Source organism: Vibrio penaeicida (assembly GCF_002933855.1).
GTDB lineage: Bacteria > Pseudomonadota > Gammaproteobacteria > Enterobacterales > Vibrionaceae > Vibrio > Vibrio penaeicida_A.
In genome coordinates, this window is sequence record NZ_BFAQ01000021.1 from 57,672 (window position 1) to 141,226 (window position 83,555).

Here is an 83,555-nt window from a genome sequence, read left to right on the forward strand (position 1 = left end):
GCTTAGCCATCAGCAAGAAGCTGGTAGAAGCCATGGGTGGAGAAATTGGCCTGCATTCAGAACTGCACGAAGGAAGCCGGTTTTGGTTTCGTTTGCCCCTTGAAATTGGCAGTGAAGAATGCGAAGTCGAAGAGGTTCCCATTTCTTTGAATACGAGACAAGCCAAGGTGCTATTGGTGGAAGACAATCCAGTAAACTGTGTGGTTGCAGAAGGGTTTTTACAACACTTAGGGCATGATGTTGTTACTGTGATGACTGGCTTGGAAGCAGAGCAAAGAATACGGCTCGAAGCTTTTGATATTGTTTTGTTAGATATTAATTTGCCAGATTGCAATGGTGTTGATTTACTCGAACGGCTAAGAAATATCGAACGGGAAAAATCTGCGATTTTAGGTGGCAAGCTTATGCCAATGATAGCGGTGTCTGCTCATGTGTTTGATGAAGAGGTGACGGAATATCTAGCGGCGGGTTTTGATGCCTTTATCCCCAAACCAATAGAAAGAGAATTGCTTGCTATTACGTTAGCTAAAATGCTCGATGACGAAGAACCTTCTGAAAGTCTTCCAAAGTCTAACGTGCGTGCCTCTAGTGATGATAAGGGGAGCCTTAATAAACAAGATCAAGGTTCCGTCGTTGCCACTCAAGACTGCGCTATAGGTGAACGAGGTGGAGATATTTCTGCATTGATTAACGAAAACATATTGAAGCAAGATGTCAAAGTACTCGGAAAGCCAAAAGTGCAGGAGTTAATCACTGTATTTGAGCGCTCATCAACCGAGGAATGGGCGAATATCATTAATGCAATACAAGCGCGAGACCAAGAAAAAGTAGCGTCTATCGCCCACAAGCTAAAAGGTTCTGCATCCAGCATGGGGCTGATTGCTCTGCGAAAGGAACTCGAACAAATAGAAATATCCAATTCACCGATAGAGCGCTTTGAAGCCAAACGTGTCGAACTGGAGTCAATATTTTCGACGTCATTGGCAGCATTGAAAGCTCTAGACCTGTAAGCATAGGGCTTTTAAAAGAAACAAGGGAAGCATAGGAAGTAAATTAGATAGACATTAAAAACCCCGGAGCTTGCTAACCGGGGTTTTGATAAATGGCTACTATCGCCATTTGTTTGTATCGTTTGGACAATGCGCATGGGGTAACTAACCCTAATCGTCGGTTAAGAACGAACCACTTAACGCATAGGGATCTTCTTCCATTCCAAAAGCAATTCGACCTCTTAACTGTTCCAGTTCATTTTCTAGCAAGTACATTTGGTCGAAATTTCCTTCAGAACATGCGATGAAAATCTGTTGTTCCAAGTCTTCAATTTTGTCTTGAATACCCATGTTAAATCCCCCCACTATGGAATGATTCTCAGAGCGAATAACCCGAACAAAAAGGGTGATTCTCAAACGGATTATAGACAACGATTTCCGTTTGGATCATAAGATCTTGCCTTAGACTAAAATTGAGAAAGGTACAAACCAATAACTTACAGACGGCAACTTATAAAATTTGACCAATAACCAGCGACTTATAAACTTGAAAAAAATGCCAATTATTTTGAATTTTTTCTGGGGAAATTTACGTAACAAACTTCTGCGTTTACCCCTAACTTCTGAAATGCCTGTAACCAACGAATTTGGTTTTGCTGCAGTTTATCCCCAGGTCCTTTTACTTCGATAAACTTAAACTGATTGCCTTTAAACGCGACTAAGTCGGGTTGCCCTGCACGGAAATTCCGCATGTCGGACAATATCACTTTAAACAGTTCGGCTAACTTTTCTTTGGGTAATGCGCGTTCTGCAAGTTGGATATGTTCTAGTGCAAACAATTCCCAAATCACGTAGGGGTTAGCTTTTCCTTGCTTTTCTATATAACGTTTTTCTAGGGCTTCGTAGCCATCGTTCAAAAATTCTTTGAAAGAGCGGTCTAATTCAATCGCTCTCATTTGCGAAAACTCTGGACGATAAAGATCCAATGGTCGATATTGATAAGCATGGTTGAACGCACCTTGCACCGACGCAAAAATACAATCCCAGAAAGCCAACCCAAATAACCCATTTAAAAAACCGTTTTCGAGATAAAATACATCCCAGCCTTCACGGCAAAAGTGCTGTTGAGAGGCAATCTCGACCCTATCTTGTGACAAATCCAATTCGATGAAAACTTCCTCAAACACTGGTTTTTTTTGTGCCTTGGCGGTGTGCCCAAGCTTTCTAAGTAACTTGCGCTCTATTCGCTGAGCCACTTCCTTTTCATCGACATCATACGGAGATTCAATCATCTCTCTCACAAGTTGTAATGCGTGTTCGTTTTTATCTTGCTTCTCCCATATGCGGGCTCGTCGCTCTCGGCTAGGGGGAAGGGTGTTTTTGTTGAACCAGTCAATAGCAGAATCGTATTGCTCAAAGCGCTCTAAATCGCGTGCCAGTTTATTAACTAAGTGAGATCGTTTTTTGTTGATATCACTGTGTGCAATGGCTGGTGGGAGATCACGCAACCAATGATTGACTTGTTCTAGCGTCGGTTTACGCTGTTCATAATATTGATTACTGAGCTCTCCGATTTGGAGCAATAAATCCAGCTCATCGCGGTGGTTAAAGTAGCGAAGCTCGCGGTCAATTTTGTAGCTTTCGAATTGACTAAGACCAAGATCGGACAATACAAATTGAGTGAAATCTTGGTGGGTATTGGTGAAAAACAGCGCTGTAAAAATAGGCATCAAATTGGCGTGAAGCAGTTGAATGCAGGAAAATTGAAGTTGCCCTGTGTTTAGTTCTTCTTCTGGTAGTGTGGCTACGATGGTTGATTTCGGGAGTGATTTACCCATCGAAGGGAAGAGAGTCGTGATTTCAGGTTTCGTGAGTAGTTCATGCGCAAGCGTTTTTGCGCTAAGGGTAGCAGGTACCTGTATAAGGTTTTTCTGTTCGAGTTCAATCAAGCTCGCTTGAATATCTTCTATTTCTTCGTAAACGAGCTTATCGCTTCGGAACCATTCACCTTTACGAGATAGCATTCTTATAAGCAAACATTGAGGCGAAACGTTTAGCGATTGGAATCGATTGATCCAGAGTAATTCGTCTTCCGATAAAAGGTCGCCATAGATGCCAAGCGCGTGGTCGAGTAGAAGCTGAAAGTTTTTGTGGTAATAGTCTGGTGCGAGTTCGGGAGTAGGGTGCATTAAAATACATATAAACAAAAAGAGCCTACCCCTGAGGGTAAGCTCTTTTAGAGAAAATGTTCAATAAGATTTAAGCAGAAGCTTTAAGTGACTCTGCTTTCTCTTCAGTGATTGGCTTGGTAACCAGTGCAAGTACAACACAAACGCCCATCATGACTGCTGAGATGGTGTAAGCCAACCCAAATCCAGTGCCATTCGCCATTGAGTAGCCAACAACCGCGGCACCAATTGCACCACCGATACCCCAAGACGTATAAAGTACACCATAGTTAGTACCATAGTTCTTAAGACCATAGTATTCCGCAGTAATAGATGGGAATACAGCAAGCAACGTACCGTAACCAACCGCAGCGATAGCTGTTCCGATGATCAATGTGAACTCAGAAGTGAACGTCGCAAACAGAACCATGTTAATGCCCTGAAGAACGAACGCTAAAAGAAGCGTGCGCACGCCACCGATTTTGTCTGAAAGTATACCGGCTGCAACACGACCGCCTGAGTTAAACACGGCAAGTATAGACGCTAGGTAAACCGCGTTAGGCAGGTTTGCTTGAACGCTCGCAATGTTTGTAATGTTACCGATGATCATCAAACCAGCTGATGCGGCGAACGCGTACATGATCCATAAGGAGTAGAACTGAGGCGTTTTTAGCATGTCACGCCAAGTGATGTCGGTTGGAGTTTTGGTGACGACAGGGGCTTTACCTGCTTTCACTTTTGGTGCTTCTGGTGTGTAACCTGCTGGAGGGTTATTGATTGTACAAGCCAGTGGAACTGCAATAATCAATACACCAATACCCAAGATCATAAAGCTCGAGTTAATCCCGTAAGAAGAAATAAGTGCTGATGTCACTGGGGCTAGGTAAACCGCAGCCAAACCAAAACCTGCAGCGATCAAGCCATTTACTAAACCTTTCTTAGAAGAATGGAACCACTTCATTGCAGAAGGAGAAAGGCAAGCGTAGCCAAAACCAATACCAGCACCGGTGATTACGCCGAAAGTAATATTCAACATAAGAACGGAATCCGCAAAGCTTGAACCTATCATGCCAAGACCGGTAAGTGTTGTGCCCAAAATAAGAATATTTCGTGGACCCATTCGGTCCTGAAGTACGCCAGCAACAAGAAGACAGATAGAAAAAGTAATCGTGGCGATTGCGTAAGGCTGCGATGCGTCGGAAGCGCTCCAACCAAAGTCACTTACTAATGCTTTGTTAAAAACACTCCAGGCGTACAGAATACCTAGGCAAAGGTTGATACAGAATCCAGCCAGTAGAATTCGCATCGCTCTATCGATTTTTTTCATTTCTTATCTCAATCCACCCGTGAGGGTTTGTTAGGTTCTAAAATATTTTTTGTCTTTATCAAAAAAAGACACAAGAGGTGCGCGCGGATTATAAACAATCCCGATGTGATTGGAATCCCTTTTTCAACATAAATTCGGAATAATTTCGGGATCAGAGTTTCATTAGTTAGGAGTAGGTATTGACAGTGTTGGAAGAATGTTAATGAAAGGTTGAATTAGCTGTAAAAGTCGTTGTCTGTGGTGACGATGCAATTTTTACCCAATCTTTTCGCTTCATACAATGCGCGGTCTGCTCGTTGGATCATCGCGTTGTAATTTGAGTCTTCGTCACTAGAACAAGCAACGCCAAATGATGCTGTAGTGGCCTCTTTAAATCCCCATTTGTTAACCTCAGATCTTATTGCCTGAGCGTAGCAAAGGGCTTGTTCGTATTTATAGTCACTCATGCAAACAATGAATTCTTCGCCTCCCCATCGTGCGCTAAATGCTTGGTCGCCTAATATTTCGTTCAAAACAGCAGCAAATGCCTTGAGCGCCTTATCTCCACCGGAATGGCCATATCTATCGTTGACCGACTTAAAATCGTCCAAATCAATCAAAATACAGCTCATCGATTGGTCGAGGGAATAACGATTTTCTAAAGTTGTTGTCATGAATCGACGGTTATGAAGCCCTGTGAGAGAGTCGTGATTTGCCTGATAGGTGAGTTTTTCTTCCAAAAAGAGTTGCTCGGTAACATCAAGCACCGAAACTTGTACGGCGGGTTGACCATCCCAATCAATTAAGCGCTCGGAGAGCTTAAAATAAGCGGAGGAACCGTCTAATCGTGTGTTTCTAACCGTGACGTTTTGGCTTGTCTTTTCTCCATCGAGCAACATTTGATATCGAGACAGAGCAACCTCTTGGTAATTATCAGGTATATGATCGAGAACGGAAGCCGTCTTCGTAAAAGATTCGACATCAGAGTAGCCCAGCATTTTCACGTAGGTTTGATTGACTAATAGCGGTTCAAAATCGCGATGAACAAGTATGCCTTGTAGTGAACCTTCTACCAATTCGCGGTAGCGCCTTTCGTTTTCACGGAGCTGTATTAACGCTTCTTCCTGAGCCGACATATCAATGACGGTCACTTGTAAAGCAGGTTTTCCTTCCCATTCGATAACATGATCAATTGCAAGGACTGAAAACTCTCTGCCATTCCTATCGATATTAATAGAGGAGTGCATTCTTGGTCTCTGTTGATCAGTCAAAATCATTCGATAAGTATTGATGGCTTCTTCATGATCACAAGGCGCGATGAGATCGAGCAAGCTACTTAACTTATAGATTTCATCTACCGTGCTAAAACCGTAGATATTGGCAAAAGCTAAATCGACGTAGAGCGCTTTGAAGTTGCGCTGAATAACAACGCCATAAGTACTATCGAACAAAGTAGGACTCTAATGGTTGTGAAAATTAAATGGTAACTCACAACTAAGGGTGGGACGTGATGATCGAGCTCTCGAAAATAGAATTTTCATTGCTTTAGTGATGAGAATTTGGAATGTTAATTTTGTGTGAATTTATTTTTATTAAACTGCATTTCAATAGAAAAATCAGGCCTTGCAAGTGTAAGTAAATGTTTCTGGTGTTAAGCATTTGTAAATACGTGTTTATGTAAGAAAAAAATCCACGTTATGTAACACTTTTTTACTTGAAATTGTGCGATAAATGCGCAAAATGACGCTGAAAACTAAGATTTCGATAATGAAAGGACGCATTCCCTTAATTTAGGTAATGGTGAACATATGAAACTGATTTTAATATTGCTAGCTTCTGTATCTGCGGGTGTTGCTTCTGCGGATCACTTTCATTCTTTCATGCTAGGGCTTGCTGTTTCAGCGTTGGCTGTTGGTAGCTGCTACTGGTTTTGTTTCCGTAGTACTCGCTTCCCTGCATTGGCAGTGGTGCTTTTACTTTGCGGCATGCTTTCTAAGCTCACCATCACTGTTTCTGGTGTAATGATTGGTGTGAATGAAGGCTTAATGACTTCTCCTTTAGTGTTTTCATTAACCTATCTTTACTTCTCTATTGTTATTACTTATTTGTGGTTCAGCTATCGCCAAAGCGTTACAGAAGTTCCTAAGAAACTCGTTGCGACAAAAGCTTAGATTGCAATATTGGTAACGCTCGAATCGTTGCCAAACAAAAGAATTAATGAAAGGCCTTCCTAAACGGAAGGCCTTTTTGCATTTGCAAAAAAATGAACTGATATCGTAAATCGAGAACTAAACGTGATAAAACTGCGATATTGGCAAAATATGATTAATAATTAATCGGTTACACAATATGCCGTTCCTTAGCTTATTTATATCCTATATTGTATATAGAAGTGGTGGGAATCTTGCGCTGATTTTCTCTTTAGATGTGTTAAAGTTCACCATTCTGTTTAAAGATGCCCAAGTAAAAATTTAGTGAAAAAAGTACTATGGTTTGGGTATAAGCAATTATTTTTAAGTATGTATTTCATACGCGACCTATGGTGAATCAATGTCATTTCCAATTCTTATCTGTGACGACTCCGCATTAGCCCGTAAACAGATGGCACGTTCACTTCCTGCTTCGCTTGGGGCAGATATAACTTTTGCTGTTCATGGACTCGATGCATTAGAACAACTTCAAACGCGTGAATTCAAACTGATGTTTCTCGACCTGACCATGCCAGAACTGGATGGATACGGTACGCTTGAAGAGATTGGGAAACGCGGAATAGACATTAAAGTGGTAGTGGTATCGGGGGATATCCAGCCTAAAGCAAAAGAAAAAGTGATGTCTTTAGGGGCAAAAGCTTTTTTGCAAAAACCGATTAACAAAGACGATTTAAAAGAAATACTCAAATCGCTTATTGAGCCAGCCACACAACCACAAACTTACATGCCCTCAGCGGTTGAGCTCCCTGTTCTTAAAAGGCGCGACATATACATGGAAGTGGCCAACGTTGCGATTGGTCGTGCGGCTGATGCGCTTGCCCGCCATTTCGATGTGTTTGTACACCTACCATTGCCCAATGTGAATATTTTTGAAGTCAGCGAGTTGCACATGGCTCTACGCGATTTGGCTGATAACGACCAAGTGTCGGGGGTTTGCCAAGGGTTTAGTGGTGAAGGGATTGCAGGAGAGGCGCTTGTTCTACTTAGTGATTCTTCGGTAACCGACATCAACAAACTTATGCAATTACCAGCCGATAATGAGCATGAAGAACTTGAGTTGTTAATGGACGTATCCAACATTCTGGTTGGGTCGTTCCTAAATGGATTAGGAGAGCAATCTGAAGTGCGCTTCTTCCAAAGTTCTCCTGTTTTGTTGGGGCAGCACATCCCAATCGATTCAATTATTCAATCCACGTCTGGATCGTTCACCAAAACCATGACCTTCGAAGTAAGCTACAACATAGATGGCACGAATATTAACTGTGACTTGTTATTTATGTTTGTAGATGAATCTCTTCCTTTGTTGGATAACAAATTAGCTTACTTAATGGAGGATGATCTGTAATGCTGAATCTACCTGCAGAATTCGAACAGTTCCACTGGATGGTGGACATAGTGCAAAACGCAGAAATGGGGTTAGTGGTACTGGATAGTGAATACAACATTCAGGTTTGGAATGGCTTTATGACCCACCACAGTGGAAAGCAAGCGCACGAAGCCATTGGTAAATCTTTGTTTGAAGTGTTCCCTGAAATCCCTAGAGAATGGTTTGTTCTTAAAGCCAAACCGGTATTCAATATGGGCTGCCGTAGCTTTATCACATGGCGCCAACGACCTTACTTGTTCCGTTGCCGTAACGTTCGCCCAATCACTCAGCAAGCAGAGTTTATGTATCAAAACGTCACTCTTAACCCAATGCGAACACCAACAGGGCAGGTTAAGTCGATGTTTTTATCGATTCAAGATGCAACGGCAGAAGCGGTTATTGCAGGCGAAACAGAAAATACGCAATGACCGATATCAGCATACAAAATTAGCCATTAAAAAATACAGCCCGATAATGCATGACTATCGGGCTTTCTTTTATGCGGCAAGCCATAGGGCTGCGTTTCTGTGCAAAGTACTTAGGTGTAACGTACCTAGGTGTAAAGATTTATTGGCTACTAAGTCACTTATGAAGCAACTTCATTTATGCTGCTGCCATTTTTTATTACGTCCGTAATGTTTTGTAGTGTTACCGAAGCGATACTACTTAGGGCGTCTTCTGTTAAGAATGCTTGATGCCCAGTAAAGATCACATTGTGACAAGCGGACAATCTTCTAAACACATCGTCGACGATCACATCACTCGATTTATCTTGGAAGAACAACTCCTTCTCGTTGTCGTAAACATCTAACCCGAGTGCCCCTATCTTACCTGACTTAAGTGCCTCAATCGCGGCAGCGGAATCCAGCAAGTCGCCACGACTGGTGTTAACAATCATGACACCGTCTTTCATTTGGGCAAATGCATCAGCGTTCAACATGTTTTTGTTTTCTGGGGTAGAAGGGCAGTGCAGGCTAATGACATCCGCATGTTTATAGACATCCTCTAACGCGCAATACTTTACGCCTAAATCGATAGCTTGAGGGTTTTGGTAAGGATCGAAGCACAAAATTTCCATCCCTAACCCTTTTAAAATACGCATGGTTGCCAAACCAATTTTACCCGAGCCGACAATACCTGCGGTTTTACCGTGAAAGTTAAAGCCGACCAAGCCTTCAAGGTTGAAGTTAGCGTCTCGCGTGCGTTGGTATGCTTTATGGTATTTTCGGTTAAGGCAAAGCATCAACCCCACAGCGTGCTCGGCAATAGATTCCGGTGAATACGCTGGTACGCGTACTACCTTAATATTCAATTCTTGAGCTGCATTAAGATCCACACGATCAAACCCAGCACACCTCATAGCTACAATCTTCACTCCAATATTGGCAAGCTGTTCTAATACTGGTTGAGATAAATCGTCATTCACAAATGCGCAAACCACTTCACAGCCAGAGGCCAAACGAGCAGTTTGCTCAGTTAATCGGAAGTCATGAAACTCAAAAGCATAAGAATAATGCTCGTTTTCGTGATTAAAACTTCGCTCGTCGTAAGACTTTGAACTAAAAAATGCGATCTTAAGCATGACTATACTCCTCAATATAGAGTTACTTATTAGTATAAGTGCTATTGATACGCGTGATTGAAAGAAAAATAAACCCCAAATTTACTGAGCGTTAACTGGTTGTTATTAAAGAGGTTGTAGTATTGTCGAAGAGGTAAAAACCAGAAAAATGAATAGGATAAAACGCAAAAAGGTAGGGTTTTGAGTATGATTTCTTCGGTAAGGTAACACAAAAAAATTACAATTATTAGTCTTGTCAGGAATCTTTAAGTGCCTATAATGCTGAAAACCGGAGCGTCTGCCAACGCTCCGGTTTTTTTGTGTCCGAAAAACGTGAAACTCTTCTGCCAAAGAGATTCGCGCTTGAAAGCAGGCCTGCCAGCCAACTTTCTACGGGCATGCAATACACAGTTAAAGGAAATTGCATACCATGCGTATCGAACAAGAACTCAAGTTAGGTTTTAAAGATGTTCTGTTTCGCCCGAAACGTTCTACCCTGAAAAGCCGTTCCCAAGTAAATTTAACCCGCGAGTTTACATTCAAGCACAGCGGTCGTCAATGGTCGGGTGTCCCTGTCATTGCAGCGAACATGGATTCAGTCGGCAGTTTTGAAATGGCGAAAGCCCTTGCCGAAAATGGTGTAATGACGGCAATTCACAAGCACTACACCACAAATGATTGGGCGGAGTTTGTTAAAATCGCTGATAAAAGCGTGTTGAATAATGTCATGGTGAGTACTGGTACATCTGATGCTGACTTCCAGAAAACCCAAGATATTCTTGCCCTAAGCGACGAACTCATTTTTATCTGCATCGACATAGCCAATGGTTACTCTGAGCACTTGTGTGAATACGTTTCTAAAGTGCGCGACGCATTTCCAGATAAAGTGATTTCTGCTGGTAATGTTGTCACTGGCGATATGACGGAAGAACTGATTCTCGCAGGTGCGGACATAGTTAAAGTAGGTATTGGCCCTGGCTCAGTATGTACGACACGCGTAAAAACGGGTGTAGGTTACCCGCAACTCTCAGCCATTATTGAGTGTGGCGATGCTGCACACGGTCTGGGCGGTACGATTATTGGTGATGGCGGCTGTTCTTGTGCGGGTGACGTGTCTAAAGCATTTGGTGGCGGTGCAGATTTCGTCATGCTTGGTGGCATGTTAGCTGGTCATGAAGAGTCGGGTGGGGAGCTACTTGAAAAAGACGGAAAAATGTACATGAAGTTTTATGGCATGTCTTCCCAATCCGCTATGGATAAGCACTCCGGCGGCGTCGCTAAGTATCGCGCTGCAGAAGGTAAAACCGTTTTATTGCCGTTCCGTGGTCCGGTTGAAAACACCATTCAAGATATTCTAGGCGGCGTACGCTCAACCTGCACGTATGTAGGTGCAGCCAAACTAAAAGAACTGACCAAGCGCACCACATTTATCCGAGTTCAAGAGCAAGAAAATAACGTCTACGGCAAAGAATAAGCTTACGTTTTTTTCTTAGTAATAAATGAAAGAGCCGCTCTTAAAAGGAGCGGTTTTTTATTGGAGAGGATATTACCAGTACTATTGCGGTAACAAGCCTCGTAACTATTTTATAATGATCTTGCAGTTAACTTTTGAATGACTTGTAGCCAGTTAATACGCCGAAAAATGGTAATTTGTTGTTAAGTCGGTAGAATGTTTCGGTTGAGTTTTTTTGAGTGATTTGAATGACAGTTAAAGCGATAGATTTGTTTGCCGGCGCCGGTGGTTTTACACTTTCTGCTATAGATTCAGGAGTGGATGTGCTTGCAGCTATCGAGTTTGATAAAGCAGCTGCCAATACGTACAAAAAAAACTTCATCGATACACGAAAGTTAGACATTGATTTAAGAGCGGGTCCAGAGGTTGGCGATATAAATAATGTTCAGCCATTAGAACTTAGGGAGTCACTTGAGTTAGAAAAGGGTGAGCTTGACTTGATTCTTGGAGGCCCTCCATGCCAAGGTTTCTCAACTCATCGTATTAATGATGCTGGTGTTCACGATCCGCGAAACCTTCTTTTATTAAGATACTTTAAGTATGTAGAAGAATTTCAACCTAAGGCATTTTTGGTTGAAAACGTTGTTGGCTTATTTTGGAAGCGCCATAAGGATTATTTGAAACGGTTTCTAAAGCTTGCAAAAAAGCACGGTTACGTTATCAAGTTTTGTGATGTACTCAATGCAAAGGATTACGGCGTTCCTCAGAACCGAAAACGCGCTTTTATATTAGGTGTGAGGAAAGGCTGTTTTGACAAAAACTTCCAATTCCCACCTGACGCTACTCACTTTTCGCCTGCCTCTGGTAAGACACCACATTGGGAAACAGCCTCTAGCGTCTTTGAGAAGGTTCCTACTGAACTCTATGAGAAGTATTGGGGACACTACTTCAAAGAAAAAACTAAGCTTTCTCATGAACAAACGTTTGAATTGCTATCTTCTTTGAGTTGTGGGCGGCCTTTCAAAGCGAATGACATATGCGATATCCATATGAAGCCTTCCGATAAAATGGTGGTGAAGTTGAGTGATACGCCTTTAAATGGCAGCCGTGAAGACGCAGGCGAGAAACACAGATTAAAGTGCCACTCCAATGGATACAAAGGTCATAAAGATGTTTATGGTCGAATTTTTATTCACCTGCCAAGCAATACCATAACAACTGGATGTAACAACCCGTCCAAAGGTCGATTTGTTCATCCGTGGCTTAACCATGGTATGACGCTACGCCACGCTGCTAGACTGCAATCTTTCCCTGATTGGTTTGATTTCCACGGTAGTTCGACTGAAAAGGCTCGGCAAATCGGAAATGCAGTACCTCCATTACTCGGAAAAGTACTGATAAGTGATATATGCAGTAGATTGAAGTGATCAAAGTGCCTACAATGTTAGGCACTTTTTTTTATTTTTCAGTAAGCTAAGTTAAAAAACGGGCTTATAAGTAACTGGAATCAATTTATGCCTCTAATCACATCTTCTTTCAAAACGAGAGCAAGAACGATAGACCACCTTGGTCGAGAACAAATCGCCGACTGTCCAACCGCAATATCTGAGCTCTGGAAGAACGCTTACGATGCAGATGCAGATGAAGTTGCTCTGCATATACTTGACGGTGAACAATCAGTAGCAGCTATTGTTGACAATGGTTTTGGGATGAATTTAGCTGATTTCGAGGAAAAGTGGCTCACTGTAGGTACTGAATCCAAGATTGAATCAGAAGACGGCGAAGCTGAAAGCAAACGTAAGTACGATAGACAGAAGCAAGGGCAGAAGGGGATTGGTCGTTTATCATCCGCAGCTTTAGGTCATTTATTGTTACTCGTCAGTAAGAAAGAGCACCATCCTTATGTTGCAAGCCTTATCGACTGGCGTATTTTTGAAAACCCCTACGTCATGCTACACGACATAGCTATTCCTGCAGTAGAGGTAGATAGCCTAGAAGAACTTCATTCAGAGCTTCCATCTCTTTACGAAGGTCTGATGAAAAATGTAATTCCTTCGGAAGAAGACCATTCTGAAGCAGCTCTTCGTTTGAGAGGTGCTTGGGATATGTTTTCTGGGTTCGAACAAAAAGAATACCTTAAACAGAATCAAAATCTAGATGGTTTTAAATCTACTCTAGAGCAGATTGTTAATCAGTCGCAGTTAAAGGTCTTCACCGAGCGAGTTGTTAACACCTGGCAGGTTGCAAAGGGGACATGTGAAACGGGTACTGCTATGTTTATGGTTGGCATACCGGATGAACTGGAAGATCAGTTGGTCATGGATTCAATCAGTGAAGTCAACGATGCAACCGGTCGCGCAAAATTAAAATTACTGGAAACACTTTCTAATTTCACTGACCCCTTTGTTACTGAAGATGAAAAAAATAAAGACGATCCATTTTCTTGTATTGTAGTGGCATGGAATGGTCAACTACAGCGCGTGCTCGTTGGTGAGGAGCGCGAATTTGATATTAAAGATTTAGAAAAAATGGAACACTTGGTCGACGGACAAGTTGATGAGGAAGGATACTTTAAAGGTACAGTTAAAGTATTTGGTCAAGAGTTTGAAGAAGTTGTCATAAAACCTGTAAGGCAATATAAAACTCGTGTTGATTCTCGATTTGGCGCTTTTGATGTACGAATTGGGGGTTATGAGGGTAGGAAGCAAAGATCCTCGATGGCAGAGGTGCTCTGGGAACAAATTGATTCTATGTCAACACTCCATGGCGGTTTAAGGATTTATCGTGATGGTTTGCGAGTGATGCCATATGGTCGTGACGATAGTGACTTTTTTGAGATAGAGAGTCGTCGTACTAGAAACGCGGGTTGGTATTTTTGGTCTGCACGAAAGACGTATGGGCGTATTAGTATTTCAAGGTTAGGTAACCCTAACCTAAAAGATAAAGCTGGACGAGAAGGCTTGATGGACAATCGCGCAGCAATGCTATTCCGAGAAATTGTAATCAATATCCTTGTAGAAACAGCAGAGCGTTTCTTTGGTCGTAAGTCTAAAATTAGGGAAGAAGCTCAAGCGGATATTGCTGCTGAAAGGGCAGAAGCAAAAGCCAAAGCTGATCGAAAAAAGTTGCTCAAAAATGAGCGTAATCGAGTTAAAAAACTAATAAATGACAACCAACCAAGCCTATCTGCGTTCCTTATGGAGTTAGAAGAGGTACAAGCGGACTTGATTCATGGTGAAGACATCACTAATTTGCAGCAAGCCAAAGAACTCAAAAACCTTTCTAATAGATACAATGAAAATTTGAAAGATTACTCTTTGAGTCCCATCCCTCCAAGCTTGGGTACCGTGAAAGATCAGTTTGATGAGTACCGTTCTCTTGAGTTACAAGCAAAAGAGATAGTGAAACGGCTGACGATGTCGGCTGATTCCGCAATCGAAAAACATACAACAAAAAGTGATACCGATGTTGCTCGTTCACAATTCAATACAAATCGTGGCTACATTACTTCAAAAGTGAAGAAAATGGCGGCAGAAGGTCGTGAACTGCTAAAAGCTGAGTTGGAGCGGTTTGAACAATTGGTTGATAGCTGCAATAAGGCTTATGACGCAGCCCTAAGTGAGTTATTAAAGGATCTCGACCTTGGAGTTGTGTCCCCTGCGGATGCAATGAAAAAGATAGATCTCGAATACCAAAAGCAAGAAATTGCAAACGCTCAAGCTCTGAAGCCATACATATCTGCTCTAAGTAGCATTCGAAATGCAATTGACCTCGAAGGTTTAGCTATTGCGAGTTTGCGTGAGTCAAATAAGTGGCAGCAGGAAGCGACAAGACTAAACGGTTTAGCGCAGCTAGGTATTACCGTTGAAATTATTGGTCATGAAATTGAAGGCCTTGACCTTACAATGGCGAGGGGATTGAATGACCTCCGTAAAACAGATCTAACAAGTTCCCAAAACGAGTTGGTTGACTCAGTTAGCTTTGCTCATGAGAGCTTAAGTGATAAATGGCGCTTTTTGTCCCCTTTAAAGCTTTCGGGTAACCATACAAAAGCCGATGTGACTGGCACGAAAATATTAGGCTATGTAAATAATTTTTATGGTGAAGTGCTAAAGCGTAAAAACATCACACTTAGTACTACGGACAGTTTTAACAAATTTAGTGTTTATGATTCACCTGCTAGGTTGTACCCAGTGTTTATCAACTTAATCAACAACTCTCGCTATTGGTTAAATGTTAAGGATGAAGATCCAAAAGAAATCCTATTGGATTTCAAGGATGGGGAAGTCATTGTAGCTGATAATGGTCCTGGTGTTGATTTGGTCGATTTAGAAAGTTTGTTTACCCTTTTCTTCACCAAGAAACAGCGCGGTGGGCGTGGTGTAGGTCTTTATCTTTGTAAGTCTAATCTAGCGCTATCCGGTCATTCGATTCGTTACATTACAAATCCAGATGAAAAGTGTCTATCGGGAGCTAATTTCGGTATCAAGGTTGGAGGGCTTCTGAAATGAATATGAACAATTTAATTAAAGAAGCTTACATCGATCCCATTCGCAGCGTCATGGTTGTAGACGATGAATATCCTACACTGGCTAAGTTAATTAAAAACGAGGATGTTTCTGCAACGCAAGACAAAGATCGCTTGCTCGAAGTAATCGGCATGTGTAAGGAGCCTCATAACAATTGGATGCTCGACGTGCACGATGGTCAGTTTTCAGGCACTGGAGACATTGACAACTTGCACCATAGTGACTTGTTAATTTTAGATTACCATTTAGAAGGTAATGGTGATTTTGGGCGAGGAGATACCGCTCTAAGTGTGCTTTCATCATTAGCGAAAAAAGATCATTTCAACCTAGTTGTAGTTCACACCAAAGGCTATGGTGATCAAGGGGGAGATGACGGATATAGAGCTGTTTTCAAAGATATTGTTTTTCATCTTCAGACGCCACGCTTGTTTAGGGAAGTTCCCGTTGGATTACTAAAAGGGAAAAAAATTGAGGATGCTATTGATGCATGGGACATAGAGCAATCAGGGATTCTAGATACTTTGACTGATAGTGTCACAGATATGGATTATCTGAATTTGTATTCGTTGGGTACAGCTCCGGTAAAAATTGGACATGATGCTAGAGAGTTAAGAGAGCTGAAAATACTATACGATGCTCGTCCTATTGGGGAAGAAGATGAATTGGATAATTTGGAGTTCAAGTTCCTGCAGTGGTATGTCTTGTGGAAAAAAGGAGAACAGCTGAAGCAGCAGTTTGGCTCTACTGAGTTTTATGATTTGCAGTGGAGTGCCGATGAGTACATGTGGGTAAAGGCTGGCAACCTTTTTGTTTGTGTTGTTGGCAAGGCAGTGCCAACCTCAGAGTTACCAGATAAGCTGCTAAGTGCTTTAGAACATTGGAGACCACATCCACATAGATTATTGTTAGCTAAACTTAGACACAAGCTCGATGAGCATGGCTTTACATTGGCGAGCAGTGTGTTGAGTAAAGAACACACCCAAGCGGGTTGGTTGCGTGAACTCCTTAACGTACGTGAACAAGATTTAGAGCAGCAAGCTTGGTATACAGCACAAAGTCACTTAGAAGAGATGTCTTGGCATTATAAGGATGACCTTAGTCAATACCTGACGCGTGTTGTAAAAAGTTTAATGTCGGAAGAAGAGGGCATAGAAGCTATTGAAGCAAGGTATGCTTCTACAACAGTATTGATGAATAGCTTTGAGATCTTTAAGTCTTCGAATGCTTTCAATAATGCACTTCCTTTGGAAGGTAAACACCTCACTACAGGTCATGTCCTTAAAAATAGTGCAACAGGGGGATATTTTCTGGTGGTTACGCCAGCTTGTGACCTTGTTCCTAGGCGAAATGAAAAGCAGACGAGCATTGAAGCAGTTGTACAGCGGCTCTATCCAATTTCTGAGGCTCTACGTCAAGATGGAGATGAAGGAGCACTTGAAGAACATGTATTGTTTGAGCGCTGCAGAGAGTTTGTTAATACGAAACAAATACTCTTTATACCAATAAATGGCAATATAGAAACATTTTCGACGGTTTCTAAACTATATAAAAATGCAAACCCAAACTTGACGAGCTTAGCATTTGCCAACAATGGTCTATGGGATGATCGCTTCGGATTGAGAAGCTATAATTTGAACCTGTCGTTAACGCCACCTCAAGTCAAAGTATGTGATTACAAAGTTGTCGGTCAATTAAGGTACGAATACGCACTGCATCACTCTAAGGTTTCTGGAGAGTATGCTTCACGTATTGGGTTAGATTACGTTAAATAGTTATTGAAGCGGCTATAAGCCGCTTTCTTTTTTCATAATGCTTAAAATTGACCCTGTAGTTTTTTTTCTCGGTTTTTCACCCAAATGCAGCATCCTGTGATCGTTGAGGAAGACTTTGGCAAAGTTCTCCACGCTATCAGTAACATCACCTAAGCGTGAGTTCCTAAAAAGGTCTATTTTCATTATCCCCTTGGCTTTTCTGCGTTAGGATATTTGATGGCAAACTATGGGATGTTGATAGCTTTTTGAAGATTAGGAAATCGACATTGCATTTGCCCGTACCAAGATTTAGTTGTTTTATTAAGAGTATATTTTTTATGAAACAGGATTTATCTGGTTATGGTTGTTTCAACAGTTAAAAATGAAAGAGCCGCTCTTAAAAGGAGCGGCTTTTTTATGGTTAGTATATGAATTTTATTAGTGTCGCCTTATGTAAGCTGTGCTTACCCAAACAAATTGTGCTCGCTCTCATAGAACTGGGAAACTTTTCTTTTTATCAAAGAGTTAAATGATAAAAGAACTACTAAGAAAATTTTGGCTTAGGTATTAAACCCACCGGAGGAATAGAGTGGTAGACGTAATTAATAAGAATCTGTTTTTGGTTAAGGAACACGTTGGCATGTTTAAGGCTGCCAATAACTTCGATATATATGACCCAGAATCAGGCGACGTTATCATGGAGTGTCGAGAACCCACCTTAGGGTTCTTTACTAAACTATTGCGCTTTACAGACTATAAGCGAATGACACCGTTTGATATTCAAATAAAAACGCCAGATGGGCAGCGAGTAGTCCGTATCCAAAGGGGGATTTCACTGTTTTTATCGAAAGTGACAGTGACTGACCACAATAATGAGCTGATCGGTGAGTTTGAGCAGAAGCTGTTTTCCATAGGTGGGAAATTTGCACTGCTTGATAAACGTGGTGAAGAGATGTGTCAGCTAGAAGGTAAGTGGACTGGTTGGGACTTCTATTTCAAAAACAATGAGAAAGAGCTTGCTCACGTTTCCAAGAAGTGGGCTGGGATCGGGAAAGAAATGTTCACCAGCGCTGATAACTATGTATTGGAAATTGCCAGCGATGTACCTGAAAATGATGATGTAAGAAAGCTGATTCTGGCGGCTGTTATGTGTATTGATATGGTATTAAAAGAATAGAACAAGAATGCTAAACGAAAAACGCAGCACCGAACCGGTGCTGCGTTTTTTAAAAAATTGTGCACTAGCTTTAGTGGCTACTTGTACATGCCTTCCACTTCTTTAAAAAGGTTGGTGATTTCACGTGTTCTTGTGATACCACGTTTTTCTAAGATCCAATCTTGAACGCCTTTATACGCTTCCCTAAAGGTGCGATTTTTCAGCTGCCAATCGGTCGAAACTTGTTTGCCATCGACAGAAACTTGGGCTCGGAGTACTTCTACGACACTCCCGTTACTTGTTCGTCTAAGGCGCTTACTTAACCCTTTAACAGAGCCATCAGCATGGAATATCTGATTTACGTCGAGCGTTAAACGAATTTCTCGTACTTTTCTTTTTTCAGAGAGTTGATCTTGGAATTCACGAGCTGATTTTTCGGCTTTTTTAGGTGTCCCAAATTTAGAAAAAGGGAAGTATTTCTGAACATTGAGTACTTTATCTTGTACACGATAGCCTTTTGGCGATGTTTTGGTAGGGTAAAGCATTACTGTCATTACTTGAGTCTCTTTCTAGACGCTTTCTTTATTTTGAGCTGCCAGAATAAGTTGCAGGCACTAAGACTAAGCGTTGTGTTGCGTGTTCACTAGGCTACATATGCCGGTAATTCATTTGACCGTACGCGCAGCATGTCATTCAGTTAATTGTACACCAAAAAAAATAGACTAATGTTAATGTTCTAACAAAAAACAAGTTAAGTGTTTTATAACAAGATGTTAAGTTAGGATCTCGGGCATGGGAGAACGCTTTGGATATAAAAACAATCGAAGAAACTGATATAAAAGCAGCCGTTGAGCTTGTTGAGAAGGTCGCGAGTTCAGATATCTTACCTCATTTCAGCGAAAAAGGAAGATTGACCTTTATATCAAAAGTGCTTCCAGACTTAAAGACAGCCTTTGATAGAAGCAAGTTTCACAGTGTTAAAGCCGTTGATAATGGCAAGCTGATTGGTTTTGGCGCGCTCCGAGAGGGTTCATACATTACACACCTATTTGTTGATAAAGAACTGCAGAGAAGTGGTGTGGGCAAAAAGTTATTACAGCACCTCTTAGCTCACTCAAAAAAGGACTGCGTAAGGTTAAAAGCATCAGTTAATGCTGTTTCTTTTTATGAATCGCAAGGGTTTGAAGCTACAGATTCTGAATCTGAAGTTAGTGGTATCCGATTTGTTCCTATGTGTTACTTTAATGAGTAAAAGTTAACGGAAGGCTTGGGTATATTTATATATTGAATTATTCACGCTGTTTAAGTTCTATGGCATTTTAGTTTTCAATGATTAGATTAGGTCAAAAGACCTTAGGCTTTTGTCGCTAAGGCAAAATCGTAGACAAGTATTTTGGAGTCGTTTTGTTAGAAAAGATAAAGTTTATCGCCACTGATATGGATGGCACGTTGCTCGATAGTTCAAAAAATCTTCCCTTAGAATTCTATGATGTTTTTCATGCATTACGCGAAAAAGATGTTATTTTTGCAGCCGCTTCAGGTAGGCAATATTACAGCTTGCTGAGTATGTTTGAATCTATAGCTGATGACATGCTTTTCATCGCAGAAAATGGTGCGATCGTTATGCATCAGGGTAACGAGTTGTATAGCGCTGTTATTCCTAAGGAAGAAGTGCATGACATTGTTGTCACTGTTCGAGGTATTGAAAATTCAGACATCGTTTTATGTGGAAAAGATTCGGCGTACATTGAAACAAACGATCCGAGTAAGTTTGAGGAAATTCAAAACTATTATCATCGGGTAAAAAACGTTGAGGACTTACTCAAAGTCGATGATGAATTTATCAAAATAGCCATTCTGAATTATGAAGGCACTGAAGAGCACGTATACCCAGTAGTATCTGAAAAATTCGGAGAATCTCACCAAGTGGTAGTAAGCGCTAAAATTTGGCTCGATTTTATGCATAAAGACGCGTCAAAAGGCACAGCGATAAGGCATCTACAAAAAATGTTCGATTTTAATTTCGAGCAGAGCATGAGCTTTGGCGATTACTTCAACGATGTCGAAATGCTGAAAGAGACGTATCACAGCTACGCCATGGAAAACGCCCACCCTGAAATAAAAGCGCTAGCTCGCTTTGAAGCGCCTCATCAAGATGAACAAGGCGTTTTAACGGTAATCAAAGAGAAGGTGCTTGCCTAGAAAAGAGGTGAAAGAGTGCGGCTAGCTTAGATCTCGATGCTCATCTAGCCAATCTTTTAACTTATTGGAATGCTGTAACATTTGCAGCATTTCGTCATTATCCCAATTCTTAAAGCAAGCATCAATTGTGGGCATAAAACTCATGAAAGCGAGCTGAACCTTATCCAATCCAGCATTATTTATTTTGATCCATTTCTTTCTTCCATCTGCTTCGTCTTTTCTTATTTCGATTAACCCTTCTTGTGCGAGTTTGTTGATCACCTTAGTAATACCAGGCTGGTTCATTTGCATGACCTGAGCTAATTGGCTGATGGTCTGTTCGCGCTCTGGCTGGTGTGAGAAGTGATTCAGCAAATTGAATTGTGACTGGTTAATTCCAATAGGTGCCAGTGCTTTGTTTAGCCAAGAGTCAGTGAGTTGATTAATTATTCCCAATGTAATCATTATCTTAATGGATGCTTGTTGTTTTTCTATCGACATTATGAACAAAACCTCTTGATATATATTCCTTGGAATGTATATTTATTCCATGGAATGTAGTTTAGCAAATGAATTAGAGAGGGTATAGCAATGGATAGAAGGAACTTCATTAAAGTGATGGGCGCTGGGGCAGTCGTTTTGGCTACTGCACCTGTTTTGGTTAGTAACGTTTCAAGTTCTTCTGATCTTTCATTTAGACCGGCACTGACTTACTCGGATCTTAGGAAGACACTCATCAGCTACGCAATGCTATGCCCAAATCCTCACAATATTCAGCCATGGAAGGTCGCTTTTAAAGGCGAAGATACAATTTTGTTGTATGTCGACGAGGATAGGTTACTGCCTGAAACGGATCCGATTCATCGCCAAATCCATATTGGTCAGGGTACATTTATTGAAAGTCTAGTCGTGACTGCAAGCCATTTTGCTATGAGAGCAGATGTACAATATTTCCCGCTAGGCGAGTACAGTAATCAGGTGTTGGAAAACAAGCCCGTTGTAGCGATTAAGTTAGTGCCAGATGCGAGTATTCAACCAGATCCTTTATTCTCTTATCTTGTTACACGCCAATCTAATAAGACCGAATACACAAATGCAAAGCTTACTGATAATGAGCTGAACGCGATTCTTAATGTTGTGAAAACGAATGGCAGCGAATTGAGGTTGATACAAACGGAAGAATACAACCAAGAAATGCGACACTTCCTTAATCAAGCTATGGAAATTGAAGAACAAAAAAGTTCGCGAAGCCTTGAAACAATAGGCATGTTCCGTTTTAACGACGACGAGTTTAAAAAGCACCGAGATGGCTTTGGTTTACCACAAAATGGTGTTTTAGGTGTGAAGCGGTGGTTAGCCGAACGATTCTTAATGAGCCGTGAATCGGCTGAGAAAGACCCTACGTCTTTTGGAAAAGAAGGCATAAAATTAACAAAAGCAGTTACGGCAAGTACACATCATTTCGCTATGTTGGTAACGGAAGGAAACACAAGGAAGGATCAACTAAAAGTAGGGCGCTTGTACAACAGAATCAATCTGATAACGGCATCAATGGGCATTGCACAACATCCAATGAGCCAAATATTGCAGGAATATCAAGATATGCTTCCGCTGCAAGAAAGCTTCAAACAGTACTTTAATGTACACAAAGCGCATACAGTGCAAATGGTGTTTAGGCTGGGTAAAGCGAAGCCCACACCTGAATCTCCTAGGAGAGAAGTTAGTGATTTACTTATTTAGTCTATTAGGGCTAGGGGTATACCCAAGTCGTTCTTGGGTATACAAAGTGGGTAAAACTCACTGGATTGATTGAACGTAAGTCAGGATGTTAATCGCGTCTTCCTCGGTTAGAATTCCTTTCCACGCTGGCATTCCTTCTTCTACATTTCCATTTAGAACGTCTTTTGATAGTGAGGTTGGTGTCGAAAAAAAACTACTCACTTTGCTTGCTAGATTAGCGGGTTGATTACTTAGGCTAAGAGCGGCAGGTCCATCACCTAACCCTTTAGAGCCGTGACATGATTGGCAATACATTATGTACTGTGATTGCCCCTTAACAATGTCTCCATCTAAATTGGGCTTCGATAACGCATAGCTTCCAAATATTACTGCGGATGTAATACCAACAATAGCGAAAATAGTGTACTTCTTCATACAAGGTTCCCGAGCAAGGTTTGTGTTGTTGATTCTTGTGCATTGTAAAGTGCAAAGATGAACGCTTAATGAATACGGTGTGCGGTATGTTTTGTCAATGAATTAAAAATCCCGCGTTATAGAAATTATTTACTTTGTCTTATCTCTGCTATTCGAAGTCCAAACCAACTGCTAGTTTGCCCGCATATTTTATTGATGTACTCAACTAGACTGGGGTCGTGCACATTGTGCATTGTTTGCTCACTTAAATGTATACAAGGAGGCAACATGAATAGAACTCATAGCTCAAATGGTAATGGTCATCGAGGAAGCCCAAGAGGACCTTCTTACCAACCAAGCTCGGGGGTAAATTGGCAGCGTTCCTCAAGCAATCCACCTAAAAAACCTCAAGAAAACGAGGGCAATGCTAAATAATTCAGTAATGTAAAATCATTGGGGGCATCTATGAGTTTGTGTTTTTCATAACGATACTTAGGTGCCTCTTCAGACGATGTATACCACTCTAAGGTGAGAATGCGAGTTACTTAGCATTAATGTGTAACGTTAACCTAGAATTTACGTTTTCGTGACATACTTTTGGCTCAATCGAAAGTTAAGATTCAGGATCATGGAATTGTCAGACATAGAAAAGGTGAAAAGATTTATCACTTCACTGATTCAAAAAGATTTAAGTGATGAAGATCTTACACGTGAATCTAATGAATTTTTTAAAGACACCGCAAATTTGCTTAATAGAGATTTCATAGAAGCACTTATCTCTAGAAGGGCAAATAATGCTTTGGTAAACGTAAACATTATTGTTGAGTATGCATATCGCGGTTCACCTGTTGCTCAATTACTTACCGGTGTGGGTCGCCTCCTAGGTTTGGGTGCTGATAAAAACGAAAGTGAAGGTATTTTTTGGTTGAAGCGATCTTATTGCGGAAAAAATACAAATGCTGCAATGATCCTTTATACCGTTTATGCAAGTGGCATTGGAGTGTTTGAGGACATGGCGAAAGCCCGGACGTATTTAAACGGTGCTGCCGACCTCAATGTACCAAAAGCGCAATACATGTTTGCTCAAATGTTGTTTAGTGGGGAAGGCGGTATTACAGACGAAGACCATGCCATTGAGTATATGTACAAGGCAGCCAAGAACAATTGCCAAGATGCTATCGATTTTTTGTCTAAGAATGAGTTAACTCTATCTTAAATTTTTTATCTTTTAGCTATATAGAGTCGCTTTTTAGCGGCTCTTTTTTATGACCGAAACACGGGTCTATCTCTTAAACGAGATGGTGTAAAGTTTATGAGCCTTGTCAGTATATTTACATAACTTTACACAATGCGGTATCGAACTTTAACCGAGTGTTGTGCATGATTTACTCATAATAAAACCACACAAAATACAGGTGATATATGAGTAATCGTCTTTCTACCCCTACAGTTATTTTTCATTGGCTTGTGGGCATCAGTTTTATCGTTACATTGGGAATGGGTAAGTTCGTTGAAGGGTTGCCTAGAGGAGCAGAGAAGTTTGAATTGCTCGCAACACATAAATCACTTGGGTTGATGGTGCTTTTGGTGGCTGTTCTTCGAATTGCATGGCGGCTAAAAGAAGGGGAAATAGTTAGTGCTGCTGTTATGCCTAGGTGGCAAACAAACCTGTCTAAGATTGTTCATTATCTGTTATTGATTGGCACTGTTGCTATGCCTTTGTCCGGTGTACTAATGAGTGTTGGTGGAGGTCACGGTTTGGCATTTTTTGGAATGGAGTTGATTGCAAAAAGTGAAAAAGCAGAATCATTAAGCAATTTGGGTGGTGCTATTCACGGAATCGGTTTTAAGGTATTGCTTGTCGGGCTATTTTTACATATTGGCGGCGCTATTAAGCACCAGTTTATTGATAAAGATGGCACACTAAGCCGAATGTTAGGAATCGCCAAGAAAAACTAATTTCTTAATATCAACTTTGAAAAGAATGCGATCTTAAACGTAAAGCCACTTAAGATCGCGTTGGATTGCTTGTACCTGTCAGGTCTGATACGTCAATGTAGGTTAATCTACAATTGGGTATACGCCGTTTTCGTCATGAACTTCACTGCCAGTAATTGGTGGGTTGAATACACAAGCCATTACCATTTCTTTGTCTTTATACGCTCTTAGATAGTGCTCATCATGTTTGTCGAGAATGTAAAGCGTACCTGGTTTAATTGGGTAAGTTTTACCGCCAATTACCTCGATTTCGCCTTCACCACTCATGCAGTAAACCGACTCAAGATGATTTTGATAGTGGATATGCGTTTCCGTATTTTCGTAAATAGTAGTGATATGGAACGAAAAGCCCATTTTGTCATCTTTAAGCAACATGCGAACGCTTTCCCAGTTGTCTGACACAACACGTCGTTCACTGTTTTGACATTCTTCTAAAGTTCTTACAATCATTCTAAATTCCTAAGATGCTTTCTTTACTATCTGTTGAGCGGCTACTTCAGAAGACGCTTCAAATATTTCTAAGCCTTGAGCCAGTTCCGCCTCTGTAATGGTCAGAGGGCAGAAGAACTTAACAACTTCATCATTTGGTCCTGCAGTCTCGATGATCATACCGCGATCAAAGCAATTGCGAGTAATAAGGCTTGCTACGTCAGGGTTTTTACACTCGATTCCAATCATCATTCCACGACCTTTTATTCTTTCAAATAAGTGAGGGAATTTAAGTAGTGATTGTTCTAAATGCTCGCGAACTTGGCTTGAGCGCTCGGAGATATGCTGTTCAAACTGACTATCTGCCCAATACAATTCCAATGCTTTTGTTGCGGTAACGAAAGCATGGTTGTTACCACGAAACGTACCGTTGTGCTCACCTGGGTTCCAAACATCCAACTCAGGCTTAAGCAATACAACTGCCATTGGTAAACCAAACCCGCTAATCGACTTAGATAAAGTGACGAGATCAGGCTTGATACCAGAAGGCTCAAAGCTGAAGAAAGTTCCAGTGCGACCACAGCCGGCTTGGATGTCGTCGACGATTAGTAAGATTTGATGTTTTTTACAAATGGTACTCAGCTTTTGCAACCAAGCATTGCTGGCTACGTTTAAGCCACCTTCACCTTGTACCACTTCAAGAAGAACAGCAGCAGGTGCATCGAGACCACTTGAATTGTCTGAAAGCATGGCTTCGAATAGCGCTAGCCCATCAACATCGGCGTAATTTTCGTAGGGTATGCGTGTCACCCCTGTGAGTGCCATTCCTGCACCACCGCGATGGTGTTGATTACCTGTAGCAGCAAGCGCACCCATAGAACAGCCGTGGAATCCATTTGTAAACGCTACAATATTTTGTCTACCCGTGAATTTTCTTGCGAGCTTTAATGCTGCCTCAACCGCATTCGTACCAGTAGGTCCAGTGAACTGAACTTTATAGTCTAGGTCGCGTGGTGCGAGAATATGCTTTTCCAATGCATGCAGAAACTCTGCTTTGGCTTCAGAATGCATGTCTAAGCCGTGCGTAATGCCGTCGTTGGTAATGTATGTGAGTAAAGCATCTTTCAAAACTGGGTTGTTATGCCCGTAGTTTAGAGACCCTGCGCCTGCTAGAAAATCTAAGTACTTATTGTTATTTTCTGCTTCTAGCCAGCTACCTTGCGCTTTTTGAAAAACAACTGGAAAGTTATTTGAATAGGATCTGACTTTAGATTCCTTTTTCTTAAAGATATCCATTGTGGGACCGCTTTTTCCTTGGGTTAAATTTTAAGTAGAGGGATGCGATACAAATATTCGGTATCGTGCTTGCCTTTGAAATGTTCGGCTTCATCCAAAAATATGGTTTTGCTTCCGGTGTTTCCGTTTTCTTTATCTAATTTCTTGAATAAGCTCCATGAAGCCTGATTTGATTCGGTAATTGTGGTTTCTACGCACTCTACCGCTTTCAAGCTTTCTTTTTTCAATAGCGCTTTCAACATTGAAAATGCCAGCCCTTTCCCCCTGTGATTTGGGGAGACTGCAACTTGCCAAATAAACAAGTCTTTCGGTGAACTAGGTTTACAATAGCCGGAAATGAAACCAGCTAATTCACCGTCAAACTCTGCAACGATGCATGTGTCTTTGAAGTGAAAGGACTGTAAGAAATTACAATAAGAGGAGTTGGTGTCTAGAGGAGGACAGCTCTCTATAAGCTGGTGAATATCATCGCCGTCCTTTTTGTCAGGGTTACGAAATATCCACTTTGTTTTTGCCTTTTCTAATATGTCTGGGTTAGCTACCCATGGGGCTGCAATTGTCATTTGATGCCACACATTCCTTTAGAGGTCTAAACATTATTACTTCGCAGAAGGGTACATTATTTAGGGCTCAAATCAAGCTGAACTGATTTTATCGCCATAATTGCGAGTTGCGTCACATATTATATGATTGGAATGGTTGAATTCTAAAGTTTAGTGTACGAACTAAAAGATAATCAAATTGTCATTAGAATATTATGCAGGTGTCAGACTAATACAAATATTGCGTAGTTTGGCGACGTGATTTGTGGGTATGGAATGATTGTTGCGGATATGGAGTGGATTGTTGATGGCTGAGGGGAAGGCAGTAACCTCAGGGCATGCCTACGAACCTGAGGTTACAAACGAATTTGTTGAAGCGCTTCAGAGCAGCGAGTCTGTTTTTGCTGCGCAGATAAAATCGTTTTTATGGAGGCCTTTGATCGAGTGACTCCACCATTGAACTGTTACTTTTCCCCATTCGGTTGTCAGTGCTGGATGGTGTCCTTCTTCTTCAGCCATTTCTCCTATGCGATTGGTAAACGCTAAAGCTAACTTAAAGTTTTTAAACGTATAAACCCTTTCAAGTTGCGAAATGCCATTTACGTTGATGAGTTGCCATTCAGGAATCTGGTTTAGTAATTTTTTGGCTTCTTCTGTTTCAACTTTTGGTGCATCAAAACGGCACGCTTCGCAAGATGACTCTAACAGTACTTCTGACATGATTTTTCCTTAATCGTGTTCAAGTTCATACATGGGCGAATGTAGACCCAATGTTTTGGCGTGTTTAATAAGCGACATAATATCAAGATTAGCTATGTCGAAAAGCTCGCTTATATTGTCGATGTAAAAGTATTTTGGTTGCATGATGTTAATTCGGTATGGGGTACGCAAAACATCAAGGGGTATTAGAGGTGCAAATACAGGTTGGTCGCTGTAAACATATTGTGTTTCGCCTGGGCTAGAGAGAATTCCGCCACCATAGATACTCACTCCATTACTGTTTTTAATTAGACCAAACTCAACGGTGAACCAATATAGCCTAGCGAGATAAACCCTGTCTTCTTTTGAAGCGTTTAACCCTAACTTACCGTAAGAATGGGTAAAAGCAGCAAAAGCGGGGTGAGTTAGCATCGCGCAGTGACCAAATATTTCATGGAAAATATCAGGTTCTTGAAGGTATTCCATTTCTTCTCTTTTGCGAATAAAAGTGGCGACTGGGAATTTTCGTTCAGATAACATTTCGAAAAATTTGTCGAAGCTTATTAAGGCAGGTACCGCTTCGCATTGCCAGCCCGTTTCTGAAGAGAGTACAGAATTAATTTCATGAAGTTGAGGAATACGCTCGCGTGGGAGATTGAGCTTTTTTAGCCCTTCCATGTACTCATGGCAGGCTCTGTTTTTGATGCAACTAAGTTGTCTGTGAATGAGCGTTTGCCATACGTCATTTTCTTCGTCAGTCCACTGAATGACACCATTTTCATCTGCCGTCTTTGACTGATATTTACTCTGCTTAGTCATAAGTCACCACGATGTTGCGAATATGTTGCGTTAATGTGGTAACTATCGATGAAAACTAAATCGTCGTCTACAAAACCATCAATTTCCCGAAATTATAATCTGTAACAATTAATTTACATGCACTTTTGAAAGCTTGAGTCTCGTTAGCGCAATGGGTAAGAAGGTGTTCCAAATCACGTAATGAAAATAAGTAGTAATTTGTTCAGCGAAAATTCATAAATCACTCTATTGACATGCATATTAGTTGTGTAGAATCTCGCGCGCTCAATCAATCATGAGAATTTGATGCCATTGTTAGAGTGTTTTCTTGCAAAGCTCAATTTCTTTATAAATACAGTCAGATTATTTGGATATTGTTTTGAAAAAACAGTTTGCTTTAGTTTTTGCCAGTGCAGTTGCATTATCCTCACATGTTAGCGCAGCAGAGCGCCCTGAGACTTATCAATTATTTACTGCCAAGGTTGGCGGATCCAGTTTCCAGTCTAAAGTGGCGAGTGTTGGCGATTATGAATTGGTAGGGCGATCTTTATCGCTTGAATATTCGCGTATGACATCAAGTTGGACAGAGGAAAAAGACATTTATTTAGGCGTTGCACTATCTGGCGATATTCATTACAACTCAAAGAAAAAGTCAGATACATCTTCCCTTTACGAAGTGGAAGAAATTAGCTCCCTAGTATTGAATGCAGCACCAAAAATAACGTATTCGCTAACTGACTGCATCGATGTTTACGGTAGTGCTGGTTTATCCTATGGGTATGTCGAAGCGTTAAAATACAAAAAGACGGTAACGGTTGATAAAGATTCCCAGCCAAAAGCAAAAGGCTTAGGGTATATGTGGTCAATTGGAAGTACCTACCGATTGGATAACAATTTTGAATTTGGTACTGAGTTACGGGGTAACCATCTATCGCTTAAGAAGGATGGGAAAGAAGGGGATGCAAACCTTTATGCCTTATACGTGACTATGGGGTACGAGTTTTAACTTGTTGTAACGCTAGTAATCAATCAAACTTGCAGTATTCAGCGCGATTTCGTTTATCCATATTATTTTGCTAACGTGGATATAACTAAATGGCGCTTTTTAATTGGTGCTGTTTTGTCCAATAGACAATGTTCTCTATTGTTTGTGCTCGACCATTGATAAACCCTTGTACGTAGTCACAATTCGCTGTATCAAGCAGAGCCATTAGCTCTGTTTCTTCTACGCCTTCAGCAATCACCGTGCAATTCAGCCCATGCGCCAACGAAATTGAAGATCGGACAATAGCATGATCAGAATCGCTCCTGTGCATTCCCGACACAAAGGAGCGGTCAATTTTAATTTGGTCGATCGGTAGTTCTCTAAGCAAAGTCAGTGAAGAATAACCTGTACCGAAGTCATCTAAACTGATCTTGAACCCAATCTCCCTCAATGCGTCTAATACTTGTTTAGTATTGTTCAAGTCTTTAAGCATATTGCTTTCTGTTACTTCTAAAACAAGCCGACTTGGGTTGATTTGATCGCTATCTACCAATTGTTTGAGATTATTAAACAGTGCGCGACTATTTAAGTCTTTAGCCGACAGGTTTAAGTGAATACTGGCGTCGATGCCTGATTCATTAAAGATTTGCATATCAAGTATGACTTGATTAACGACCCAATCTGTAATGTCACGAATAATATGTGACTGTTCTGCTATTGGAATGAATTTTTCGGGTGATATGAACGTTCCGTCTGGCTGGGGCCACCGAATTAGCGCTTCATAACCATAGAGAGAATTATACCTAGTGTTAACAATAGGTTGGTAGTGAAGCTCAAATTCTTGATTGTGGAGTGCGGACGTTAATTGGCTGGATATGGCAAGTTGTTCTTTGGCTTGATCCGCTAGGTGACTTGAGTAGAAATATAAACCACAACCTGAACGCTTTGCTTCATACATCGCGACATCTGCCTGTTTGAGGATCTGATCTTTCTCTGTGCTGTATTCGGGGTAAATGCTGACGCCAGTACTGATGGAGGTAATGATACTGTATTCGCCAAGATTGAATGGATGGCTCAATTCTTCTGATATCTCGTAGTAAAGCTCTTCAATAGGCTTTCGACCTCCAGTTCGCAATATTATGACGAATTCATCTCCCCCAATTCGAGAAAAAAAAGCCTGTTTAGGCAACACCATACTTAGTCTTTGGCTGATTTGTTGGAGTAGCATATCCCCAAATTGGTGACCCATAGCATCATTCACGTATTTAAAATTGTTTACATCGAATAACAAGACAGAAAATGGTGTTCTGCGCTCGATACGTTTGTCGAGCTGACGCATACAAAACTGGCGATTGGGTAGCTTAGTTAACGAATCGTGAAGCGCGTTGTAGCGCTCCAGTTGAGCTATATCATCAATCTGGTTGATGCTTTTTTGACTGTAGCTGACGACCAAAGCAACGAATAAGCTTCCCCCGAACAAGATTGTCGCCATACCTAATTCGATATAGCTAACGGAACGTATGCTGAGTAAATAAAGAAGAAATAATGTGTAGCCGAGTGTGAATGCAACAATGAGCGTTAACAATATCTGCCAACCCAGCTCATGTGTTTTCTGGCAAATTTGGATAGCAGGCTTGAGCCCAAAACCCAAAAATACAATCCCCAGAAAAACGAGCAAGTCGGCAAATAGAATCACATTTAATCCTTAACAATGGCTGCGCGAGTAGGCTGTGCGCATAAGCTGTAGATGCATGAGAAGTCCGCTTCTTACATCTATTACAGATAAAGTATAGACAACGATCCAAACATATTTCGTAAAATGGTCAGCTTGGTAGGCTCGTCAGTTTAAGAATTCAACGCGCTTAGCACTTATAGCGTTTCAATCTTAATAGAGTAGATGTTTTTATATGGATTCAGATGCTTATTGGTGGTTTTAATTTTTCTGCACGAAGTAAATGCTTTGCTGCGCTAGATCAACAAAACTCTTATTCGCATAACTTGTTAATTAAAATAAAGTTGAAAGATTCAAAAATCATTGAATAATGGATTTATCTTCGATGAAAGCATATCGCTTCAGAAAATTAGCTAAAAACAGGATTCATAACCTTATGTCTCATTCCTTTGTTCTGGTTATAAACTCAGGTAGTTCTTCTCTCAAATTTGCTGTTATTGATTCGGAAACGGGCAGTGCCGTTGTCAGCGGTTTAGGTGAGTGTTTTGGATTGCCTGATGCGGTAATCAGCTGGAAACACGATGGTAATAAGTTTGAAGAGAAGATTGATGCACTTGAAAATCATCACCACCATGCAATTAATCGAATTGTTGGTTTAGTAGAAGAATACAAGCTAACAGAAAACATTGTGGCTGTAGGTCATCGAATTGTTCACGGTGGTGAACGGTTTACTCAAACGGTTCGAATTGATGGAGATGTCTTACAAGAAATTGAGAGCCTTGCGGATCTTGCACCACTGCATAACCCAGCAGGCGCGATCGGAATTCGTGCTGCAATATCTGCCTTTCCCGCTTTGCCTCAATTCGCCGTATTTGATACGGCCTTCCATCAGACCATGCCTCAAAAAGCGTTTACCGGAGCTATCTCTAACGAATTGTATAAAGAATATGGTATTCGTCGATATGGATTTCACGGTACAAGCCATTACTTTGTTAGCCGTGAAGCAGCAAAAATGCTCGACAAACCAGTAAATGAATCCAGCTTCATTTCGGTTCACTTAGGCAATGGTGCATCAGTGTGTGCCATCAGCAACGGAGAATCTGTTGATACTTCAATGGGCTTCACGCCGTTAGCCGGGCTAATGATGGGAACACGATCTGGCGATTTAGATCCTGGCATCATTGAATTTCTGATGAAGAAAGGTTGGAGCCAAGAAAAGGTGTTTGAAACCTTGAACAAAAAATCGGGTTTCCTCGGTGTTTCAGGGCTTACATCCGATGCTCGTGGCATTCTAGACGCAATGAATGAAGGGCATGAGGGCGCAAAGCTTGCATTTGAAGTATTTACATACCGCGTTGCAAAATACATCGGCTCCTACTTAATTCCACTAGGGCACCTTGATGCCATTATTTTCACAGGGGGTATTGGCGAAAACTCATTACCGATCCGCAGTGAGATTTTGAAAAACCTCAAGCTTCTAGGTTTTGTGGAAGATAAAAAAGGTAATGAAGCTGCAAGATTTGGTGCGTCTGGCGTGATTGCTCGATCAGATATATTGAATGCAGTTGCGATGGTTATCCCAACCAACGAAGAATTCGTGATTGCTCAACAGTCGGTAGAACTTCTGTAATTTAGCGCTAAAATTAACTGTCCAAAAGCTCCGTTCTCTGGAGCTTTTTTTGCTCCCTATCTTTGAAATTATTCGCGCTTTTCAGCTGACCTGTTCACAAGCCACTGTAACAAAAGTTATCTAATCAACTTGCTCTGCCTATGCTATTCAGTGATAGATATAAGCTACTAATTTATTTCTGCGTTCCTGTCACCTTATTTAAGGTTTCTCTCTTTAGCTCAAAGCCTTCATTTCAAATCGTTTAACTATTCTTATTGGAACTACCGTGTGTGTGCGACATATTTTGTCGCATGCTGCGATAGGATTTAGTTAAGTATACAGGATAGCGTGTTATTTACACAGTATGATCGTTGTTGTATGATGTTCTGTATGTTGTGTCGCAGCATTTATTTAAGTGCTTAAGTACACGGAATTCCAGGAAATGAGTGAGCATTAGTTGCTAGTAAGCACCTAGATGTTCTAGAAGATAGAAGCATGACTAAACGAGCAAGTACTCGTGAGTCTTTAGCATTAGCTTTCGAACTACTAAAGCGAATTCCTCGCTCTCGAAAAGTTACAGCTTCAGAATTACACGAAGAACTTAAACATGCAGGGATAACTAGAGATATCAGGACGATTCAACGCAACCTTGAAATGCTTTGTGAGCACTTCGAGATTGAGCGGGATGAGCGAACAAAACCATATGGATATTCTTTAAAACAGAATATTGATGGCTTAGCTTTACCAACTTTAACGCCACAAGAATCATTGCTATTGGCACTTGCTGAAGACTACTTAAGCAATCTTCTACCTCAGAATCTAATGGCTTCTATGCAAAGCTTTTTTGGGGAAGCTAGATACAATTTGCATCCTGTATCAGGAAACTCAAAAGAACGGGCTTGGCTTAAGAAAGTACGATTCGTAGCTGATACCCAACCATTGTTCCCCCCCAAAATATAGATGAGAAGATATTTAGTATCATCAGCGAAGCTTTGTTCCACAATCGACTTTTGACGATCGAGTACAAAAACGCTAAGCGTAAAAATAATCGTGCATTGGTAATGCCTTTAGGGCTAGCACAACAGAGCAACCGTATCTATCTAGTATGTCGTTTTGATGGCTTTGATAATGAGAGAAGTGTTGCGTTACACAGGGTTACGAAAGCAACAGCATCTACATTCAGTTTTGAGCGACCTAAGAACTTTTCTTTAGAACAGTATGATGCGGATGGACGTTTCGGCTTTGGAGAAGGAGTAAAAGGTATCCTTTCGTTTAAGGCTGATGAAAATGTAAGCTTTTATTTATCAGAGACTCCTCTTTCCAAAGATTAAACCATAGAAGCTAGAGATGAACAGCGTTATCTAATCAAAGCAACAGTTACAGATTCATTGTTACTTAAAAGATGGTTAATGGCATTCGGGAATAAAATTGACGATATTCATTTCAATGATGATGAATTAGATCTAACAAATTCAAATGTATAAAATTTAATTACACTGGAGAGCAAATATGCCTTTACCACTTATTTTGGGTGCAGCAGCAGTTGCAGCAGCAGGCTTTGGAGCAAAAAAAGGATATGACGGCTACCAAGATAAAACAGAAGCGAATGAGATTATAGAAAAAGCAAAATCGGATTATGAATCTACTAAATCTCACTTTGATGAAGCGAATGAAATTACGGAAGAGCATTTGACTAACTTAGGTGAGTTACAGTTAAAAGTGGGTAGTGATTTCAAGAAGTTTCGAACGATTGCCCAAGAGCTATTAGATAAACTTGAGAAATCGAATGTGGGGGATATTGCTGTTGATTTTCCTAAACACAAACTAGATCAGATTGATGGGTTAGCTTTTTCTACAACAGCTTACCTTGGTGAGTTGGCAAAAGGCGCTGTTGGTGGCGGTGCCGCAGCCTATGCTGTTTATGGGGGGGTGATGGCTCTTGCTGCTGCCTCAACTGGTACTCCAATTGCCGCTCTTTCTGGTGCTGCTGCTTATAACGCAACAATGGCTGCTATCGGCGGTGGTGCTCTTAGCGCTGGTGGTATGGGTATGGCTGGTGGTGCAATGGTTCTTGGTGGTGTAGTTGCTGCGCCAATTATTGCTATTGCAGGTTGGGCATTTGCTTCTCATGCAGAAGAAGCTTTGTCGGATGCTAAAGAGTCTCGTAGAGAAGTAGGACAAGCAATTGCGAAGATGCAAAAAGCTCAACACCAATTAGGGCAAACTCGTATATATGTTAAAAAACTGCATATCGAGATTGAACGTATTTATACAACTATTTTCCTTCCTTACTTTAATGCTCTCAAAAAAATGGAGATAGTTATAAAGTCGGGCGAAAATCGAGAAGAAATTACTGACGAGTTAATTCAAATTATTGGTAATGGCTATCAAGTAGCGGCAATTCTAACGGATATCATTACGACACCACTCTTCAAACCAAAGATGGATAGCGATGGTAGAGTCGTAATGACTAAAGATAATGCGGTAGAGATCGAAGTGAATGCTGATGGTTTACAGGTTATTAATGCTAATCAAATTGACGCGAACTTAGCGACTTCAAACAAAGCCTCTCAGAAATATTAATTCTACTTGGAGCTAGTTTTGCTAGCTCCGTATGCATCTGGCGATATAAATATGACTTCTCTAATACAGAAAGAATTTCAACTAACAGAAGAACTCCACAAAACGGTTGTTCAAAGTTTAGTTACATCATTTGGTTTAGATTTTCTGCTTTTTGAGGATAAGAAGGGTGGAGATGTAGCAACTATCCATAATGCTCAGGAGTATCAGAATAGGGATAAAGATATTCACCTATCTGAGCAAGTAAAAAATGAATATCGAGATAGAGGCACATATGATTCTCATGCTTACCATAGCCATGCAAATTACAAAGTAAAAGGTAAAGCAGATAAGGTTGCTCAGAAAGAAGGTCAACTTCATGATGCGTATCGAAATCAAACAATGTCTCAAAGCGACAACAGACAGTTAGATCACGTTATATCAGCAAGTGAAGTTCATAATGATGCAGGTAGAGTTCTTGCTGGTGTTGATGGCGTTGTTATCGCGAACAAAAATACTAACTTCCAATCAACTTTTGGCTATATCAACACATTGAAATCAAACCATTCAATGGATGTATTTTTGAATGAGAAGTTACCAGCCACTATTGATAAAAAGAAGCAAAGCATCCAGAAAAGTACTGACGCACTAAAACTTCTGGAAAACCCTACAACACCAGAGCAAAAGCATAAAAAGCGAAAGCTAGAAGATAAAGTTCGCAAAGAACAAGAGCATTTAGAAGCACTAGAAAGCATCGACCCTACTGAGATGAAAAAAGCCGATGATAAGGCTAGAAAAGAATATGATGCTGAAATAAATAAGCAGTACTACACAAGCCGCAAGTTCCTAAAAAATACAGGTTACGATGCGGCTAAAAGTGGATTTAAAATGGGAGTTCGTCAAGCGTTAGGAACTGTATTTGCCGAAGTATGGTTTGAGCTAAAAGATGTTATTCCTGAGTTATTTAAAGATAAGAATGAATCGTTTACCATCGAAAAATTTCTTGAAAAACTAAAAGATATTGGCTTGTCTATTTGGAAAAGAATTAGGTCTAGATTTAAGGATATTTTTGAAGAGTTTAAGAATGGTATGTTAGCAGGTGTTCTATCAAGCTTGACAACAACTATTATGAATATCTTCTTTACCACTCAAAAGACTCTAGTGAAACTTGTAAGAGAAATGTGGAGTAGCCTTACCACAGTAGCCAAAATGATTTTCTTCAACCCTAAAAGGCTTTCTGCGGGAGAGCTTACTAAAGAAGTTATTCGAGTCCTATCTACAGGCGTGTCAGTTGCTCTTGGAGCGCTATTGAATCAACATCTTGCTAGTTTGTTGACTGTCCCACTAGGGTCAGAAATTGCTGCGTTTGTAAGTGCAATTGCTTCAGGGCTTATGACTCTCGGTTTTTCATATTTTTTAGATCATAGCGAAATGATGTCGAAGGTATGGAAGTACTTAGATTCTTTTAAAAGTGACGCTAAAAAGACACTTGAATACTTCCAAAATGTGAACGAGAAGCTTGATGTTTATCTTTTGGAGTTGGCTGCAATTGAGTTTAATTTAGATATCAATGAGCTAAGAATATTTGCAGATAATTTGATTATTGTTAATTGTGAAGTAGAAAAAGGCAACTTGTTGGCTCAAGAGGTGAAGCGAAGAAATATCGAACTACCATTTGAAGCAAGCAACATTAGAAGCACTCGTGATTGGCTAAACAGTTTATGAGCCTCAAACCTTTTCCTTGTAATCAATGCGGTAAGTGTTGTTCAAATGTCCATCTATCTGCACTAACTCAAATGTTAGATCGTGGGGACGGAGTCTGTCGGCATTTAAATGAAGATATGCATTGTAGCATCTATGAAAAACGACCAGAAATATGTCAAATTGAGCTTCAGTATCGACTGAATTATTCAAAGCAGTATTCGTGGGATGAATTTATCACCATCAACCTAGAAGTATGTGAGTCATTAGGAAAGAAGAATGTTTAGTAAAATAATGTCCATGTTCAGTACTGTGGACTTGAGCCATCGTGAACCAGGTGGTGAATCTTGGTTTTACAAAGTATCAGAGTCATGTGAATTTACTGAGTATGAATGCCGATCTGGTATGACATCTGTCACTGTTCATATTGAAAAAGGCTTTGATTATACCTTAATTAATAGGGAGGTTATCTTTGATAATCTGGAGCAGATAAGACATATGTCTGACCATGTAGATCTCTTTGATTTTTACGGTTATGAGTTTAGTTCATTTGTTAATGAATGGCTTATAGGGGCGTATGATTATTTGAAATCAGAGAGGTTCTTCATCATGGATGTTAATAAAGTGAAAAGCTCCAACGATGTAAAATTACCCTACTTATTAGATGCGGCTTCTATTCTGTATAAATACTCATCTGTCGTAGCGTCTGAGCTATCTAATAAATCAGGGAGTCAGGCGGCTAATGTTTGAAAGCATAGATAGACATTTCGAAAGCGCCATAGAGTGCTTTGATGAATCGGCGAAAACTGCTAAAGAAGTGGCGGAAATAACTAAAACTATTGACCTTGGCATTGATGAAGAAAAGCTAGCAGGGTTATTAGATTTAGTCGATCAGCGTATCAATAAAGTGGCTACTGATATTCGCAATGAAATGGCTGAAGAGCGAAAGCTAATCATCAAGCATGAAAAGAAATCTTTAATGATTAACATTGGTATTGCAATGATGGCTGTTGTGGCGTTTGTTTTTAATCGGATACTGGGCTGAAAATGAAGTTTATCGCTATATTTGTATTTTTGTCTTTCTTTATGGTGTAATTAGTTTGGCTTTTAAAGCAAGAAAAATTTTGAAGGGTGATAAATAATGCTCAATAAATTTAAGGCATCTATGCCAGGATTTGATGTTAATTCACTATTAAAAAGTATCAAAGATTCTCTAACAGAAATGAAAACAGAAGATCTGGGAGGTAGAGATACACCGTCTTGTGAGATTGTTAAAGTTAGAGATGGAAAATTACCGTCAGTAGTTATCATTAATGGTTTTATGAGCGAAAATGGAGAATGTTCAAAAGACTGGCTTGAAATTGTTGATGAGCTATATCCAGATAATCAGGTTGTTCGTGTTCAATGGAAAGCAGGCAATTTCAAAGACATGGTGTTTGATAAAGGAGTTGTTCCTAATGCTAAGATTGCTAGTGGCAGCAAGCTAGGGTTTGCTGCAACCTTAATGGCTAGAACAAACTTGATTGGTATGATAGCTACGGCTGGTGGCTTTGTTGTTGATAAGGTTATTGGACACTGGAAAGTATCCTTTCATGAAACTCGTCATGTTGCTGTAAGTTTAACAAGTTACCTTGAAAGTGATGCTCAATTTGAAAACTGTATATTAATGGGGCATTCACTAGGTGGCCGCATTGTAAGGCACACCTTAAATGAATTAAGCATGGCAAATAGGGTATCTGTGGCTTATGTTTTGGCTGGTGCAGTATCAAGTGATGAAGAGCAATGGCAACCTATCTTGGAGAAACATAATCGTTTGAAGCTCATCAATTGTATGTCGATGAAAGATTATGTCCTAAAAAGTGCTTATAAAGCAGGAACACTGTGGGATCATGAGCCTGCAGGTTTATCTTCAGTGATGGACTCTAATGAGAATACAGTGAATTTAGATGTGACCGAATATGCATCTGGGCATACTGGCTATAAACAGAGATTACTTGGTCAGTACTTGAAGCAGCAACTACAGCAACATAATTAAATTTTACTAGTTAGTTGATATTGTTCACAGTTCTTATTGATGCAACCAGAATAAATTTGGTCACTTTTCTTCACATATAATTATGCATGTCATACGAATGCCAATCCAACCAACGAGGAATTCGTAATCGCCCAGCAATCGGTAGAACTACTGCAATAGATTTTCGAATCTGAATATGAGAAGTGAGCCTAGCGCTCGCTTTTTTTGTTCTATATGTTGGAAAGCCCAACGCTAAATACACACTTGGCGAAGCAGCTATTTCTAACTATATGGGTTTTTGCAACTCACTTTCGTTGGCCCCGAGTCAGCGAGGTTAGTGTTGTAGTGACAGAATGAATTTGGCCGCTAGATTGGAGGTTTGCAATACTAATAGCTTGCGCCTGCTAACAAAGAACTTGTAATCGATCAACAGCCGTTACGGAACCAAAATGGATGGGGAGGCTCCACGTTGTTACAAAAACTCAGGCAGTATTGGTGTCCATTCGATAATCGTCTCATCACTTAAAAGAGCAACAATAGAAGTTGATGGAATCACTCGATTATCCAATACGCGTTTGTCTGTTTGGGAAAAGTTGGCAAAGATGACACTCCCATCACTAAAAGTTGTCTGTTGTAGTGAACCCTGTTTATTCATCCATTTAAAGCCAGTCATGGCTTTGTCCCACAACCTTAGATGAATCGGTAAAAATCCTTGCTGATAGTGTTGTAACGCCTTGATGCGGGTTGCGTTTGTACTGTTTGCCTCGTCGCGGTTTAAATGCACCATTGCTGGTGTGTTATAGAGCATCGCTGTTAAGTCACGCTCCACTTGCACATTAGAAAACTTTAAACTATCGCTGTGCCAATGGTGACTATTGATCAGCTCGTCATGAAATACCGTTTGATACAGCGGCACCTTGTATTGAGGCGAAAAAAATAGAGTCTTATATGGTTGTTTCACTTGTGCTGATTTGAAGAAAAAATCGGGTTTATGATTTGGGTACCAAGCACCTAAGAAATAAGGTGATTGGCGATTCTTCTTCATGTCTTTATCTGTCCAACCAAAACCAACAGTTTCCATGCCATGTGCAAAGGCAATACCTTGTGTAGTGAGAGAATTACCATCTTCTGACCCTAAAACCACGTTTTGATTTGATGCTATCCAATCCATACGCTGGTTGAAGGCCGAGAGCATCTTAGTCTCATTCATCTCGTTACTTTGAGAATAATCTTCTCTTGCCATTGCGGTGGCATCTACATCCAAAAACAGGCTATTAAAGTGACCATAATGGATTATATCTGTTATGCGTTGCTCTACGTAATCTCGCCCGCAATTGGGGTTTAAGTAAAATCCATGGTCGCGAAATCCTTTTTGTTTTCCCCCGTCAGCGTTTTCAATGGCACACTTCTCGCGCATTGCGCTAGGCAGTTGAGCCGTAAGCCAAGAGTCGTTCACTTCTTTTTCAATCGCTGTGTTATAGGAATCATAGGTACCCACTAGGTAACCTGCATGTTTAGCTTGCTCGACTACTTGAGGTTGGTAGAAAGCAGGCATCCAATTATCTAAGCCTAACCAAAGTCTATTCAGTCCTGCTGAAACTAAGTTGTTGACCATGTCTTTTGATAGTGCCTGTCCCCATCGCTCTGCGTCGATTAAATAGGTGCTAGCTTGCTCATCTAGCCACTTTTTTCTTTTTTGCGCTGTTTCGAACTGCTTCTTTATGCCGTTGTTATTCGAGGTCGGTTGCTCTACTGATATTTTTCGCGCTAAAGAAGTGTTAATGCTCTCGATTAGTAAGCCCTTGTGGTATTGGCTCAACCAATGTGTCCCTTTTTTTAGTTTAAGGAGCTCTTTTGTGGCATCTTTTATTGGCGTTAATGCCGATTGTGTAAAGTACCACTCTTTCAAACCCCACCAATCTTCAACATCTTCTATAGAGAGTGCATCATGACCAAATAAATACACGTGACTTGCGCCGATTAAACGCTTGAGTTGCGGTTGCCTTGCGAGCTTTTCTGATAGGGGTGTCGTAAGGTTTTGTTGTTTACGCCATTGCCGATAATACTTGGCACCATCAAGTGAGTCGTTACCTAAAGTGATTAAGACTTCGAACGGTTCATGGTGGTTGAGTACCGTGAATTGGTGGGTTGCCTGCATATCCAGTTTTTGATTGGAAATAGAAAAATCAAGCTGATTATTTGTTGGGTTTAGTAGTTGGTAGCTTACATAGACGTTCGGTTCACTTATCACTTCCATCGTCCAAAATGGCATTTTCAAATCTTGGGTTGTATTTGATCCTGAGTACTCGCTCGTTAGATATTTCATCCAAGTTTTGTTGTTTGTTGGAATACGCATACCTTCATTGAACGGTATCAGCAAGGTATTGGCTTGTTCGTTCGGTAAATCGAACCACTTCAATGTTAAGGGTTTATTTCGAGCAATAGAGGAGGGAGAAGTAACCTCAAAAGACAATCTTAATCCTTTGTCAAAAGAGGCGTTTACCTTCAGGTCACTAGGCTTTAACAACCATGAGACTGAAGTATCAGAAGTTTGTTCAACCTGTGATGCATTTTGGTAAGTACCTTCAACTAAAAGTGCGGCTTCAGTGATCGGCACATGGGTAGTTTCTGTGTACCAATCAATTTTCAAAGAGCTAGTCTCAATAGAGACAGATTGTTGGTTATTTTTTAGTGTGATATGACTTGGTGCATTGCTTTGCGTGTCTGCGCTACAGGCCAGAAAGGGCAGAGTTACGAGCACCAGGAAAAATGAAATCGTTTTGTTCATGGCAAAAGTTACGTTCGTTGCTGTTGATAAAAAACATTACAAACTAACTTTGATTACCTTTTGTCACCCGTTTGTCTTCATTTAAAGAGGGAGAGTGGTTCTTTGAACGTATTCGATTTTGACTGTACCTTGATACTCCCATTTTGACACCACCGCACTTAACCATTTCGCTTGGTATTTTGTGGACTCTGGCTCAAGAGCTTTTGCAAACCCATTGGAGTCGACACTGGGCGCATTGAGGTAGATTGGCTGAGAATTACCAAGCATAACGAATTGGTTATCAAACCATTGCCAACGCATATTTCCAACTTGGCAACTTACGGGTGTCTCAGGTAACCGAATACGAATGGGTAGGCTTGGATCACTGTGATCGACGTTTACCCATGCTTGAGCGTCGTTAGAAGACAAGATGATAGGGTATACCGCTTTATCAACAATCAATTGGTAGTAGCCAGAAGTCGGTGCATAGACGAGGTCATCACTCTCTAATTCTGTATAGCTTTGTACTGGATCCGAGGTCGTGCCCGAAATCCACACTCGGCCATGTCGATCTCGTAAAGAGATACTCACACTATTTTCTACGCCATCAAGTGAAACCTTAATTTGATAACCTTGCTGAATAAAATTAGTTTTCTTTTGTATCGTTATCCTAATATGAGAGTTGTGATTAATTGGATGATCAGGAATTAATTGCTTTCCACATTGAGATTGATTAATCATCACTTCCTTGGGTTTGGCCCAATGCTTCTCATCCAACGAATTCTGACTTAATGCTATAAGCATTTCTTGCCAAGCGAGCTGAGTGTTGCCCGTGGACAAAGCCGAATAAGTGGCTGCTAGAGGTGTTTTCATAAACCAGTCTTCTGCGACGACCTGCTGGCTAAAGATGAGAGCAGTACTAACCAGTCCAAGTAGGAACTTATCTTTTTTCATGAAATGCCCTCAAGTAATCTGTAGCCAACACCACGCAGTGTTTCAATTTTCAGAACTGGTATTTTTTGTCTCAAATGGAGAATGTGATTATCAACGGTTCGAGTAGATGGAAATGCCTGAAATCCCCAGACTTTATTGAGTAGTTCATCACGGTGAAATACCCGCCCTTGATTTTGGACAAGCAATACAAGAAGTTGAAACTCCTTAGGCTTTAAACTTAGATCTTCACCATTTTGAATCACTACTCGTTTGGATATATCGATCTGAACATCTAGGTAACTGAGTTTACTTTCACCCAATGGGCGTAATTGAGCATAAATACGAGCGAGCAGTTCTTGGTGTGAGAAGGGCTTAACGACATAGTCTTTTGCTCCCGCCATCAAGCCTTCGATTCGTTGCTCAACTTCAATTTTGGCAGTTAGCACAATCACAGGTATCGCTTTCATCATTAGCCATTGAGGTAGCCAAGTTAAGCTGTCGCCTTCTGGGAGTTGTCTATCTAAGATAACCAAGTCAGCTTGAATCCAATGGTCTTCAACATTTCTGGAGTCACGAAGCCATTTACAATCGAATCCCTCTTTGACGAGATATTGGCTAAAACCTTCACCTAACAATTGGTCGTCTTCAATAAGAAGAATTTTAGTCATAGTGGCAACTCCAAAATGCAGCGAGTGGGACTGCGGTAGCAGATAAGCCTTCCTCCCATTTTTGTCATTAAGCGAGTGACAATCGCTAGCCCCATACCCATGTTGTCGCGGTGAGTGTTGGGCATTATTCGTTTAATCAATAATTGATACTTACTTGGAAAACAGCCCTGGTCACTTACTTCAATTCGGAGGTGTTGACCTGTAGAGACATTTATTGAAATGTCGCCTTCGCCATGCTGTTGGGCATTTCTCAGTAAATTGTCTAAGCAGATACCAAGCCAGTAATAAGGCAAGGTTAACTCTTGATCATGATCGAGTTGATATTCCAACTTGTATTTATCTAAATAGTGCTCAAGCCAGTCCGAGAGATAAGCCGTTTGATTTTGGAACTGGGCTTTGGGATCAACGCTCAAGAATCCTTTACTGGTTTCGGTTAATTGGGATAAACGCTGGTGGTCAGCCAGTAAGCGTCCAAAAGTGCGTTGAGCATTTTCATCCCATTGATCAAATTGGCCACGAAATTGCTCAACTGTAAATCCTAGACTCGCGATGGGTGTACGCAACTCATGAGTGAGCAATTGCAATATAAAGCGTCGTTCTTTGGCTTCTTCTCTACGATTAATTAACCCCATCGATAAGAAACTTACAGAGAGCAAAGTGAGTATTACAATGAGCCATTTAACCGCATTATTTTCTGTTGGAGGTAGCTGAATACATAAATTGCTATAGCTGACTGCGCATACTTGTTCGGTGCCATTTTGGGTTTCAATATTGATTGCGATGGTTTTCAGTAGTTTTCGCCATTTTTCCCCTGCAATGACCAGCAGTCCAAATTCACCGTTTAGCCAGAGCTTGCCATCTTGCCCAAGGTAAGCGCGATATCCTGATAATAATAGGTCATTGCCCTGATCCGAAAGGGATGAGAGCTGCACATGTAGAGGGTGACTTGGGTTTGATAGTGTCAATTCACGAGCGTGGTTTGTGATAAACAGATCTTGCTTTTCTGAGGGGAGGGATGCCAAATAACGGTCCGCGTAACTACCACCGGCGGGGTGCAGCATCTCGCCTTGACCGTACCAATCATCGTTCAAGATCATACCGCTGCATAGTGCTTGTTCAAACTGTATTGCGCGAGTGAGCTTCGGGCGTTTTTCGTTATCTATATCCGAGAGTTTAACTGGCAGTTTGCAGGTTTGATGTAGTTGCAACAATGCTTGAAGATCATCCCAAGAAAAGGTTTTAAAATCAGGATATTTATTGTCACTTAGCAGCAATTGGGTCGGGTAACGGTTAAGTTCTTCAAGTGTGATTTTAGTTTCGTAAGGTAAGCTTAAAGCTTGTTGGAAAAATATCTGCCAGCGAGTTTGTAAATTAGAATTATCAGCCGCTTGAGTAACCAAGGAAAGAGGCAAGATCAGAACACTAACCACCAATCTAATTGTTCTAAGACTAAACAGGTTGTGAGTCATAGCTTTCAATATCTCTTGGCTGGTTGGTTATTGGCGGGGATTATAGACGCTTAGGCTGACTATTTGTCACCTAAATGTCGCCTATTGTATAGGACAACGAACGCGACATTGCCCTATCCTAAAACCACCGTTGTTGTATCAATTCTAAATTGCTTTGTGGTCGAGTATTCAGGGTAGGACACTTTAGGTTACTGGGTTAGTTAGGTCTTACAGCTGCTTATCGCGCAAAGAGGTGAGCACTTCCAGTGCTTTTTTCGCTGTTCTAATTGTTGAATTAGGGTTTTGCCCTGTAATTAGGCGACCATCAACCACCGTGTGTGCCCCTAATGGGAAAAAAGCTTTGCTGTATTCCATACCTCTATTTTTCAACACCTGTTCTAGATTGTAAGGGACGAAACTTTTAGCACCAGCAATCGTCTCATCAAAGTAGGGAAACCCTGTTCCTTTTTTAGCTGAAATTAAGTAATCACCATTACTTAACTTTACATTTAGTAGGGCGGCGACACCGTGACAAACGGCAGAAACGACTTTTCCTGCTTCGTATATATTACGCGTTAGCGAATGAAGCTCTTGATTATCCACAAGGTCCCACATCGCGCCATGACCTCCTGCAAAATAGACAATATCGTATTGTTGCCAATCTATATCAGAGAGTACTTTTGTTTGCTTCAACTTAGACATAAAAGCTGGATCTTGGTAGCGCGCTTTAGTTGCTTTATCTAACACAAAGAAACCTAAGCTTCGTTTATCTATCGGTACATTTCCCCCGTTAGGGCTAACAATATCAATATGGTAGCCTGCTTGTTCAAATTCATCGTAAAAATGGGTCAGCTCAGATAGCCATAATCCCGTTGGAGTGATTTTTTCATTCTCAAGATTGGAATGATTCGTTGCGACCACTAATGCTTTTTTCATCATAATTTAGCTCCAACCGATCATTTCTGTTTTATTGGTAAAACGTGTAGGGCGCTCAATGGCATCCATCATCCATTTCGCCACATCATATTTGGATATTTGCGACGTCATTTTGAAACGCTCAACAAGTTTTGGCTGTTTATTGGATACCTTATCGACGAGCCCAACAGGGCGAACCGCCAAACTATCAAGGTTGTGCTGCGCCAAGATATCTTCCATATTTTTAAAATCACTGAACGTCAATTTAATGTTACTTTTCTGAATAATCAGCTTCATTAGTGGGGTCATTTTGTTGAAGCTATCACCAACTCCGGCAGCGCTAACAGCCACGATGCGCTGAATTTGATGGTTGTTCATTGCTCTAACAATATTCTCAGCACTTCTTTGCGCAAGGTCTGACGGGGATACAACTTCCGACCATGGGTTAGCTTGATTTTTTCGTTTAATTCCTAGGCAAGAAACAACCAGATCTTGACCCACCATTGCCCTATCAAGGGTCTCGAAATCAAGTACCTCACCGCGGATGACCTCAACGCCTTCTGGTGCATCGTATTTCGTGGAGGCGCGAACAAGCACTCGTACTTGATAACCGCGCTCTTTTGCGATTTGAACTGCCCAAGTACCACAGCCTCCAGACGCGCCTAAAATAAGTAGTTTGTTGTTTTCCATTGCCGTTCCCTCGTTATCATAAGTTCAATTAGTAGTTAGATTGAAGAAACAATACAGGGTGAATATTGAATGAAACAGACGAAAGCAGACAAATTACTTTTGTCTTTTAAACAATAAAAGGCTAGTTTAATGAAAAAATAACGAGTATATAGATAGTATTATGGATAAATTGCGAGCGTTGCGCTATTTCAAGCAGGTAGCAGAAGTGAACAGTTTTAGCCTCGCCGCTAAACACTTCGATGTGCCAGCTTCTTCGATTTCGCGTCGTATAAAAGACCTTGAAAACGAGCTTGGAATCGAACTAATCAAACGAACGACTCGTCATGTGAGTACCACCGAATTAGGCAGTGTTTATTACGATTTGATCTCTGATGCGTTACAAAAGATTGATGATGCCGATGAGCTGATTTCTCAACGCATGGATGCCATGGAAGGTAAGTTAAGAATAAGCTCAACAACGAGTTACGGTGAAAAGGTGATTGCTCCTATATTGCACAAGTTTCGCCATAAGTACCCATCTATTCACTTCGACTTGGATTTTTCTGATGAAAAGGTCACTCTTGGTAAGGATTCTGTCGATATAGCGATACGTGCAGGGTATGCACCTGAAGAGAGAGTCGTTGCAAAAAAGATCTCAAGCTCTGAGTTTGTTTTGGCAGCCAGCCCTAAATTATATGATTGCTTAAAGCAGCGGTATGGTCGCTCAACACTCACTATTGAAGACCTATCTAATGCCCCAACACTGCAATATAGGGGAGTGCATGGGGATTTACCGTGGTGGGCATATCAGCAAGGCACTTGGGGGAAAATAGATATTACGCCAATATTACGCTGTAATAGTGGTGATGTGTTGATGGATGCCGCGTTGAAACATGAAGGCTTGCTGCTTTATCCTAAGTGGTGGATTAAAGAATTAGTCAAATCAGGCGCCTTGGTTGAAGTACCTGTTGAGTTCCCTTTATCAAGTGCTCAAGGAGTCAATCTCGACGTATATTTATTGTATCAACAAGCTAAGTATCAAATCCCGAAAATCAAGCTGTGCGTAGACTTCATTATCGAACAATTAGAGGCTGCGCCTAAAACTATCGACTCGCTGTTGACATAATGTTGCCTAATTTGCAATGAAAGTTTTAGCTTGGAGTAATACTATTGAGCCCCTTACTAACGAAGAATTTGTTATTGCAAAGCTGTCGGTAGATCTTCTGTAACCACATATAAAATCGAGTTTCAAAATACTGATAAAGGTCTAGCTGTCGAGCTAGACCTTTGATTCGGGAACAGATAGCAACAGCTAATAGACTTTAAGTTGCCGAAGGTTGATTGGCTCTGCGGTTTAAAAGCGAGGTCAACTTAGAACCGAATAACGACAGCGTTAATAAGCCAATAATGAGTAAGGTAACCGGACGCTCAAACACATAGCTCAACTCACCGCCGCTGATCTGATAGGTATGCAAGAGATTACTTTCAGCCATACCACCTAATAGTATGCCTATCACCGCTGCAGGAACAGAGTAGTTTAGTCGGCTAAACACCCAGCCTACGATTGAGAAAACCAGTACAGTTACGGGCCCAGAGATGTTGCCAGTTAACCCAAACGAACCAAATACTGCCATCGAGAGTACCGAAGGAATCAAGATACTCATGGGAACCTTAACCACATTAGCCAGTAGCGGAATAAACATCAAACCCAAGGCGATAAGCAGTAAAACTTGCCCAAAGTTAGCGATGATAATCGCATAAACAATATCGGTTTCTTCTCGGATAAATTGCGGACCACCAGTAATATTATGCATAGCAAAAGCGGCGAGCATCACCGCTGTCGCACCGCCCCCAGGAATACCCAGAGCTAATAAGGTTGCCATAGACCCCGCTTCGGAAGTCGAGTTGGCTGATTCAGCCGCCACCACACCTTTCGGGTTTCCTTGTCCGTAGCTTTCTGGGTCTCTATCACGACGTTTAGTCTCTATGTAAGAAAGTAAGTTGGAAACGGAAGAACCAACTCCGGGAACGGCCCCAACAAAGACACCAATCAAACTACCACGTAACATAACCTTAGGGTGTTTAAAGGCGTGCATCACCCCGCTCAGTATTTCACGGATACTCACTTTACGAGCAGATTCATCCGCAACTAGGTAATTAGTATTCACCAATTTAAAGAGCTCTGATGCGGCAAACATGCCCATCATTGCTGGAATAACTGGGACACCATCAAGCAAGTATTCGTTGCCCAGAGTGCCACGTGCAACCCCAACCTCACTAAATCCTATCGTACCAATAAGCAGACCAATCATGCCTGACAGTAGACCTTTAAGCATGAAGTCACCCTTGAGACTCGCGATGAGTGTCATGCCCCATAATATGACAAAGAACATCTCTGACGGTCCAAGTTTTAGCACCATTCCTGAGATCGGTTGAATTAGCATGAACAGAATCAGATAGCCAAATAGCACACCGAAACATGAAGCACCGAGAGCCACACCAAGTGCTCTATTATGTTCACCTTTTCGTGCCATTGGATAACCGTCAAATGCCGTTGCTATGGCTGACGATGTCCCGGGAATATTCATTAAGATTGCAGGGATCCCGCTACCGAATGAGCCACCCGTAAAAATTGCGGTTAGAAATAGCATGGCTTCCAAGAAGCTCATATAGAGGGTTGCAGGTAGAAAGATCGCCATCGCCATGGAGATTTGCAGACCAGGTATTGCACCAAATACCAACCCAATGATGATGCCCGGAAACACATATAGCCACGGACCTATCGATGAAAACAGCAGTTCACTGCCTGCTGAAATGGCAGAAATATCAAGCATGATACGCTCCTAATAGTCCGTTGGTAGTAAAGTCATTGGCATTGGGTAAGGCAGCATCTGAGCAAAGAAAGTCGACATCAGTAAACCAAATGCGACGCTGTAGCCTACAACCCAAACCAAACGGCGGTCTTTTTGAATCCACAGAAACACGCCAACAAAGAGCGTGGTGGCAATATCAAAGCCAAGGGTTTCCAATGACAAGACGTACGCGCTAAAAAGACCAATAATCGGCAATACCGATTTTAAATCGTCATTATTTATGGGCTTTGTGTTCTGTTCTTTTTCAACAGTTTTGACAACCCTTTGACGAGCAAACTCTAAAGCACAAAGCACTAAGGCAATGGACGCTATCGGAACAATTAGAATTAGGTTTTCCACGGTTGACGACGCTTGATAAGCGTCCCAAGTATACCAACAGACAAACAGAGCCAGTACGATGACTACAACGAAGTCGGCGGAGCGTTGACTTAACAATCTCATAAAGCCTCCAAAGAGAGTAGCTGGCTAGAAGGGGCTAGCCAGCAGGAGTAGGGAAAGGGTAATTAATCGAGAAGGTATTTGTACGTTTTGAAGGTTTCGTAGTTTTCAACCATCATCTCTGTTGCTCGTTCAGGTCCAACCCAAACACCACCGATGTCGCTCGACTTCAGGAATTTTTGCACGTCTTTTCTTGTTAATGTGCTTTCAAAAGCTTGCGCCAATTTGGTGTAACGCTCTGGGTATTTGCTCTTAAATTCATTGGTACGGCAAAGCCACGCATAGATCCAGTTAGAACCGGAACTTCAATTCCTAGAGGTTTCAAGGCTTCGTTAACTGTCGGTGCATTCCAACGCTCACTTGGCTTGTCACGAACAACAGCGACTGGACGCAAAAACTCACGGATACCTTCACTACCTTGAGCACTGATGACGATAAAGTCGACTTGACCACCTGCTACAGCAGAGCGGGCTTTTCCACCGCTGTTGAATGTGACTAAGTTTAGATTTTTTTGAGGAATACCGTTTTTCTCCAAAAGCAGCTTAGTCATCAAGTGTCCGCCGGAGCCTTGTACAACAGCCGCTTTAACAGATTTAGGTTTTTCTTTGATTGCTGTTAACAAGCTTGGTAGATCTTTATAGGGAGTGTCTTTGTTTACCGCGATTAATTCAAAATCAAACCACTGAAAGTTTATGTAAGAAAAATCGTTAATGGTGTAGCTCGCATTCCCTTTCAATATGGTATTTGGCAAGTAAGGTGCAAACGTTGATGCAAAAATGGTGTAACCATCATCGGGACGATTAAGTACGTAGTTCGCCGCTATCTGGGTACCAGCACCTTTTTTATTTATCACCTTCACTGGCTGCCCCAGTTCTTCTGCCACAAAGCTGGACATAGCACGAGTCATACGGTCAGCACTACCGCCAACACCAAATCCCACAACAAAGTTCACCGGTTTTTTCGGGTAATTATCAGCCAGTACAGTGTTTGGGAGCAAAATAGAGAGTGTTAGCGTAGTCACAGCTGAAAGCTTTAGGATTGCCTTGTTGAGCGTATTCATTTTACCCTTCCTTACTAATAGTTATATTGATGTTAACCTCTTGTTTACATCTGTAACCCTAACCAAACACACTGTCACCAACCTTGCACAGATGACAGATAGACACTTTTAAATCAGAAATTTGAAGTAGGTCATGCGAATACTCATCATCGAAGACAGCGTTGTTATCGCTGAAGGTTTACAAAAAATTCTTTCAGAACAGGGCTTTGCTGTCGATATTTTTGATTCTGGGGAGCAAGCTTCTCATGTCATTCATACCCAACAATTTGATTTACTGTTATTAGATTTGGGACTTCCAGACTGTGATGGGATGCAAATTATTCGTAGCTTACGCCAGAAAAAGAGCGACCTTCCAGTACTGATCATCTCCGCTCGCGCAGAATTGGATGAACGCATTCTAGGACTTAACGAAGGGGCAGGTGACTATCTTTGTAAACCTTTTGAGCCCGAAGAGGTCATTGCTAGAGTTCACGCTTTGCTTAGACGCGCCTCATCTCGTGTCAGCAATGTAATTGAACATGGGGAGCTCACTTTTTATGTCACCAACAAATCGGTTACTTTTTATGGCAAAGATGTGATTTTGCATCGTCGAGAAGTGTCTGTATTGGAGTGTTTATTAAGCAATGTTGAGCGAGTTGTCAGCAAATCTCAAATCGTACAACACATTTCTTCACTGGATGAAGAGCTAAGTGAAACGGCAACAGAAACTTATGTTTCTCGATTGCGCAAGAAGTTTGCACCCGACCTAAACATTCGAACTGTAAGAGGCTTAGGGTACATGCTAGGAAAGCCTTTTAGTGATTAATTTTCAGTCCCTTTCTCAACGTTTGTACCTAGCGATTGCCAGTGCACTCATTTTATTAACAGCACTGGTTTTTTTTATCAGCATTTGGGTTCTCAAAGATAAGTCAGAGCGCCTTTACGACAACATGTTGGTTGCCGTGACAAAAAATATCGATGACAAACTCTATGTTAAAGACAATAAGCTAAGACTTGATATGGACTACTTCTCCATCGATACATTGAGTGACGTAAGGAGCGAGAAGATTTTTTATCGAATTGTAGCGCCCAATGGCGACTTACTGGCTGGATTTGAAGGACTCCCTCTTGCAACTGAAAAAGACAACCCAATCGCTTTCTACGAAACTATCTATGCAGGAACTGAACTACGTGCAGTTCAATACACGGCAAGAACTTCAATTGGCGATGCTCTCATCGTCGTTGCAGAATCAAAACAAGGTCGCAACGCTACTATTTCAGGGTTAAGAAAACAGATAACCTTCGTTGCTATCTTAGTCTGTGTTGGGACATTAATACTGGTCGCCTTTATCGTTAAAAAAGGACTAAAGCCGTTAAGTAAATTACAGGAAGAAATACTTTTGCGATCGGAAGCAAATCTTGAACCGATACAGACCAGTGTTCCACCAGAAGTGGAAACTCTTGTTCAGTCTCTGAACAGTTTAATGGCCAGACTGCAACGGAGTATCGAAATCAGCCATAACTTTAACTCCGATCTGTCCCATCAATTGCGAACGCCTCTTGCTGAAATGAAAATGCAGCTTGATATGTATCGACGTCACCCTGAAAAAGATGACTTAGATGGGGTGGAACGTAACATTTCGTTGATGACGCGATTAACAGAGCAAATGTTGCATTATGTTAAGGCGCAAAACAGTTCAATCTCTAGCGATTATTTAACCAATGTCGATCTCGTCGAATATTGCCGACAACTGAGCAAAAAATATGCTCCGATGGTGTTTTCTCAGCAACAATCCATCGCATTTGAATCTGATGTTGAAGTGGCGATGTGTCGAGTCGATGAAACTCTTTTAGAGAGTGCTTTACTAAATATACTCGAAAATGCGCTTAAATATGGTAAGCCAGATAACGGCGAAGGGGAGATTTTAGTGCGCCTTCGCCGTTATGACCAAGAGGTTGCAATATCCGTTACCGACCAAGGCCCAGGGGTAGATGAAGAAAACTTGTCAGTATTATTACGGCGTCAAGTTCGCCTCGATCGTTCTAAGCAGGGCTTTGGATTAGGTTTAGCTATTGTCAAGCACGTAGCTGAAATGCACGGAGGGGAACTCATATTAAATCCAGGGACCCCAAAAGGACTTTGCGTAACGATTTCTGGCTTTTCATTAGTAGATGAAGCTCTATAAAGGCTTACTTAACTTCATACCTCAGTAAAACTTCATTATCTAGTACAACATTTGTAGACCAAATGAAGCTAGCACCTGCACCACTGAATTTTTCTATGAAGTTCATGTAGGACTTTTTGTTCTTTACACCAATTTCATTTTCTGAATATAACGTTGCTTGCGGCCAAGAGGTGGAATCAAACTCCTGAGTCATCCAATTACTTGGAGTTTGCCAATGGGCAGCGTAAGCGTTCTCGCCATGATTTGTTCCTTCTGTGGTACAAGTTTCCGATAGGCGCTGACCATCAATTTCACTAAGGCAAGTTAGATCGTAAATTGGTGCGGTATAGAATGTTTGAGCTTGCCAGTCAGAACCCGTTACAGTTCCATCGCTAAAGCTTGCAATAAAGCCACCATCTCCAGCGTGGTATGCTTTTCCTCGATTACTTTCCGTACCCAAACCTAAGTTCTCTTCCCAATCGACAACTTTTATGGCGATCGTATATGGTTTCTTAACTTTAAACTTTACGACACTAGAGTTAAATGGCGTAAATGGCACGGTATCTACCGCCACAAGTGTGCCATTGATGTACAGCTCAAAATAGTTGTCAGCAAAAATATAGCCTGTGATTTCTTCCCCATCAGAATCAATCACAGTAACCGGTACAGAGGCTTCTTTTACATCCGCAAGGCTTTGGGGGGTGATGTTTGAACACTGTTCGTATAAATCGAAAGCTTTTGGTGCAGTAGTTAAGTGGTTTTTAGTGGGAACTGTCCATACTGTTCCTTCGGAATCTGTAATTTCCCCAATCCCTGCGACTCTGCTTCGTCCATTTTCGCAGTTGAATAGGTTTGGTTCGACTGTTTTAGCCAGACCTTGAGTAATACTGGCAGAACCTTGGTAATCATTGACACTGCTGTTAGAAGCTATGTTGGAGGGGTTAGAGGCTATGTCAGAAGGCTGAGTACACCCAGCAGTCAGTAAGGTAGTGGATAAAAGAGCAATAAATTGATTTCTTGTGGTAAGCATGAGCTTGAATTCCTATGCAAGAAAGTGCTTTACAGTGACGGTAGCTTGAAACTTCATAGTGCTACCAATGGTTGTGCTTATAGTATGTGCTGTAAGGTAAAAAAGTGTAAATAGACTCAAATTTTCCGTAAATTGACGCTCTGTTTTAGGGATCTTCCTTGTCAGTTTCGAAGTAAAGCCCTTAATAAAAGCATTGTTTTATTGAGTGTGTTCTTTGTATTGGATTAAGCTCATGGTTAACGCGCTGATGCATAAAGGTCACTTGCTTTACTCAAAGGAATGAAGCAATAAGCTCAGCAGATCTAATAAGTGATGATAAGAGAAGTTTGCAACTTTTTGTTTCGACAAGTGAGAGCCGTTTATTATCGTACTTGATGAAATTTAATCTCATTTTTGGGAATCGACGTATGAGAAACAGGGATACTTAAATGATGTTTGTTCTGTGGCTCTATGGTTGGTCAAGTTACAATCGATAGATTCAATATTTACAGATTATCGTTCGCAGCAGATTTATCTAATTGCCTAATTTAACAATGAGTTATTCAAATTTTCGAAGAAGTTTGGCGTGGATCATACTTCACTCAGTTTCAATGAATCGAGTATTATTCTGTGCTATAACTAATCCGACTATCTGATAAGAATAATCGTGCTTTGGCTAGGGACACTAATGCAGTTCGATCGTGCAAAAAAGATCTATGAATACGCGGAACCTAATCTGACCATTGTGGCTTTAATGGGGATTATTGGCTTTCCTGCTTATTACTTCGTTTGGACATGGCTAGCTCCTGAAAGCTACGAAAATTTAGGCTTTCGAATTGTATGCGGACTATTGCTCGTTCCTATTTTACTTAGAGATGTTCTGCCAATTTATTTAAAGCGCTACCTGCATATCTACTATGTCATTTCTTTAGGCGTGTGCATTCCTTACTTCTTTTTCTATATGCTTTTAAAAAACGATTGGTCAATGATCTGGAGCATGTCGTTAATGTCGGGGATTTTCCTACAAATTTTGTTGATATACGATACGAGAATTGTATTTTTTCAAAGCCTTACTGGGTATGGAGCCGCTTATGCGACGATATTTGTGCAAGGTGATCCTGTAACGTATTTTGAATGGACGTTAATGCCCGTATTCTTCTTTACGTATGCATTTGGCACGTTGTTTTACTACCGAAACTTCACAGAAAACGAATCTAAAGTCTCGCTAGCAAAATCGTTTGGGGCTGGTATTGCACATGAAATGAGGAACCCTCTAAGCGCGGTTTACAGTTCCATTGAGGTAGTAAAACACTTATTACCTGAACGTAATGCACAGCAGTTATCCGATTTTTATCCTCTTGACGCAAAAAGCTTAGACGAGATTAACGGCATTCTTGATGACTCACTCAATGTTATCGAAAGAGGTAATGAAACCATTAGCCTTTTGTTGACTTCCATTGATGAGCACAAGCTTTCCACCTCCAGCTTCCGACGACATTCATTAGGCGAAACATTAGAAAGTTCAATTGAAGGCTTCCATTTCAATAATGCTGCGGATAGAAGTTTGATCCGACTGACATTTGACGAATCCGAACCCTATTTTGGTAGTGATGTGCTGTTACGCTACGTCATCTTCAACTTGTTGAAAAACGCACTTTATTACAAACACCGAACGGATTTCCAAATTGATATCAAACTCGTAATCGGAGAAGAGTTCAATTCAATCTTTATTAAAGATACCGGACCTGGTATCGATAGTGACAACATCGAACAAATATTCAGTGATTTCTATACGTCTGGTAAGAAAGGTGGCTTTGGGCTAGGTCTGCCGTTTTGTCGTAAAGTGATGAAAGCGTTTAAAGGGACTATCGTTTGCAAAAGTGAAGTAAACAAAGGAACACAGTTTGAGCTTAGATTCCCTAAATACGAATCTGAGCGCGTCTTTTCTTTGAAGAGTAACGTGATTAAAGACAAGTCTTTACTTTATCTTGGTGGAGCAGGGGAAACACTTAACGCGCTTCAGTCTCATGCTTTCTTTACGGGATACGAGCTGAGCCACAGTGAGCCCGTAAGCTTGGATTTGAGCGAGAGCAAACTTACTCAAGATGTAATATTAGTGAACCTTTCAAGCTACCAAGAAGATAAAACGCGCTTCATTGCTCTTGAGAAGGAACTTTGCAGTTTTGAAGGAAAAATAGTCTATCTTTACTCTGGTAACATACTGAATTACCTCACATTAAATCGAATACTATCCTACGAATTACTAGAGGTAACTGCGTTCACAAAAGGGTTAGCGACGAAGTTAGATAAGTTGTTCTTTGAAAAGGTATCCAAGGGAAGCGAGATTGCAAGAGTACCGAAGAGTCATAAGGGAAATACAACCATTCTAATTGTTGATGACAACGCATCACTTCGCCTTTATTCATCCACTCTTTTGGAAAGGCAGGGTTACAAAGTACTTCAAGCGGAGAATGGCAGAGAAGCGCTGCTTTTGCTTAACTCTAACGATATTAATCTCATTCTAATGGATTTAGAAATGCCCGAGATGGACGGGATAGAAACCACTGTCGCTATTCGAGATCGAAAATATCAACACAATGGGAAAGATATACCAATCATCTGCTTCACTGGTGAAAAATGCGAGAAAACGCTTAAATCCATTTCAGAAAGTGGTATGAACGACTACATATTAAAACCCGCATCCAAAGATGTGTTAATACAGAAAGTGTCTACTTGGATATAAATTGAGCCAAAAACATAAACTGGGTTAAAAGAAAAGAGCTAGACCAAAAACAAAAAGTAGGGCTACAGCATCGGTAAGTAAAAGTAAGTGTTTTATAAATTACCATGCATATAGCCCTATTCATTTTATTGCCTATTTATTTATCAGTTGAAACGAATAATTAGAAATATAATTTTGATTGATTAGCTAAATAAATTTCATATTAAGCTAACAAACCTTGCTCTTTGGCTAAACTGCAAACAGTCAATACTTTGTCTAATTGTGCATCGCTGATTTCACTATTAACGGATAGGCGAATAACGCTTTTATTCTTTGGTGTAGCAGGGCTACAAAATACCGCACCAAAAATTCCGTTAAATTCAAAGAAGTCACGCACTTTTTCTGTGTTCTCTTCAGTTCCAGTTTCTATTGCAACTATTTGTGAATTGCTGTCTGTTTTTATATCTAAGGATTTCAAGCCAGATATTAATTTATGAGATTTATTGAATAGGTTCTCACGTCGATGACCGCTCTTTTTAATGAGCTCCAATGTTGCTTTTAGTGCTTCCATTTCATAAGGAATAATGCCTGAGCTAAAAATTGCTGGTAGCGAAATAAAGGGTAGGCATTCATGTACCTTGTGATGGCATAGAATTGCGCCTGCGCGGTAGGAGAACGTTTTAGCTAGGCTGGTTGTTACAAAGTCCACCTTGTCGGTTAAATCAAGCTCAGAGAGCAAGCCAGCGCCATCTGGCCCGTGAGTACCAATCGAATGAGACTCATCAACGATGATGGCGCAACCTTGATCGTTCGCTACCTCTACGAACTCCTTAAGTGGTGCAACGGTTCCGTGTGTACTGTATACAGAATCAATAACCACGATACCGGGTCCATATTTCTTTATTTGCTTCAGTAAATTTTTTGGCTTGTTGTGAAGGAAAGGGTGAATTTTACTACCGGCGTTTTGTGCACCGTGCCATAAAGACATATGGGCAAAAAAATCAATATAAACATGGGTATCTTGGTCGGCTATCGTTTGGAGCAAGCCGACGTTTGCTGCCCACCCAGACTGAGTGATAATGCAATGATCGAATCCTAAGAAATCTGCAAATTTCTGTTCAAAAGAGCTTTCATCTACCGTTTGGCTTTGGAATACGGCAGACATGATGGGTTCGCGAGTCGCATTACTCAATGCGTTGATTTGCCGAGCCTTAATGAAATCGTGATTGCATATGGCCAAATAATCGTTACTTCTGAGTACTATCGAATCGTCGCTAGGTTGTAAGCCTTGTACTATGTGTTTACCGTTATTTCTGGAATAGATGTGCTTTTCGAGATATGTCTCGAGTTTATTCTCAATAAAAGACGGCAGTGGTTTAGCGGTAAAATTACTCATGATATTTCTCTTATGTGGATATTTGTGAGGTCAGCTGACCCTTTTATTAATATCCAGAGAAATAGATACGTCATTATGCAATATTTATGTTTTTGGCGCTTATTGCAAAAAAAGCTATCCTTTATTTATCTATTTATTATCTAAATTACCCTTCAGGGAGTGCGGCTTAATTAGATTTGTTAAAATAAATAAGAAATATTCCATTAGTTTCAACGAAAAATTACTCGGGTTTGGTTAACTTTAATGATAGCTCAGGCCAATACATTTTCAGATAATTTGCCGACACCCAAACTACCAAAACAGTCGCTATTGTAATTTCAAAGAAGCCAAACCAATGCAACCATACCCACTGAGTGTGTTGCTCTGCAAACCATGTGGTTAATCTTTGCATAGCAATTGCACTGATCACGGAAGGAAAGGTAACAGCAGCAATTGATGGCTGAAATTTCAGCCTCATAAGCTTGAAGTAACAAAGGTAGATGAGCAGCGTCATTGTAATCGCGATACCAGATAATGCTCCGGCTAGAATAGGATCGGGATTAGGGAAATTGACTAGGTAAGCGGCCAGAGAAAGGTTCACAGGGGCTGCCATGATGGCAAGGGTTGGGCGAGCCGGTCGGGGGAGTTTACCTGCGAAAACCAAGCGATACAAAACCATAGGTAGCATCACAAAGTAGATAGCAATGCATACCATCGCCATATTTTGTGAAAATACTGTGTGTCCTAATGTGCTCCCAGCAAGCGTTGAGCTAATGACTCCGACAGGGTAAAGAAACCAGCTTGGGAAAATATTAGTGAACTTAAAATTGCTAATCTGAAATGAAAAGAACAACACCATCATGGTGATATGTAAAGTGAGCGCCGCAAACCAAAGTGGATGTGCAATCTTAGGGAGTAATATGGCGAGATAATCGCATAATACTAACAATGCCATGCTCATCGGAGCCATTAGGCTACCGCGCAGCGGGTGCTTTATATCATGAAGAAACACCCTAGGAGAAGTAATATACCTAATTAGGACTGGAGCTAGGAGCAGAGAGCCAACAATAGAGCAAAAGGGGCGTATAACATCACCAAACAATGGAAAATATAGTGCCCACGCTTGACCAAGACCAATAAATCCAAGTGCGAGCGACGCTTGTGCCGTTGGGACATGTTGGAAGTAGATAAAGCGTTTCCAGTCCAATGATGTGATTCCTTATACTACAAAGTTTGCCGCGTGAAGAATTCGTGCATTACAGACCCTAAACATCGCGGAATGTATGGCAACATTTGCTACGTTGACGCCATATTTAATGGTGCCTAAATAGAGTGCGCGTATTATACCGAAGGGCTTCTAAGATGCATCGTTCTCGAAGAAATAATGCGAAGTGTGCCATTGCAGTGTTGATTGCTTTATCTACTTAGTCAGTTGAATAGCGAAAGTGTGACATTGGCAGGATCTTTAGACGATCTTTCTCTTTAATCGGTTGCAAAATAGCCGATATGGACGATACTAAAAGTGTAGAGCAAGCGTGACACTTCATTGAAGGGAGAAAATTGGCTCTACATAAAAATTTGGTAGGAAAACAAGTAAAACACAGGAAATCCTCGTAAGTTGTTAGTACCCGACTGGTAGCTAATTCGCAAACTCACGATTGAGAACGAGGTCTGAGGCGTATCACTTTATGTGGTGCGCCTTTTTAGTTTCTAAAGCTTACGGATTCCAAAGCTTATGGTTTCTAAAGCTTATAGTTTCCAAAGCTTGTGGCTTCCAAGGCTTATGGTTTCTAAAGCTTTTAATTTCAAGAGTTTGAAGTTTTGAGAGTAACGGTAGATTAACAAGCCATAAGATGAGTAGATCGTTTTGTTGTCGAAAGAAACTCTACAAGAAAATGACAAGTGTAATAATATAACATTATGGGTATAATGCCGCGCTGCTTAAGACTAAACAACGCTTGCCCAAAGGAAATACGATGGTTCCAACGAATATTATCACTGGTTTTTTAGGTGTAGGGAAAACAACGGCAATTCTTAATTTGTTAAAAAATAAGCCAGAGAATGAATCTTGGGCTGTTTTAGTTAATGAGTTTGGAGAAATTGGCATCGACGGGGCGCTTTTGACCGACCAAGGGGCACTAATTAAAGAAGTTCCTGGTGGTTGCATGTGCTGTACTGCGGGGGTTCCAATGTCCGTGGGAATTACGGCCTTGTTACGTCAGAAACCCGATCGCTTGATCATTGAGCCGACGGGGCTAGGCCACCCTAAACAAGTCATTTCTACGCTGCTTTCCGAGCAATACGAAAAATATGTGGATTTAAAAGCCACGATTGCTCTCGTTGATCCTCGAAATCTCCAAATTGAAAAATACTTAGACAATAAGAATTTTAATGACCAACTCGCAAGCGCAGATGTTGTGGTAGCAAACAAAGCAGATGAGTGCACCGAGTCTGATTTACATTACTTTAAAGATTGGGCTAAACGACAAGAAGGCATAAAGCTGTCAATAGTAACCGAGAACGGCGTCTTGGATTTTGAATCCCTTAACATTGAAAGAAATGGGCGAGTTGAACCATCATCTAAAGCAAGTCATCACTCTTCGTCGTCCGATACAGTGAGCGCTGATCAACATGAACATACAATAGACTCACCTGAATTTATCCTCTCTCCTGATCAAACTTATGTTAGAAAGGAAAATAGAGGGCAGGGCTTTTATAGTTGTGGTTGGGTATTTGGTTCAGAATGTGTCTTCAATTTTGAACTCTTAATGAGCATGTTGCGTGATTTAACAGCAGAGCGAGTAAAAGGTGTCATTAATACGGACAAGGGCTGTTACTCCATTAATAATGCCAATGGCGTCATTTCTGTAAACCAGATAAGCCTAGAGGGTTTTGAAACTCGTATAGAAGTTATCGACACGCAGCTAATGCCATGGGATCAGCTAGAATCTGTCCTTTTAGGAATTTGTGGGTTGACGTAAAGGGAAACAAAAAGAGCCTCCAATTCAATTTGTGCAATTCAGCGTTGTCTGCAAGATGTCGACTATTTTACTTTTGCAGCACACTTAAGGGGTTCTGGCATTGAAAACAAATACCCTTGATAGAAGTCTATATCTAATGCTTTCATGGCGTTGTACTGGGCTTCTTCTTCAACCCCTTCAATGATGACTTTTGCACCAATATTTTTAGACACTCGTACTATTTCCAATAGCGCTGTTGTATTCTCACACATATAGTCAAGCAACAAGGATCGATCGATTTTAACTATCTCAGGCTTTAACAAATTGAGACGCTCAAAGTCGGATGATTTTACACCAAAGTCATCCATTGCGACTTGAAAGCCAGTATTCTGCATTGAGCGAGTGGCATCAAGCAGTAGTTGGTCGTCGAAAGCCGCACTTTCAACAATTTCCATCACAATTTGCTTTGTACTCATTCCGAGCTCAATGATTCTTTTTTCAAGCAAGCTGGCTTTAATCGCCATAAAAGCATTGTACTCGCCTGAAACAGGGAGAACGTTTAAAAACAATTTAAGACTCGTTTTGTTAGATTGAGCAAAGTTTCTTACATGAATTGCACGAGTGAGGCGATCTAAATTGATTTTTTTGGCGATAGAAACCTGTTCTGAGTCGAACAAAATATCAGGACGGATATTTTCCCCTGTCTTTTCATTGCTAAATCTCGCGAGGGCTTCATAGGCGAAAGGCTGCATTGCTGGTGTCATGATTGCCTGAAAAGCACTTGTAATGATCAAATTGTCGTATTTTGCATAATGCAGCCCCGCATCGTTTATAAAACAATGTGCATTAAACTCTTCACGATTATTTAAAATCATAAGCAACCTAGTAAGCATTAAAGGTTAAACAACAACCATTAATAGACAAGCAACTTGAGGTTATGTTTTTACCGGGTGGTAAGTACAATAACCTAATTTATTGTTCATAAGCCTAAGTACTATATCAAATTACCAGCAAGCTATCACAGTATGTCTTGGATAGTTTGGGCGATAGTTCATAAAGGTGTCCCAAAAATGAAAACCATTACATTAACTAACTACAAGTGTATACAGAATAAAATCTTCATGGAATACAGGAATTCCAGTAGCTTAAATTGTGAGAAATCATCGCTTTGAAGGCTCACTGTCGATATAAGCATGGCAATCAAATCTAGAAACTGCCAGCCAAAACGGAAATTACAAACCTAACTTGGAGGATCTTTTAGAGGAATATTCACCTCACAATAAGAAGACCGGATGATCTGCTTAAAGTGAGGTGCTGAATTAGATGATGGGGTTATCGCTTGTTTTTCAGGTAACGTTTACGGCGTTCTTCTTTTTTCTTGATTTTTTCTTCAGCCTTTCGTTCCGCTTCTTTTTCTACTTCGATGAGTTCTTGCGTAATCATCTCTGGGCGTTCCAGAGTAATCTGACCAATGGTACCGCTTCGTAGCTCATGAAGAAGGATTTCCGATGCCTTATGTAAATCGACACGACCGCCTGAGCGAAGTGCACCACGCTTACGACCAATTTCTTCCATCAATTCAATATCTGAAGTAGGCAGTTCATCTAATTGGTAGCGCTCTTTTAGAAGGTTAGGGTACTGCTCGGCCAAGTACTCAACGGTGTAAAAAGCAACCTCATCATATTCCATCGCGGTATCTTTTACTGCTCCAGTAGCAGCAAGCCTAAATCCACTGTGAGGGTTCTCAACTTTTGGCCAAAGGATTCCAGGTGTATCCGACAACACTATCCCATTTTGCAAGTTTATGCGCTGCTGCCGACGAGTAACCGCAGGCTGATTCCCTGTAACTGCTATGGTACGACCCGCTAAAGTGTTAATGATGGTAGATTTACCGACGTTTGGTATCCCCATAATCATCGTTCGAATGTTTTTACCCATCTGCTCACGGTGAGGCGCTAACTTACGACACAATTCCATTATCTTATGGACTTCTTGTGGGTTAGAGGTTGTGATCGCCATGGCTTTTACACCTTTCTCTTTTTCGAAGTGCTCTATCCAGTAATCGGTCATGGCAGGATCGGAAAGGTCACGTTTGTTAAGGACTTTTACGCAGGGTTTGTCCTTACGAAGTGAAGAGATCATTGGGTTTTCAGAACTGAAAGGAATTCTTGCATCCAATACTTCGATGATAACGTCGACTTGAGGAATGACTTCTTCGATCTCTTTTCGGGCTTTGTGCATGTGGCCCGGAAACCATTGAATTGACATAGAGAGAACCTAGGGAAATAAAGAGTTTGGGCTCATTGTAAAGCCAAAAAATGAAGAGTAAAGGCAGATTGTAATGCTTAAAGCCGATTACTGCGTTAACAAAGTCGTAAAGGATTAACCCTTATTAGAAGAGCAAGTGAGAAAGCTCTACCTATTGAGCTTTCTTGTTGATTGACGAACGACAAGTTTTGGCTGTAACAAAACCTTACGAGGAGATACTTCTTCCGTCCCTGCTTTAATTTGATTCACTAACATATTGATAGCTTCATTTGCCATTTCGACATTAGGAATAGACAACGTAGTTAACGGGATTCTAAACCAGTCTAAAAATGGCATGTCATTGATACCAGTAATAGAAATGTCATCTGGACAGTGGACACCCTGGCTTTCTCGTTCACCAATGCAACCCAACGCCAACAAGTCATTGCTTGCTATTACAGCGGTTGTTTCTGGGTGTTTCTCAAACAGCTCTATAGAAGCATTGTGACCAGCTTCTTCAGAGAACGCTGAAGCTTGTACTAATGTGGGTTGAAGATCGTACATCTCGGCAGCGGCTTTAAATGCCAATCTTCGGTTAAAGCCAGAAGAAATCTCACTTGGTCCTGCAATATGAGCAATTTTTCGGTGACCCAATTTATATAGATGCGAAGTGAGTTGGTGAATTCCTTCATTGTCATCAACAAGTATTTGGTCGGTGACGAGTGAATCAACTGATCGTGTAAGTAGCACAAGTGGAATATGCATTTGCTGACAATACTCAACGGTAGGATCTTCACGAAAAGCAGATGCCATTATGATTCCATCAACGTTTCGGGAAACAAGTCGCTTTAATTCTTCCATTGCAATTAAGGAATTATTTTCTGTGTAAGCAAACGTCAGTGTATACCCCAATTTATGAGCGCGTTGTTGAATCTGATTGATGAGTGGGGGAAACATCGGATTCAAGATGTCGGGGATCATGACACCAATTGTTTTCGTTGAACCTTTTTTAAGTGCTGAAGCAAGGGGATTGACGCTGTAACCCATTTCTCGACTTTTCTTAATTACCTGCTCTACAACTCGATCTGATACTAAGTGCTGTTTATCGGGGCTTAAAGCACGAGAAACTGTAGATGCGTTAATATTCAAGGCATTAGCAACGTCTTTAACGGTTACTCGTTTCTTATTTGTACTTCGTGAGGAGCTCAATCTTTATCCCTTACTTTATTATTCGCACTTTGGCGAATAGAGAAAATGATGTAAACATAATGTTAATTACATGATTGACAATTAATCTACTATGTGCTGCAATCGTTTGCAAGCTGAAGCCTATCTAAATGTAGCCTGTGTTCTAAGACATAGGATAGTACGGATACGGCTTATTATTTGGAATTTGTTTGCAAACGTTTGCATTAATAACAAAGGAATGTTTATGGAAATTGTCAAACCCACAGAACCAAGGATAGTTCGAGAAAGTGATATAGAGCCAGGTTGGGACTGGTCTAAGAAGATTCCAGCGCCAGGGAAGATGAGCGTGGATTTTGAGCAAAGAGTAGACTTCAATCGTTTGCATCGGTATCGGGTCGGACGTGTACAGACAGTTCTTGAAAAGTCGGAATTTGGTGCGGTTCTTTGCTTTGATAACAACAATATTCGATACCTCACGAGTACGGTAATAGGAGAGTGGGCAAGAGACAAAATTGCCCGATACTCTCTTTTCACGGGAAACTCAGATCCCTATTTATGGGATTTCGGCTCTGCTGCCAAGCACCACCAGTTATATCAACCGTTAATCGATGCAGAGCACTTTAAATCTGGGATGCTTGGATTACGTGGTTCGATGGGCGAGGAAGCTGGGCTTTTTAAAAAAGCAGCCAAAGAAATTAAAGATTTGCTGGTGGCAGAAGGCGTTGCAGATATGCCAGTTGGTGTTGATGTTGCTGAACTCCCAATGCTTGAAGCATTAAAAGCGGAAGGGTTAGAAATCCGCGATTGCCAACAACTCATGTTGGAAGCGAGACAAATAAAATCGATGGATGAAGTCGTTCTTTTGAATATGGCTGCGGCGATGGTTGACGGTGCTTATCACGAATTGGCGTGTGAGCTTAAGCCGGGAAAACGCGAAAATGAAAGCGTTGGACTTGTTAATAAATTCTTATACGACAACGGATCTGATGATGTCGAAGCCATCAACGCGATTTCCGGTGAGCGAGGTAATCCGCATCCTCACAACTTTACTGACCGAATGTACCGCCCTGGTGATCAAGCCTTCTTCGATATTATTCATTCATTTATGGGCTACCGGACCTGCTACTACCGCACGCTCAATGTGGGCAGTGCAAGTCAGGCACAAATGGATGCATACAAAAAAGCGAGAGAGTGGATAGATGCAGCCATTGATCTCATTCGCCCAGGAATGACGACAGATAAAATTGCCGCGGTTTGGCCAAAAGCGGAAGAGTTCGGTTTTGCGAGTGAAATGGAAGCCTTTGGTTTGCAGTTTGGTCATGGAATAGGGCTAGCATTACACGAACGTCCCATTATTAGCCGTTTAGTCTCCATGGAACATCCATTTGAACTTCAAGAAGGTATGGTGTTTGCCCTTGAAACATATTGTCCTTCGGCAGATGGCAACGGAGCAGCTCGAATCGAAGAAGAAGTTGTCGTCACAGCGACTGGATCTGAAGTGATTACGTTGTTTCCAGCGCAAGACCTATTTATTGCAAATAAATACTGATTCAAGGAAGAAACAAATGCCCCTAGAAATTACAGAGGAAATTCAATGGTCGCTATACAAGACCATGCTCAGAGCCCGCGGGTTTGAACAACGCGCCTCTGATCTGTTCTTACAAAATTTAGTGAAGGGAACGAATCACTTAGCTATGGGTCAGGAGGCGGTAGCTGCTGGCTTTGGTGTAGCGATGAAAAAGGGCGATTATACCTTTTGCACCTATCGTGGCCATACGCACACCTTGGTCCGTGGTGCTGATATGTCGGCTTTGTTTGCTGAATTAATGGGTCGCGAAGGCGGGATTCTTAGTGGTAAAGGTGGCTCTATGCATTTAACGAGTGTCGAGCATGGTGCCATGGGTTCATACGCTATTATCGGAGCGCAACTTTGTATTGCAACTGGAAGTGCATGGAAAAGCCAATACAAAGAAAGCGGTGAAGTCACGGTTGTTTTCTTTGGTGATGGTACAACCAATATTGGTGCATTCCACGAGGCACTTAACTTCGCTGTTATTTGGTCTTTGCCCGTTGTCTTTGTGTGTGAAAACAACCTTTATATGGAATACACGCCAATCGGTAATGTAACAGCGGTTGAGCATCCAGCGGCTGATCGCGCTTCAGCGTATGGCTTAGAATCCATCATTGTTGATGGAAATGATGCCGATGCAATGTTTGAAGTGGCTCAGTCGGCGATTGAAAAAGCGAGGCAAGGCGGAGGTCCTAGTTTAATCGAAGCCAAAACCTATCGTCACCAAGGGCACTCACGTGCAGACCCCGGAAAATACCGCCCTAAGGAAGAGCTAGAAAAATGGCTCGCGTATGACCCCATTGATATCTATCGGGATCGTTTGCTTCAACAAGGGGTGGATAAAAACCGAATAGAACAGCTAGAAGCTGAAGTCGAAAATGAAATTGACGAAGCCACGGAAAAGGCAAAAACATCTCCAGCTCCATCGGAGGCGTTGTGTTTTAAAGATGTTTGGGCAAATGGAGGTTGGGAATGGCGAAGCTAATCAGCTACCGAGAGGCCGTTGCAGAGGGGATTGCCCAGGAGTTACGACGTGACAATGATGTCGTATTTCTAGGTGAAGATGTCGCGGCAGCAGGAGGCGTATTTAAAGCAACGGTTGGTCTGTATGAAGAATTTGGTCCAGAGAGAGTTAGGGATACCCCTATATCCGAACAAGCCATATTAGGTGCGGCGATGGGGGCGGCGATGACAGGGCTTAAACCCATTGCTGAAATAATGTTCTCAGATTTTTTGGCCGTTTGTTGGGATATGGTTGCTAACGAAATTGCAAAAGCTCGGTACATGACTGATGGACAATTGACGATTCCGCTTGTGATTAGAACCGCAAACGGTGCAGGATCTCGCTTTGGGGCGCAGCATTCACAAAGTTTAGAAAATTGGGCAATGATGATACCGGGAATTAAGGTTGTTGCACCTTCTAATCCAGCGGATGCTAAAGGGCTGCTCGCCGCAGCTGTTCGAGATCCTGATCCGGTCATTGTGTTTGAACACAAATCTCTTTACGCGATGAAAGGCGAAATACCAGATGGCGAGCATGTTGTTGAGCTGGGGAAAGCTAACCAAATCCGCTATGGAAGTGACGTTACAATCGTCGCCTTAGCTGCAATGGTTCCAAGAGCCGAAAAAGCGGCAAAAAAACTTAAAGAAGAGGGGATAGATTGCTCGGTTATTGATTTAAGGTGCCTCGTCCCACTTGATGTGGATACCATCCTTAATGATGTAAAGAAGACGTCTAGGTTAGTCACCGTAGAGGAAAATCCTCAGTTATGTGGTTGGGGGGCGGAAATTGCCTCTATTGTTGGAAATGAATGTTTTTTTGAACTGGATTCACCGATAAGTCGCATCACAACGCCCCATATCCCTTTGCCTGCCGCCGATAATTTAGAAGACCATGTCATCCCTTCCGTTGATCGGATCATTGATGAAGTAAGAAAGGTGGTGTCAATATGATTGTCGACGGTATTAAGGTGCCAACCGGTGTATTTATTGGTGGAAAGTGGTTCAACAGCCAAAGTCGCGATATCCCTGTTTATAACCCTGCAAACGAAGAGCTTCTTACGTATGTCGCTTCTGCGAACGAAAAGCATGTAGAAGCAGCCATAGACAGCGCTGAAAAGGGGCTGAAAATATGGAAGAAAACCGCGCCCAGAGAGCGAGGAGAGATTCTGAGAAAAGCGTACCAGCTGATGCAAGATGAAAAAGAACTCATCGCTAAGATCATCACTTTGGAAGAGGGGAAAACACTTGCTGAATCCAAAGGAGAAGTGAACTATGCTTCTGAATTCTTTCGCTGGTTTTCAGAACAAGCGATTCAACTTAATCAAACAATGTCACCCGCCCCCAATGGTGATAAAGCAATCATGGTGTGTCAGCATCCAGTAGGGATAGCCTATCTTGTGACACCCTGGAATTTTCCCGCTGCGATGGCAACAAGAAAGATTGCCCCCGCATTGGCAGCAGGGTGCAGCGTTATCCTCAAACCTGCTACAGAAACACCATTAACTGCTTTGTATATCGCCGATCTACTAAAGCGAGTTGGCGTACCTGATGGTGTTGTTTCTGTTCTACCCTCTATCAGCGCTAGAAAAGTATCTCAAGTTATGTTTGCCGATGAGCGAATCGCTAAGCTCTCTTTCACAGGCTCAACTGAAGTAGGGAGAACATTGCTTCACAATGCAGCGGATCGTGTTGTGAATACGTCAATGGAGCTTGGAGGTAACGCGCCTGTCATTGTGCTTGATGATGCAAATCTGGTGAAAGCCGTAGAACAAACGCTTGTAGCGAAAATACGAAATGCAGGTGAATCATGTATCGCAGCAAATCGAATTTACGTCGCTCGAAACCTGTACAAATCATTCTACGAACTCTTAGCTACTAAAATGGAACAACTTAATATTGGCTCTGGAATGGATGCGGATGTTGATGTTGGTCCTATGGTGAATAAACAAACGCAATCTAAAGTGGAACACCTAGTTCAAGATGCCGTGGAAAAAGGAGCAACATTGGTTATCGGTGGAAACTCATGGAGAGGCAAGGGGTTCTTTTGCCGGCCAACCGTACTTTGCGACCTTCCGAGTAACTGTGAAATATTAGAAGAAGAAATCTTTGGACCTGTAGCCGTTGTTATTCCGTTTGATTCGGAAAAAGAAGTAGTCAAACTAGCGAATGACACACCTTTTGGATTAGCAGCTTATGTCATGTCTGAAAATATTCCTCGCGCAGTCAATGTCGCGAAGCAAATCGAAGCCGGTGTAGTAGGAATCAATAAAGGCGTGATATCGGACCCTGCAGCCCCGTTTGGCGGGATGAAGCAAAGTGGTATTGGTCGGGAAGGTGGTGAGATGGGGATGGGAGAGTTTTTAGAAACCCAGTACATCGCTCTTGATTGGCCAGGCTCCCCAAATTTATGAGGCAATAATATGGATATTGTAATGCCCCAGCTCGGGGAAACCGTGACAGAAGGGGAAATCATTCTTTGGTGCAAAGAAGTTGGTGACGAAGTAAAAAAAGGTGAAACACTTTTTGAAATTTCAACCGATAAAGTAACAATGGAAGTGCCGTCGGTCGAAAATGGCACTCTTGTTGAAAAGCATGCTCAAGTGGGTGAAGTTATCGATGTTGGATTACCTGTTGCGACTTTGAATGTCGAAGGTGAGGAGGCTCATTCTTTATGTACCGTCGAAGAAACTAGCGTTACTGAGCCGACTGAAGGCACCTATAAAGGCTTAAAATCACCTGCCGTAAAATACTTGTGCAAGCATAACAACGTTGATTTGGATGATATTGTAGGTTCGGGTTTAGATAATCGGATAACAAAAAAAGACGTACTTCAATGGATGTCATTGGAGCAAAAGCATGTATCGGATGCGCTATCACCCGCCGTGCGGCGATTACTCGGAGAACACAATCTTCATGCTTCTGATATTGCGGGGACAGGTAAACACAGCCGAATAACAAAGCAAGATGTCTTAGACCACTTAGATAGTACGACCGTTGAAACCGGGTCTGCTATTAACAACGACTTTCATCCCGCTATTGAAACACAGGCTGAACTTTCGGTACCGAATTCGTATTCAGAATTCGAGACGGTTAAACCTTTCAACCACATGCGAAAAATGATTGCCCATCAAATGTCGAAGTCGGTTGATGAAGCCGTTCATGTTGCACAAGGTATTGATGTTTGTTTTGACGCTGTAGAGAGGACTAGGCTTCAACATAAAGAAGCATTTAAGACAAAATATGGATGCAGTCTTACACCACTTGCTTTTATCGCCCGTGCTGTTTGCATAGCGTTGACCGAATTTACTGACCTTAATGGCCGTTTAGAGGATCAAACGCTTATTACGTCGAGAGATATCCATCTAGGTATTGCTGTTGACTTAAATCATAAAGGGCTTGTTGTGCCCGTGATTAAAAATGCAGCCGATTACAATGTATCAGGGTTGGCAAAGAAGATAGCTTATTTAGCGAGAAAAGCGAGGGACAACGAGTTGAGTGCTGATGAGCTTCAGGGAGGCACTTATACACTTTCAAATAATGGTGTTTATGGCACGGCTTTCACCACACCGATCATCAATGTTCCTCAAGTAGCCATTTTATCTGTCGATGCCATTGCGAGGAAACCTGCTGTATTTGAATGCAATGGACAAGAATCGGTCGGTATTTCAAGCCAAGGAATGTTAACTCAATCATTTGATCACCGCGCTGTTGATGGTGGATACTCCGGAGCCTTCTTAAACAGAATCTCTGAAATATTGATTCAACACCCATGGCAAGATGAGGTAAAGGTTTAACGCTGCTTAGCGTTAAACCTAGTTCACCGTTTACATTACTTGCACTTTAAATTCGCGTGATGATGAACATTTCATTTTTTGTTCATCATCATTTTTTGTTCATCACCATTTTTTGTTCATCATAGTGTGGAGTGACCCATTGGTTTATCTCCGAACTCTGTTGGCATGCCTGAGCAATAATCAACGCATTCAACCCATCTTTGAGCGTGGTAGATATAGGAGTATGGTTGTTGACCGACTGAATGAAATCATCGAGTTGAAGCACAAATGACCTTTGGTAGCGCTCAAGAAAAAAGTGTTTGAGTAAAGAAGAACTCTGGTAGTTTTGGTTGTTCGAGACAAGTAAGCAAGTCTCGGTTTGGTTTGTTGTTTGAAGCATACCTTTGTCCCCAAAGACCTCAATTCGTTGATCGAAACCGTAACGACACTCACGGCAATTGTTTATGTGTACCAATGTTCCGCTTGGCATTTTTAACAACGTCATTGTCGTATCTTTATCGCCAATTGAAGCGATATCTTTGTTAAATAAGGTGCTGCCGACTGAATTAACTGATATAGGCTTCTCACCCGTTATCCAGCACGCGAGATCAATGTCATGTATAGTGCTGTCGCAAAAATACCCTCCGCTGAGCTTTAAATAATCGAGCGTTGGAGGTGACGGATCTCTGCTAGTCAATAGCAGCATACGAAGACGCCCTAAGCGCCCTTTTTTAATCTGTGTTTGCAACTCGAAGACTTGAGGATCGAAGCGACGATTAAACCCTACCATGAAAGGGATGCCACTTTGCACAACGCGCGTCGCGACTGCTTGTACTTTATCGACATGAATGTCTATTGGTTTTTCGCATAAAATAGGGAGCGCGAAATCACAGCAAACTTCAATATGTTCAGAGTGAAATCGGGTTGGTGAGCAAATGATGACGGCGTCAAGATCACTTTTTAATAGTGCAGACCTGACATCATCGAAAGGCATTCCTCCAAATTGTTGGCATAATGCGGATGCATTGTTTATGTTCCGGCTGACTATCGCCCCGACAGTAGCATCGCAATGGTCTGAAATGGCGGAGGCGTATATTTTCCCCATTCGCCCTGAACCTATAATGCCAAGGCGAATCATGATGGTGTCCTCTGCCATTTTTCTAAAATATGGGCGGCTCCTTTTTCACCAATCATAATAGATGCAGCATTTGTGTTTGCAGATACGATAGTAGGCATAATCGACGCGTCTATGACTCTTAACTTATCGATCCCATGAACACAAAGTTTTGGGTCGACCACGGCCAAAGAATCGCTGCTCGGTCCCATCTTACATGTACCTACTGGATGCAATAACGATAAGCCTGTTTTCCGGCAGTGCTCTAACCATTGTTCGTCCGTCACACACCTTTTTTTAGGGCTGACAAAGTCTTTGACGTAGTTACTCATTGGTTTGGTGTCTGCAATTTTTTGAGCGAACTTTGCACCAGCAATGGCTGCTTTTTTATCGTTGTCCGTTGACAAGAAGTTAAATTGAATAGCGGGTGGTGTTTTAGGGTTATTGGACGCTATGTGCACTGTTCCACGGGATTCGGGCTGAATGTGCTCTGCCAAAATTGTAAAGCCAGAGAAAGGACGTGGCTGTAAATCCTCGCCAGTACACCAAGCCATAAAGGTAACCATCATATTGGGATGTATGTCATCACAAGTTGTTGAAATAAAGGTATTGGAATAATTGCCGTTACTCGCCATAGGTCCAGATTTAAAGAGCAAATACTGCAACATTGCCCACGACCTCTTTATGAGGCTATTAGCAAGATCATTAACGGTATCTTTGCTGTTACTTTTAAATTCGAGACCGACACCAAAATGGTCTTGGAGATTTTGACCAACACCTTTAAGGGGGTGCGCTAGCTTAATGTTATGCTTTGCTAGAATTTTAGGATCACCGATGCCAGACAGCTCAAGAATCTTTGGCGAATTAAACGTTCCTCCGCAGAGAATTACTTCTTTACTCGCGGGAACAGTATGCAAGCTTCCGTGTTTGTCTCTATACGTTACACCTACTGCACGAGATTTTGAGGCATTAAGTTCTATTCGCTCAACAAGCGCATGTTTTGTGACGGTAATATTTTGTGAGAAATTGGAACGAAGGTATGCCGCAGCGGTACTCCAGCGCTTACTGTGCTTTGTTGTAACTTGCACATAGCCAGTACCTAACTGAGTGTCCCCATTGAAGTCGTCGTTTTGCTTCGAACCTAATTGAACGGACGCAAGACTAAACGCATCGGCCAGGGGGTGAGTTGAGGGGAGGTCAGATACCCACACGGGTCCACCTTCACTATGGTAGTAATCGCTACCACGAACCTGATGTTGAGACTTTTTAAAGTAAGGCAGAACGTCGTCATAGCCCCAGCCTTCACAGCCATTTTTTAACCATCGGTTAAAATCGTCGGGCTGACCTCTCATGTAGATCATACCATTGATAGAACCCGTGCCACCGAGCACTTTTCCCCTTGGCTGATGCAATTTTCGACCATACAATTCTGGCTCAGGTTCTGACTCATAACACCAATTGAGCTTAGGGTTGTTATAGAGCTTGGCATAGCCTAGAGGAATATGTATCCATGGACTTTTATCTGCACCTCCTGCTTCAAGAAGGAGTACTTGATATCCAGCCTCACTTAACCTACCTGCAACGACACAACCTGCAGAGCCTGCTCCAATCACAACAAAATCGTACTCACTTGAGTTCATTTAACCTATCCCTGTAACGTTAACCATTCCTTGAATGAGTTTTTCATAGTTGCCCAAAACACCGCACATCGGAGTTATCCAAAATGGATATTTCAATTGTTTGTTTATCAATAATTGGAAGGACGCAACAACGGATCACAGATATGATGAAAGAGTGTGCACCTTAGAGAAAATGTTCAATTGATTGATATTTTCCCTGAGTTGGAAAACGTGTACCTGTAAGACTATTGATTCAAAGGAACTGGTTTATGACAAAGGAAGAATTGATAAGGATATTGAGCTTCGTTGAGTCATCTCGAACACTAACAGAGTTCACTCATCCATTGTCATCTGTTGATCCTCGTTGGAATATTATTGCCTACTGTGTTCGTCGTCATTTTGAGGGGAAGCTCATCACTGTGACGTCTCTTGCTATGGCGTCTAATGTTCCGTATGCAACAGCTATGCGAAGGATTAACGAGTTAATTGACGAAGGTATGTTGCTTAAAAGAATAAAGACGAAAACGGGGAAATCATTTTCTATTCACCCCACGGAAAAAATGATTAAGCAATTTGAAGCGTTTGCTTTTCAACTCAAAGGGCTTGTGGGAAGTACTTTTGGATTTCACTCTGATCAGCGAGACTTCTATTTTGGTGGCGCATATATGGGGCAAAGAACCATTCCATACCCCAGTGTCCTTAAAGATGGTTTGGGTTACGAGAGGGTGTTAAAAATCTTATGCCCGTCAGATCCAACCTTCAGAACCCTTAGTGATTTGTCTTCAACATTAAATGAATTGTGCGGTGGGAAATTGAAAATCGTCAATTTGGCCCTAGACGAACTTCACGACGAGATAATTGCAAATGCCCAACGTGCGGAATCTCAATACGACTTAATTGCTGTTGATCTTCCTTGGTTTGGCGAGTTTGTGTCTAAGAATATGTTGTTACCTCTTACTCAATTTATTGAAGAGAAGTCTTTTAATCACAATGATTTTCATACTGCTGCATGGCGAGCATCAATGCTAGCAGGAGAGCAATATGGTATTCCTATTCAACCTACAGCAGAGCTTTTATTTTATCGCAGAGATATGCTTGAAGAATTGGGATTATCTCCTCCTAAAACCACCCAAGATTTATTGGATACATTGATTCAGCTTCAACAATGCCATCCCGAAACGTATGGAATCATACTGAATTGTGGATCCGGTACGCCTGTCGCTCATACTTTCCTTCAAATACTCGCGTCCTTTGGAAAGGCCGTCATCAATTTACCAAAAGTAGGTGACGATTTTGATACCGAAAATTTGCAAGCAAATAACTTCAAACCTTGTTTAGATTCAAAGGAAGCGCTTGCAGCGGTTCACTATTTGAAATCATTGCTTAAGCTCGCACACCCAGCCAGCCTTAAATGCGATTGGGATAAAAGGATACGTTTATTCTCTGAAGGCGAGACGGCATTTACGTTTGGTTGGTCTATTCGCGCAGGATTCTTCGAGCTGAATCCAGACAGCCCAGCAAATGGTAACGTTGGTTATTGTGTCGCACCACCAAACGTCGGTTGTAAGCCTATATCCCCAATAGGTGGTTTCTCACTTGCTATTCCATCCAATTTACCAGTAGAACATTTAGGTACGACATGGCAAATGATGTCTTACCTTACAACACCCGAGATGATGAAGTGGTATACACTTAATGGCAGCTTTTCGAGCCCACGATTTTCTACAAGTGCAGATGAGGAGGTAGTGGAATTCAGTTCAGTGATAAATACGGTAGACTCATTGGAAAAGAAAGGTCAAATTCAAGTGTGGCCAAGAGTTTCCATACCTGAATTTAGCGACATCACTCATATATTAGGGGAAGAGATCCACGCAATCTTGAGGGATGTTAAATCTCCAGAAGAAGGGTTGGAATCAGCGCAATTCCGCATTAATCAGATAATGATTGAAACGGGGAGATATAAAAAAAGCCAGCTTTGAGACTGGCTAAATAATAAGAAGTGAAGCGGTGCGTCTACCAACTAGGTCGCTCAAACTGGTTTACATTGTTTGCTTGGATCTTCGGTGTTTCAATAGTGCTGAGTTTAGGTACATCAATACCATTTGCCACTTTAACGGCGGTTTGAATCGCGAGAATTGCGTCGTCGATTGGAGACTGTTTGTTAGACCCCGTCTCCCAACCGGCTTTAATCGCATCCCAACCTTCTCCAAATAAGTTGCACGTGACGACTTTTACATCACCAGGCTTTTTGCCTGCACCCTGTAAGGCGCTGATAACCCCAAGCCCCATGCCGTCATCGAATGCATAAACGCCATCAATTTTGTCACCGAACTTAGTAATGAACGTTTCCATAACGGTTTGTGCTTTCTCTCGGTTCCATTCTGCTGTTTGGCTAGCAAGAATAGTAATATTTGGGTAGCGGTCTTCAATCTTGTCTAAGAAGCAGTTTTTCCTAAGAATTGAAACGGTATAACCCGGCGTACCTTCAACGACCACAATGTTCCCTTTACCGCCTAAAGAATCGCCAAGCATTTCTGCAGCCTGCTCTGCTTGGGAGCAATCATCAGGCCCCGTATGTGCTGCAATGTATCGTCTTCCAGCTTCTCCGATTGGCGAGTTCGATGTGACAACGGGAATATTGGAGCGCGTTGCTTGCCTAACTGCTGGGATGAGGGCATTTTGCGATGTAGGCCAAAGTACAATCACATCGAACCGCTGAGAGATCATATCTTGAAGTTGATTAAATTGAGTCGCTGGATCACCTTGGGGATCCATAACCGTTGCTTTTAGCCCGAGTTCCTTGGTGTACTTTTCCGCGGTTTCTGCGTATTTAGCCTGATAAGCGTTTGATCCTGGGTAAAGTACGGTTATCCCAATTCTTGTTTCGCTCAGTGGTTTTTTTAGTTCTCCTCCCAACCAATCTGGCGCATCCGATGCAAAGGATGTTGAACATATTAGTGTTGTGGATATGAGTAGTGAAAGTTTCTTAAGTATACGTTTTTGCAACTTCATGTAGCCTCCATTCTGTATTACATCAGGTCATCCATTGCCTTTATGAAGAGTGAATGCTTCAACTATTAGTCTTGTAAGCAAGTCACCTGTTAAAGGTTAATCCCTATCCATGATTGACCTTTACTACGCATTTACAAGGCAAAGAATATTCATAATGGATATTTTGTTTTTACCTGAATATCCATTATGGATATTTTTAAAAACACAAAATGTACGCTCATGACATAATCGATTCTATTAACAAGTGATTAACATTGGAGTGTGTAATGACAAGCAGGGAACGTGTCATATCACTAATGCGGTCAAACGGATTATTGGTCGCCTTTTTACTATTCCTATCTGTCGTTACAGTAAATGTACCTTCATTTCTAACAGCGAATAATATTCTCGATGTGATGAGGCAAGTTTCTATCACTGGAATGATGGCAATCGGTGCAACGTTCGTTGTTATCAGCGCTCGGTTAGACCTTTCTGTGGGCTCCATGCTGACTTTACTCACTGTCATCATGGTTGATTTACATAACCAAATTGGTCCTTTGCCCGCCATTTTGATCACACTCGCTTGCGGTGTTTTTATTGGTGCTGTTAATGGTTACTTTGTCGGTGTAATGGGGCTTAATGCTCTGATTGTCACGCTTGCAATGCTCTCTCTTCTTCAAGGTTTAACGCTGCTCTATTCTGGGGGAGCCAACGTCAACGTTTCCGATTCACAAACTACGTGGTTTGCGTTTTTTGGGCGTGAAGAGCTATTGGGTATACCTGTTCCGGTTTGGATTTTTCTTTCATCAGCACTAATTGCGAGTTTTGTTTTAAAGCGAACGGGCTTTGGGCGATCTATTTATGCCGTTGGTGGAAACGAAATAGGCAGTTTGTTTTCGGGGATAGGAACGTCTATGTGTGTCCTAGTCACTTTTGTTATATCAGGGCTCACGACGTCAATAGCCGCCATTATTATGGCGAGCCGTGTGATGGGCGCGCAAAATACGATTGGACAAGGATATGAACTGACAGTCTTGGCAGGAATTATTTTGGGAGGAACTTCTCTCATGGGAGGAAGTGGCACCATTTGGCGCAGCGTAATCGGAATATGCATGCTTGGATTTATCCAGAACGGTTTATTGTTGCTTGGCTTTCCTTACTATGTTCAGTGGCTAGTGACTTGGGTGATTATCATTGTTGCTGTTTGGATAGATTTAGCAGCACAGCGTGGGAGGGTAATCGCTTGAGGAATACGGCAGTTACAACCGCAAGGAAGAGCACTGTGAATAACGTCTTGAAAGGTTCACGGACACAAGAGGTCTTGATGAAACTGGCGAAAAATCACATTTGGTTATTCCTGATACTAACCATGATTTGTTTCTCTTTTACCTCTCCTTATTTTCTTACCTTAAACAATTTAAGTAATGTTGCAACGCAGGCTGCATTTATAGGAATTATTGCGATTGGCATGACGCTGGTGATGATCAACGGTGAAATAGATTTGTCCGTTGGCGCGATTTTGGCTTTGGCGAGTGCACTTGCTATTGGGTTACAAACGCATATTGGCGTGTGGCCTGCTGTTATATGCGCGTTAGGCTCGGGCGCTTTACTCGGACTGCTGAATGGCACTTTAGTTACGATGTCGGGCATGCATTCTTTTGTCGTCACGCTTGGTGGATTGATAGGAATTCGGGGTATCGTCTTTGTCTATACAGGTGAAAACGCACTAATGGTAGAAGATTTTCGCTATACCGAATACCCCGAGATCTACTTTGGTCCGTTATCCATAACAGCACTGATTTTTTTAGCGCTCGTTTTCTTTTTCCAATGGATGCTTTCTTCAACTCGACATGGGCGAGAAGCTTATGCCGTTGGCGACAATGTAGAGGCTGCTCATGTTGCTGGAATAAACGTAAAAAAACACAAGACCATCAATTTTGTACTGTGCGGTCTTATGGCCGCCATTGCGGGTGTTTTATTGTCTATGCGTTTAGGAACTGCAGAACCCAATGCCGGAAAAATCTGGGAGCTTTGGGCGATAATTGCCGTGGTTTTAGGGGGCACGCGGATGCAAGGTGGGTATGGGAGTATGTGGAAAACGCTTGGCGGAATACTCACGCTGTCGGTGATTCAAAACGGACTGAGATTAATGAATACGCCTAACTACATTGAGCTAATTGTGATGGGGTCTGTGCTCATACTAGCGTTGATACTCGACAAAGTACTGGTTGGTCGAAGTTCTGGCTAACTAAGATTCAGACGAAACTCTCCTAGAAACATGAGCGATGTTTGGGAACATAATAGGTAGGAATTTATGGATAAGAACCCACCCACGTTATCTCTTAGAAGCATTACAAAACGATTCCCTGGCGTTGTTGCGTTAAATGAGGTGAGTTTTGATCTCAAGGCCGGAGATGTACATGCATTGGTTGGTGAGAATGGAGCTGGAAAATCAACCTTAATGAAAATTCTCGCAGGTGTTTATCAGCCTGATGAGGGGCAAATTTTTTTATCGGACCTTTCTGTAGTGTTTCCAACCCCGAAATCCGCAATCGAGAATGGGATATTGCTCATTCACCAAGAGCTTTCACTTTCGCCAGAGCTATCGGTAGCGGAGAACATCTATTTAGGAGCATGGCCAACCAATGCCTTTGGAGTGGTGAAAAAGGATGCGCTGAACCAAGAAGCCCAGCTTGCCTTAAATCAACTTGGTTGTGATTTCAAACCGACTGATTTAGTGAAAGATCTCTCCATCGCTCGACAGCAAATGGTTGAGATCGCGAGAGTGTATGCGTACAACGCAAAAATCATCGTGTTCGATGAGCCTACTGCATCATTAACGGATTCAGAAAAAGATAAACTGTTCTTAACCATTCGGCGGTTAAAGGAACAGGGGGCCGCTATTGTATACATCAGTCATAAAGTGGATGAAATCTTCGAAATTACAGACAAGATTACGGTTCTTAAAGATGGTGTTTTGCAAGCGACTTTACCAACTGAATCGACGGATGCCGGCGACATCACAACAAAAATGATTGGGCGGACTATAGATAAATATTTCATAAGAGCGAATTCGACACATGGCACCCCAGTTTTAAAGGTTGATGGGTTGTCGAAAGCTGGGGAATTTTCAAATATTACTTTTTCAGTAAACTCAGGAGAGGTACTTGGCCTGTATGGTCTTGTCGGTGCAGGACGATCTGAAATTGCCGAAACATTGTTTGGCTTGAAAGTGCCCGATAGTGGGAACGTTTCTTTTAACGAAATGAAAGTACAGTTTAGCTCTGCACGTGAAGCCATTGATGCCGGAATGGCGTTGGTTCCGGAAAGTAGAAAAGAACAAGGGTTGATATTAGGAATGGGAGGGAAGAGCAATATTTCTTTACCAAACCTTAAGTCAGTTTCTTCTCTTGGCGTTTTAAATCATTCAAAAGAATCCTCGCTTTTTGTTAAATATAAAAATTTACTTGATATAAAAACGACGGGTCCAAACCAGCGAGTTGAGGATCTGTCTGGTGGAAATCAGCAAAAATTTGTGCTCGCTAAATGGCTGTCTACTCATCCTAAATTGATCATTTTAGATGAACCCACGAGAGGCATTGATGTTGGTTCTAAGTCTGCGATTCACGAGTTGATCGCTTCTCTAGCTGAAAATGGGTTGGCGGTTATCGTCATTTCCTCAGAAATGCCAGAAGTTATTGGCGTAAGCCACAGAATTTTAGTGCTTTCAGAAGGAAGTATTACAAAGGAATTGTCGGGTAGTGCAATGACTGAGAAAAACTTAATTAATGCGGTGTCTTTTTAACTTAGCTGAGCAATTTAAGTTAGCAGAGCGAAGGCGATCGAGACAAAGTGAGGATGCATGGAAAGTATAAGTAAAAAGGTCGAACCTGTGCGAATTGGCTTGATCGGGGCTGGTTTTATGGGGCGATGCCATGCCCATGCTTTTCGTTCGGTATCAGGGTTATTCGATATAGAAATCCCGATTGAACTCTATTCATTGGCAGATGTTGATCAAATAAGCGCGAATAAAAACGCAAAAGCACTTGGATTTGAGCGCGCAACTAGCGATTGGAGAGAACTTATTTCCGACGAATTAATTGATATTATTGCTATAACGACCCCAAATATATTTCATGAAGAAATGGCGCTCGCAGCGATTGCCGCAGGAAAAACGGTGTATTGTGAGAAGCCGTTAGCCACAAATCTTGAAGCGGCGAAAAGAATGGTGAAAGCGGCTTCCGATAAAAAAGTGGTGACCGTGGTTGGGTTTAATTTCCTGCGAAATCCGTTGATTGCCTATGCGAAAAAACTCATTGAATCCGGCGAATTAGGCGACCTAGTTAGCTTTAGGGGGCGTCATGCTGAATACTACATGCCAAAAGATGTACCCCATTCGTTTCGCACTGAGATAAATGGTGGGGGAGCTCTTGCAGATATAGGAAGCCACATTGTCGCTATGGCAAGGTATTTGGTGGGTGACATTAGTACGGTCTGCACCCAGAGCAAAACAATTCATAAATTGAGATCGTGTAAGAAGTCGGGAAATGACGAATCAGTGCAGAACAAGGAGTCTTTTGTAGACGATGTGTCACATTCTCTCATTGAGTTTTCTAGCGGATTACAAGGCAGTATCGATGTGAGTTGGATAATGTCTGGTAGGAATATGGATCTAGAGTTCGAAGTCACTGGAACAGAAGGTGCGATAATCTTTAACCAAGAGAGAATGAACGAGTTGTTGCTTTGGAAGAATACTGAGGCAAAGCCGGAAAATGGCTTTCGCAAAATCGAAATGGGACCGGCTCATCCACCTTATGGCAATTTTTGCCCAGCTCCGGGGCACCAAATAGGGTTTAACGACTTAAAAATCATTGAGGTGGCAGAATTGATAAACTGCCACAATACCAATCAACCACATGAATGTGACTTTTTTGAGGCTTACCAAATCATGAAAGTCGTCGATGCGATGCAGCAATCGGTAAAACTTAAAAGCTGGGTGAGCGTTTAATTCGCGTATTTATTGCGTATTTTATGTGGGCATAGATTTGTGCAATCCTTGCCATTTATAGTTGTCGTATAGTCGGAATTAGTTCACTTAAGACCAGTAGGCAATAAGCACCAAGTAACCCTTGTCGTAACATGCTGTCGCAATGTTAGGTTACTTGGCTTCAATCAATTAATGTTCATGGTGATGTGAAGGTACATAGTCCGGATCGGTATCACCGATTAGGGCTTCCGTAGTTAACATCAATGCAGCAATTGAACTCGCGGTTTGTAAGGACATACGAGTTACTTTAGTTGGATCAATGACGCCCATTTCAACCATATCGCCAAATTCGTTACTTGCCGCGTTCAATCCGAAATTCGTTTCTTTATTGCTTACTTTTTCGAGATGCACACCGGCGTCTAGACCTGCATTAGTAATAATCTGTTGAAAAGGAACCTTCATTGCGTCTAGCGCAATGTTCATTCCTGCTTGCTCATCGGGTGAACGAGGTGTTGGAAGCCTTAAATTTTCTACGACTCTAAGCAACGCTATACCACCGCCAGGCACTACACCTTCTTCTATTGCCGCCCTTGTAGCATGAAGCGCATCTTCTACTCTGGCTTTCTTCTCTTTTACTTCTGTCTCCGTTGCTGCGCCGACTTCAATTACCGCAATACCACCAGAAAGGCGGGCGCGTCTTTCCGACATTTTTTGCTGATCATAATCCGATTCAGAGTCGATGATCTCCGCATTAATTTTTCCTATGCGTTCATTTATAGCGCTTTCGGTACCATTCCCCTTAATAATGGTGAATTGGTCTTTAGTCAGCTCTAGACGCTCACACGATCCAAAATGGGACTCTGTAATTGCTCCTGGTGTTAATCCTGTTTCTGCAGATAGAACCGTTGCCCCCGTTAGTGCGGCGATATCTTGAAGGATAGCAGAGCGCCTTGGCCCAAAACCGGGCGAACGAGTAGCAACCGCTGAGAGTGTTTTTTGCATATGATTGACGACAAGTGTTGAAAGTGCTTCACCTTCTATCTCTTCGGCAATGATAAACAATGGTCGATTCTTTTTGGCACAAATCTCCATAGCGGGGACTACTTGGTCATAGTCGAGTAACTTGCCATCGACTAACATGATTAACGGCGTTTTATGAAGAACTTGCATTTTCCCTTGAACGTTAACGAAATGGGGAGAAACGTAGCCTCGTCCAAATTGCATTCCTTTAACAACGGATAATTCCGTATTGAAACCACGACCTTCTTCTATGGTTACGACGCCATGCTGACCAACAGAACGTATTGCATCGGCAACAATTTTGCCAATGGTAGAATCATTATTAGCGGAAATGGTGGCAACATTCTGAATGTCACTTTCGTTGTTGCAAGGTATGGATAAGGCTTTTAACGCATCAACAGCAGCGGACGTGGCTTTTTCAATTCCATATTTTATATCAATGATATTGAAGTTAGCGGCCTGGGCTTTGAAACCTCGATTCAAAATAGCCTGCGCTAAAACCGTCGATGTTGTGGTTCCATCACCTGCCTCATCGTTGGCTTTTGAGGCAACAGCGCGCATTAAGGATGCGCCCATTTCTTCCATTTGACCTTTTATGGCCACTTTTTCAGCGACTGATACGCCATCTTTAGTGATGATCGGCGGCTGATCGAAGTTTCTCATAACGACATTTCGTCCGCGAGGTCCCAAAGTTACCTTTACTGCATCCGCTAATAAGTTAGCGCCAGTAAGTAATCGTTGGCGAGCTTTCTCTCCAAACTCTAAATGATCCTGATCCATAATCTCCCTCATGATTTTTGTTGCTCTGCTTAGAAATATCTTGTCCCTATTTGCAAACGTTTGCAAATAATAAATCACATACTGATAACATAACTTGAGTATGATGAACGATACAATGTGATCAATTAGCCATTTTGAGTATTTTTTAATCATTAATATTTACAAAGTAAATAGTAAT

The 83,555-nt window shown here is 41.5% G+C and carries 71 protein-coding genes and 1 pseudogene (1 of these 72 only partly in view); 39 read left to right on the forward strand and 33 right to left on the reverse strand.

What is annotated here, in order from left to right:
- A protein-coding gene (gene torS, locus VPNCDNU1_RS12330; protein ID WP_104400585.1) for a TMAO reductase system sensor histidine kinase/response regulator TorS crosses the window boundary here: on the forward strand, positions 1-1,010 show its 3' portion. The gene continues 1,975 nt to the left of window position 1, outside the view; 1,010 of the gene's 2,985 nt are visible here — the last part of the coding sequence; the start codon falls outside the window, past its left edge; it ends in the stop codon at positions 1,008-1,010.
- 150 nt (positions 1,011-1,160) lie between these two features.
- Here the strand turns inward: torS and VPNCDNU1_RS12335 are convergent, their stop codons facing one another.
- From VPNCDNU1_RS12335 to VPNCDNU1_RS12350, 4 genes are all read right to left on the reverse strand, one after another.
- On the reverse strand, positions 1,161-1,340 hold the full coding sequence (locus tag VPNCDNU1_RS12335) for a hypothetical protein (protein WP_101112949.1): 180 nt from the start codon (positions 1,338-1,340) through the stop codon (positions 1,161-1,163).
- Positions 1,341-1,552: 212 nt separating this feature from the next.
- Positions 1,553-3,178: a VRR-NUC domain-containing protein gene (locus tag VPNCDNU1_RS12340; protein ID WP_104400586.1), complete on the reverse strand. Its 1,626-nt coding sequence runs from the start codon at positions 3,176-3,178 to the stop codon at positions 1,553-1,555.
- Positions 3,179-3,248: 70 nt separating this feature from the next.
- A complete protein-coding gene (locus VPNCDNU1_RS12345; RefSeq protein WP_104400587.1) occupies positions 3,249-4,484 on the reverse strand; it encodes an L-lactate MFS transporter in 1,236 nt (411 codons plus the stop codon).
- Between the two features lie 215 nt (positions 4,485-4,699).
- On the reverse strand, positions 4,700-5,914 hold the full coding sequence (locus VPNCDNU1_RS12350) for a sensor domain-containing diguanylate cyclase (RefSeq protein WP_104400588.1): 1,215 nt from the start codon (positions 5,912-5,914) through the stop codon (positions 4,700-4,702).
- A gap of 357 nt (positions 5,915-6,271) precedes the next feature.
- Here VPNCDNU1_RS12350 and VPNCDNU1_RS12355 point away from each other — a divergent pair, with 357 nt between their 5' ends.
- The 3 genes from VPNCDNU1_RS12355 (at position 6,272) to VPNCDNU1_RS12365 (ending at position 8,467) form a co-directional block, all read left to right on the forward strand.
- A complete protein-coding gene (locus VPNCDNU1_RS12355; RefSeq protein ID WP_104400589.1) occupies positions 6,272-6,634 on the forward strand; it encodes an NADH:ubiquinone oxidoreductase in 363 nt (120 codons plus the stop codon).
- A gap of 379 nt (positions 6,635-7,013) precedes the next feature.
- Complete coding sequence (locus VPNCDNU1_RS12360) at positions 7,014-8,018, forward strand: response regulator (protein ID WP_104400590.1); 1,005 nt, start codon at positions 7,014-7,016, stop codon at positions 8,016-8,018.
- Positions 8,018-8,467: a PAS domain-containing protein gene (locus VPNCDNU1_RS12365; RefSeq protein ID WP_104400591.1), complete on the forward strand. Its 450-nt coding sequence runs from the start codon at positions 8,018-8,020 to the stop codon at positions 8,465-8,467. The genes VPNCDNU1_RS12360 and VPNCDNU1_RS12365 overlap by 1 nt, the downstream gene beginning before the upstream one ends.
- A gap of 158 nt (positions 8,468-8,625) precedes the next feature.
- On the opposite strand, the gene VPNCDNU1_RS12370 is transcribed toward VPNCDNU1_RS12365, so the two are convergent.
- Entirely contained in the window at positions 8,626-9,621 is a 996-nt protein-coding gene (locus VPNCDNU1_RS12370) for a 2-hydroxyacid dehydrogenase (protein WP_104400592.1), read from the reverse strand.
- A 409-nt stretch (positions 9,622-10,030) separates the two neighbouring features.
- Here VPNCDNU1_RS12370 and VPNCDNU1_RS12375 point away from each other — a divergent pair, with 409 nt between their 5' ends.
- The 5 genes from VPNCDNU1_RS12375 to VPNCDNU1_RS12395 all read left to right on the forward strand — a co-directional run bounded on the left by VPNCDNU1_RS12375 (position 10,031) and on the right by VPNCDNU1_RS12395 (position 18,510).
- Positions 10,031-11,074, forward strand: coding sequence for a GMP reductase (locus VPNCDNU1_RS12375; protein ID WP_104400593.1), 1,044 nt, complete (start codon positions 10,031-10,033; stop codon positions 11,072-11,074).
- A gap of 227 nt (positions 11,075-11,301) precedes the next feature.
- Positions 11,302-12,480, forward strand: coding sequence for a DNA cytosine methyltransferase (locus VPNCDNU1_RS12380; RefSeq protein WP_104400594.1), 1,179 nt, complete (start codon positions 11,302-11,304; stop codon positions 12,478-12,480).
- A gap of 87 nt (positions 12,481-12,567) precedes the next feature.
- Positions 12,568-15,564, forward strand: coding sequence for an ATP-binding protein (locus VPNCDNU1_RS12385; protein ID WP_104400595.1), 2,997 nt, complete (start codon positions 12,568-12,570; stop codon positions 15,562-15,564).
- Positions 15,561-17,354: a response regulator receiver domain gene (locus tag VPNCDNU1_RS12390; protein WP_104400596.1), complete on the forward strand. Its 1,794-nt coding sequence runs from the start codon at positions 15,561-15,563 to the stop codon at positions 17,352-17,354. The genes VPNCDNU1_RS12385 and VPNCDNU1_RS12390 overlap by 4 nt, the downstream gene beginning before the upstream one ends.
- A 568-nt stretch (positions 17,355-17,922) precedes the next feature.
- The gene (locus VPNCDNU1_RS12395) at positions 17,923-18,510 is read left to right on the forward strand and encodes a phospholipid scramblase-related protein (RefSeq protein ID WP_101112975.1); all 588 of its coding nucleotides are present in this window, start codon (positions 17,923-17,925) and stop codon (positions 18,508-18,510) included.
- 77 nt (positions 18,511-18,587) lie between these two features.
- On the opposite strand, the gene VPNCDNU1_RS12400 is transcribed toward VPNCDNU1_RS12395, so the two are convergent.
- The gene (locus VPNCDNU1_RS12400) at positions 18,588-19,043 is read right to left on the reverse strand and encodes a hypothetical protein (protein ID WP_104400597.1); all 456 of its coding nucleotides are present in this window, start codon (positions 19,041-19,043) and stop codon (positions 18,588-18,590) included.
- Positions 19,044-19,294: 251 nt separating this feature from the next.
- Here VPNCDNU1_RS12400 and VPNCDNU1_RS12405 point away from each other — a divergent pair, with 251 nt between their 5' ends.
- A complete protein-coding gene (locus VPNCDNU1_RS12405) occupies positions 19,295-19,741 on the forward strand; it encodes a GNAT family N-acetyltransferase (protein WP_104400598.1) in 447 nt (148 codons plus the stop codon).
- 152 nt (positions 19,742-19,893) lie between these two features.
- Entirely contained in the window at positions 19,894-20,691 is a 798-nt protein-coding gene (locus tag VPNCDNU1_RS12410; protein WP_174715139.1) for a Cof-type HAD-IIB family hydrolase, read from the forward strand.
- Between the two features lie 21 nt (positions 20,692-20,712).
- Here VPNCDNU1_RS12410 and VPNCDNU1_RS12415 read toward each other — a convergent pair whose 3' ends face one another.
- The gene (locus VPNCDNU1_RS12415) at positions 20,713-21,171 is read right to left on the reverse strand and encodes a MarR family winged helix-turn-helix transcriptional regulator (RefSeq protein ID WP_104400599.1); all 459 of its coding nucleotides are present in this window, start codon (positions 21,169-21,171) and stop codon (positions 20,713-20,715) included.
- Between the two features lie 90 nt (positions 21,172-21,261).
- Between VPNCDNU1_RS12415 and VPNCDNU1_RS12420 the strand changes: the two genes are divergently transcribed.
- Positions 21,262-22,410 carry an Acg family FMN-binding oxidoreductase gene (locus VPNCDNU1_RS12420; protein WP_110962029.1) on the forward strand — a complete coding sequence of 383 codons (1,149 nt, stop codon included), beginning with the start codon at positions 21,262-21,264 and terminating at the stop codon, positions 22,408-22,410.
- A gap of 57 nt (positions 22,411-22,467) precedes the next feature.
- On the opposite strand, the gene VPNCDNU1_RS12425 is transcribed toward VPNCDNU1_RS12420, so the two are convergent.
- A complete protein-coding gene (locus VPNCDNU1_RS12425; RefSeq protein WP_104400601.1) occupies positions 22,468-22,824 on the reverse strand; it encodes a c-type cytochrome in 357 nt (118 codons plus the stop codon).
- A gap of 267 nt (positions 22,825-23,091) precedes the next feature.
- Between VPNCDNU1_RS12425 and VPNCDNU1_RS28815 the strand changes: the two genes are divergently transcribed.
- From VPNCDNU1_RS28815 to VPNCDNU1_RS12435, 3 genes are all read left to right on the forward strand, one after another.
- Positions 23,092-23,238 carry a hypothetical protein gene (locus VPNCDNU1_RS28815; RefSeq protein ID WP_167404777.1) on the forward strand — a complete coding sequence of 49 codons (147 nt, stop codon included), beginning with the start codon at positions 23,092-23,094 and terminating at the stop codon, positions 23,236-23,238.
- Between the two features lie 199 nt (positions 23,239-23,437).
- Positions 23,438-24,019, forward strand: a complete 582-nt coding sequence (locus tag VPNCDNU1_RS12430; RefSeq protein ID WP_167404778.1) for a tetratricopeptide repeat protein — start codon at positions 23,438-23,440, stop codon at positions 24,017-24,019.
- 206 nt (positions 24,020-24,225) lie between these two features.
- Positions 24,226-24,762 carry a cytochrome b gene (locus VPNCDNU1_RS12435; RefSeq protein ID WP_104400603.1) on the forward strand — a complete coding sequence of 179 codons (537 nt, stop codon included), beginning with the start codon at positions 24,226-24,228 and terminating at the stop codon, positions 24,760-24,762.
- 102 nt (positions 24,763-24,864) lie between these two features.
- Here VPNCDNU1_RS12435 and VPNCDNU1_RS12440 read toward each other — a convergent pair whose 3' ends face one another.
- The 5 genes from VPNCDNU1_RS12440 to phhA form a co-directional block, all read right to left on the reverse strand.
- Positions 24,865-25,251, reverse strand: coding sequence for an ectoine synthase (locus VPNCDNU1_RS12440; protein ID WP_104400604.1), 387 nt, complete (start codon positions 25,249-25,251; stop codon positions 24,865-24,867).
- Positions 25,252-25,260: 9 nt separating this feature from the next.
- Positions 25,261-26,526, reverse strand: coding sequence for a diaminobutyrate--2-oxoglutarate transaminase (ectB, locus tag VPNCDNU1_RS12445; RefSeq protein ID WP_104400605.1), 1,266 nt, complete (start codon positions 26,524-26,526; stop codon positions 25,261-25,263).
- Between the two features lie 23 nt (positions 26,527-26,549).
- A complete protein-coding gene (gene ectA / locus VPNCDNU1_RS12450) occupies positions 26,550-27,089 on the reverse strand; it encodes a diaminobutyrate acetyltransferase (protein ID WP_104400606.1) in 540 nt (179 codons plus the stop codon).
- A gap of 360 nt (positions 27,090-27,449) precedes the next feature.
- Positions 27,450-27,788, reverse strand: coding sequence for a 4a-hydroxytetrahydrobiopterin dehydratase (locus tag VPNCDNU1_RS12455; protein WP_104400607.1), 339 nt, complete (start codon positions 27,786-27,788; stop codon positions 27,450-27,452).
- Between the two features lie 9 nt (positions 27,789-27,797).
- Positions 27,798-28,586, reverse strand: a complete 789-nt coding sequence (gene phhA, locus VPNCDNU1_RS12460; protein ID WP_104400608.1) for a phenylalanine 4-monooxygenase — start codon at positions 28,584-28,586, stop codon at positions 27,798-27,800.
- A gap of 358 nt (positions 28,587-28,944) precedes the next feature.
- Between phhA and VPNCDNU1_RS12465 the strand changes: the two genes are divergently transcribed.
- A complete protein-coding gene (locus tag VPNCDNU1_RS12465; protein WP_167404779.1) occupies positions 28,945-29,571 on the forward strand; it encodes an outer membrane beta-barrel protein in 627 nt (208 codons plus the stop codon).
- 85 nt (positions 29,572-29,656) lie between these two features.
- Here the strand turns inward: VPNCDNU1_RS12465 and VPNCDNU1_RS12470 are convergent, their stop codons facing one another.
- Positions 29,657-31,246, reverse strand: coding sequence for a putative bifunctional diguanylate cyclase/phosphodiesterase (locus VPNCDNU1_RS12470; RefSeq protein ID WP_104400610.1), 1,590 nt, complete (start codon positions 31,244-31,246; stop codon positions 29,657-29,659).
- Positions 31,247-31,658: 412 nt separating this feature from the next.
- Here VPNCDNU1_RS12470 and VPNCDNU1_RS12475 point away from each other — a divergent pair, with 412 nt between their 5' ends.
- The 8 genes and pseudogenes from VPNCDNU1_RS12475 (at position 31,659) to VPNCDNU1_RS12510 (ending at position 39,126) form a co-directional block, all read left to right on the forward strand.
- The gene (locus VPNCDNU1_RS12475; protein WP_104400645.1) at positions 31,659-32,852 is read left to right on the forward strand and encodes an acetate/propionate family kinase; all 1,194 of its coding nucleotides are present in this window, start codon (positions 31,659-31,661) and stop codon (positions 32,850-32,852) included.
- A 474-nt stretch (positions 32,853-33,326) separates the two neighbouring features.
- Positions 33,327-34,315 (forward strand): annotated as a pseudogene (locus VPNCDNU1_RS12480) (helix-turn-helix transcriptional regulator).
- A gap of 25 nt (positions 34,316-34,340) precedes the next feature.
- A complete protein-coding gene (locus tag VPNCDNU1_RS12485; protein WP_104400611.1) occupies positions 34,341-35,414 on the forward strand; it encodes a chemotaxis protein in 1,074 nt (357 codons plus the stop codon).
- Between the two features lie 18 nt (positions 35,415-35,432).
- A complete protein-coding gene (locus tag VPNCDNU1_RS12490; RefSeq protein WP_237324126.1) occupies positions 35,433-37,115 on the forward strand; it encodes an ATPase in 1,683 nt (560 codons plus the stop codon).
- Positions 37,112-37,378 (forward strand): YkgJ family cysteine cluster protein, encoded by a 267-nt coding sequence (locus VPNCDNU1_RS29315; RefSeq protein ID WP_104400612.1) that lies wholly within the window; start codon positions 37,112-37,114, stop codon positions 37,376-37,378. Before VPNCDNU1_RS12490 ends, VPNCDNU1_RS29315 begins: the two co-directional genes overlap by 4 nt.
- Complete coding sequence (locus VPNCDNU1_RS12500; RefSeq protein ID WP_104400613.1) at positions 37,371-37,841, forward strand: hypothetical protein; 471 nt, start codon at positions 37,371-37,373, stop codon at positions 37,839-37,841. The genes VPNCDNU1_RS29315 and VPNCDNU1_RS12500 overlap by 8 nt, the downstream gene beginning before the upstream one ends.
- The gene (locus VPNCDNU1_RS12505; protein WP_104400614.1) at positions 37,834-38,136 is read left to right on the forward strand and encodes a hypothetical protein; all 303 of its coding nucleotides are present in this window, start codon (positions 37,834-37,836) and stop codon (positions 38,134-38,136) included. Before VPNCDNU1_RS12500 ends, VPNCDNU1_RS12505 begins: the two co-directional genes overlap by 8 nt.
- Positions 38,137-38,232: 96 nt before the next feature.
- Positions 38,233-39,126: a DUF726 domain-containing protein gene (locus tag VPNCDNU1_RS12510; protein WP_104400615.1), complete on the forward strand. Its 894-nt coding sequence runs from the start codon at positions 38,233-38,235 to the stop codon at positions 39,124-39,126.
- A gap of 451 nt (positions 39,127-39,577) precedes the next feature.
- On the opposite strand, the gene VPNCDNU1_RS12515 is transcribed toward VPNCDNU1_RS12510, so the two are convergent.
- From VPNCDNU1_RS12515 to VPNCDNU1_RS12540, 6 genes are all read right to left on the reverse strand, one after another.
- A complete protein-coding gene (locus VPNCDNU1_RS12515) occupies positions 39,578-41,893 on the reverse strand; it encodes a glycoside hydrolase (protein ID WP_104400616.1) in 2,316 nt (771 codons plus the stop codon).
- 81 nt (positions 41,894-41,974) lie between these two features.
- Positions 41,975-42,826 carry a DUF2861 family protein gene (locus VPNCDNU1_RS12520; protein WP_104400617.1) on the reverse strand — a complete coding sequence of 284 codons (852 nt, stop codon included), beginning with the start codon at positions 42,824-42,826 and terminating at the stop codon, positions 41,975-41,977.
- Positions 42,823-43,473, reverse strand: a complete 651-nt coding sequence (locus VPNCDNU1_RS12525) for a response regulator transcription factor (protein ID WP_104400618.1) — start codon at positions 43,471-43,473, stop codon at positions 42,823-42,825. The genes VPNCDNU1_RS12520 and VPNCDNU1_RS12525 overlap by 4 nt, the downstream gene beginning before the upstream one ends.
- Positions 43,470-44,942 carry an ATP-binding protein gene (locus tag VPNCDNU1_RS12530; RefSeq protein WP_104400619.1) on the reverse strand — a complete coding sequence of 491 codons (1,473 nt, stop codon included), beginning with the start codon at positions 44,940-44,942 and terminating at the stop codon, positions 43,470-43,472. The genes VPNCDNU1_RS12525 and VPNCDNU1_RS12530 overlap by 4 nt, the downstream gene beginning before the upstream one ends.
- Positions 44,943-45,149: 207 nt before the next feature.
- Positions 45,150-45,860 carry a type 1 glutamine amidotransferase domain-containing protein gene (locus VPNCDNU1_RS12535; RefSeq protein ID WP_104400620.1) on the reverse strand — a complete coding sequence of 237 codons (711 nt, stop codon included), beginning with the start codon at positions 45,858-45,860 and terminating at the stop codon, positions 45,150-45,152.
- 3 nt (positions 45,861-45,863) lie between these two features.
- A complete protein-coding gene (locus VPNCDNU1_RS12540; protein WP_104400621.1) occupies positions 45,864-46,526 on the reverse strand; it encodes an NAD(P)-dependent oxidoreductase in 663 nt (220 codons plus the stop codon).
- A 160-nt stretch (positions 46,527-46,686) separates the two neighbouring features.
- Between VPNCDNU1_RS12540 and VPNCDNU1_RS12545 the strand changes: the two genes are divergently transcribed.
- A complete protein-coding gene (locus tag VPNCDNU1_RS12545; RefSeq protein WP_104400622.1) occupies positions 46,687-47,631 on the forward strand; it encodes a LysR family transcriptional regulator in 945 nt (314 codons plus the stop codon).
- Between the two features lie 196 nt (positions 47,632-47,827).
- On the opposite strand, the gene VPNCDNU1_RS12550 is transcribed toward VPNCDNU1_RS12545, so the two are convergent.
- The 3 genes from VPNCDNU1_RS12550 to VPNCDNU1_RS12560 all read right to left on the reverse strand — a co-directional run bounded on the left by VPNCDNU1_RS12550 (position 47,828) and on the right by VPNCDNU1_RS12560 (position 50,876).
- Positions 47,828-49,339, reverse strand: a complete 1,512-nt coding sequence (locus tag VPNCDNU1_RS12550; protein ID WP_104400623.1) for a tripartite tricarboxylate transporter permease — start codon at positions 49,337-49,339, stop codon at positions 47,828-47,830.
- A gap of 9 nt (positions 49,340-49,348) precedes the next feature.
- Positions 49,349-49,819 carry a tripartite tricarboxylate transporter TctB family protein gene (locus tag VPNCDNU1_RS12555; RefSeq protein ID WP_104400624.1) on the reverse strand — a complete coding sequence of 157 codons (471 nt, stop codon included), beginning with the start codon at positions 49,817-49,819 and terminating at the stop codon, positions 49,349-49,351.
- A 193-nt stretch (positions 49,820-50,012) separates the two neighbouring features.
- Entirely contained in the window at positions 50,013-50,876 is an 864-nt protein-coding gene (locus VPNCDNU1_RS12560; RefSeq protein ID WP_201797119.1) for a Bug family tripartite tricarboxylate transporter substrate binding protein, read from the reverse strand.
- 133 nt (positions 50,877-51,009) lie between these two features.
- On the opposite strand from VPNCDNU1_RS12560, the gene VPNCDNU1_RS12565 reads away from it, so the two are divergent.
- Positions 51,010-51,681 carry a response regulator transcription factor gene (locus VPNCDNU1_RS12565; protein ID WP_104400625.1) on the forward strand — a complete coding sequence of 224 codons (672 nt, stop codon included), beginning with the start codon at positions 51,010-51,012 and terminating at the stop codon, positions 51,679-51,681.
- Complete coding sequence (locus tag VPNCDNU1_RS12570; RefSeq protein WP_104400626.1) at positions 51,674-53,041, forward strand: sensor histidine kinase; 1,368 nt, start codon at positions 51,674-51,676, stop codon at positions 53,039-53,041. Before VPNCDNU1_RS12565 ends, VPNCDNU1_RS12570 begins: the two co-directional genes overlap by 8 nt.
- 4 nt (positions 53,042-53,045) lie before the next feature.
- Here the strand turns inward: VPNCDNU1_RS12570 and VPNCDNU1_RS12575 are convergent, their stop codons facing one another.
- Positions 53,046-54,050: a hypothetical protein gene (locus VPNCDNU1_RS12575; protein WP_104400627.1), complete on the reverse strand. Its 1,005-nt coding sequence runs from the start codon at positions 54,048-54,050 to the stop codon at positions 53,046-53,048.
- Between the two features lie 667 nt (positions 54,051-54,717).
- Here VPNCDNU1_RS12575 and VPNCDNU1_RS12580 point away from each other — a divergent pair.
- Entirely contained in the window at positions 54,718-56,772 is a 2,055-nt protein-coding gene (locus VPNCDNU1_RS12580) for an ATP-binding response regulator (protein ID WP_104400628.1), read from the forward strand.
- A 202-nt stretch (positions 56,773-56,974) separates the two neighbouring features.
- On the opposite strand, the gene cqsA is transcribed toward VPNCDNU1_RS12580, so the two are convergent.
- Both cqsA and VPNCDNU1_RS12590 read right to left on the reverse strand, forming a co-directional pair.
- Entirely contained in the window at positions 56,975-58,147 is a 1,173-nt protein-coding gene (gene cqsA / locus VPNCDNU1_RS12585) for an alpha-hydroxyketone-type quorum-sensing autoinducer synthase (protein ID WP_104400629.1), read from the reverse strand.
- A 220-nt stretch (positions 58,148-58,367) separates the two neighbouring features.
- On the reverse strand, positions 58,368-59,333 hold the full coding sequence (locus VPNCDNU1_RS12590; protein WP_167404780.1) for a TDT family transporter: 966 nt from the start codon (positions 59,331-59,333) through the stop codon (positions 58,368-58,370).
- A gap of 769 nt (positions 59,334-60,102) precedes the next feature.
- On the opposite strand from VPNCDNU1_RS12590, the gene VPNCDNU1_RS12595 reads away from it, so the two are divergent.
- Positions 60,103-61,107 (forward strand): CobW family GTP-binding protein, encoded by a 1,005-nt coding sequence (locus tag VPNCDNU1_RS12595; protein WP_104400630.1) that lies wholly within the window; start codon positions 60,103-60,105, stop codon positions 61,105-61,107.
- Positions 61,108-61,169: 62 nt separating this feature from the next.
- On the opposite strand, the gene VPNCDNU1_RS12600 is transcribed toward VPNCDNU1_RS12595, so the two are convergent.
- From VPNCDNU1_RS12600 to VPNCDNU1_RS12610, 3 genes are all read right to left on the reverse strand, one after another.
- Positions 61,170-61,961: an EAL domain-containing protein gene (locus VPNCDNU1_RS12600; RefSeq protein ID WP_167404781.1), complete on the reverse strand. Its 792-nt coding sequence runs from the start codon at positions 61,959-61,961 to the stop codon at positions 61,170-61,172.
- 457 nt (positions 61,962-62,418) lie between these two features.
- Positions 62,419-63,354: a ribosome biogenesis GTPase YlqF gene (gene ylqF / locus VPNCDNU1_RS12605; protein ID WP_104400632.1), complete on the reverse strand. Its 936-nt coding sequence runs from the start codon at positions 63,352-63,354 to the stop codon at positions 62,419-62,421.
- Between the two features lie 147 nt (positions 63,355-63,501).
- Entirely contained in the window at positions 63,502-64,542 is a 1,041-nt protein-coding gene (locus VPNCDNU1_RS12610) for a LacI family DNA-binding transcriptional regulator (RefSeq protein ID WP_104400633.1), read from the reverse strand.
- 223 nt (positions 64,543-64,765) lie between these two features.
- Between VPNCDNU1_RS12610 and VPNCDNU1_RS12615 the strand changes: the two genes are divergently transcribed.
- From VPNCDNU1_RS12615 to VPNCDNU1_RS12635, 5 genes are read left to right on the forward strand one after another with little or no spacing between them, the layout of a single operon-like run.
- Positions 64,766-66,070 carry a M24 family metallopeptidase gene (locus VPNCDNU1_RS12615; RefSeq protein WP_104400634.1) on the forward strand — a complete coding sequence of 435 codons (1,305 nt, stop codon included), beginning with the start codon at positions 64,766-64,768 and terminating at the stop codon, positions 66,068-66,070.
- A 16-nt stretch (positions 66,071-66,086) separates the two neighbouring features.
- Entirely contained in the window at positions 66,087-67,076 is a 990-nt protein-coding gene (locus VPNCDNU1_RS12620; protein WP_104400635.1) for a thiamine pyrophosphate-dependent dehydrogenase E1 component subunit alpha, read from the forward strand.
- On the forward strand, positions 67,064-68,044 hold the full coding sequence (locus tag VPNCDNU1_RS12625) for an alpha-ketoacid dehydrogenase subunit beta (protein ID WP_104400636.1): 981 nt from the start codon (positions 67,064-67,066) through the stop codon (positions 68,042-68,044). The genes VPNCDNU1_RS12620 and VPNCDNU1_RS12625 overlap by 13 nt, the downstream gene beginning before the upstream one ends.
- A complete protein-coding gene (locus tag VPNCDNU1_RS12630; protein WP_104400637.1) occupies positions 68,041-69,504 on the forward strand; it encodes an NAD-dependent succinate-semialdehyde dehydrogenase in 1,464 nt (487 codons plus the stop codon). The genes VPNCDNU1_RS12625 and VPNCDNU1_RS12630 overlap by 4 nt, the downstream gene beginning before the upstream one ends.
- Positions 69,505-69,525: 21 nt before the next feature.
- Positions 69,526-70,887 (forward strand): dihydrolipoamide acetyltransferase family protein, encoded by a 1,362-nt coding sequence (locus VPNCDNU1_RS12635; protein ID WP_167404782.1) that lies wholly within the window; start codon positions 69,526-69,528, stop codon positions 70,885-70,887.
- A gap of 88 nt (positions 70,888-70,975) precedes the next feature.
- On the opposite strand, the gene VPNCDNU1_RS12640 is transcribed toward VPNCDNU1_RS12635, so the two are convergent.
- Positions 70,976-72,004, reverse strand: coding sequence for a Gfo/Idh/MocA family protein (locus tag VPNCDNU1_RS12640; RefSeq protein ID WP_104400648.1), 1,029 nt, complete (start codon positions 72,002-72,004; stop codon positions 70,976-70,978).
- A complete protein-coding gene (locus tag VPNCDNU1_RS12645) occupies positions 72,001-73,620 on the reverse strand; it encodes a GMC family oxidoreductase (protein WP_104400639.1) in 1,620 nt (539 codons plus the stop codon). Before VPNCDNU1_RS12645 ends, VPNCDNU1_RS12640 begins: the two co-directional genes overlap by 4 nt.
- Before the next feature lie 248 nt (positions 73,621-73,868).
- On the opposite strand from VPNCDNU1_RS12645, the gene VPNCDNU1_RS12650 reads away from it, so the two are divergent.
- Positions 73,869-75,578, forward strand: coding sequence for an ABC transporter substrate-binding protein (locus tag VPNCDNU1_RS12650; protein WP_104400640.1), 1,710 nt, complete (start codon positions 73,869-73,871; stop codon positions 75,576-75,578).
- A gap of 34 nt (positions 75,579-75,612) precedes the next feature.
- Here VPNCDNU1_RS12650 and VPNCDNU1_RS12655 read toward each other — a convergent pair whose 3' ends face one another.
- On the reverse strand, positions 75,613-76,611 hold the full coding sequence (locus VPNCDNU1_RS12655; protein WP_237324127.1) for a sugar ABC transporter substrate-binding protein: 999 nt from the start codon (positions 76,609-76,611) through the stop codon (positions 75,613-75,615).
- A 266-nt stretch (positions 76,612-76,877) separates the two neighbouring features.
- On the opposite strand from VPNCDNU1_RS12655, the gene VPNCDNU1_RS12660 reads away from it, so the two are divergent.
- The 4 genes from VPNCDNU1_RS12660 to VPNCDNU1_RS12675 all read left to right on the forward strand — a co-directional run bounded on the left by VPNCDNU1_RS12660 (position 76,878) and on the right by VPNCDNU1_RS12675 (position 81,598).
- Positions 76,878-77,837, forward strand: a complete 960-nt coding sequence (locus VPNCDNU1_RS12660) for an ABC transporter permease (protein ID WP_104400641.1) — start codon at positions 76,878-76,880, stop codon at positions 77,835-77,837.
- Between the two features lie 35 nt (positions 77,838-77,872).
- Positions 77,873-78,838 (forward strand): ABC transporter permease, encoded by a 966-nt coding sequence (locus tag VPNCDNU1_RS12665; RefSeq protein WP_237324128.1) that lies wholly within the window; start codon positions 77,873-77,875, stop codon positions 78,836-78,838.
- Between the two features lie 66 nt (positions 78,839-78,904).
- Positions 78,905-80,395: a sugar ABC transporter ATP-binding protein gene (locus tag VPNCDNU1_RS12670; protein ID WP_104400642.1), complete on the forward strand. Its 1,491-nt coding sequence runs from the start codon at positions 78,905-78,907 to the stop codon at positions 80,393-80,395.
- Positions 80,396-80,452: 57 nt separating this feature from the next.
- Entirely contained in the window at positions 80,453-81,598 is a 1,146-nt protein-coding gene (locus tag VPNCDNU1_RS12675) for a Gfo/Idh/MocA family protein (RefSeq protein ID WP_174715140.1), read from the forward strand.
- A gap of 168 nt (positions 81,599-81,766) precedes the next feature.
- Here VPNCDNU1_RS12675 and groL read toward each other — a convergent pair whose 3' ends face one another.
- Positions 81,767-83,377, reverse strand: a complete 1,611-nt coding sequence (gene groL / locus VPNCDNU1_RS12680; RefSeq protein ID WP_104400643.1) for a chaperonin GroEL — start codon at positions 83,375-83,377, stop codon at positions 81,767-81,769.
- Between the last annotated feature and the right edge of the window lie 178 nt (positions 83,378-83,555).

Bases quoted from the DNA above. Each gene is read 5' to 3' on its own strand.
- VPNCDNU1_RS12655 (WP_237324127.1), bottom strand. From the start codon at position 76,611: ATGAAGTTGCAAAAACGTATACTTAAGAAACTTTCACTACTCATATCC.
- VPNCDNU1_RS12360 (WP_104400590.1), top strand. From the start codon at position 7,014: ATGTCATTTCCAATTCTTATCTGTGACGACTCCGCATTAGCCCGTAAA.
- VPNCDNU1_RS12505 (WP_104400614.1), top strand. From the start codon at position 37,834: ATGTTTGAAAGCATAGATAGACATTTCGAAAGCGCCATAGAGTGCTTT.
- VPNCDNU1_RS12650 (WP_104400640.1), top strand. From the start codon at position 73,869: ATGACAAAGGAAGAATTGATAAGGATATTGAGCTTCGTTGAGTCATCT.
- VPNCDNU1_RS12520 (WP_104400617.1), bottom strand. From the start codon at position 42,826: ATGAAAAAAGATAAGTTCCTACTTGGACTGGTTAGTACTGCTCTCATC.
- VPNCDNU1_RS12475 (WP_104400645.1), top strand. From the start codon at position 31,659: ATGTCTCATTCCTTTGTTCTGGTTATAAACTCAGGTAGTTCTTCTCTC.
- VPNCDNU1_RS12550 (WP_104400623.1), bottom strand. From the start codon at position 49,339: ATGCTTGATATTTCTGCCATTTCAGCAGGCAGTGAACTGCTGTTTTCA.
- VPNCDNU1_RS12625 (WP_104400636.1), top strand. From the start codon at position 67,064: ATGGCGAAGCTAATCAGCTACCGAGAGGCCGTTGCAGAGGGGATTGCC.
- VPNCDNU1_RS12485 (WP_104400611.1), top strand. From the start codon at position 34,341: ATGCCTTTACCACTTATTTTGGGTGCAGCAGCAGTTGCAGCAGCAGGC.
- VPNCDNU1_RS12455 (WP_104400607.1), bottom strand. From the start codon at position 27,788: ATGTCAGAAGTACTGTTAGAGTCATCTTGCGAAGCGTGCCGTTTTGAT.
- VPNCDNU1_RS12425 (WP_104400601.1), bottom strand. From the start codon at position 22,824: ATGAAGAAGTACACTATTTTCGCTATTGTTGGTATTACATCCGCAGTA.
- groL (WP_104400643.1), bottom strand. From the start codon at position 83,377: ATGGATCAGGATCATTTAGAGTTTGGAGAGAAAGCTCGCCAACGATTA.
- VPNCDNU1_RS12615 (WP_104400634.1), top strand. From the start codon at position 64,766: ATGGAAATTGTCAAACCCACAGAACCAAGGATAGTTCGAGAAAGTGAT.
- VPNCDNU1_RS12340 (WP_104400586.1), bottom strand. From the start codon at position 3,178: ATGCACCCTACTCCCGAACTCGCACCAGACTATTACCACAAAAACTTT.
- VPNCDNU1_RS12620 (WP_104400635.1), top strand. From the start codon at position 66,087: ATGCCCCTAGAAATTACAGAGGAAATTCAATGGTCGCTATACAAGACC.
- VPNCDNU1_RS12595 (WP_104400630.1), top strand. From the start codon at position 60,103: ATGGTTCCAACGAATATTATCACTGGTTTTTTAGGTGTAGGGAAAACA.
- VPNCDNU1_RS12390 (WP_104400596.1), top strand. From the start codon at position 15,561: ATGAATATGAACAATTTAATTAAAGAAGCTTACATCGATCCCATTCGC.
- VPNCDNU1_RS12355 (WP_104400589.1), top strand. From the start codon at position 6,272: ATGAAACTGATTTTAATATTGCTAGCTTCTGTATCTGCGGGTGTTGCT.
- VPNCDNU1_RS12575 (WP_104400627.1), bottom strand. From the start codon at position 54,050: ATGCTTACCACAAGAAATCAATTTATTGCTCTTTTATCCACTACCTTA.
- VPNCDNU1_RS29315 (WP_104400612.1), top strand. From the start codon at position 37,112: ATGAGCCTCAAACCTTTTCCTTGTAATCAATGCGGTAAGTGTTGTTCA.
- VPNCDNU1_RS12435 (WP_104400603.1), top strand. From the start codon at position 24,226: ATGAGTAATCGTCTTTCTACCCCTACAGTTATTTTTCATTGGCTTGTG.
- VPNCDNU1_RS12565 (WP_104400625.1), top strand. From the start codon at position 51,010: ATGCGAATACTCATCATCGAAGACAGCGTTGTTATCGCTGAAGGTTTA.
- VPNCDNU1_RS12530 (WP_104400619.1), bottom strand. From the start codon at position 44,942: ATGACTCACAACCTGTTTAGTCTTAGAACAATTAGATTGGTGGTTAGT.
- VPNCDNU1_RS12370 (WP_104400592.1), bottom strand. From the start codon at position 9,621: ATGCTTAAGATCGCATTTTTTAGTTCAAAGTCTTACGACGAGCGAAGT.
- VPNCDNU1_RS12545 (WP_104400622.1), top strand. From the start codon at position 46,687: ATGGATAAATTGCGAGCGTTGCGCTATTTCAAGCAGGTAGCAGAAGTG.
- ectA (WP_104400606.1), bottom strand. From the start codon at position 27,089: ATGACAATTGCAGCCCCATGGGTAGCTAACCCAGACATATTAGAAAAG.
- VPNCDNU1_RS12645 (WP_104400639.1), bottom strand. From the start codon at position 73,620: ATGAACTCAAGTGAGTACGATTTTGTTGTGATTGGAGCAGGCTCTGCA.
- VPNCDNU1_RS12415 (WP_104400599.1), bottom strand. From the start codon at position 21,171: ATGTCGATAGAAAAACAACAAGCATCCATTAAGATAATGATTACATTG.
- phhA (WP_104400608.1), bottom strand. From the start codon at position 28,586: ATGACTAAGCAGAGTAAATATCAGTCAAAGACGGCAGATGAAAATGGT.
- VPNCDNU1_RS28815 (WP_167404777.1), top strand. From the start codon at position 23,092: ATGAATAGAACTCATAGCTCAAATGGTAATGGTCATCGAGGAAGCCCA.
- cqsA (WP_104400629.1), bottom strand. From the start codon at position 58,147: ATGAGTAATTTTACCGCTAAACCACTGCCGTCTTTTATTGAGAATAAA.
- VPNCDNU1_RS12345 (WP_104400587.1), bottom strand. From the start codon at position 4,484: ATGAAAAAAATCGATAGAGCGATGCGAATTCTACTGGCTGGATTCTGT.
- VPNCDNU1_RS12560 (WP_201797119.1), bottom strand. From the start codon at position 50,876: ATGAATACGCTCAACAAGGCAATCCTAAAGCTTTCAGCTGTGACTACG.
- VPNCDNU1_RS12670 (WP_104400642.1), top strand. From the start codon at position 78,905: ATGGATAAGAACCCACCCACGTTATCTCTTAGAAGCATTACAAAACGA.
- VPNCDNU1_RS12640 (WP_104400648.1), bottom strand. From the start codon at position 72,004: ATGATTCGCCTTGGCATTATAGGTTCAGGGCGAATGGGGAAAATATAC.
- VPNCDNU1_RS12635 (WP_167404782.1), top strand. From the start codon at position 69,526: ATGCCCCAGCTCGGGGAAACCGTGACAGAAGGGGAAATCATTCTTTGG.
- VPNCDNU1_RS12555 (WP_104400624.1), bottom strand. From the start codon at position 49,819: ATGAGATTGTTAAGTCAACGCTCCGCCGACTTCGTTGTAGTCATCGTA.
- VPNCDNU1_RS12500 (WP_104400613.1), top strand. From the start codon at position 37,371: ATGTTTAGTAAAATAATGTCCATGTTCAGTACTGTGGACTTGAGCCAT.
- ylqF (WP_104400632.1), bottom strand. From the start codon at position 63,354: ATGTCAATTCAATGGTTTCCGGGCCACATGCACAAAGCCCGAAAAGAG.
- VPNCDNU1_RS12440 (WP_104400604.1), bottom strand. From the start codon at position 25,251: ATGATTGTAAGAACTTTAGAAGAATGTCAAAACAGTGAACGACGTGTT.
- ectB (WP_104400605.1), bottom strand. From the start codon at position 26,526: ATGGATATCTTTAAGAAAAAGGAATCTAAAGTCAGATCCTATTCAAAT.
- VPNCDNU1_RS12675 (WP_174715140.1), top strand. From the start codon at position 80,453: ATGGAAAGTATAAGTAAAAAGGTCGAACCTGTGCGAATTGGCTTGATC.
- VPNCDNU1_RS12420 (WP_110962029.1), top strand. From the start codon at position 21,262: ATGGATAGAAGGAACTTCATTAAAGTGATGGGCGCTGGGGCAGTCGTT.
- VPNCDNU1_RS12525 (WP_104400618.1), bottom strand. From the start codon at position 43,473: ATGACTAAAATTCTTCTTATTGAAGACGACCAATTGTTAGGTGAAGGT.
- VPNCDNU1_RS12510 (WP_104400615.1), top strand. From the start codon at position 38,233: ATGCTCAATAAATTTAAGGCATCTATGCCAGGATTTGATGTTAATTCA.
- VPNCDNU1_RS12540 (WP_104400621.1), bottom strand. From the start codon at position 46,526: ATGGAAAACAACAAACTACTTATTTTAGGCGCGTCTGGAGGCTGTGGT.
- VPNCDNU1_RS12385 (WP_104400595.1), top strand. From the start codon at position 12,568: ATGCCTCTAATCACATCTTCTTTCAAAACGAGAGCAAGAACGATAGAC.
- VPNCDNU1_RS12380 (WP_104400594.1), top strand. From the start codon at position 11,302: ATGACAGTTAAAGCGATAGATTTGTTTGCCGGCGCCGGTGGTTTTACA.
- VPNCDNU1_RS12660 (WP_104400641.1), top strand. From the start codon at position 76,878: ATGACAAGCAGGGAACGTGTCATATCACTAATGCGGTCAAACGGATTA.
- VPNCDNU1_RS12365 (WP_104400591.1), top strand. From the start codon at position 8,018: ATGCTGAATCTACCTGCAGAATTCGAACAGTTCCACTGGATGGTGGAC.
- VPNCDNU1_RS12335 (WP_101112949.1), bottom strand. From the start codon at position 1,340: ATGGGTATTCAAGACAAAATTGAAGACTTGGAACAACAGATTTTCATC.
- VPNCDNU1_RS12580 (WP_104400628.1), top strand. From the start codon at position 54,718: ATGCAGTTCGATCGTGCAAAAAAGATCTATGAATACGCGGAACCTAAT.
- VPNCDNU1_RS12600 (WP_167404781.1), bottom strand. From the start codon at position 61,961: ATGATTTTAAATAATCGTGAAGAGTTTAATGCACATTGTTTTATAAAC.
- VPNCDNU1_RS12375 (WP_104400593.1), top strand. From the start codon at position 10,031: ATGCGTATCGAACAAGAACTCAAGTTAGGTTTTAAAGATGTTCTGTTT.
- VPNCDNU1_RS12630 (WP_104400637.1), top strand. From the start codon at position 68,041: ATGATTGTCGACGGTATTAAGGTGCCAACCGGTGTATTTATTGGTGGA.
- VPNCDNU1_RS12535 (WP_104400620.1), bottom strand. From the start codon at position 45,860: ATGATGAAAAAAGCATTAGTGGTCGCAACGAATCATTCCAATCTTGAG.
- VPNCDNU1_RS12400 (WP_104400597.1), bottom strand. From the start codon at position 19,043: ATGACAGTAATGCTTTACCCTACCAAAACATCGCCAAAAGGCTATCGT.
- VPNCDNU1_RS12515 (WP_104400616.1), bottom strand. From the start codon at position 41,893: ATGAACAAAACGATTTCATTTTTCCTGGTGCTCGTAACTCTGCCCTTT.